General features: G+C 65.3%; 105 protein-coding genes and 1 pseudogene (1 of these 106 running past the window's edge). 62 read left to right on the top strand and 44 right to left on the bottom strand.

Features of this window, described 5'->3' with window-relative positions; translation table 11 throughout:
* The 10 genes from AC5P9P_RS12145 to AC5P9P_RS12100 form a co-directional block, all read left to right on the top strand.
* Positions 1 to 368 carry the 3' end of an SDR family oxidoreductase gene (locus AC5P9P_RS12145; RefSeq protein ID WP_495232809.1) on the top strand. 493 nt of this gene lie to the left of the window's left edge, so the window shows 368 of its 861 coding nt (coding positions 494-861); its start codon lies off the left edge, out of view; it ends in the stop codon at positions 366 to 368.
* Positions 349 to 1,011 carry a tetratricopeptide repeat protein gene (locus AC5P9P_RS12140; protein ID WP_309250522.1) on the top strand — a complete coding sequence of 221 codons (663 nt, stop codon included), beginning with the start codon at positions 349 to 351 and terminating at the stop codon, positions 1,009 to 1,011. Before AC5P9P_RS12145 ends, AC5P9P_RS12140 begins: the two co-directional genes overlap by 20 nt.
* A 24-nt stretch (positions 1,012 to 1,035) precedes the next feature.
* Positions 1,036 to 1,710, top strand: coding sequence for a response regulator transcription factor (locus tag AC5P9P_RS12135; protein WP_111150525.1), 675 nt, complete (start codon positions 1,036 to 1,038; stop codon positions 1,708 to 1,710).
* Between the two features lie 17 nt (positions 1,711 to 1,727).
* A complete protein-coding gene (locus tag AC5P9P_RS12130; RefSeq protein WP_495232847.1) occupies positions 1,728 to 3,116 on the top strand; it encodes an ATP-binding protein in 1,389 nt (462 codons plus the stop codon).
* A gap of 224 nt (positions 3,117 to 3,340) precedes the next feature.
* Positions 3,341 to 4,783, top strand: coding sequence for a putative bifunctional diguanylate cyclase/phosphodiesterase (locus AC5P9P_RS12125; protein ID WP_495232808.1), 1,443 nt, complete (start codon positions 3,341 to 3,343; stop codon positions 4,781 to 4,783).
* 149 nt (positions 4,784 to 4,932) lie between these two features.
* Positions 4,933 to 5,922: a GGDEF domain-containing protein gene (locus AC5P9P_RS12120; RefSeq protein ID WP_239507146.1), complete on the top strand. Its 990-nt coding sequence runs from the start codon at positions 4,933 to 4,935 to the stop codon at positions 5,920 to 5,922.
* Positions 5,923 to 6,105: 183 nt separating this feature from the next.
* Entirely contained in the window at positions 6,106 to 7,233 is a 1,128-nt protein-coding gene (locus AC5P9P_RS12115; RefSeq protein ID WP_239507147.1) for a hypothetical protein, read from the top strand.
* A gap of 51 nt (positions 7,234 to 7,284) precedes the next feature.
* Positions 7,285 to 9,264, top strand: a complete 1,980-nt coding sequence (locus tag AC5P9P_RS12110) for a BCCT family transporter (protein WP_495232807.1) — start codon at positions 7,285 to 7,287, stop codon at positions 9,262 to 9,264.
* Between the two features lie 122 nt (positions 9,265 to 9,386).
* Positions 9,387 to 9,971, top strand: a complete 585-nt coding sequence (locus AC5P9P_RS12105) for a DUF2254 family protein (RefSeq protein WP_495232806.1) — start codon at positions 9,387 to 9,389, stop codon at positions 9,969 to 9,971.
* Positions 9,862 to 10,311, top strand: coding sequence for a CPBP family intramembrane glutamic endopeptidase (locus AC5P9P_RS12100; RefSeq protein ID WP_343229673.1), 450 nt, complete (start codon positions 9,862 to 9,864; stop codon positions 10,309 to 10,311). The genes AC5P9P_RS12105 and AC5P9P_RS12100 overlap by 110 nt, the downstream gene beginning before the upstream one ends.
* 120 nt (positions 10,312 to 10,431) lie before the next feature.
* On the opposite strand, the pseudogene AC5P9P_RS12095 reads toward AC5P9P_RS12100, so the two are convergent.
* The 7 genes and pseudogenes from AC5P9P_RS12095 to AC5P9P_RS12065 form a co-directional block, all read right to left on the bottom strand.
* Positions 10,432 to 11,168 (bottom strand): annotated as a pseudogene (locus tag AC5P9P_RS12095) (DDE-type integrase/transposase/recombinase); the annotation flags it as partial.
* Between the two features lie 290 nt (positions 11,169 to 11,458).
* Positions 11,459 to 12,247 (bottom strand): hypothetical protein, encoded by a 789-nt coding sequence (locus tag AC5P9P_RS12090; protein ID WP_146257121.1) that lies wholly within the window; start codon positions 12,245 to 12,247, stop codon positions 11,459 to 11,461.
* Positions 12,248 to 12,406: 159 nt separating this feature from the next.
* A complete protein-coding gene (locus AC5P9P_RS12085; RefSeq protein ID WP_495232846.1) occupies positions 12,407 to 12,907 on the bottom strand; it encodes a DUF1365 family protein in 501 nt (166 codons plus the stop codon).
* Positions 12,908 to 13,171: 264 nt separating this feature from the next.
* On the bottom strand, positions 13,172 to 13,882 hold the full coding sequence (gene folE / locus AC5P9P_RS12080) for a GTP cyclohydrolase I (RefSeq protein WP_495232805.1): 711 nt from the start codon (positions 13,880 to 13,882) through the stop codon (positions 13,172 to 13,174).
* 88 nt (positions 13,883 to 13,970) lie between these two features.
* A complete protein-coding gene (locus tag AC5P9P_RS12075; RefSeq protein WP_111188307.1) occupies positions 13,971 to 15,500 on the bottom strand; it encodes a cryptochrome/photolyase family protein in 1,530 nt (509 codons plus the stop codon).
* Positions 15,497 to 15,892 carry a TspO-related membrane protein gene (locus AC5P9P_RS12070; RefSeq protein ID WP_111188306.1) on the bottom strand — a complete coding sequence of 132 codons (396 nt, stop codon included), beginning with the start codon at positions 15,890 to 15,892 and terminating at the stop codon, positions 15,497 to 15,499. The genes AC5P9P_RS12075 and AC5P9P_RS12070 overlap by 4 nt, the downstream gene beginning before the upstream one ends.
* Complete coding sequence (locus AC5P9P_RS12065; protein WP_495232804.1) at positions 15,889 to 16,467, bottom strand: lipocalin family protein; 579 nt, start codon at positions 16,465 to 16,467, stop codon at positions 15,889 to 15,891. Before AC5P9P_RS12065 ends, AC5P9P_RS12070 begins: the two co-directional genes overlap by 4 nt.
* A gap of 198 nt (positions 16,468 to 16,665) precedes the next feature.
* Between AC5P9P_RS12065 and AC5P9P_RS12060 the strand changes: the two genes are divergently transcribed.
* The 4 genes from AC5P9P_RS12060 (at position 16,666) to AC5P9P_RS12045 (ending at position 19,939) form a co-directional block, all read left to right on the top strand.
* Entirely contained in the window at positions 16,666 to 16,806 is a 141-nt protein-coding gene (locus AC5P9P_RS12060) for a DUF2256 domain-containing protein (protein WP_111188304.1), read from the top strand.
* 250 nt (positions 16,807 to 17,056) lie between these two features.
* Positions 17,057 to 17,482 (top strand): SDR family oxidoreductase, encoded by a 426-nt coding sequence (locus AC5P9P_RS12055; protein ID WP_353949940.1) that lies wholly within the window; start codon positions 17,057 to 17,059, stop codon positions 17,480 to 17,482.
* Between the two features lie 1,039 nt (positions 17,483 to 18,521).
* Positions 18,522 to 19,448, top strand: coding sequence for a leucine-rich repeat domain-containing protein (locus AC5P9P_RS12050; RefSeq protein WP_495232803.1), 927 nt, complete (start codon positions 18,522 to 18,524; stop codon positions 19,446 to 19,448).
* Positions 19,449 to 19,474: 26 nt separating this feature from the next.
* Positions 19,475 to 19,939 (top strand): EamA family transporter, encoded by a 465-nt coding sequence (locus AC5P9P_RS12045; RefSeq protein ID WP_439426867.1) that lies wholly within the window; start codon positions 19,475 to 19,477, stop codon positions 19,937 to 19,939.
* 384 nt (positions 19,940 to 20,323) lie between these two features.
* Here the strand turns inward: AC5P9P_RS12045 and AC5P9P_RS12040 are convergent, their stop codons facing one another.
* The 5 genes from AC5P9P_RS12040 to AC5P9P_RS12020 all read right to left on the bottom strand — a co-directional run bounded on the left by AC5P9P_RS12040 (position 20,324) and on the right by AC5P9P_RS12020 (position 26,904).
* Positions 20,324 to 22,096 carry an ATP-binding protein gene (locus tag AC5P9P_RS12040; RefSeq protein ID WP_495232802.1) on the bottom strand — a complete coding sequence of 591 codons (1,773 nt, stop codon included), beginning with the start codon at positions 22,094 to 22,096 and terminating at the stop codon, positions 20,324 to 20,326.
* Positions 22,093 to 23,238: an SIR2 family protein gene (locus tag AC5P9P_RS12035; protein WP_099552192.1), complete on the bottom strand. Its 1,146-nt coding sequence runs from the start codon at positions 23,236 to 23,238 to the stop codon at positions 22,093 to 22,095. The genes AC5P9P_RS12040 and AC5P9P_RS12035 overlap by 4 nt, the downstream gene beginning before the upstream one ends.
* Positions 23,239 to 23,433: 195 nt before the next feature.
* The gene (locus AC5P9P_RS12030) at positions 23,434 to 25,038 is read right to left on the bottom strand and encodes a hypothetical protein (RefSeq protein ID WP_495232801.1); all 1,605 of its coding nucleotides are present in this window, start codon (positions 25,036 to 25,038) and stop codon (positions 23,434 to 23,436) included.
* Positions 25,004 to 25,600 (bottom strand): hypothetical protein, encoded by a 597-nt coding sequence (locus AC5P9P_RS12025; protein ID WP_495232800.1) that lies wholly within the window; start codon positions 25,598 to 25,600, stop codon positions 25,004 to 25,006. The genes AC5P9P_RS12030 and AC5P9P_RS12025 overlap by 35 nt, the downstream gene beginning before the upstream one ends.
* 218 nt (positions 25,601 to 25,818) lie before the next feature.
* Positions 25,819 to 26,904: a site-specific integrase gene (locus AC5P9P_RS12020; RefSeq protein ID WP_495232845.1), complete on the bottom strand. Its 1,086-nt coding sequence runs from the start codon at positions 26,902 to 26,904 to the stop codon at positions 25,819 to 25,821.
* 103 nt (positions 26,905 to 27,007) lie between these two features.
* Here AC5P9P_RS12020 and AC5P9P_RS12015 point away from each other — a divergent pair, with 103 nt between their 5' ends.
* Positions 27,008 to 27,940 (top strand): DNA-binding protein, encoded by a 933-nt coding sequence (locus tag AC5P9P_RS12015; protein WP_495232799.1) that lies wholly within the window; start codon positions 27,008 to 27,010, stop codon positions 27,938 to 27,940.
* 852 nt (positions 27,941 to 28,792) lie between these two features.
* Here the strand turns inward: AC5P9P_RS12015 and AC5P9P_RS12010 are convergent.
* Together AC5P9P_RS12010 and AC5P9P_RS12005 are read right to left on the bottom strand one after the other, a co-directional pair.
* Positions 28,793 to 29,113, bottom strand: coding sequence for a hypothetical protein (locus AC5P9P_RS12010; RefSeq protein WP_053496645.1), 321 nt, complete (start codon positions 29,111 to 29,113; stop codon positions 28,793 to 28,795).
* A gap of 71 nt (positions 29,114 to 29,184) precedes the next feature.
* A complete protein-coding gene (locus tag AC5P9P_RS12005) occupies positions 29,185 to 29,664 on the bottom strand; it encodes a GNAT family N-acetyltransferase (RefSeq protein ID WP_065184847.1) in 480 nt (159 codons plus the stop codon).
* Between the two features lie 133 nt (positions 29,665 to 29,797).
* Between AC5P9P_RS12005 and AC5P9P_RS12000 the strand changes: the two genes are divergently transcribed.
* Both AC5P9P_RS12000 and AC5P9P_RS11995 read left to right on the top strand, forming a co-directional pair.
* The gene (locus AC5P9P_RS12000; RefSeq protein WP_495232798.1) at positions 29,798 to 31,993 is read left to right on the top strand and encodes an AsmA family protein; all 2,196 of its coding nucleotides are present in this window, start codon (positions 29,798 to 29,800) and stop codon (positions 31,991 to 31,993) included.
* Positions 31,994 to 32,066: 73 nt separating this feature from the next.
* Positions 32,067 to 32,552 (top strand): TspO/MBR family protein, encoded by a 486-nt coding sequence (locus AC5P9P_RS11995; protein ID WP_495232797.1) that lies wholly within the window; start codon positions 32,067 to 32,069, stop codon positions 32,550 to 32,552.
* A 10-nt stretch (positions 32,553 to 32,562) separates the two neighbouring features.
* Here AC5P9P_RS11995 and AC5P9P_RS11990 read toward each other — a convergent pair whose 3' ends face one another.
* Complete coding sequence (locus tag AC5P9P_RS11990; protein WP_005413314.1) at positions 32,563 to 32,856, bottom strand: hypothetical protein; 294 nt, start codon at positions 32,854 to 32,856, stop codon at positions 32,563 to 32,565.
* Between the two features lie 251 nt (positions 32,857 to 33,107).
* Here AC5P9P_RS11990 and AC5P9P_RS11985 point away from each other — a divergent pair, with 251 nt between their 5' ends.
* The 3 genes from AC5P9P_RS11985 to AC5P9P_RS11975 are packed head-to-tail and all read left to right on the top strand — an operon-like array spanning position 33,108 to position 38,201.
* Positions 33,108 to 35,345: an ATP-binding protein gene (locus tag AC5P9P_RS11985; protein WP_495232796.1), complete on the top strand. Its 2,238-nt coding sequence runs from the start codon at positions 33,108 to 33,110 to the stop codon at positions 35,343 to 35,345.
* Complete coding sequence (locus AC5P9P_RS11980; protein WP_049403011.1) at positions 35,342 to 35,809, top strand: response regulator; 468 nt, start codon at positions 35,342 to 35,344, stop codon at positions 35,807 to 35,809. The genes AC5P9P_RS11985 and AC5P9P_RS11980 overlap by 4 nt, the downstream gene beginning before the upstream one ends.
* On the top strand, positions 35,802 to 38,201 hold the full coding sequence (locus AC5P9P_RS11975; RefSeq protein ID WP_111108579.1) for a hybrid sensor histidine kinase/response regulator: 2,400 nt from the start codon (positions 35,802 to 35,804) through the stop codon (positions 38,199 to 38,201). The genes AC5P9P_RS11980 and AC5P9P_RS11975 overlap by 8 nt, the downstream gene beginning before the upstream one ends.
* 2 nt (positions 38,202 to 38,203) lie before the next feature.
* On the opposite strand, the gene AC5P9P_RS11970 is transcribed toward AC5P9P_RS11975, so the two are convergent.
* Genes AC5P9P_RS11970 through AC5P9P_RS11960 form a run of 3 tightly spaced genes read right to left on the bottom strand, consistent with a single transcriptional unit; the run spans position 38,204 to position 40,202 of the window.
* On the bottom strand, positions 38,204 to 38,896 hold the full coding sequence (locus AC5P9P_RS11970) for a Rossmann-fold NAD(P)-binding domain-containing protein (RefSeq protein ID WP_111108580.1): 693 nt from the start codon (positions 38,894 to 38,896) through the stop codon (positions 38,204 to 38,206).
* A gap of 11 nt (positions 38,897 to 38,907) precedes the next feature.
* Positions 38,908 to 39,582, bottom strand: coding sequence for a ChrR family anti-sigma-E factor (locus tag AC5P9P_RS11965; protein ID WP_111108581.1), 675 nt, complete (start codon positions 39,580 to 39,582; stop codon positions 38,908 to 38,910).
* A complete protein-coding gene (locus AC5P9P_RS11960; RefSeq protein WP_111172814.1) occupies positions 39,579 to 40,202 on the bottom strand; it encodes a sigma-70 family RNA polymerase sigma factor in 624 nt (207 codons plus the stop codon). The genes AC5P9P_RS11965 and AC5P9P_RS11960 overlap by 4 nt, the downstream gene beginning before the upstream one ends.
* Positions 40,203 to 40,336: 134 nt before the next feature.
* Between AC5P9P_RS11960 and AC5P9P_RS11955 the strand changes: the two genes are divergently transcribed.
* From AC5P9P_RS11955 to AC5P9P_RS11915, 9 genes are all read left to right on the top strand, one after another.
* The gene (locus AC5P9P_RS11955) at positions 40,337 to 41,104 is read left to right on the top strand and encodes a hypothetical protein (RefSeq protein ID WP_065183793.1); all 768 of its coding nucleotides are present in this window, start codon (positions 40,337 to 40,339) and stop codon (positions 41,102 to 41,104) included.
* 80 nt (positions 41,105 to 41,184) lie between these two features.
* Positions 41,185 to 42,135 carry an acyl-CoA desaturase gene (locus tag AC5P9P_RS11950; RefSeq protein WP_049403006.1) on the top strand — a complete coding sequence of 317 codons (951 nt, stop codon included), beginning with the start codon at positions 41,185 to 41,187 and terminating at the stop codon, positions 42,133 to 42,135.
* Position 42,136: 1 nt separating this feature from the next.
* Positions 42,137 to 43,414, top strand: coding sequence for an NAD(P)/FAD-dependent oxidoreductase (locus AC5P9P_RS11945; RefSeq protein WP_495232795.1), 1,278 nt, complete (start codon positions 42,137 to 42,139; stop codon positions 43,412 to 43,414).
* Positions 43,411 to 44,178 carry a DUF1365 domain-containing protein gene (locus AC5P9P_RS11940; RefSeq protein WP_242899315.1) on the top strand — a complete coding sequence of 256 codons (768 nt, stop codon included), beginning with the start codon at positions 43,411 to 43,413 and terminating at the stop codon, positions 44,176 to 44,178. Before AC5P9P_RS11945 ends, AC5P9P_RS11940 begins: the two co-directional genes overlap by 4 nt.
* Entirely contained in the window at positions 44,175 to 45,434 is a 1,260-nt protein-coding gene (locus tag AC5P9P_RS11935; RefSeq protein ID WP_495227102.1) for a class I SAM-dependent methyltransferase, read from the top strand. Before AC5P9P_RS11940 ends, AC5P9P_RS11935 begins: the two co-directional genes overlap by 4 nt.
* 1 nt (position 45,435) lies before the next feature.
* The gene (locus tag AC5P9P_RS11930) at positions 45,436 to 45,981 is read left to right on the top strand and encodes a DUF2878 domain-containing protein (RefSeq protein WP_049452874.1); all 546 of its coding nucleotides are present in this window, start codon (positions 45,436 to 45,438) and stop codon (positions 45,979 to 45,981) included.
* On the top strand, positions 45,978 to 46,763 hold the full coding sequence (locus AC5P9P_RS11925; RefSeq protein WP_353949548.1) for a DUF1295 domain-containing protein: 786 nt from the start codon (positions 45,978 to 45,980) through the stop codon (positions 46,761 to 46,763). The genes AC5P9P_RS11930 and AC5P9P_RS11925 overlap by 4 nt, the downstream gene beginning before the upstream one ends.
* Positions 46,760 to 47,833: an SAM-dependent methyltransferase gene (locus AC5P9P_RS11920; protein WP_111172822.1), complete on the top strand. Its 1,074-nt coding sequence runs from the start codon at positions 46,760 to 46,762 to the stop codon at positions 47,831 to 47,833. Before AC5P9P_RS11925 ends, AC5P9P_RS11920 begins: the two co-directional genes overlap by 4 nt.
* A gap of 8 nt (positions 47,834 to 47,841) precedes the next feature.
* A complete protein-coding gene (locus AC5P9P_RS11915) occupies positions 47,842 to 48,375 on the top strand; it encodes a lipocalin family protein (protein ID WP_111108586.1) in 534 nt (177 codons plus the stop codon).
* Positions 48,376 to 48,486: 111 nt separating this feature from the next.
* Here the strand turns inward: AC5P9P_RS11915 and AC5P9P_RS11910 are convergent, their stop codons facing one another.
* Both AC5P9P_RS11910 and AC5P9P_RS11905 read right to left on the bottom strand, forming a co-directional pair.
* Positions 48,487 to 49,701, bottom strand: coding sequence for an ABC transporter permease (locus tag AC5P9P_RS11910; RefSeq protein WP_495232794.1), 1,215 nt, complete (start codon positions 49,699 to 49,701; stop codon positions 48,487 to 48,489).
* Positions 49,702 to 49,712: 11 nt separating this feature from the next.
* Entirely contained in the window at positions 49,713 to 51,032 is a 1,320-nt protein-coding gene (locus AC5P9P_RS11905) for an ABC transporter permease (RefSeq protein ID WP_495232793.1), read from the bottom strand.
* Positions 51,033 to 51,118: 86 nt separating this feature from the next.
* On the opposite strand from AC5P9P_RS11905, the gene AC5P9P_RS11900 reads away from it, so the two are divergent.
* Positions 51,119 to 51,637 carry a GNAT family N-acetyltransferase gene (locus tag AC5P9P_RS11900; protein ID WP_049430565.1) on the top strand — a complete coding sequence of 173 codons (519 nt, stop codon included), beginning with the start codon at positions 51,119 to 51,121 and terminating at the stop codon, positions 51,635 to 51,637.
* A gap of 341 nt (positions 51,638 to 51,978) precedes the next feature.
* Positions 51,979 to 52,605 (top strand): response regulator transcription factor, encoded by a 627-nt coding sequence (locus AC5P9P_RS11895; RefSeq protein WP_049452886.1) that lies wholly within the window; start codon positions 51,979 to 51,981, stop codon positions 52,603 to 52,605.
* Positions 52,606 to 53,079: 474 nt separating this feature from the next.
* Here AC5P9P_RS11895 and AC5P9P_RS11890 read toward each other — a convergent pair whose 3' ends face one another.
* From AC5P9P_RS11890 to AC5P9P_RS11850, 9 genes are all read right to left on the bottom strand, one after another.
* A complete protein-coding gene (locus tag AC5P9P_RS11890; protein WP_033834972.1) occupies positions 53,080 to 53,835 on the bottom strand; it encodes a SapC family protein in 756 nt (251 codons plus the stop codon).
* 110 nt (positions 53,836 to 53,945) lie between these two features.
* Positions 53,946 to 54,218: a hypothetical protein gene (locus AC5P9P_RS11885; RefSeq protein WP_005409616.1), complete on the bottom strand. Its 273-nt coding sequence runs from the start codon at positions 54,216 to 54,218 to the stop codon at positions 53,946 to 53,948.
* A gap of 193 nt (positions 54,219 to 54,411) precedes the next feature.
* Positions 54,412 to 56,448 (bottom strand): elongation factor G, encoded by a 2,037-nt coding sequence (gene fusA, locus AC5P9P_RS11880; protein WP_495232792.1) that lies wholly within the window; start codon positions 56,446 to 56,448, stop codon positions 54,412 to 54,414.
* Positions 56,449 to 56,903: 455 nt separating this feature from the next.
* The gene (locus tag AC5P9P_RS11875) at positions 56,904 to 57,653 is read right to left on the bottom strand and encodes a hypothetical protein (protein WP_495232791.1); all 750 of its coding nucleotides are present in this window, start codon (positions 57,651 to 57,653) and stop codon (positions 56,904 to 56,906) included.
* 64 nt (positions 57,654 to 57,717) lie between these two features.
* A complete protein-coding gene (locus AC5P9P_RS11870; protein WP_087803521.1) occupies positions 57,718 to 58,479 on the bottom strand; it encodes a heme ABC transporter ATP-binding protein in 762 nt (253 codons plus the stop codon).
* Positions 58,476 to 59,519 carry a FecCD family ABC transporter permease gene (locus tag AC5P9P_RS11865; RefSeq protein WP_012480148.1) on the bottom strand — a complete coding sequence of 348 codons (1,044 nt, stop codon included), beginning with the start codon at positions 59,517 to 59,519 and terminating at the stop codon, positions 58,476 to 58,478. Before AC5P9P_RS11865 ends, AC5P9P_RS11870 begins: the two co-directional genes overlap by 4 nt.
* Positions 59,516 to 60,565 (bottom strand): heme/hemin ABC transporter substrate-binding protein, encoded by a 1,050-nt coding sequence (locus AC5P9P_RS11860; RefSeq protein ID WP_495232790.1) that lies wholly within the window; start codon positions 60,563 to 60,565, stop codon positions 59,516 to 59,518. The genes AC5P9P_RS11865 and AC5P9P_RS11860 overlap by 4 nt, the downstream gene beginning before the upstream one ends.
* A gap of 51 nt (positions 60,566 to 60,616) precedes the next feature.
* Positions 60,617 to 61,993, bottom strand: coding sequence for a YncE family protein (locus tag AC5P9P_RS11855; protein WP_164133382.1), 1,377 nt, complete (start codon positions 61,991 to 61,993; stop codon positions 60,617 to 60,619).
* A gap of 122 nt (positions 61,994 to 62,115) precedes the next feature.
* The gene (locus AC5P9P_RS11850; RefSeq protein ID WP_049402993.1) at positions 62,116 to 63,144 is read right to left on the bottom strand and encodes an alpha/beta hydrolase; all 1,029 of its coding nucleotides are present in this window, start codon (positions 63,142 to 63,144) and stop codon (positions 62,116 to 62,118) included.
* A gap of 280 nt (positions 63,145 to 63,424) precedes the next feature.
* On the opposite strand from AC5P9P_RS11850, the gene AC5P9P_RS11845 reads away from it, so the two are divergent.
* A complete protein-coding gene (locus AC5P9P_RS11845) occupies positions 63,425 to 63,799 on the top strand; it encodes a hypothetical protein (protein ID WP_033834965.1) in 375 nt (124 codons plus the stop codon).
* Between the two features lie 73 nt (positions 63,800 to 63,872).
* Here the strand turns inward: AC5P9P_RS11845 and AC5P9P_RS11840 are convergent, their stop codons facing one another.
* The 3 genes from AC5P9P_RS11840 to AC5P9P_RS11830 all read right to left on the bottom strand — a co-directional run bounded on the left by AC5P9P_RS11840 (position 63,873) and on the right by AC5P9P_RS11830 (position 67,073).
* Positions 63,873 to 64,262: a DUF805 domain-containing protein gene (locus AC5P9P_RS11840; RefSeq protein ID WP_049452898.1), complete on the bottom strand. Its 390-nt coding sequence runs from the start codon at positions 64,260 to 64,262 to the stop codon at positions 63,873 to 63,875.
* Between the two features lie 84 nt (positions 64,263 to 64,346).
* Positions 64,347 to 65,615 carry a hypothetical protein gene (locus AC5P9P_RS11835; protein ID WP_495232789.1) on the bottom strand — a complete coding sequence of 423 codons (1,269 nt, stop codon included), beginning with the start codon at positions 65,613 to 65,615 and terminating at the stop codon, positions 64,347 to 64,349.
* 180 nt (positions 65,616 to 65,795) lie between these two features.
* The gene (locus AC5P9P_RS11830) at positions 65,796 to 67,073 is read right to left on the bottom strand and encodes a replication-associated recombination protein A (RefSeq protein ID WP_258391696.1); all 1,278 of its coding nucleotides are present in this window, start codon (positions 67,071 to 67,073) and stop codon (positions 65,796 to 65,798) included.
* Between the two features lie 319 nt (positions 67,074 to 67,392).
* Between AC5P9P_RS11830 and AC5P9P_RS11825 the strand changes: the two genes are divergently transcribed.
* Complete coding sequence (locus AC5P9P_RS11825; protein ID WP_495232788.1) at positions 67,393 to 68,565, top strand: hypothetical protein; 1,173 nt, start codon at positions 67,393 to 67,395, stop codon at positions 68,563 to 68,565.
* A gap of 311 nt (positions 68,566 to 68,876) precedes the next feature.
* On the opposite strand, the gene lolA is transcribed toward AC5P9P_RS11825, so the two are convergent.
* The 3 genes from lolA to AC5P9P_RS11810 all read right to left on the bottom strand — a co-directional run bounded on the left by lolA (position 68,877) and on the right by AC5P9P_RS11810 (position 73,970).
* The gene (gene lolA, locus AC5P9P_RS11820; protein ID WP_024958744.1) at positions 68,877 to 69,515 is read right to left on the bottom strand and encodes an outer membrane lipoprotein periplasmic chaperone LolA; all 639 of its coding nucleotides are present in this window, start codon (positions 69,513 to 69,515) and stop codon (positions 68,877 to 68,879) included.
* A gap of 111 nt (positions 69,516 to 69,626) precedes the next feature.
* The gene (locus AC5P9P_RS11815; protein ID WP_005409602.1) at positions 69,627 to 71,570 is read right to left on the bottom strand and encodes a DUF3857 domain-containing protein; all 1,944 of its coding nucleotides are present in this window, start codon (positions 71,568 to 71,570) and stop codon (positions 69,627 to 69,629) included.
* 39 nt (positions 71,571 to 71,609) lie between these two features.
* Entirely contained in the window at positions 71,610 to 73,970 is a 2,361-nt protein-coding gene (locus tag AC5P9P_RS11810) for a DNA translocase FtsK (RefSeq protein WP_049452652.1), read from the bottom strand.
* Between the two features lie 233 nt (positions 73,971 to 74,203).
* Here AC5P9P_RS11810 and trxB point away from each other — a divergent pair, with 233 nt between their 5' ends.
* Both trxB and AC5P9P_RS11800 read left to right on the top strand, forming a co-directional pair.
* The gene (gene trxB, locus AC5P9P_RS11805; protein ID WP_005409600.1) at positions 74,204 to 75,175 is read left to right on the top strand and encodes a thioredoxin-disulfide reductase; all 972 of its coding nucleotides are present in this window, start codon (positions 74,204 to 74,206) and stop codon (positions 75,173 to 75,175) included.
* Positions 75,176 to 75,277: 102 nt separating this feature from the next.
* Positions 75,278 to 76,402, top strand: coding sequence for a GNAT family N-acetyltransferase (locus AC5P9P_RS11800; RefSeq protein ID WP_495232787.1), 1,125 nt, complete (start codon positions 75,278 to 75,280; stop codon positions 76,400 to 76,402).
* A 123-nt stretch (positions 76,403 to 76,525) separates the two neighbouring features.
* Here the strand turns inward: AC5P9P_RS11800 and AC5P9P_RS11795 are convergent, their stop codons facing one another.
* Positions 76,526 to 77,794 (bottom strand): hypothetical protein, encoded by a 1,269-nt coding sequence (locus AC5P9P_RS11795; RefSeq protein WP_049403821.1) that lies wholly within the window; start codon positions 77,792 to 77,794, stop codon positions 76,526 to 76,528.
* Between the two features lie 72 nt (positions 77,795 to 77,866).
* On the opposite strand from AC5P9P_RS11795, the gene aat reads away from it, so the two are divergent.
* The 3 genes from aat (at position 77,867) to AC5P9P_RS11780 (ending at position 79,496) form a co-directional block, all read left to right on the top strand.
* Entirely contained in the window at positions 77,867 to 78,607 is a 741-nt protein-coding gene (gene aat / locus AC5P9P_RS11790) for a leucyl/phenylalanyl-tRNA--protein transferase (RefSeq protein ID WP_495232844.1), read from the top strand.
* Positions 78,608 to 78,693: 86 nt separating this feature from the next.
* Positions 78,694 to 78,912 carry a translation initiation factor IF-1 gene (gene infA / locus AC5P9P_RS11785; protein ID WP_005409596.1) on the top strand — a complete coding sequence of 73 codons (219 nt, stop codon included), beginning with the start codon at positions 78,694 to 78,696 and terminating at the stop codon, positions 78,910 to 78,912.
* A gap of 200 nt (positions 78,913 to 79,112) precedes the next feature.
* On the top strand, positions 79,113 to 79,496 hold the full coding sequence (locus AC5P9P_RS11780) for a hypothetical protein (RefSeq protein WP_032966709.1): 384 nt from the start codon (positions 79,113 to 79,115) through the stop codon (positions 79,494 to 79,496).
* A 78-nt stretch (positions 79,497 to 79,574) separates the two neighbouring features.
* Here AC5P9P_RS11780 and clpA read toward each other — a convergent pair whose 3' ends face one another.
* Complete coding sequence (gene clpA, locus AC5P9P_RS11775) at positions 79,575 to 81,857, bottom strand: ATP-dependent Clp protease ATP-binding subunit ClpA (RefSeq protein ID WP_049403819.1); 2,283 nt, start codon at positions 81,855 to 81,857, stop codon at positions 79,575 to 79,577.
* A 138-nt stretch (positions 81,858 to 81,995) separates the two neighbouring features.
* Between clpA and AC5P9P_RS11770 the strand changes: the two genes are divergently transcribed.
* Positions 81,996 to 82,808 carry an APH(6) family putative aminoglycoside O-phosphotransferase gene (locus AC5P9P_RS11770; protein ID WP_033835505.1) on the top strand — a complete coding sequence of 271 codons (813 nt, stop codon included), beginning with the start codon at positions 81,996 to 81,998 and terminating at the stop codon, positions 82,806 to 82,808.
* 135 nt (positions 82,809 to 82,943) lie between these two features.
* On the opposite strand, the gene clpS is transcribed toward AC5P9P_RS11770, so the two are convergent.
* A complete protein-coding gene (gene clpS / locus AC5P9P_RS11765; RefSeq protein WP_005409592.1) occupies positions 82,944 to 83,270 on the bottom strand; it encodes an ATP-dependent Clp protease adapter ClpS in 327 nt (108 codons plus the stop codon).
* 112 nt (positions 83,271 to 83,382) lie between these two features.
* Between clpS and AC5P9P_RS11760 the strand changes: the two genes are divergently transcribed.
* From AC5P9P_RS11760 to AC5P9P_RS11730, 7 genes are all read left to right on the top strand, one after another.
* Positions 83,383 to 83,853 carry a hypothetical protein gene (locus AC5P9P_RS11760; RefSeq protein WP_033835504.1) on the top strand — a complete coding sequence of 157 codons (471 nt, stop codon included), beginning with the start codon at positions 83,383 to 83,385 and terminating at the stop codon, positions 83,851 to 83,853.
* 1 nt (position 83,854) lies between these two features.
* A complete protein-coding gene (locus AC5P9P_RS11755; protein WP_049403817.1) occupies positions 83,855 to 84,316 on the top strand; it encodes an NUDIX hydrolase in 462 nt (153 codons plus the stop codon).
* Positions 84,313 to 85,455: a tRNA 2-thiouridine(34) synthase MnmA gene (gene mnmA / locus AC5P9P_RS11750; RefSeq protein WP_005413280.1), complete on the top strand. Its 1,143-nt coding sequence runs from the start codon at positions 84,313 to 84,315 to the stop codon at positions 85,453 to 85,455. Before AC5P9P_RS11755 ends, mnmA begins: the two co-directional genes overlap by 4 nt.
* Positions 85,452 to 86,066 carry a high frequency lysogenization protein HflD gene (gene hflD, locus AC5P9P_RS11745; RefSeq protein ID WP_005413279.1) on the top strand — a complete coding sequence of 205 codons (615 nt, stop codon included), beginning with the start codon at positions 85,452 to 85,454 and terminating at the stop codon, positions 86,064 to 86,066. The genes mnmA and hflD overlap by 4 nt, the downstream gene beginning before the upstream one ends.
* Before the next feature lie 163 nt (positions 86,067 to 86,229).
* Entirely contained in the window at positions 86,230 to 87,420 is a 1,191-nt protein-coding gene (locus tag AC5P9P_RS11740; RefSeq protein WP_111188278.1) for a methyl-accepting chemotaxis protein, read from the top strand.
* Positions 87,421 to 87,518: 98 nt separating this feature from the next.
* The gene (locus AC5P9P_RS11735) at positions 87,519 to 87,734 is read left to right on the top strand and encodes a hypothetical protein (protein ID WP_049397481.1); all 216 of its coding nucleotides are present in this window, start codon (positions 87,519 to 87,521) and stop codon (positions 87,732 to 87,734) included.
* A gap of 137 nt (positions 87,735 to 87,871) precedes the next feature.
* Positions 87,872 to 88,378: a hypothetical protein gene (locus AC5P9P_RS11730; RefSeq protein ID WP_288468921.1), complete on the top strand. Its 507-nt coding sequence runs from the start codon at positions 87,872 to 87,874 to the stop codon at positions 88,376 to 88,378.
* A gap of 122 nt (positions 88,379 to 88,500) precedes the next feature.
* On the opposite strand, the gene AC5P9P_RS11725 is transcribed toward AC5P9P_RS11730, so the two are convergent.
* Both AC5P9P_RS11725 and AC5P9P_RS11720 read right to left on the bottom strand, forming a co-directional pair.
* Positions 88,501 to 89,049 carry a hypothetical protein gene (locus AC5P9P_RS11725; protein WP_288468920.1) on the bottom strand — a complete coding sequence of 183 codons (549 nt, stop codon included), beginning with the start codon at positions 89,047 to 89,049 and terminating at the stop codon, positions 88,501 to 88,503.
* 4 nt (positions 89,050 to 89,053) lie between these two features.
* A complete protein-coding gene (locus AC5P9P_RS11720; protein WP_231522839.1) occupies positions 89,054 to 91,813 on the bottom strand; it encodes a bifunctional diguanylate cyclase/phosphodiesterase in 2,760 nt (919 codons plus the stop codon).
* A 131-nt stretch (positions 91,814 to 91,944) separates the two neighbouring features.
* Here AC5P9P_RS11720 and AC5P9P_RS11715 point away from each other — a divergent pair, with 131 nt between their 5' ends.
* On the top strand, positions 91,945 to 94,047 hold the full coding sequence (locus AC5P9P_RS11715; protein WP_049403810.1) for a sensor histidine kinase: 2,103 nt from the start codon (positions 91,945 to 91,947) through the stop codon (positions 94,045 to 94,047).
* 4 nt (positions 94,048 to 94,051) lie between these two features.
* The gene (locus AC5P9P_RS11710) at positions 94,052 to 95,824 is read left to right on the top strand and encodes an EAL domain-containing protein (protein ID WP_005409582.1); all 1,773 of its coding nucleotides are present in this window, start codon (positions 94,052 to 94,054) and stop codon (positions 95,822 to 95,824) included.
* Positions 95,825 to 96,657: 833 nt separating this feature from the next.
* On the opposite strand, the gene AC5P9P_RS11705 is transcribed toward AC5P9P_RS11710, so the two are convergent.
* From AC5P9P_RS11705 to flgA, 4 genes are all read right to left on the bottom strand, one after another.
* Positions 96,658 to 97,875: an ATP-binding protein gene (locus AC5P9P_RS11705; protein ID WP_005409581.1), complete on the bottom strand. Its 1,218-nt coding sequence runs from the start codon at positions 97,873 to 97,875 to the stop codon at positions 96,658 to 96,660.
* Between the two features lie 91 nt (positions 97,876 to 97,966).
* A complete protein-coding gene (locus AC5P9P_RS11700) occupies positions 97,967 to 98,305 on the bottom strand; it encodes a flagella protein (protein ID WP_049402749.1) in 339 nt (112 codons plus the stop codon).
* The gene (gene flgM / locus AC5P9P_RS11695; protein WP_019337421.1) at positions 98,302 to 98,607 is read right to left on the bottom strand and encodes a flagellar biosynthesis anti-sigma factor FlgM; all 306 of its coding nucleotides are present in this window, start codon (positions 98,605 to 98,607) and stop codon (positions 98,302 to 98,304) included. Before flgM ends, AC5P9P_RS11700 begins: the two co-directional genes overlap by 4 nt.
* Before the next feature lie 75 nt (positions 98,608 to 98,682).
* Positions 98,683 to 99,339 (bottom strand): flagellar basal body P-ring formation chaperone FlgA, encoded by a 657-nt coding sequence (flgA, locus tag AC5P9P_RS11690; protein ID WP_495232786.1) that lies wholly within the window; start codon positions 99,337 to 99,339, stop codon positions 98,683 to 98,685.
* A 250-nt stretch (positions 99,340 to 99,589) separates the two neighbouring features.
* On the opposite strand from flgA, the gene AC5P9P_RS11685 reads away from it, so the two are divergent.
* The 14 genes from AC5P9P_RS11685 to AC5P9P_RS11620 form a co-directional block, all read left to right on the top strand.
* A complete protein-coding gene (locus AC5P9P_RS11685) occupies positions 99,590 to 100,534 on the top strand; it encodes a chemotaxis protein (RefSeq protein ID WP_033835498.1) in 945 nt (314 codons plus the stop codon).
* Between the two features lie 138 nt (positions 100,535 to 100,672).
* The gene (gene flgB / locus AC5P9P_RS11680; protein ID WP_005409576.1) at positions 100,673 to 101,068 is read left to right on the top strand and encodes a flagellar basal body rod protein FlgB; all 396 of its coding nucleotides are present in this window, start codon (positions 100,673 to 100,675) and stop codon (positions 101,066 to 101,068) included.
* A 3-nt stretch (positions 101,069 to 101,071) separates the two neighbouring features.
* The gene (gene flgC, locus AC5P9P_RS11675; RefSeq protein WP_049402747.1) at positions 101,072 to 101,479 is read left to right on the top strand and encodes a flagellar basal body rod protein FlgC; all 408 of its coding nucleotides are present in this window, start codon (positions 101,072 to 101,074) and stop codon (positions 101,477 to 101,479) included.
* Positions 101,480 to 101,502: 23 nt separating this feature from the next.
* A complete protein-coding gene (locus AC5P9P_RS11670) occupies positions 101,503 to 102,186 on the top strand; it encodes a flagellar hook assembly protein FlgD (RefSeq protein ID WP_005413273.1) in 684 nt (227 codons plus the stop codon).
* Between the two features lie 32 nt (positions 102,187 to 102,218).
* The gene (gene flgE, locus AC5P9P_RS11665; protein WP_012480126.1) at positions 102,219 to 103,442 is read left to right on the top strand and encodes a flagellar hook protein FlgE; all 1,224 of its coding nucleotides are present in this window, start codon (positions 102,219 to 102,221) and stop codon (positions 103,440 to 103,442) included.
* A gap of 32 nt (positions 103,443 to 103,474) precedes the next feature.
* Positions 103,475 to 104,224: a flagellar basal body rod protein FlgF gene (locus AC5P9P_RS11660; RefSeq protein ID WP_049402746.1), complete on the top strand. Its 750-nt coding sequence runs from the start codon at positions 103,475 to 103,477 to the stop codon at positions 104,222 to 104,224.
* A 102-nt stretch (positions 104,225 to 104,326) separates the two neighbouring features.
* The gene (flgG, locus tag AC5P9P_RS11655; protein WP_005409571.1) at positions 104,327 to 105,112 is read left to right on the top strand and encodes a flagellar basal-body rod protein FlgG; all 786 of its coding nucleotides are present in this window, start codon (positions 104,327 to 104,329) and stop codon (positions 105,110 to 105,112) included.
* A 22-nt stretch (positions 105,113 to 105,134) separates the two neighbouring features.
* Positions 105,135 to 105,827 carry a flagellar basal body L-ring protein FlgH gene (gene flgH, locus AC5P9P_RS11650; protein WP_005409570.1) on the top strand — a complete coding sequence of 231 codons (693 nt, stop codon included), beginning with the start codon at positions 105,135 to 105,137 and terminating at the stop codon, positions 105,825 to 105,827.
* 2 nt (positions 105,828 to 105,829) lie between these two features.
* A complete protein-coding gene (locus AC5P9P_RS11645) occupies positions 105,830 to 106,972 on the top strand; it encodes a flagellar basal body P-ring protein FlgI (RefSeq protein WP_495232785.1) in 1,143 nt (380 codons plus the stop codon).
* A gap of 1 nt (position 106,973) precedes the next feature.
* On the top strand, positions 106,974 to 108,173 hold the full coding sequence (gene flgJ, locus AC5P9P_RS11640; RefSeq protein WP_049453066.1) for a flagellar assembly peptidoglycan hydrolase FlgJ: 1,200 nt from the start codon (positions 106,974 to 106,976) through the stop codon (positions 108,171 to 108,173).
* Between the two features lie 8 nt (positions 108,174 to 108,181).
* Positions 108,182 to 110,062, top strand: a complete 1,881-nt coding sequence (flgK, locus tag AC5P9P_RS11635; RefSeq protein ID WP_005413269.1) for a flagellar hook-associated protein FlgK — start codon at positions 108,182 to 108,184, stop codon at positions 110,060 to 110,062.
* The gene (gene flgL, locus AC5P9P_RS11630; protein ID WP_033835491.1) at positions 110,059 to 111,261 is read left to right on the top strand and encodes a flagellar hook-associated protein FlgL; all 1,203 of its coding nucleotides are present in this window, start codon (positions 110,059 to 110,061) and stop codon (positions 111,259 to 111,261) included. Before flgK ends, flgL begins: the two co-directional genes overlap by 4 nt.
* A gap of 417 nt (positions 111,262 to 111,678) precedes the next feature.
* Positions 111,679 to 112,899: a flagellin gene (locus tag AC5P9P_RS11625; RefSeq protein ID WP_005413267.1), complete on the top strand. Its 1,221-nt coding sequence runs from the start codon at positions 111,679 to 111,681 to the stop codon at positions 112,897 to 112,899.
* A 72-nt stretch (positions 112,900 to 112,971) separates the two neighbouring features.
* The coding region (locus AC5P9P_RS11620) for a flagellin N-terminal helical domain-containing protein (protein ID WP_482995120.1) at positions 112,972 to 113,111 on the top strand (140 nt) is incomplete at its 3' end.

The following is a 113,111-nucleotide window of genomic DNA, read 5'->3' as shown; positions in this document are numbered from 1 at the left end:
GACTGGGCCGCGAGTATGCCGCCAGTACAGTCAAGTTCCAGTACCTGTCACCACGCGCCACCCGCACCGATTTCAACAGCGCCGCCGTGGACGCCATGAACGCGGAACTGGGCGTGTCCCACGATTCAGCCGAGAAGGTCGCATCGGCCTTGTTGCAAGCACTGCGCTCTGGCAATCCGCGCTTGCAGCTTGGCTGGCCAGAGCGGCTGTTCGCCCGGTTGAACGGCCTGCTGCCAGAGCTGGTGGACCGTAGCCTCCGCAAGCAGTTGCCCATCGTCAGGCGCCATGCCAGCAGTGGCACCACCGCAGCGAGTTCTTCCGCATCCCCTCCCAGCAAGGACACCTCCCATGAAGCGCACGCAGGGTAAGACCATGTTCTATCTCATTCTTATTGCCGCCGCCGTATTGGTCGGGGTCGCTGTGGCTGCTGAACCATCAGTGCCGGTGACGCAGATCCGTGACCGCTGGGCGCAGATCAACTACCAGACGCCCAAGCCGCAGCGCGAGGCGGCGTTCATGGCCCTATCCAAGCAGGCCGCACAAGCCCGGCAAGCGGCCCCCAGGGATGCCGGTGCGCTGATCTGGGAGGGCATCGTGCTGTCCAGCCTTGCGGGCGAGAAAGGTGGCATGGGCGCACTCAGCCTGGTCAAGCAGGCCCGCGCCGATTTCGAGGCCGCGCTGAAACTGGATCCCCGGGCCCTGGATGGCGCGGCGTATACCAGTCTGGGCGCGCTCTACTACCAGGTGCCGGGCTGGCCGCTGGGCTTCGGCGATGACGATCAGGCGCGGCAGATGCTGAAGAAGGGGCTGGATATCGACCCCAATGGTATCGATGCCAACTATTTCTACGGCGATTTCCTGCGCGATCAGAAGGAGTGGGGCCCAGCGCAGGCGGCGCTGCAGAAGGCACTGGCAGCACCGGCCCGGCCAGGACGGGATGTGGCCGACGCCGGCCGCCGGCATGAGATCGAGGCCAAGCTGCACGATGTGATGGGCCATCTTGCAAAGTGAAGTCCGCGACTGGACACTGCCCTCATGCGCATCCTCCTCGTCGAAGACGACCGCTCCCTGGGTGAAGGCATCCGGACCGCACTTCGACGGGGCGCCTTCGCCGTGGACTGGGTGGAAGACGGCACGGCCGCGCTCCTGGCTGCGCAGGATGGGGATTTTGATCTGGTGGTGCTCGATCTGGGGCTGCCACGGGTAGACGGCATCGAAGTGATCCGCCGCCTTCGCGCGGCGGCAAACCCGGTGCCGATTCTGGTCCTCAGTGCCCGTGAACGCCCGGCCGACCGCACGCTCGGGCTGGACGTTGGAGCAGATGACTACCTCGGGAAGCCCTTCGATACCGCCGAGCTGCTGGCGCGCGTCCGCGCGCTCGTCAGGCGCAGCAGCGGACGTTCGCATCCCACGCTGGACGCCGGTGACCTCCATCTTGATCCGGCGACGCTGGAGGCGCGATGGAAAGGACGTACGCTGGATCTGACCCGCCGCGAGTTCTCGCTGCTGAGATTGTTGATGGAGCAGAACGGGCGGCCAATGGCGCGAGAAACGATCCAGAAGCACCTCTACGGCTGGGATGAGGACGTCGCCAGCAACGCAGTGGATGTTCATGTGCATCAGCTGCGGCGCAAGGTCGACCCTGCGATCGTGCGTACCGTGCGGGGCATCGGGTATGCGCTGGGGCAGTCGCCGGAGACGGATGCATGAGGTCGATGCGACGCACGCTGCTGTTGACCCTGCTGAGCACCTTGGCGGTTCTGATGGCCGTGGCTGGATTCTTCAGCTATCGCGCCGGCCTACAGGAAGCGGGGGAAATGTTCGATGCCCGGCTGGTGCAGTCCACGCGGGTACTGATGGGCCTGGTAGATGAGCCGCTAAGTGATCTGACTGCGTTTCCGGGCGACCCCATTGTGCTGCGTGGTTGGCACGGGCACGCTGAAGGCGTGGGCGACGCGCTGGCGTTCAGCGATGGACATGCCTATGAGAGCAAGCTTGCCTTCCAGGTATGGGACGCGAAGCAGCGCCTGTTGCTCCGCTCGGACAGTGCTCCCACCCGGCCACTGGCTGCATTGGTGGCTGGCTACGCCAGTCCCGTAATCGACGGCGAACAATGGCGCACCTTTACGCTGCAGACCCGTGGGGGCCGATGGTTCCAGTCTGGCGAGCGGTCGGACATCCGCGAAGAGCTGGCCGAAGATATTGCAGGAGGCACCCTGCTGCCGTTGCTGCTGGCGCTGCCACTGATGGCGCTGGTGATCTGGTGGAGCGTCAATTACGTGACCCGCTCGCTGCAGAGCGTCTCGGACCAGATCGGCAGGCGTGATCCCGGGCGCATGTCGCCACTGGACGCGGCTGACGTGCCGCGCGAGGCGCGAGGACTGGTGCAGGCAGTTAACGGTCTGCTTGGGCGACTGAACGAGGCACTGGCGCGCGAGCGGCGTTTTGTAGCCGATGCCGCACACGAGTTGCGCACACCGATCAGTGCGCTGAAAGTGCATGCAGACAACGCACGCATGGCGCCGGATGATGCAGGAAGGGTACGCGCACAGGAGATGGTCAGCGACTCAGTGGCGCGGCTGGAGCGCCTTGCTTCGCAGCTGCTCACACTCAACCGCGCAGAATCCGTATCCCGAATGACTTCGGTGCGCCTGAGCCTGGATGGCCTGGTCGGCATGGAGGTGGATGCGCTGCGTCCTATCCTTTCCGTAAATCGACAGTACATCGAACTAAAGCTGGACAGCGCGGAGATCAGGGGTGATGAGGCCGCGCTGAGCGCGCTGGTTCGCAACCTGCTGGAGAACGCCGTGCGCTACACCCCCGTCGGCGGTCGCCTGAATGTCTGCGTGATGCAGGAGGAGGGCAGTGTGTTTCTCATCGTCGCCGACAGCGGTCCGGGCATCGCCGAGGAAGAGCGCGATCGCGTCTTTGACCGCTTCTACCGAACGCTGGGGAGCCGGGTGCAGGGCAGCGGGTTGGGGCTGTCCATTGTCAGGGAGGTGGCCGATGCCCACGGCGCGGGCGTGACGCTGGGCACCTCACAGAAACTGGGCGGGCTTGAGGTGAAGGTGAGCTGGCCAGCAGGCTCGGCATATCAAGGCGCCCCTGACAGCTGATTGCCAGGTGACCGCGCCTGGCAGGGCCCTCAGGTGTACTGCACCGCTGCCATACATGCTGCGGCATGCGCCAAAAAACCGACATTTGGGTGTCCTGCGTTGCTTTGATATTCTCAGGCATGCCACCTCGCTCCAGCACGTGAAGCTTTCCAACGGCTTAACTGCCATTGCCGGGCATGGGCGGATTCAGCGCAGTGGAAGGGTCGTCGGAGGAGGCACTGGTGATGACGGATCGCGCCGTAGACGCTGGGCGTGGCGCTCTGAAATTCAGAGGCGCTGCTCGCCGCGAGAAGGTGTCCGCCATACTGTCACTCGCGGGCATCTCCTGCATCTGCCTGGGCCTGGCCTGGACATCCTGTTACCTGTATTTCGGACGGGCCGAGCTATCCATTGTATTTGTCGGCTTGATAGCCGTAGGTATCCTCGCGCTTCTTCGAAGCAAGCGCAGTGACGGTGCGTCCATTCTGATCGTCGCCCACGGAGTGCTGGCAGCTGTGTGTGCGATTGCGGCCATTGATGCGCCCATCGCAGGCGTGCCACGTTCGGTTCACCTGTTCCTTCTGCCCTTGGCCGCAGGTGCTGCTTTCACATTCGAAGCGCGCGAACGCTATGGCTCCCTGGTGTTTCCGTTGCTTTGCCTGGCAATGTTTGCAGCGTTTGCGCTCGGGGCACTCGATCGAATTGCGCCAGGCATCTCACCGCCAGTAGAGGTTCGCCACTGGGGCGCGCGTTTCAACACGGCGATCTCCATGGTGCTTCTGGCGGCGATCTTCGGCATCTACCGACTGGATATCGGCAAGCGTCTGCGCTTGGAGCGTGAGCTCGGACGCGCAGTGCGCAACGGTGAGGTAGAGGTTCACTACCAGCCACAGGTGCATGTCGACGCCGACGTGATCGGGGTTGAAGCACTGGTCCGCTGGCAACATCCGTCGGCGGGCCTGTTATCGCCAGACTCGTTCATACCGCTGGCCGAAGAAAGCGCATTGATCAACGAGATAGGGCTGGAGGTACTTCGACAGGCCTGCGAACTGCTCGATGGATGGTCCGGGCATGCCCATACGCGTGGCATGCGGGTGGCCGTGAACATCAGCCCGGTTCAACTCTTGGATGAGGCATTCGTCCCCTCGGTAGCCAAGCTGGTCAATCAAAGCGGAATCAACCCAGCCTTGCTGGAACTGGAGCTCACCGAATCCGCACTATCCACCGATACGGCAGAGATGATCGACCGAATGCTTGATCTTGAGGCACTGGGCGTGACCTGGGCACTGGATGATTTCGGCACGGGCTATTCGTCCCTGTCCACACTGCGGACCCTGCCCATTCGCAAGCTGAAGATCGACAGGCAGTTCGTGCAGGAGGTCGCCACCCAGGAGAGTGCTCAACGCCTGCTGGGCAAGATTGTTGAGATCTCCCAGGTGATGGACATGAGTGCGCTGGCGGAAGGGGTCGAGACGGCGGAGCAACGCGACCTGTTGATCTCGCTGGGCTGCGAATCTTTCCAGGGCTACTTCTTCGCGCCACCGATGCCGCTGCCCATGCTGTCCGCCTGGCTGGAGGAACGCCGCGGTTTGTCCGTATCGCACTGCACCGGCGAGATTGAGGGGTCGCTGAGGTCGGGCGCTGTCACCTCGCGCGGGAGCGATACAAGCCGCCGCAGCCTGCGTTGACCTGCCGTTGACAGCAAAGGGACAGACTGCGCAAGAGCAAAGGGCGCCTGGGGACATCATGGACACGGGTGAGGGAAACGATGCCATTCTTCACTGATTCGGACGAGGTTGCGGTTGAGGGCCTGGGGGCTGCCCGCCGGATTGGGTGGATGCGCTTCGTGGGCGCCTCGCTGGCTGCGCTGCCCATTGCATCGGTGGGCCTGGAGCGCGGCATGGGCAGGTCGGCATGCGTGTTTCTTCTGGTCAATGCGTTGGTCTGGCCGGCCATTGCACAGCTGCTGACACGGCACGCCGCCCGGCCCGCTGTCGTGCAATTCCGTTGCATGGTTGTCGACTCGCTGCTGGGCGGGGCATGGATCGCCTTCATGGCTGTCAGCGCTGTGCCCAGCGCGCTCTTCGCTGCGCTGCTGGTGGCAGACAAGATCGCGGCCGGCGGTACACGGCTGGCGCTGAAGGCCACGGCTGCGCTTCTGCTCGGTTTCCTTGCTGCATGGCTTGCTATGGGCACGCCTTGGCAGCCGGCCACTTCTTCCCGAACATTCCTGCTCAGCCTTCCGTTCCTGTTTGTCTACGGGATCGGATTGAGTGCACTGAGTTGGCGTCTTGCGCGCCGGGTCAGGTCACAGAATCGGCAGTTGCAGCGACTCAGCCGAATGGATCCACTGGTGGAACTGGCCAATCGCGGCTATCTCATGCACCGCGCTCAGCAGATGATCGAAGCGGGGCGCGCTCTGGGCCGCAGGGATTGCCTGCTGATGCTGGACGTGGATGATTTCAAGCGCATCAACGATACCTTGGGCCATCGCACTGGCGATGAAGCACTGCGTCGTATAGCCGCGGTCCTGCGCAGCGTGTCACGCCCTGGCGACACACCGGGACGCCTGGGCGGAGATGAGTTCGCGCTTCTGCTCGCCGGGCAGACGCCGGCTGAGGCCATGCTGCTGGCAGAGAAGATCAGGAGCCTGCTCCACGCTGATACGGGCAGTGATGCCACAATGCTGGACCTGAGCGTGAGCATCGGCATTGCCGCCGCGCCCACGACGACCAGTGCTGAAGAGTGGCTCGCAAGAGCGGACCAGGCACTGTATGAAGCCAAGCGACACGGCAAAAACACGGCGAGCTGCGGCACGGATTGCTGAGCAAACCCTACGCATCGTGGTCGACGTCAATCGCTGACATCTTGATGGTTGCCGGCATCTGACGGAAAGATCGCCTCGTTCGCTGGGAACACTTTCCACTCCTGATGACACGGGACTGCACTGCGTCGGCCGTCGGGCGACGCGTTCTTCACAACATGCAACGTTACACTGGCGCGCTTTCGCATGTGGAACTCGGAGGCAGATAGCCCGATCGTGAGAGTAATTTCCTCTATTGCCATTGCCTTGCTCGCCAGCGTTTCCTTACCCACAGAGGCATCCGAACCTGGTCGGAACGGCGATTCCTACTTCAAGCCTGGTGGTGCGGTAAGGTTCAATTACGGCTGGCTCGACTACGGGCCGACCAGCCGCCTTCAGCTTGAACTGATGCGTGCGGACCTTGACGCTGGAACCGGACCGTTTTCCTTCTCTGCCCAATACCGCTGGTACGATGGCTTCGACGCCGTGCATCACGCCTACGCGGGCTGGCAGTTCTCCGATGCTACCCAGCTCAAGGCAGGTATCCAGCAAGTCCCGTTCGGGCTGCTCCCCACCGTTTCGCAGAGTTTCTGGTTCGGCTCCGGCTACTACCTGGGCATCGAGGATGATTACGATCCGGGCCTTGTGGTGATTCACCGCAGCGGCAGCACAACTTGGCATCTTGGCTGGTTCTCCGGAGACGAATACGGGTCCGGGGCTCGCTACGATCGCTACTCCTTTGATGTCGCGCAGACCGAGGCGTTGCCGTATCGCGAGCGGCAACGACTGCATGCACGCGTGGAGAGCGCGCGCGACTGGGGCGGCGGCGAACTGTTGCTGGGCGCATCAGCGTTTGCTGGCAAGGTGCAGAACACTCAGACACGGCGTCAATACGGTCATCAGGGCGCGGCCCTCCACGCACAGTGGCAGCGCGATGGTTGGACCGCGCAGTTGCAGTGGGCGCGGTACCGGTATGACGTGCCCGGAGATCGCATCGCAATGTCGGCGTTCGAATCCCCCTTCCAGGTTGCAGCGCAGGCGGATGTGCCAAGCGCCAACATCGCCTATTCGTTCGGCCAGAAGGGCTGGCTGGATGAAATCACCTGCTATAACAACCTCAGCATGACCCGCCCAGTCGGGCACCGCGCGGGCCTTCGTGATTCGTGGCAGAACGTGACCGGTTGCAGCCTGCAGAAAGGCATCATGCTCACCTATGTCGACTGGATCGCTGGCCGCAACATGTGGTTTGCCGGTGGTGATGGTATCGGCATCGACGAGGGAGGTCCTTCCCGCTGGCATTCACGGCTGAACTTCAACATCGGCTTCTACTTCTGATCGGGCTCGCGCAAGCCGGAGGCTTCTTCACCCAACAACACGGAGGTATCCATGCAGAGCACGGCTCCGCAACATCCCCCCGTTCGCCAGCGGATTCTTCCGCAGGTGTTCATTCCCACGGCAGCCATCGTCATCGCGCTGCTCGCGCTTGCTGCCATCGCGCCCGATACGGCCACGCGGTGGTTCACCGCGGCCAAGTCATGGGCTGCCAATGATGCAGGCTGGTTCACCATCCTTGCGGTGGCCGGCTTCCTGGTCTTCGTCGTCGGCGTCGCCATCAGCAGTTACGGCCGCATCAAACTCGGCCCTGACCACAGTACGCCGGACTACAGCTACGGCTCCTGGTTCGCCATGTTGTTCGCTGCCGGCATGGGCATCGGTCTGATGTTCTTCGGCGTTGCCGAGCCCATCATGCACTACGCCACGCCGCCGGTCGGCTCGCCCGAGTCGGCCGCAGCTGCCCGCCAGGCCATGCGCATCACCTTCTTCCACTGGGGCATCCACGCATGGGCGATCTACGCAGTGGTAGCGCTGTCGCTGGCGTACTTTGCCTACCGGCACAATCTCCCGCTGCGTGTCCGATCCGCACTGTATCCGCTCATCGGCGATCGTATCCACGGCCCGTTGGGGCATGCTGTAGACACGTTCGCCGCGCTGGGTACCATCTTCGGCCTGGCCACCTCGCTGGGGCTGGGCGTCATGCAGATCAACGCCGGCCTGAACTACCTGTTCGGCCTGGAGGTCAGTACGCTCGTCCAGGTTGGCTTGATCACCGTCATCACACTGGTGGCGACCGGCTCGGTCGTGGCTGGCCTGGACAGCGGCGTACGCAGGCTGTCCGAGCTCAACATGATCCTGGCGGCAGCGTTGCTGGCCTTGGTGCTGGTCTGTGGACCCACCGTGCACCTGATGCAGGCACTGGTGCAGAACACCGGCATGTACGTTTCCCAGCTGTTCTCGATGACCTTCAACCTTTATGCCTACGAACCCACGGGTTGGCTGGGTGGCTGGACGCTGTTCTACTGGGGCTGGTGGATTGCCTGGTCGCCCTTCGTTGGCATGTTCATCGCGCGCATCTCACGTGGACGCACTGTCCGTGAGTTCGTGGTGGGGGTGTTGCTTGTGCCGCTTGGCTTCACATTCCTCTGGATGACCATCTACGGCAACACCGCGTTGCACATGGTGCGGGCGGAGGGCATCCAGCAGTTGGTGCAGGCGGTCTCAACCGACAGCTCGATGGCGCTTTTCGAGTTCCTGGAGCACCTGCCCCTGACCATGCTGACCTCTTCGCTGGCGGTCATCCTGGTTGCGCTGTTCTTCGTAACCTCAGCGGACTCCGGTGCCCTGGTAATCGACATGCTTACCTCGAAGGGTGAGGAGGAATCACCGGTCTGGCAGCGGATCTTCTGGGCGCTGCTGGTCGGCGGCCTGGCAATTGCCCTGTTGGTGGCCGGCGGGCTGGAATCGTTGCAGGCAGCCACCATTGCCAGCGCGTTGCCATTCACGATCGTCATGATCCTGATGTGCTGGGGACTGCTGAAGGCCATGCATCTGGATGCGACCAAGCGCTCGATCCTGCGGGATGCACGTATCCTGCCGGGGACCAGCGAGGATTGGCGGGCGCGCCTGCGCCTTCTGGCGCACAACCCGTTGAAGATCGAGGTGACCGGCTTCATCGAGCAGCGCGTCATTCCTGCATTGGAAGAAGTTGCGGCTGAGCTGCGCAAGCAGGATCTGCCGGTCCACGTCTCCAAGGGGGAGGATCGTCGTGCGTGGCTGCAGGTTGGGCATGGCGAGGAGATGGACTTCTTCTACTCCGTGCGGCCCCAGCCCTATCAGCCGCCGACGTTCGCCCTGCAGGATCCCCGTCGACCGGTCAGCGAGGGTACCCGCCATTACCGCGCGGAGGTCTATCTGCGGGAGGGCGGGCAGGACTACGACGTCATGGGGTGGACGAAGGTTCAGCTCATCCACGATGTGCTCGATCAGTACGAGCGCCACCGTCAGTTCCTGGACAAGGTGCGCTCGTAGAATCCGTACACAGATGCCGCCCGGAGGAGCGGCATCTGCCTTGGGCCGGGCGTAACCGTGCGTTGACGTGGCCTCGGCGCCCGACCGTGCTATTGATGGTCGAACTGCCCAGGACGTAGCCCGTGCTCACCAGATTGAGGCTTGCAGCGAGCAAAGTTACCAAGCGGATGTGGTTCCGCTCGACCCTGTATGGCGCCTTGGGCATCATCACGGCGTTGGCCGGTGCGTTCCTCAAGTTCCTCATTCCCTCCGGCCTTGCTGCACGGATCGGCGCCGATTCCGTCGGTAACATTCTTGGCATACTTGCCGCGTCGATGCTGACGGTCACCACCTTCTCGCTGTCCACTATGGTCTCGGCCTACGCGTCCGCGTCGAGCAGCGCCACCCCGCGCGCGGCCCGCCTGCTGATCGAAGACACCCGGGCCCAAGGTGCGCTGGCCACCTTCATTGGTGCCTTTCTGTTCTCGATCGTGGGCCTGATCGCGCTCAGCACCGGCATGTACGGAGACAGCGGCCGGCTTTGGGCAGGCCTGGCGGTCGCCCGTCAGTCTGCTGAACATCGGTCGGCTTTTGTTCAGCTTCATTTTCCAAGCGAGCGTGGAGGAAATCATTTTCCGCGGCTGGATGCTCTCGTTGGTAGCGCGCAAGGCCAATGTCGCGGCGGCAGTGCTGCTGGTGTCGCTCGTTTTCTGCTTCCTGCATTTTAGTCCGCACCAGCCGCTCCGGGTTACGCTCGGCATCTTCCTGTTCTCGCTGTTTACCTGCGCCTGGGCGCTGCGGACCGGCAATATCTGGGGCGTGATGGGCTGGCACGCGGGGTGGAACGGGTTGCTCGCGACGGGCTTCGAATTGCCCGTCACCGGCATGGATGCACACTTGCCGGCGCTGCTGGTGGCGCTGCGGCCGCAAGGCTTGGACGCCCTGACCGGTGGCGCGCAAGGGCCGGAAGGTAGTTACCTCTGCAGCGTTTTCTTCGTCGCCGCGATCGCGTGGATCCAGTGGCGGAAGACCCGCGGAGCTCAGGACTTCTTCCCGACCAGAAGGTAGTGCCACTGCCTGAGCTGCATCTCCGTCCCGTCCTTGCTGATCCGATGCTTGGCAATCTGGAGGCAGCTTGGGTTCGGAATGCCAGACCGAATGCCGACTGGACCGAGACTGCATTGGGTTCTACCCGGATATCACGGACGGTTTAAGAAATAGCTGCAATCTTCTGATCCTGCTTGGCGACCCTTCGCCGCATTCTTGGGTTGTGGCGTCGCTCGATTTAGTCAAATACATCCGCTCGTGCCGCACCCAGTGTGCGGTAGCTCGTTCGATCCATACGCTCACGCTGGAGCAGGGCAAGAAAGCCTTTGCAGGTCGCGTTGTCAACGTAATGCCCCGCCGCGCTCATTGAGCCGATCAGGCCGTTGGCGGCCAGAATCCCTGATAGTCACCGCTGCGGAACTGGCTGCCGCGCTCCGAATGCAGGATCACCGCATGACTTCCGTGCCGTTGCCGCACCGCCATCTGCACCGCTCGAATCACCATCTGACGGTCCAGCCGATCATGCACTGACCACCCCGCGATCCGCTGTTCGTAAAGCTCCAGCACGATGTACAGATACAGCTTGCCCTTCTGGGTCTTGATGTCGGTGACATCGGTCACCCACTTGGTCTCCGGCGTTTGCGCAGAGGCCAACCCTGCAGGCTGCCGGCCGCCATCAGGCGTGCTATCCGGTTCAGGCTGGCCGTCGCGCCCGCATCAGCCAGGTCTTCGCGCATGCGGCGAAGTCTCAGCGTGCCCCGGCTATAGTGGTGAAGCTGACCCATTCGTACTAGAAGGCGCGGGTCGTCGAGCGGCCGGGCGCTGGCAGGATGCTTGCTCCGCTCGTAATCATTGCTGGCCGAAACCTGGGTTGGCCTCCACGGGCAAATGTCGGTCCGACAGCCCGCGCGTGAGGAGATATCTAGGATCTGGACGCCATTCCTACCGGCGTGGTTGGCCAAGTGTGGTGCTTCGGATTACCTGATGTCAGGCTCCCATCAGCTAGCAGGATTGCTACATACGTGGTCGAGTGACGGATCAAGGCAATAGGCATTACTTAGCCTTTCGTGAACTGATCCTCGAATGGTCACGATTTGCTCGCTTAACCGCACCGTCCGGGCACCATTGTGGCAGCGTGGACGGTGCGGCTGTTGAAGCAGCGTCCGAATCAGAAGTCCCAGCGGGCGGCGACGCTCATCGGCACCGAAATCCGCTTGGCATCGTTGTTGATGCTGCCCAAGCCGAGCCCACCGATGTCGGCGTCATCACCGCTGAGCTTGTCGACGTAGCGAACGCCGGCCTGCGCAGTAAAGCTGAAGGTCTCGCCGACCGGAATGATCACGCCCACATCGAGGCCACCGGACGCGGACCAGGTCTTCTTGGTGAAGCGTGCATCGGGAATGGAAATGGCGGCATCCGGAATATCGAACGAGGCGTTGATTGCGTCAGTGCGCGTCGCGCCGATGCGGGCGGCGAGGAAAGGACGCGCAGCGCCCGGCTGCATGAAGAAACGGCGGTAGCCGAACTCGGCGCCGTAGCTCTTGTAGGCGCTGAAACGGCCGTACACCGGCAGCTCGGTGTCCAGCGCCGGCACGTAGGCGCCACCCACCTGCACGCGACCGGGCGAGGCATGGCTGTAACGCACCTGTCCGAACAGCTCGGCGCGATCGCTCAGTCCATAGCCCATTTCTAGACCGTAGGTGTCGGCCAGGCCATAGATGCGGTCATGGCTGCGCGACTGGATACGCAGCTCGGCACTGACCCCTGCCAGCGCAGGGTTGAGCGGTCCGAGGTCGGGCACTGGCGCGATTGCACCGCTGTGCACGTTGCCGCTGGTCGGCATGTCAACGCCACCGAAGGCGGAAAAACTCCACTTGCCAGCTTCGACACCGGACGCGTGAGCTGTAACGGATGCGGCCAGACCGGCAGCGAGAACGACAAAGGCAGCAGACTTCATTGGGGCTCTCCAGGCTGAAAGGGAAGTGCACAGGATCATGCTTGTTCCAATACGCAGCACGTACACGCTTGGATGCACGCCAAGGAGCGATCGGAGCCCGAAAATCCATCGACTAGAAGCTGGGGGTTGGCGTTGACGCGGCGTACACAAGCGATAGCCTTAGAACCCCTCTCGGCGATGGGCGATGCAAGCAACACGGTGGCACCAGCGGTGTCCAAGCCGTGTATTTCGCCGATTCGGCGGTGTTGGTGAAGTCCATCCTGTGGGCCGCCGCGAGGCGTCACCGCGGCATGTCCGAGGTATGTGGCTGGATGACGCCGATACCCGCCACGTTATCCAGGCGCGGAACTCAGCGGCGCTGGAACAGGTCGTGCGAGAGCATCCACTCCTGGCCGTCGGAATGACCGCCTCAGTCAGCGGCAGGTTGGCCAGACCCAGGGAGTCGGCGCGCTCGGAGCGGGCCAGGTTGCGCCGGCCGACCGACCACAGCCAGCGCCCGGGAAACACCTGCTCCTGCTCGTCCAGGTCCAGGTCCAGGTCCAGGTAGAGCTGGGCCATCTTGTAGCCGAAGGCATGCACTCGCGGGTGGTGGCGGTGGTGATGCGCCCCCCCTAGTTGGCCGCGCTGTGCAGCGGGCCGCTCATGCGCGGTGTCCGGCAGGGCCAGCGGACCAGTCCACGCCCAGCGCGCTGGCCACTTCCACCGCGCTGCTGCTATGCCACCACCGACTGCGGGGTATAGACCGGGTGGTGGTAGCTGAGCCGGCCCCAGGCGTGCACATGTTTCGGGCGCCGCAGTTCAACGGTTGTCTGGCGCGCAAGGTGCAGTCGATGCTCGGGCTGTAGCCGGGCCGACATACCGATCAGAACCGCCCGCTGGGGGTATTCCGGCAGGCCATTTGCGTTTGCGACGCTGAGGCGTGGCTTAATCTTGGTGTCGCAGTGACAGGAACTCGCGACGTAGCGCCGGGTCGCTGAGGAACTTGCCGCGCATCACGCTGTTGGTCATCTTCGAGCCGTCGTCCTTCACCCCGCGCCAGTGCATGCAGTAGTGATCGGCCTCCATCACCACCGCCAGGCCATCGGGCTTGAGCCGCTGCTCAAGCAGGTTGGCGATCTGGCTCACCGCTTCTTCTTGGATCTGCGGCCGGCCCATGATCCACTCGATCAGACGGGCGTACTTGGACAGCCCTATCACGTTGGAGCCGGCATCAGGCAGCACGCCGATCCAGACCCGGCCGATAATCGGGCACAGGTGGTGCGAGCACGCACTGCGCACGCGCAGCGGGCCGACGATCATCAGCTCGTTCAGGTGCTCGGCATTGGGGAACTCGGTCACTGTCGGGGCCGGCTGGTAGCGGCCGGCGAACAGCTCACGCACGAACATCTTGGCCAGACGGCGGCCGGTGTCCTGGGTGTTGTGGTCGTTGTCCACGTCGATCACCAGCGCCCGCAGCAGCTCCTGGGCCTTGAGCGCGACCTCGTGCTCGATCGCGGCCAACTCGCCCTCTTGCAGGTGGTCGGCAATGTTGTCATTGGCATGGAAGCGGTGGCCGGCCCTGCGCAGGCGCTCGCGCACGCGCTCGGAAGCTGGCAGGGGATGCAGCGTCGTGGAATCAGTGAGGGGCTGGGACATGGCAGGGCTCGCGGTAGCAAGGGGGAGCGGGAGGGGGAGGGAGCAGGGGCAGCCGGACAGGCAGGGTCCGGCCGGTGCGTGTTGATAATCACAGCGCGTCCAGGTTGGCCAGCAGCTGCCAGGCCCGCTGCGCCAGCGCCTCGCGCCGGCTCGCTGGCATCCGTGCCAGTTGCCGGTAGGGCATAGCCAGGCGCGGGTTGCGACTCAGGGTGTCTGCATGCCGGTCCAGAAAACCCCAGTACAGCGCATTGAACGGGCAGGCCTTGGCACCGGTGGGCAGGTCGCGGCGGTAAGGGCACTGGCCGCAATGGTCGCCCATCCGGTGGAGGTAGGCTGCGGCGGAGACATACGGCTTGGTCGCCAGCAGGCCGCCATCGGCGAACTGGCTCATGCCCAAGGTATTGGGCAGCTCCACCCACTCAAAGGCGTCGATGTAGATGCCTAGGTACCAGCGGTGCAGGGCCTGCGGGGCGAGCCCGGCAAGCAGGGCGAAGTTGCCGATCACCATCAGCCTCTGGATGTGGTGGGCATGTGCATTGGCCAATGACAGCTTGACCGCGCTGCGCACGCAGGCCATGCGGACGTTGCCGGTCCAGAACCAGTCCGGCAAGGGTCGGGTGTGGCCCAGCACGTTACTGTTGGCATAGCCGGGCATCTGCGCCCAGTACACTCCGCGCACATACTCGCGCCAGCCCAGGATCTGGCGGATGAAGCCTTCAACCGCAGCGAGTGGCGCCTGGCCATCGCGGCCGGCGGCCTCGACCCGCGCGATCACCTCGGCCGGGCTGAGCATCTTCACGTTCAGCGCAAAGGACAAAAGCGAGTGGAACAGCCGCGGCGCCTTTGCGCTGATCGCGTCCTGGTAGTCGCCAAAATGCGGCAGGCCGTATTTGATGAAGGCTTCCAGCTGCTGCAGCGCCTCGCCGCGGTCCAGCGGCCAGCGCAGCGCCTGCTCGCTCGGCTCGCCGAAGCTGGCCACCCCGGCGGCGCTGATCGTCTGCCACAGCGTGCGTAGGTCGTGGCGTGGGCGCAGGTCCGGCGGTTCAGGTGGGTCGCCACGCCAAGCCTTGCGGTTGTCGGCATCGAAGTTCCAGCGTCCGCCCAGCGGCTGGCCGTCCGGTTCGAGCAGCACGCCATGGTGCTGGCGCATGTGGCGGTAGAACAGCTCCATCGTCCAGCGTTTGCGGCTGCCGAAAAACTGCGCCACCTCATCCCGCTCGGTCAGAAAATGCGCACTGTCCACACAGTGCACCGGTATCGACTGCTGCGCGGCGTACTGGCACAACTGCTGATCCAGCCGCCACTCGTCTGGGGGCTGGTACTCCAGCGTGCCGGCCGCGTGCCGGGCCAGCAGCGCATCCAGGTTGGCGGTCAGCGACTGGCTGTTGTCCGGCGCATCGATGGCCAGGTAGCTGACCCTGTGACCGGCCGCGCGCAGCTGGTCGGCAAAGCGACGCATCGCCGCGAAGATCGCCAGGATCTTCTGCGCATGGTGCAGCACGTAGTCGGTCTCCTGACGGATCTCCATCAGCACGTAGACCACGTCCGGGCGCACGCTGGCGAACCAGGGATGCTCGGGATTGAGCTGGTCGCCCAGCACCAAACGCAGGCAAGTCACGGCTCACTTTCCAGTTGTCGGGGCTGCCAGTGGGACAGGCCGATGATCAGCGTGATGAACACCACCAGCACCGCCAGTGACAGTGCCATGACTGCGGCTACGCCAGCCCCTGCCAGTGCCGAGGCCTGCTGCCGGGCATACATTCCGAGCAGCCCCCGGACGGCGGCCAGCGCATACCACGGGTTGCCGCGCAGCTTGAGCGCCTGGCCAAGGGCGAACCCTCCATCAAGCGGGAAGATTGGCCCCCAGATCGCGAACGCACAGCCGGCGATAACGATCAGGGTCGGGTAGCGGGCGGGTATCTCGCCGCTACTCGGCCCAGGCAGGCCGGTATTGGAGAGCCAGCCCACCAGCGGCATCAACAAGGCCAACAGCAGTACCAGCCATTTCATTGGAACTCTCCGTGGAACGTGTCCTTGTCCTGGCGGGTTTCCTGCCAGCGTTGCGGGACGCGCTCGATCCGGCTGGCGTCATAGTCCAGCGCCGAGGCGAGATCAAGCATTACCTGGTAGTCGGCTGCAGGCACGACCGGGGTGCGAGCCATGCACCAGAGGTAGTCGCGGGCATCGCGTACCACCATTACCACCCTGTAGTCCGGTGCCAGCCAGCCGATCAGGTACTGCGTCTTGAACAGGCCGAAGAAGCATACTTTCCACTCGGCATTGTCGGTGCCCGGCTGCAACAGGCCGGTGGAGGCCAGCAGCTTGACCGGTGCATCGACGCTGTCTGGAGGGTACCGATACCAGGTGCCGATCTGGCCCTTGCTGTCCAGACGATAGGTTTCCACCGGGTTGTGGCTGCCACGCTTCAAGCGTGTGGGGATGATCCCGCTCACATACCAACGCCCCTTGAAACGGGGAAAGTCCACCGACTCGACCGGGGTAATAGGGGAGTGCTTGGCCTGGGCACAGCCGCCGAGTAGCGCGGCCACCAGCGGCGGCAGGACGAAGGGGAAGGACAGGCGCATGGCAGGCATACACGGTCGGAGAATGTAAGTGTTTACGCAGCGGCCATCGCTCTGGATGCATCAAATGGCAGAGCCGCTGCGTAGAAATCGCGTGATCACACGACCACTCCATCACTTGGACCACTACTTGCCTTGGCCGGCCGGGCGGGATGGCTGCGGCCCTAAAGCGTGCCCGGTGCCGCATGCGGAGGCGATCTGATGGCGCGGATGCGGAAAAAGGCCGAGCTGCCGCAAAAGCTATGCGCACGTTGCGCGCGGCCATTTACGTGGCGACGCAAGTGGGCGCGTGAATGGGACAGCGTGCGCTACTGTTCTCAGCGCTGCCGTCAACACCGATAAGGAACCGGAAAGTGGGCAAGCGGATTTTGTTGGGCGGTGCCACCGGCCTGGTCGGCCAAGGCGTGGTGCGCGTGCTGCTGCAGTGCGACCAAGTGGAAGCGGTGAGCGTGCTGGTGTCGCGCCCCTTCACCGCCCTCGATCCCCGGGTGCAGGCGCTGCAGCTGACGGATTACTCAACGACGCGCTGGACGGTCTGGACCTGCGCGGCCTGGACGCCTGCTTGTATTGCGGCGGACCGCGGCTATTTGGAATGTCGGAGGCCGTCTACCTCGAGGCGACTGTGGCGACCCTGGAAGGGGTCATTGTGGGCCATGCCGCGGCCAATCAGGCCGGCTATGTGTCCTTCATCTCCGGCATGGCGGCCGATCCCGGCAGCAGGATGATGCCCCTGCAGGTCAAGGGGCAGGCAGAACAGGTGCTGGCTCGCTCGGGGCTGGCCCATACCAGCCTGCGTCCGGGCGTGTTGCGTCCGGTGCTCGGGGTGGCCTCGCCGCATCGGCTACGCCGTGGCCTGTATGCCGTGGGAAGCCCCGTGCTGGCGCCGGCCGCGGGTATCTGCCCACAGGTTTTCACCAGCACCGAGGCGATTCGCCGATGCGTGCCGCGGCTGGTGATCAATCGGCTGCAGCGGCCGGACTTAATCAAGAACGCCGATATCGCCCAGCAGGCTGGCTGATGCGGCAGGCCAGATGGCGCCTTTGCGCTATAGGAGATTGACTGTATTCACTGCTTTTACTGCGCAGCGAATAGAACGCATGCCATTACCTTTTTTGCATTCCTGCCGGTGCCGTAGCGCAGCGTCCTGCTGAGGCGGATCGCTATCATTGACGGCTTCGGTAAAACTACGGGCAAGACGTCATGAAGAGCGCAGTGGTGATATTGCTGGGAATAGTGCCGGTGATGGCGTCGGCTACTGCGCAACTCACCGGCCCGCAGCGGTTGCGGGCTGCCCGCCGGGAAACGGCCGAGTAGCTGCGGTTTCCGTCGCGCGATGGCGCCTTCTTCACCGGCACTCAGGTACGGGTTGTGAAACAGCTGAACGGACGGTTCGATGGTATGCAGCAGCGGGGGGGGGGGGGCGCGGGATGACACAGGCATCGGACGATGCACTATCCTACGCCGTAGCACCCGGGCAAAGCTGCTATCTGGCCATTACGGTTTCAAGGCCTGACGATTTGCAATGGTATGTCGAAGGGGTGATACGCCCTTTGGATTAGGGTCGCATGCGTGCCGCGCTGCACGGCGACACCGAAGCATGACGATCGGCCTTTGGCGAGCAGACAGCACGGGTATGAGCCGAAATTGAGCACGACGCGTGTGCAGATTTTTGCATAGACAGAATTTTGAATCGTCCCGGTTTGAAGGCGGCCATCATTGTGGAGCATGTCCGTTCCTGGCCATAGGCTAACGTCGGCTGGGTAGGGGATTGGGGTGTTTATCGAGGTTAGGGAAGAGGTCTGCTTGGGGCCAGAAAGACGCGTGAAGGACGCGTGAATGGTGCATGGGCTCGCGCGCGCAAGAGTGGTAGCGCAGTTCACGCCACCTCCCTCTGAGTGCTCCATCATTCGCGGAGGAGGTGGGAAGTACATCATCCAGGGCGGTCCCAATGGCGAACGGCTGGCCGCGCTGTACGCCAAGTCTTGGGTCGTGGCAAGCTGGTCGCCATGAAAAGCGATCAAGCTAGCCTGCCCGGACGGACACGAGTGGTTGACTCAGTGTTCGAATTCGAACTGCAAGGCAGCACGCTCTACGTGGACGCTGAGCACGTACCCCAGTGCGTAGAGCTGTGGAGAACCGGGCAATACACGCAACTCGGCATTTCGGATCACGAGAATCCTGGCCTCAAGAGTATCGACTTCATTGAGGCCTTCTTCCCTGTGGCTGATTTTCACTTGATGCTTTTCGACAAAGTCGATTTGTCCGTTCTGGGAGGAAATGCCGAGTGGCTGAAGCATTTCTTCACCAACGCGGGGCCGAATGCCATCGACGACCTTAGTCCCTTCACTAAGCTCGAATCACTAGGCCAACCATGGAGTAGGAAATTTCGCGTCGACGAAAGCCTCGGACGCTTGAAGGGCTTGGCACTGGGCGGATTCAGTCCAGCATCATGTGACATCACCGAATTGTCCGTCCTGCCCGCGCTGGAGAAGCTCTCGCTCTATTTCAATAAGCTGCAGAGCTTGAAGGGGCTCGAAACAATGCAAGGTCTGCGCGAACTCTTCGTCGGTTTCGCGCCGAAGCTGGAGTGCATCGACCCAATCTGCGAGCTAAACGAGCTCCGTGAACTGCGTTTCGAGCACTGCAAGAACGTCCGCGGTTTTGCGGACCTGGTGAGGGGCAAACATATGGTCAACCTGATGTACATGAAATGCTCGCCTCTCGATCACGTGCGGTTCGTCAGCCGATTGCGCTCTTTGCAGAGGTTTGTTTTCTTGGATACGAACGTGCTCGATGGCGACATGGCGCCGCTTGTGGATCATCCGACGCTGGCGCACGTAGCACTAACGAAGAAGAAGCACTTTACGCTCAGTGAACGGCAGATTCTTCAGCGGTTAGGTGATCGCGAAGGTGGGGTTAGGGCTCGGATGGCAAAGTTGAATCTCAAGAAGGCCGCCGCTGAAGCTGCAGCGGAAGCGCAGTAGTTCCGCCGTACAATGGCGCACTGAGCATGAGCCGGGACGAGCGGGTGACATTGCTGAGTGCGTTCGCATTGGCGGGCGAGATCATTCTCATTGGGCACTACGCAGGCAAAGTTGCTGCCCGGCGCGTCACGACACTTCAACTTCTAGCAGGTGCCCTGTTTACTTTATGCGCCATGCCATTCGCCGGAGAGTCGATACCGGCCTTCTCGTGGGTGTGGCTGGGGGCCGCGGCGAGTTTGGGCGCCGCCAGCATGTTAATCCAGTTCACCATGAACTGGGCGCAGAAGACCGTTTCACCTACCCGGGCTACCGTAATCTATGCCAGCGAGTCGGTATGGGGTGGGATCATCGGCCGGATCGCCGGTGAGCGCCATCCTGGTCTCTCCATTCTCTGGGCCGCGCTTATCGTGATCGGCGTGATCGTCAGTGAACTGAAGCCCAGCAAATGGAGGCGATGGCGAACGCAGGAGGCAGTCGGGCCGATCGATTAGATCGCACACAAGCCGGTCGCTCCAGCTTCAAGGCGGTGGGATGCAACAACAGGAAAGCATCGAGGTGCCACAACCCGACCAGAGTGGGAATGCTCTTGTGGGCGATCAAGTGACCTGACGATGTCCGCTTCCGGCCGGGAGGGGGACATCGACGGGGCAGGGGATTAGGAAGATTTATCGCGGGTAAGAAAGAGGATCCGCTGACCCAACGTAGGCATTTCTATAGTGGAAAGCCATAGGTATCGGCTTTCCAAAAGAACCCCGCTGTCGGCGGTGCACCGCGGGTTTGCTAGCGCCCGTCCACCTTGAACACCATATCTGCGTGGCCCATTCGCCCCATGCCGTCACACACCCCCGTTGCAAGATGCGGCAGGAGCATTGGCGCTAAGCGTGCCAAAGCTCCTGAAGGTCGATGTCCCCACTATCCGGACGTCGGTTGCTGCTGAGCATGTCGACCTGAACAACCATCGGCAGGTCAAAGGCAGTCCCTGTCACGACGCAGCAGCCTTGGGTCAAGTTTGGAATCAGCGCACGGGAAATCGGGTCAAGGCTAGAGATAGTGTTGTCAATCAGGAACAGGTCGCGGTCGTTCACCAGACGATGGATCAGGAAGTTGTGGATCTGGGATACGATCGTCGGAGAGATGTCGGCTGGCCGCTGGCTGGCGATAGTCAGGAAGACGCCGAACTTACGTCCTTCCTTAATAATTTCTTCAAAAAGTTCCAGACGGTAGTCCTTCCACGCCTCCGCTTCGCGCGCGGACATTTCGGAAAGTATGTTGTGAGCCTCGTCGATAATAAGGTGCAACGTGCGGTTAGGTGGCGAGGCCACGGCGGCGCGATGATGGTGATACGCGTGCTTGGCGATGAGGATGGGAAGAATCTTCTTTGCGTCGGTGCTGCACCTCTTAAGCGATACAACCGTCACCATGGAGAGGGGCTGGGCATCTTCCACCGCCACCTGAACAGCTTTGCGCAGCATGGCGATTGCTCCTTCCATGCGCTTCATCAGCGGCAAGATGTGGTCCAGTTGAACCTGCCCCGTGCCTATATCGTTCATCAGGCCCAGGTGGCAGCGAATGTCCAACTCTTCAAACGCGTCCATGTCGGGAAGGGGTGCAGCGTCAACGAGTGGGGCTAGCGCGCCGGCGTAGCCAACCCCGTCTGCATTGAACCAAGTACCACTCCGCGGATTATTGAAGGTCGCCATGCCGCCGTGCCATTGAATCTGGTCGAGCGCTTCGATGAGGTCGTCCAGCCCCAACTGGCGGACCAAAAAGCGGGCTCGGTCCAAGAGCTCTGGACGGGGGCGGCTCGCGGTGAAGGTCTTCTTGATCACACTGCGAAAATAGCGAGTCAACGAGTCGGGTAAGTGTCCAAAGCGTTTGCGACCCTCTACCACCCGGCTCAGGAAGGGGCGCTGGGTGTGCTGAGTGGCCTGAAAGAGCAGTGCGAGGGTCTCGACATCCCAGAACTCTTCCGGCGAGATGGTGATGTGGTCGCCAGGAATGCGTCCGGTTGACACATTGAGCACCCGTTTGTGGGGTGGATCAACGAGTTGCTCCTGGGTGTACTCGCCATTGAAGTCGATGAGGACGAAGCGGCTGTGCTGGGCTAAGCCAGGCGGGTTGCTCTCAAACAATGCCGTGTACAGCTTGGCCAAGGTGTTGGATTTCCCGCTGCCAGTGTTCCCAAATATGCCGATATGAGTGTTGAAGACGCGAGTATAGGGCAGCGCGACCGGCAGGCCTTCTTTCTGCAACACCCCGATGCGCAAGCCCGGGGCATGCCCTGATCGATCAAAAATCTGCGCAATACGCTGGTCCGACAAGAGGTGGGCTTCGTCCAGGATCATTGGCAAGAACTTGATCCCATGGATGAACCGGCCCTCCTCAAAATACCCGATTGGCCGCGCATCTACGCGTCGGACATATTCGGTTCGAACACCATCCGTCTCACTCCGGCGCTCATCCAAAAATTCGCCTTCAACCATGCAGATGATGTCCCGAAAGCCGCGGGAGATGGCTAGGTATTCGCGGATGGAAATGCCCTTCAACCGTTCGCCGCGCAGGAATAGGACCTCCTTGCTTGATTCCTCGTCGATACGGAGCGTGACCTTAGTGCCTGCCACGGCAATTACCTCGCCGACCCGCATCATGGCACAGCCCCGACTACGGGCCCTGCGGCGGGCGGCGGGTTGGCGGCAGAGAGCAGTGCATTGAACGCATCGAAGGTTAGATGGCCGTTCGGGGCCATCACGCACACCACATTCGCGTAGTCGGCAAACTGGGCGGACAGCCGGGAATGCTCGGTCTCATTGAAGCACGTGACGAAGACCATCAGCTGCGGGTTGGACAGCGAGCGCTTGACTAGGTTGAGGATGTGCTCATCGGCGAACGAAAACCCGAAGGTGATGAGGACAGCATTCTCCCGCTCCAGCTCAAAGCTCAGCATCCTGAGCATCTGGTAGTAGTGCTCCTCAAACACCGTTTCGTGGAACTTCCATTTTGTGGGGTTCACAATCGGGAGCTGGCGGTAGGCTGTCCAGAAGGCGTCCATCTGAACCTGAGTGAGGGAAACATCAGGCAGCGCCGTAACGGGGCCGCCCGCGTCCAACTGCCTCCAATACGCCTGCACTGCATCTCGCATCTGATCATCGACCAACGGGGCGTCCACCAGGTGATCATGACTGTAGTTCACATGGACTTGATCGGCATGCCGGGACCAATAGACCGAACCATGCAGGTTGATAATATTGATCTGAGGGACGGTCTGACGGTGCCGCTCAAAGATGCCTGTGCGCGTCAGGTAGGTATTGTAGTTGCGCGCTTCGACCACACGACGGAAGAAGCCACGACTCCCGTCGTTGACCACGAAATCCTGCCCGCCGTCGAGCGTAATACGATTGGCCGCTTCCGGCAGACACCCGTCGTAGTTGGTAGTGAATACGTTGCAGCGCCGGTCGATCCCGCGCCGGCGCTGGAGCAGCGTGAGGACTACCCGAATGAAGCGCTCGTAATTGGCTTGAACAGACGCTCGCGCGGGGTCGTTGCGAATGGCTTCGAACGACATTTGCTGAGCCGGGCGAATGCACCGGTCGTAGTAGTGCATGAAAAGCGCGGTGTAGCGCTTCCTATCCTCTTGCTGCTCGTAATACGTCGCCAAGGTCTCGATGCTGTGTGCTGTGCCGTCGGCCCATGTGACATTTAGGGCAAGAGTCGGCAGCAACCCAAACGAGGCGCCCGAGCCGATCAGAAAGTTGAGGGGCTTGTCGTATATTGCGTTGACATCAAAGCTCATGACCGGACCTTGAAAGGGGGAAATCTTTACCTTGCAGGGACATAGATCGTACGTTAATTCTCTAGGCGCCCGCTTAATTCAAGCAGCACTTGCTATTCAGTTGATCAGATGCTGCCCGGCGGGTCAGACTCTGGTTTAGTACATAAGTCGACGCCCCGTAAAGCGGCGCGGGGGTGCAAGGCAGGGGAGCGCGTATCATTGTATGACCGGCGCAACCTGAGTTCGACTCGATACTAGCGAGCTTAGCCAGGGCCCTGCGCTAGCTCTGTGTGGACACGCCTGCCACCACATTGCGAGCAGCCAAATAGGCAGATTAGGAATACGCCCGACCCCCTCGGCCTCCGAGACCAGGGATGACCATTCGTACGTGCTCGGATAAATGCGTGTCAGCTCTTGACCCTGTGTTGCCGTGGGAACAAGGTACATCCACTCTTCGGCATGAAGGAAGTATCGGTGCGAGAGTTTGGAGAAGTCACGCCAAAGGCGTTTGCACGCCGACTTCTCGCCGATAGCCGCCAGTGAAAGTAGGAGAACCCGTGCCATGTACGAGGAGCCCTCAAAAGTCTCCTTCTCACTTTCCTCCACGTCGAGCGACATCTGAGCGAGAAAGCTAGCCGTTCCGTCGTAGTAGGGGCTCGACAATGCTAACCTTGAATCTGCTTGGTTCAAAGCGATGATGGTGACCGCCAAGCTCGCTAGTGTATCCGCGACCCGCGTGTCGTCCCCCTTCTTGCATAGAACGAGTAGAGGGGGAAACTCGCAAGCAATGGCGGCCTCGCCCCAAAGGTCTGGGGCGCCGCGCTCCTCCATGAGCCATGCCCCCAAGTCCCTGTGCTCTTCAGGCGGCAACAATGGCTGAGATTCGTTGGCGAGATACAGGGATGACAGCAGCCCTCGCAGCACGCCGATCCGCCATCCATAGATGACCGAGTCCTCTAACCCCGGGGGCATCGCAAGGTGATCCCGCCGACTGACTTCGACCCAAAGAGCTGCCAGCGCGTCAAGGATGGCCCTCTCGGCTAGTTCAAAATGGTGGCCTACCTCCCATTTCCCGCCATTCTTCTCGTACATCGCCTGTAACATGGCCCGACACACCGTCCAGCCAACCGCGACCGCTTGATGGTTCTCGCTCAGCACAAATGGTGACAGAGCAATGCTCGTTGCCCACATTGCACTGCTGGAAACACGAGAGAGCTCCAGGACAGACGGGGGGGCACTTTCAGAATCACGTTGATCCAGCAAAAGAATCGAGCTCAGCATGCCCGCAAGGAGGCCTAAGGGAAGCTGATCCGACGTATCTGCCATGTAGAGGTCCAGAAGTCGCCTAGTGTCGTCAATCTCGCTGGGCCACAACTTGGTTGACGCACTAAGAGCCATGTCCAACAGCTTGCCCCGGCTCCACAACTCAAGCTTAGAAGGATAGGGCGCTGTGTTCATCTGTGAAACGGCTACCTGTACCTCTTCGCTGAAGCTACCGTTGCTGACGAGGTAAGACCGATGAACGCCAGGAGGGAAGCCAGGCATTGCGGGCGGCTGGGACATAAGCTGGACCAGCTGAGGCTGGATATCCCTTCGGAACTCACTCACAGTCATCTGCTTGTTGGGCTGGCCTTTTAGCTGGAAGGCGCAACCCACTCCATCCGGCGCGATGGCCAGCACGTCTTTTCCGAACTCAAGCAGGCAGTGGCGGGTGCTGTGGAGAACGGTGTACCCGGATGCAGATAGCATCTGGACAAAGACTTGCTGGTAACTCAACTCACTCGCACTATCCAACCAGTTCTCGAGCAGCCTCTCTAGCATGGTATTCCTCTCGCTTCCGCTGCATGATTTCGTTGTATCGTTGCTGCAGGACTGGGTCCGTGTCCAACTGACTTTGGGCTCTGGCAAAATCCTGCCTGGATTCTGGGTGCATGACCACCCGCATATTCTTTATCTGATCGGCATCATCAAAATCCATCTCGATCTTCTCGAGTAGCTCCAAGAGTAGCTCGGGAGTGAACCCTTTTCCCTTTCCATTTATCACCTGGCCGGCAGCCTCCAGCGTGCGGTCAAGGTCGCCGTAGAGTTTTTTTGACATCCCTTCAGCCATCCGACGCGCCAAGTCGGCTAGCACATCGTAGCGCTCAGCTGGCGTGAGCGTCGCTACTTTTCTGACATCGATCGAGCTCTCCGCAGAGACCGTCGACATGCCGCTTTCCTCCGCGGTCCCATCGGCGCGCACAGTGACCATACCGTCGCCTTCATGAATTATGTGTCGCGGGATGTCCGAGAATGCTCCCAATTGCTTTTGAGCTAAGGCGCTGATCGTTTTGAGGTGCACCTTGTGTAGCTCGCGCTTTACCTTTCGGAGATCGGGCAACATTTGATCTGCTTCCTCAGGGAAAAGGTAGTTTACTGGCACGAAATCTTAGTTCGAGCCGCTTTAGCAGGTTTGAGGCGGATCAGCATATCCTGGCAAACCCTCCGCGGCGCTTGAGCCTCCAAAATTGGCTTTCTCCCCTGACCAATCAACGCTCTAACTACCCAGTGCAGGCTTTGAGCTTCGCTCGTCCGCCAGAGCACAAGGCTTGCGACCGGAAGTCAGTCCTCCAGTAAGCGAGCAGCAGGATTTGATGAAGCACTTCCGGCCTGGAAGTATCCCACTACGCTCGACACTGACCGATGCTCGGTCAGCTGCATGATTGCCGGCAGGGCAATGCCTTGGCGGCTGGCCTCGGTCACGAACCCCGAGCGCAAGCTATGTCCGCCAAAATCGCCCTCCAGTCCGGCCAGGCGAGCCCGCCGCTGAACAATCTCACCCACAGCCGCCGGGGACAAGGCAGGGCCGACCCGCTGTTTCCAGAGCCGCCGGAAGATCGCCCCTTCGGTGATCCCGGCTGCGTCCAACCAGTCCTGCAGGGCGAGGGCGGCCCGATCAAGCACCGGCTTGTCCGGGGTCGAGGTGGCCGTAACCCCGGCCTGCTGGGTCTTGCTGTGCTCCAGCCGGTAGATATAGCCCGCCTCGCCAATCCGGCGCAGGTCGCGCAGGTCGGCAGCGGCGATCTCGCTGCGCCGGCGGCCGCCACTAGCGAACCCGAAGCAGAGTAGGGCGCGATCCCGAATTCCTTCCAGGCTGTCGTCGCAGGTGGCCAACATGGCCTCCAGCTCGGCCAGGGTGATCGCAGTCTTCTTGCGTGGGCGCTCGCCGCGTTTAACCGCGGCCCGCGCCGCGCGGCTGAGCACGGTGCGAATTGCAGGCTGCTCGCAGGGATTGGCCACGTGCTTGAGCCGGTGCGCAGTGGAAAGCACGGCAACGCGATGGCGCACGGTGGCCAAGGTCCACGGGCCGACCTTGGCTTTGAGGCCAGCGGCCACCAAGGCCTGGTCGACGGCCGGCGGCAGTTCCCAGGCCAATTCGCCGTCGGTCGAGCGGCGCTGTACGTGATCGACTACAAACTGGAGCACGATGGCTTCGGTTACCGGCAAGGCCAACTCGATGCCGTAGCGCGCCGCGTGCCAGCCGGCCCAGTAGCGCAGGGCGCTGGTGTAGCTGCGGGTCGTGTTCTCGGCTGCGGCTTCGGCCAGCAGCTCGCGGACCGCATCGGCAGCCTGTTGGGCCAGCTGTTCGGGCAGTGCGAGGCAGGTGGCCGTCCCGGCAAGTGCGGGAATTGTAGAAATACCTTTCATACTATGTAATGTACGATACGTTTTGATGATCATACCCGCGATAATCATCACTTATCGCGAGTACGTTATCAGCAGAGTAGGGTGCCAGTACAGGAGACTTCGCATGGCCCGCGGCATCACCGAAACTGACGTCCATACCGCCGCTGACGAGTTGGTCGCCAAGGGCGAACGCCCAACCGTAGAGCGGATCCGGGCTCACCTGGGGACAGGCTCGCCGAACACGGTGACCCGCTGGCTGGAAACATGGTGGAACCGACTTGGCACGCGCCTGCAGCCAGCGCGTCCAAACCTGGAAGATGCGCCAGCGGTTTTGGTAGAACTCGCCGGGCAATGGTGGGAGTTGGCGCTGAAGCATGCCCAGGAGGCCGCCCGTCGAGAGCTTGCATCGTCGGAGCGGGCCCTAGCTTCCGAGCGTGATGCGCTGGAGGCCAGCTCCCGACTTGTGGCTGAAGAGCTGGCGCAAATGCGTGCAGAGCGTGACGTTGCAATCATCGGGGAGAGAATTGCAACGACCCAAGCTTCAGAGCTACAGCACCTGGTCGACCAGCTTCAGCTACAGATCTCTGAACTTGCAGAGCAGCGCGACCTCGAGCGTCGAAGAGCCGACCGAACCGAAACAGCGAGACAGCAACTCGACGTCCGGCTTCACGAGGCCCTAGAGACGGCGAAATCTGAGCGCGAGGACTGGACCGAGTACGTCAGATCTGTCGAGAATCGAGCGCTGAGCGATGTCGATCGAGCGCGCCAGGAGGTCAAAGAGCTCCTGGCGCAGCTAAGCAAGACCTCCGAACACCATAGGCTCCTTGAGAACCAGCTGCGCCAGGATATCCAGGTCGCCCAATCGGCGGCAGCAACGGCCACCCAGTCTGCAGATATCCTGCGTGGCAGATGTGAAGCTCTCGAAGGGCAGCTTTCAGGGCTTCGCAATATGCCAACTCCGCAAGAAGTGGCACCCAAGCGGCCCAAGAAAGTTCGTTCAACCGCTGCGCTGGGAGCGTGTGCGGTGACTCCGCGCAAGACGCGTTCTACGGGCTAGCCAAGCAGCCCAGCAGGTGAATGAGACCGCAAATCCGGCGATTGCGGCGGCAATCAGCATGATTTCTCGATCAGTATCGTTCATGGAGGAAGTCCGAAGTTGAGCCTTGGCGTCTACGCCATGGTATCTGACGCTACATAGCGTAAGTGCGGGCGCAATGGCTGCATTCAAACTTTTTCGAAAAACCTCAGCTCGATGACAGAAGTGCGGGCAACATGGCTGCATCCTGCGGCAAAGCACCAGGGCAGAAGACGCGAACTGGCTGACGGACTTGAATGGAATTCGGGGCGTCTTTTTCGTAGTTCGAGCAAATCTGGGGAGGCCTATCCGTGGATCCTACGAATTACGGGCGGGTTTCCGAACCAGATAGGGCGAGTTTCCTCTGTTTCCCGGGCAACTTCTCCACGTCAATCACCAGAGCCTCAGCCATTGCCATGCAGAGCCAACGAAGGCTGCGGCCGCCCGATACAGTATTTCGCATAATGTATATTATGTTCATTACGCCATTGCCCGAGCCAGGCTTCACCAGTCACGCCCCTGATCCACTCCAGGCGCCGGCCTGATTGTCAGTGATTCGATCACTGCCAACCGCCCTTTGGGCTTCCCCCAACCTCTGCAGGAATGGCAAAGGATCTTGCGGATCTGACAGTGGCCGGTAAAGACGGCTTTGCGGGCGTAGTTTGCCGCTGATCTTGCCGTGGCTGCACGCCAGCCTGGCAAGAGCGCTTTCGCCGATTCGGCACCAACGACCGAGGCCTCAGGAGCGCGTTCTGGCACCCCAGCCGTAGCCACTCACTGGTCGTGACGCGTCACGCTATTCGGCTCGTTCCATGCCGGCGAGCTCCATGCCATCTAGGCGCGGGCCCGCGTCGATGCGCTGAGGATGAGCGCCACATACGCAATCAACGTGCCGGCCGCCAAACCCCAAACCTCCATCTCCCAGTTCCTCCGGTACGGGGATGGGCCTGTCACCGCCCAGACCAACAGCAAGGCGGCCGTCACCAGCACCGTCCTGTTGGCGATGGAAATGAGCTTGTCTGCAGATTCATGGCCCAGATTGGGATCCCATCCGAAGAGCCAACGCAGGCGCTTCCAGTAGTCGTGCCCCACAGCCAACAGAAAGAGGAACGCGCCCGCCAGCAGACTCAGCAAAAACTGTACCAATGGATTCAAGGGACATCCTCAGGAATTGTGCAGCCAGCCTCGGCTGGATATCGCCGACCACGCGCGGCGGACGCATCGCATCACAGGAACCTGTGCATCACAAAGACATCCACCAAGCCCAGCGTCCCATGCCGGAACGCCTTCGGTAGCGTTCCCACCACATCGAACCCCAGCTTCCGGTACAGCGCCACGGCCGGGGCATTGGTACTGACCACGTAATTGAACTGCATGGCCAGGAATCCTTCCGCCCTCGCCCGTTCCAGACTGTGTTCCACCAGGGCCCGGCCAAAGCCCTGCCCCTGTGCCAACACATCCACCACATACGTGGCGCTCGCCACATGCGCCCCCAGATCAGGGAAGTTCGGGCCCATCTTGTACATGCCCACCACCCGGCCCTGCAGAACGGCCACATAAGGTGTCTGCGACAGGAGCCAATGCACGCGAAACGTTTCGACTTCAAAAGAGCCGGCAAAGGGCAGCGCATCCTGCGCCGCAATGGCCGTCTTGAACATGCCCCACATCGCGTCGAAATCGCCTGCACGGGCGGGCCGGATCTCCATGCGTCTCCTGCAGATCTGTGGTCGTGACCAGGCCGGACACTACCAGAATCCAGCGCCTGCCCCGTAGCTGCTTCACGCGCCACCGCCATCGGCTCCGCAATAGTTGTGGAAATTCCGGCCCTCAGAGCAGTAGATGTCTCCTGTTTCCGTGCACATCCCGCACCGGCTTCGACGGTGGCGCGTTCCCGCCTACGTCCTGCTGGGCATCTACCTGCTGTACCTGCTGGCCGGCAACATCTTCCTCAATACGCCACTGTTCGATCAGGTCACCAACCGCAAGCCGCACAAGTTCGTGATGACCACCGGCCCGGCCATCACGCTGCTGCCCGGCCATGTCATCGCCTGGAACGTGCACATGCGCGGCCACGTGAACCACACGGTCTACGTGCTGCATGCCGAGCGCGCCAGCGCCCGGTTGGCGGTGCTGCCCCTGTTCCAGCGCGAGGTGCGAGTTCCGCGCTTGCAGGCGACGGGGGTTTCCGCCGAGATCAGCCGCGTCGAAGAAGCCATCCCGCCACCGCCGCGCAGCGACCGCGGCTGGACGCTCCGTTTCGACGCCATCCACAGCGACAGCATCCGCAGCGCACGCTTTGGCAAGTTGCTGATCATTGGCAAGGGCCAAGGTACTGTGGGGTTCCTGAAGCAGCTGCGCGGCGGGCCGTCGGAGCTCTTCGAATCCGAGGTGGCGTTCAGCGATGCGGACACCAGTTTTGACGGCGTGCAGCTGTTGGGCGACATGGATCTCACCGCGCGCTTCAGCTATCCGCGCCATTATCGGGACCAGGCGCCCGGCCTGGCCAAGTTGAAGCTGCTGCATGCCCAGCTCGAGGTGGATGCCCGCAGCCAGGGCCTGCGCATGGACACCGATGCCACAACGCCGAAGATCTCCAGCGCGCCCGTGCCCGGACGCCTGCAGCTGGCGCTGCACCTGATCGACGGCCAGCTGCAGCCCGGGGACCGCGCGATCTGGCAGGTGCCGCTCTACCTGGGTGATGGTGCCCCCAATCGCGGCGTGCTGGCCCTGCAGCTCAATGTGTCCAACGACCTGCGCCTGCAGGCCCGCCTGCCGCCCAAACCCGGCTCAGGCAGTGAAGTGGATGCGGATCTGCACGTCCGTGGCCGGGACATCCCCTTCCAGCAGCCCGCCCAGCTGCTGAAACGCAGCTCTGGTACCGTGCGCGGCGAATGGACGTTCACTTCGCTCAACTGGATCCCTGCCCTGTTCGTTCGCAAGCCGTGGCTGCAGCTGGACGGCGGCGGCACGCTGAAAGCGGATCTGCGCGTGCGCAACGGCGAACTGATCGAAGGCAGCACTGTGGACATTCCGGCCGCCGAAGCCGTGGCCGAAGTCGCCGGCGTACGACTGGCGGGTACGGCCAGCGCCCATGGCGAATTGAAGGCCGGCAGCCCCAGCCAGGCACAGCTGGCTGTCCGGCTGCCACGATTCACTGCACGGCCAACCGATGCCAAGGATGTGCGCCTGTTCGACGGCCGTGATCTGGCCCTGGACCTGAGCGGCGATGGTCGCCTGCAGGAGCTGCGCAAGGGTATCCGCGCGCACCTGCGATTCAGCCAAGCAACCATTCCCGACCTGGCCGCCTACAACCGCTACCTGTACTCGCCGCAGGTGCGACTGCTCCGTGGCACCGGCAGCCTGAGCGGCGATGCCACGCTCGACACCGATGGACGCGTCGGCCACGGCACTGCCCGGCTGCTGGGGCGCAATGCCAGCGCCAAGGTGGCAGGGCTGGACATGGGCGGCGACGTCGACGTGAAGGCAACGCTGCGCCGCGGTGACTTCAATCAGCGTCATTTCGATCTGTCCGGCACCACCGTGGAGCTGCGCAATGTGCAGGTGGCCGGTACAGAGCGCCCAAGTGCATGGAAGGGCCGCGTGGCCTTCAAGCGTGGCCGCATCGATGCGCAGTCGCCCTTCCAGGTCGATGCCACCACGGATCTGGATCTCAGCGATGCCCGGCCGTTGCTTGCACTGTTCGCAGAGCGTACCGACTACCCGCGCTGGACCCTGTCGCTGTTGGATTCCGGCCAGGTGCAGGCACGGGCGACGCTGCGCTGGCGCCCGGGCCATCTGATCATCGATGGACTGCAGGCCGAGAACGATCGGCTTTCGGTACGCGCGCGGCTGGATCTGCTCGACCAGCGCAAGCGCGGTGATCTCTACCTGCGCTGGGGGCTGCTGGGTGCGGGCATCGAGCTGGACGGTGACCAGCGCCAATGGCACCTGGCGAAGGCAAGGGAGTGGTTTGACCAGCGACCTTCCCTGCTGCCAGCGAGCCAGGGAGCCGGTGCCGTCGGCTCTTCAGATTGAAGGCCGACAGCCTGCATCCATTCGCTGCCCCTGTGCGTAGACAGGCCGCATACGTATCAAGGAGCTGCACGGTATGAAGCGGAGTTCACAGGTTTCCGGACTTCTGGGATGGGTGGCGATCACCTTCGTCGCGGCCGCCCTGGGCGCGTGGGCGTCCACGTCCGCAGCAAGCTTCTACGCCAGCCTTGCCCTCCCCGCATGGGCACCACCAGCCAGTGTCTTTGGTCCGGTGTGGACCTTGCTCTACGCCATGATGGCGATTGCCGCGTGGCTGGTGTGGCGCGAACGCGGCTGGCGCGGGGCACGACCGGCGCTGATGCTCTATCTGGTGCAGCTTGCCGTCAATGCGCTGTGGAGCTGGCTGTTCTTCGGCTGGAAGCTGGGCGCCCTGGCCTTCGTTGACATTCTTGTATTGATTGCGCTGGTTTGCGCAGCGATCGTCGCGTTTGCGCGCATCCGTCCGACTGCGGCGGCGCTGCTGCTTCCCTATCTGGCCTGGATCTCGTTCGCCTCGGCGCTCAACTTCGCGGTATGGCGAGCCAATCCCGGGCTGCTGTGATCTCCGCCGCTTACGCCTGGGCAACCACCTGCGGGCGCCAGGTCCGCAGCAGGGCCGGCTTGAACGCCTGCTGCCCGCAGCCGGTAGGGCATCGCACCACCCGCGCCGCAGTATGGCTGACCAGGCCCTGCCCTTCTTCGGCCTTGAAGATCGTCTCGCAGGACAGGCAGCGGGCAACCAGCGAATACAGGTGCAGGAGCCGGCCACTGGCCGGGTCCTGCAGCGCATCCACATCCAGCAGTTCAAACTGGCAGCTGTCAGCCAGCATGCGGTACGGGGACAGGGGCGCGGGCTGCAGGTTCACGGGGCGGTCGCTCGGGGAAGTGGATCCACTCTAGGCAATGACCTGTCGAGCTGATGTGCAGCGGATATGTATTCTTCGCGAAAACTGCAAGTGCTCGACCTCGTCCCCACATGAAGAATTCAGCTTGGACAGAAGCACGCTTCACACGCATACACTGGTAGGCGAATGCACGATTTTGCTTCACCATTGAGGGGTACCGGATGTACCACTGGGCCTTTCCAGCCATCCACGAATGATGAGTCCCGCCCTTGATGCCTTCTGCTGAGTCCGCGCACGACACTGCCTTGTCCAGTTGCGCGCGCGAACCGATCCACACCCCCGGCGCGATCCAGCCCTATGGTGTGCTTCTGGTCGTTGAGCCGCAGTCCCTGCAGGTGCGCGAGCGCGCCATCAGCCAGCCCGGGCTGCTGCAGCAGTTCGGCGAACCGTTGATGCGGCACGTCAGCGAGGTGTTCGGCGGCGTGCTGGCGCCGTTCCAGGGCTTGTTCCAGCAGGCCGTGATCGGCAGCAGTGCCCATGTCGGTGCCGTGCATCTGGACGGCCACGGCCGGCATCAGTTGCTGGTGCACCGTTCCGCCACCGATCTGCTGGTCGAGCTGGAAGCACCGGTTCCGGGCCAGCCCGGCTCGCTGGAAGAGCTGTACCCGGCCATCCGCGAGCTGATGGCCGGCATCGAGTCGGCCAGCACCGTGGAAAACCTCTGCCAGCTGGCTGCCGCGCACATGCGCCGGCTCACCGGCTTCGACCGCACCCTGGTCTACCAGTTCGATGCTGGCTGGAACGGCATCGTGGTGGCCGAGGATGGCAACGGCCTGTTGCCGTCCTACCTGGACCTGCGCTTCCCCGAATCGGATATTCCAGCACAGGCCCGCGAACTCTACCGCCGCAACCGGGTGCGCCTGATCGCGGACAACAGCTACACCCCGGCCCCGCTGATGCGTGCCGAGGATCAACGCGACGCGCCGCCCACCGACCTGAGCATGGCGGTCCTGCGCAGCGTCTCGCCGGTGCACCTGCACTACATGCGCAACATGGGGACCGGCGCGTCGATGTCGGTATCGCTGGTGCATGAAGGCCGCTTGTGGGGCCTGGTGTCCTGCCACACCGTGCAGCCACGCCGCCTGCCCTACCACGTGCGCACTGCCTGCGAGTTCATGGGCCAGATCCTGTCGCTGCAGATTGCGTTGAAGGAGCGTGCGCGTGCGATCGAAGAGCGCGTTGCCCGTCGTTCCATACTGGTCAAGCTACTGGGTCGCATGGCCGGCGACGAGGACTTCATGGCGGCCCTGCGCCAGGACGAGGCCAGCCTGCTGTCGCTGACCGGCGCGGCCGGCGCGGCGATCGTGCACAAGGGCGATTGCCTGCGTGTCGGCCAGTGCCCTTCCGCCAGCGACGTGCTGGCCCTGGCGAACTGGCTGGCCACGCAGCAGGCCGGCCAGGAAACCTACTGCACCGATCACCTGGCAGCCGACTGGTCGCCTGCCGCGCACCTGGCCGACGTCGCCAGCGGCCTGCTGGCGGTGTCCATTTCGCAGCTGCATGACAGTTACCTGATGTGGTTCCGGCCGGAAGTGGTGCGCACCGTGCGCTGGGGTGGCGATCCCCGCAAGGAAGCAGCACCGGGCGTGGCGCTGTCCCCGCGCAACTCGTTCGAGGCCTGGAAGGAGACCGTGCAGCAGCGCAGCCTGCCGTGGAGCGACGCTGACTGCGACGCGGCACACGAGATGCGCACGGCCATCGTCGATATCGTGTTGCGCAAGGCCGAGGAAATGGCCGAACTGAACGAGCAGCTGCTCCGCAGCAACAAGGAACTGGAAGCCTTCTCCTATTCGGTCAGCCACGACCTGCGCGCTCCGTTCCGTCACATTGTCGGCTATTCCGAACTGCTGGGCAGCTCGGCGGGCGAGCGCCTGAACGATACCGAGCGCCGCTTCCTGGACACGATCGTGGAATCGGCCAAGTCCGCCGGCACGCTGGTGGATGACCTGCTCAGCTTCTCGCAGATGGGACGCTCCACGCTGGGGCGTGTGCGGCTGGACATGACCGCGCTGGCCGAGGATGTGCGCCGGAGCCTGGCCCTGGACTACACCGGCCGCGACGTGCAGTGGACGCTCGCACCGCTGCCGGAGGTTGAAGCCGATCCGACGATGCTGCGCCTGGTCTGGCAGAACCTGCTGGCCAACGCGATCAAGTTCACCCGCGAGCGCGAACATGCAGTGATCGAGGTTGGTCACGAGCGAAACGACGAGGAAGACCACTTCTTCGTGCGCGACAACGGCTGCGGCTTCGACATGCGCTACGTGGACAAGCTGTTCGGCGTGTTCCAGCGCCTGCACCACGTCGAAGAGTTCGAAGGCACCGGCATCGGCCTGGCCAATGTCCGCCGCATCATCGGCCGCCATGGCGGCCGCACCTGGGCCGAGGGCGAGCCCGGCAAGGGCGCGACCATTCACTTCACCCTACCCCGCTCCACAGGAGAACACCCATGAGGGACCTGCGGCCGATCCTCCTGGTAGAGGACAGCCCCAAGGATGCAGAGCTGACGATGGCCGCGCTTGCGCGCTGCCAGCTGTTGAACGATGTCATCCATGTACGCGACGGCGCCGAAGCGCTGGATTACCTGCGCTGCGAAGGCAAGTTCGCCGGTGCCATGCACGGCGGCCCGGTGGTGGTGCTGCTGGACCTGAAGCTGCCCAAAGTCAATGGCTTGGAGGTACTGGAGCAGGTCCGTGGCGACCCGTACCTGAGCAGCACCCCGGTTGTGATGCTGACCTCTTCGCGCGAGGAGCAGGATCTGGTGCGCAGTTACGAACTGGGCGTCAACGCATTCGTGGTCAAGCCGGTCGACTTCAAGGAGTTCTTTGACGCCATCCAAGGACTGGGCATGTTCTGGGGCATCACCAACCAGCCACCACCGCACCGGCCCAGCGGCTCGGGGCAGCACAATGCGTGATGGATCGCGCCGCAGCGAGCGCCTGCGCATCCTCATGCTGGAGGACAGCGCGCTTGATGCGGAGCTGATCACCGCACAGCTGCGGCGTGCCGGCCTGGAGTTCGAGGTCGAGCGCCTGTGGACGCGCAATGCGTTCATCGAGGCCATCGACAGCCGTGCGTTCGACGTGATCCTCGCCGACCACGTGCTGCCCGGATTCGATGGCGATGCGGCCCTCGCACTGGCACGCGAGCGGATTCCGCAGACCCCTTTCATCTTCGTCTCCGGCACGCTGACCGAAGAGCTGGCGGTGCAGGCGCTGACCCGTGGCGCGCGCGACTATGTAGTCAAGCAGCGCCTGCAGCGCCTGCCGGATGCGATCCGTCGCGCCCGTCAGGAAGCCCATGAGCGCAACCAGCTGCTTCATGCGCAGGCTGCGCTGAATGAGAGCCAGGCGCAGCTGCAGCAGGTGACGGATGCCGTACCCGCGCTGATCGCCCAGCTCGACAACGCGCATCGCTACCGGTTCGCCAACAAGGCGTTCCTGGACTGGCATGGATTCAGCCTGGCCGAGTTGCTGGGCCGGACAGCGCGCGATGTCAGCGGCATTTCCGCCTTCGAACACGCCCTGCCGAGCCTGGAACGGGTGCTGCAGGGCGAACGCACCAGCTTCCAGGTCGAACTGGTGCACCGCAGCGGCCAATCACGATTCGTGCAGATGGACTGCGTGCCGGAGCATGCGGCCGATGGCAGCGTGGCCGGGTATATCTGCCTGGGTAGCGACGTCTCGCAGCTGAAACAGGCCGAGCTGGCCCTGCGCGAGGACAACCAGCTGCTCGAGCAGCAGGTGCAGGCGCGCACGGCCGAGTTGCGCGCCAGCAAGCGGCGCCTGCAGGCGATCTTCGAATCCAGCTTCCAGCATCAGATGCTGCTGGATCTGTCCGGGCGCGTGGTGGATGCCAATGACGCGTCACTGGCCGCAGTACTGGCGGACAAGAAGGACGTCGTTGGCCAACGCTTCGGTGAATCGCTCTGGTTCGCCACAACCGATGGCATCGGCGCGCTGATCGATCGGGCCGTCGCTGCAGCCGTGCAGGGCCGGAGTTCGCTGCATTCATTGGAGCTGGAACTCCCGACCGGGCCGCGCAGCTTCGATTTTTCTTTCCGCCCGCTGCTGGATGCCGAAGGCGTGGTCACCGCCGTGGTCTCCGAGGCCGTGGAAACCACGGCGCGCCTCCAGGCCGAACATGCACTGCGCCAATCACAGAAGATCGAGGCGGTCGGCCAGCTCACCGGCGGCATCGCGCATGATTTCAACAACATCCTGACGGTCATCTCCGGCAACGTCGAGCACGCCATGCTGCTGAACGAGCGCGCCGGCGAAGCCGGAGCGATGGTCAGCCGGGCGCTGGACAATGCGCTGAAGGGTGTCGGGCGTGCCGCCAGCCTGACCCAGCGCCTGCTGGCATTTGCCCGACGCCAGCCGCTGCGCAGCCAGGCCGCCAACCTCAACGAGCGCCTGCTGGACATGCACGACATGCTGCAGCGTGCGCTGGGTGAGCTGGTGCAGCTGGAGATCCGCAGCGCCGAGGACATCTGGTGTGTCGAGATCGACGTCAGCCAGCTGGAGGCCTCCGTGCTGAACCTGGCGGTGAATGCCCGCGATGCGATGCCGCACGGCGGCCGACTGGTGATCGAGGTCGACAACAGTCACCTCGACCACGACTACGCCGCGCTGTTTCCGGATGCGACGCCGGGCGAGTACGTGATGCTGCGGGTGCGTGACAACGGCCACGGCATGGATGCGGCGACGCTTGGCCGGGTCTTCGAACCGTTCTTCACCACCAAGCAGGTTGGCCGTGGCACCGGCTTGGGCCTGTCAATGGTGCATGGCTTCGTCAAGCAGTCAGGGGGCCACGTGCTGATCGATTCGGTGGAAGGCGGCGGCACCAGCATCACCATGATGTTCCCGCGCTCGCCGCTGGCCCTGCCCCGCGAAGCACACATCCCGCAGACCGGCCTGGCCGGCTACTCACCGCGCGAGGAAACCATCCTGGTGGCCGAGGACAACGACGATGTCCGCGCCCACACGGTGGATTCGCTGCGGCTGCTCGGCTACCGCGTGCTGGAAGCCCACGACGGCCCCTCCGCACTGCGGTTGCTGGAGCGCCCCGATACCAGGGTGGACCTGCTGTTCTCGGACGTGGTGATGCCCGGCATGTCGGGCTGGGAGCTGGTCCGTCAAGTCCGCGAACGCTGGCCGGAAGTGGCCGTCCTGTTCACGTCGGGCTATCCACGTGACCACGATCAGGCGGGGAGCCAGGGACGCGCGGTTGCCCTGCTGCCGAAGCCGTTTACGCGAAGTGATCTGGCGCTGGCAGTACGCACTGCGCTGGAGGCCGCGCCGCACTGAGCTCAGGAGGCAGGGTCGCGTACGCCAGCGGCGATCCGGTTGATGTCCGCGCACTCCACCGTGGACGGCGGATGCTCCCTGCCGGCCAGTGCAACCATCGCCTGACCCAGGGCCAGATTGCTGGTCATCAGCGACGGCGCAACGGCGCCGGCCAGCTTCATCAACGGCGCACCGCCCCAGTACAGGGGCTTCAACAGGGCATGACGGGTGCCGGTGCCCGGAACCGGCCTGACGCCCCCCGGGCGCAGCATCACGGTGCGAACCGGCAGGCCCTGCAATGCGACCTCGGTCTCGCCCTTGATCCTCAACGGCATCAGCCGGCTCCGAGGGTCCGCACCGGCACCGGATACATACAGAAAGCACCCTTCGGGATTGGCGGCCGCCCAGCTACGGGCCACCGCCAAGGTGGTGTCCAGGGTCACGCGTCGGTACTCGGCCTCTGCCGTGCCAACCGGTGGCGCCCCGGCACAGTAGAAGCAGGCATCGAACCCAGCCAGTTCATCCGACCGGTCCTGGATACGCAGGAAGTCCGGAACGATCAGTACGCTGCCGGCGCCGATCAGACTTCCCGGGTGGCGGACCAGCGCTGTCAGGCGGGACACCTGCGGTGAGCGTTGGCAGGCCAATGCCACACCCTGCCCGACCAGGCCTGCGGCACCGGTCAACAGAATCCGTAATGCGTCCGTCCCGGCCATCGTCGTCCCCGCTAGAGTCTCACGAAACGCTGGATCTTCCGCGCCAGCCAGCCACTGAACACCAGCGGCGCATCCAGCGCTGACACGCAGATGCAGGGCACACCCGGCGCGGTCACCGGTTGATGCTCCACGTCTCCATCCAGATCCGCCACGTCGCCCGGTGCGAACAGCCCCAGCGCATCGTTGTACGAACCCCGCAGGATCTGCGTCAATTCGCTCCGGCCATGGCTGTGCATGGGCAGGCATTTGCCGGGGGCGATCTTCAGCATGATCAGCGAAGGCATCTGCTCTGCACGGATGCAGTGCACGCCCGGCGCCATCCAGCGCCAGCGCAGGTCGCTGAGCGAGGCGCCAAAGTACGGATGCAGCGATGCAGGCAGATGGTCCGGATTGGCCTCGGGGCGCTCCTTCGGCACGGAGCGTGCGACCCCAGCCATGGGCACCGGCGCTTCCGCGGCCAGCTGCATCAGCATTGCCTCGCGCAGTTGTTCGCGTCGCGTCTCCGCTGCAGGTGGCTGGGTCTGCTCCAGCAGCACCGAGCCGATCGCTTCGGCGTCGCGCAGGCGCTGACGGCAATTCGGGCACTGCTCCAGATGGGCACCGGCGACGATGCTCAACGGCGCCGGCAGCGCGCCGGCGGCATAGCTCATCAGGGTCGATTCGTGCAGATGGTGGTGCGGGTTCACAGCGCACCTCCCACTTTGGCCTGCAGTTGCAGAAAGGCGCGGCGCAAATGTGATTTGACCGTTCCCAGCGGCATGCCCAGTGCGTCGGCAATCTCGCTGTGGCTCTTGGCCTCGAAATAGGACATCCGCACCAGCCGCGCCTGTACCGCGGGCAGTTCGTTGATGCGCTGACGCAGACGTGCCTGGTCGGCGAACTGCTCGGCACTGCTGCGCTCGATCACATCCAGTGTGGCAGCGTCCTCCACCGCTGCCTGCACCTGCATCCAGCTGCGCTCGCGACGGATGTGATCGATATGCAGGTTTCGCGCAATCCGGTACAGCCACGTACTGAGGGCGCCTTGGGCTGCATCGTAGTCGGCGGCCCGCAGCCACAGGCGCAGCAGGCATTCCTGGGCCAGTTCCTCGGCGACGCCGTCGGGTGCACCCAGGCCACGCAGGTACACGCACAGCCGCGGCATGAAGTAGTCATAGATCCGCATGAAACAGTCGCGGTCGCGCAGGCGCGCCACGCCGTCCATGTCACCGGCCCAGTTCGTCGGCTCGCTGCTCGGCTGCTGGGAACTGGACACGGTGCGTGCGCTATCGAAGTTGAGGAGTGTGCTGGCGGCGTCAGGATACATCTGGGTTCGCGGCGGGCGGGTGAAGGTCTGTCCTCTGTACGCGCAGGGGCAGCAATTGGATGCAGACGGCACGACGCATCCAACCGGCCGCCCCCGCCGTATGACCTGGGCCCTCCTCTTCCGGATGAAGACCCATGCGCACTGCCTGGCTGCTGCTGTGCCTGCCCCAAGCCGCGCTGGCGGCACCCTGGTTGCGAAGCGAGGGCGTGGCCACCTCCGCGCAGGGCGACCTCCTCTACCGTGAAGTGCACTGGCGACGCGAGGCAACGGAGGGCGCCGAGCGCTGGGTGCTGTACCAGTGCCCGGATGGCCAACCCTTCGCCCGCAAGCATCTGCCCGCCAGCGCCCGCCCACAGGCACGGGGATATTCGCTGGAGGACCGCCGCAGCGGCCAGACCGCCGAGGTCGACGCCGCTGGCGACTCGGTGTCGATTGCATGGAAGGAGGATGCCGCCAGTGAGCTGCGCAGGCGCCGGCTTGAACAGCCGCCGGACGCGGTGATCGATGCGGGGTTTGATGCCGCAGTACGCCTGCACTGGCCGGCGCTGCTGCGCGGCGAGCGCATCACACTGCCGTTCCTGGTGCCTGCACGCCAGCGCTACTTCCCGGTGCAGGTGCGGCGCATCGGCCCGGTACGCTGGCAGGGCATCGACGCCCAGGCCATCGAGGTCAGCCTGGACACCTGGTACGGCGGCATCGCGCCGCGCCTGGCCCTGGTCTACGCCACGGCCGACCGTCGTCTGCTGGAGTTCCGCGGCACCAGCAACCTGCGCGATGCGCGCGGCACTTATCCGCAGGTGACGGTGCGCTTCCGGTCGCCAGCTGCCGAGCGACCGGCAGGTGACTGGCAACAGGCGTGGGCGCAGCCCCTGGCCGAGCGTTGCGCCGTGACGCCCAGGTGAAGCGAAATTCAGTTCGAAGTGGCGCATCCATTGCGCCCCCTGCTGCGTAAAGGAAGACACGACACCCGCCGAGATCCGCCATGGCCTCTGTAGCGCCCCTCCCCCGTCGACGCTGGCGCCTGCTGCGTACGTTGCAGCGGTGGGTGGATACCAGCAACGCCACAGAGACCACCGGCGAACAGCCAGGACGCATCGACTGGGTGCGCGCGGTACCCTTTGCACTGATGCACCTGGCCTGCATCGCGGTGATCTGGGTGGGCGTGTCATGGACGGCGGTCGTCGTGGCCACGGCGCTCTACGCCGTGCGCATGTTCGCCATCACGGCGTTCTATCACCGCTACTTCTCGCACCGCACCTTCCAGGCATCGCGTCCGGTGCAGTTCGTGTTCGCAGTCATCGGCGCGTCCAGCGTGCAGCGCGGCCCGCTGTGGTGGGCCGCCCATCATCGCCACCACCATCGGCATGCCGACCAGCCGCTGGACCCGCACTCACCGCGCGAAGGCGGCTTCTGGCGCAGCCACATGGGCTGGTTCCTCACCCGCGAGGCATTCGCCACCGATCTGTCGCGGGTACCTGACCTGGCGCGCTTCCCCGAACTGCGCTGGCTCGATCGTTTCGATACCGCCATTCCCGTGCTGCTGGCCATCGGACTGTATGCATTGGGTGCAGCACTGGAACGCTGGGCGCCCGGCCTGCACACCACGGGCCCGCAGTTGCTGGTATGGGGCTTCTTCATCTCCACCATCGTACTGTTCCACGCCACCGTCACCATCAATTCGCTGGCCCACCGTTTCGGCCGCCGCCGCTTCGAGACCCGCGACGACAGCCGCAACAACCTGTGGCTGGCGCTGCTCACCTTCGGTGAGGGCTGGCACAACAACCATCATTTTTTCCCCGGCACCGTGCGCCAGGGCTTCCGCTGGTGGGAAGTGGACCTGACCTGGTACGGGCTGCGCGCGATGGCGGCGCTGGGTCTGGTCAAAGGGCTCAAGCCCATCCCCGGGTGGGTTCTGGCCAAGGCGAGGTACTGAGATGCGCATCGCGGTCATCGGCTCGGGTATCGCAGGGCTGGCCAGTGCGTGGTGGCTGGATGGCCAGCACGACGTCACGCTGTTCGAGGCCAACGATTACCTCGGCGGCCACACCCATACCCACGACGTGCAGGTGGCGGGCAGAGGCATGGCGGTGGATACCGGTTTCATCGTCTTCAATCCCCAGCACTATCCCTTGCTGTCGGCGCTGTTCGACGAGTTGGGCGTGGCGTCGCAACCGACCACGATGAGTTTCTCCATGCACAGTGAGCGCAGCGGCGTGGAGTACAACGCCACCTCGCTGGATGGGCTGTTCTGCCAGCGCCGCAACCTGGTATCGCCGCGCTTCTGGGGCATGCTGGCCGACCTGCGCCGGTTCTATCGCGACGCTCCGTTGCTGCTGGCCGAAGAAGACGGCCCCACGCTCGGCGAGTACCTGCGCAGCCAGCGCTATGGCGAGGCGTTCATCGACGAGCACCTGCTGCCGATGGCCTCGGCGCTGTGGTCCTCGCCGACGGCCACCGTGCAGGCATTCCCGGCGCGCTACCTGGCCCAGTTCATGGCCAATCACCAGATGCTGCAGATGACCGGGCGGCCAAGCTGGCGGGTGGTCAGCGGGGGATCGGCGCGCTACGTGGATGCGCTGCGTCGCCGCTGGCGCGTGCATGAGCGGCTGCAATGTCCGGTCAGCAGGGTCGAGCGCATGCCCTGGGGTGCACGCGTGCACAGCAGCGCCGGCGTGGAGGCCTTCGACGAAGTGATCCTGGCCTGCCACAGCGACCAGGCACTGGCGTTGCTTGCCGACGCAGATGCCGTCGAGCGTGAGGTCCTCGGCGCCATCCGCTATCAGTCCAACGAAGCGGTGCTGCATACCGATGCGTCGTTGCTGCCGCGCAACCGCAAGGCGTGGGCGGCCTGGAACGCGCACGTACCACAGGATCGCGCGGCGCCCTGCACGGTCAGCTACTGCATGAACCTGCTGCAGGGTCTGCCGGGCGACATCCCCCTGGTAGTGACCCTCAACCGCAGCGAGGCAATCGATCCGGCCAAGGTGCTGCGGACCCTGCATTACGCGCACCCGGTACACGACCACGCTGCAGTGCGCGCACAGCAGCGCTGGGCGGAACTGCAGGGCCGCCGCCACACATGGTTTGCAGGCGCCTATTGGGGCTGGGGATTCCACGAGGATGGCATCCGCAGTGCCCGCCACGTGGTCGATGCGCTGCAGGCCTGCGCTCCGCATCGGAACGTATCCGCCTCGGATGAGGTGGCGGCATGAGTGCCAGCGCGCTCTACATCGGGCAGGTGATGCATCGCCGGCATCAGCCGCATCCGCATGCATTCCGTTACCCCATCGCGCAGCTGCTGCTTGACCTGGATGAACTCGACACGGTGTTCGCCGGGCGCTGGTTGTGGTCGGTCAATCGCCGCAACCTGGCCGAGTTCCGCCGCAGCGACTACTTCGGTGATCCCGCGCGGCCGCTGGCCGATACGGTGCGCGACCACGCTGCAGGCACGCTTGGCTACCGGCCAACCGGTCCGGTTCGCCTGCTCACCCATCTCCGCTTTGCCGGGCATGTCTTCAACCCGGTCAGCTTCTACTACTGCTACCAGGCCGACGGCAGCACGCTGGACTGCATCGTGGCCGAGATCACCAATACCCCCTGGAAGGAACGGCACGCCTATGTGCTGCCGGTCGCCACGGCCCTCCACGAAGGGGCGTCATTGCGCTGGCAGTTCGACAAGCGCTTCCATGTCTCGCCGTTCATGCCGATGGATTGCCGCTACGACTGGCGCTTCAACCGCCCGGACCAGGACCTGCGCGTGCACATGCAGGTCTGGCGCGACGGGGTGCGCCAGTTTGATGCCACCCAGGCCATGCAGCGACATGCCTTGAACGGCCGTGGGCTGGCCCGGGTGCTGGCCTGCTATCCGCTGATGACCACCCAGGTGGTGGCCGCCATCCACTGGCATGCACTTCGGCTGTGGATGAAACGCAACCCCGTGCACGACCACCCTGCTCTTGCCGAGAAACCACGATGAACTCGATGACCCCTCTGGTCGCCCTGCCGCGCCCCGGCGCCCTGGATGCGTTCCTGCGCCGCCGCCTGCTGGCCCTGCTTGCCCCCATGCGCGACGGTCGCCTGTGCGTACGTGACGCATTGGGCGAGGTCTGGCTGGGCGATGCCCGTGGCGAACTGCATGTCACCGTCACCATCGATGACCCGGGGTTCTATCGCAAGGTTGCAGCGCAGGGCAGTGTGGGCGCAGGTGAAAGCTACATCCAGGGCGAATGGCACTGTGATGATCTGGTGGCACTGATCCGGCTGCTGGTACGCAATCGCGACCTGCTGGACGGCATGGAGCGTGGCCCGGCCCGCGTGGGTGGCTGGCTGCTGCGGGGCTGGAACCGCCTGCGCCGCAACAGCCGTGAGGGCAGCCGCCGCAACATCGCCGCGCACTATGACCTGGGCAACGATTTCTTTGCCCTGTTCCTGTCGCCGGACCTGATGTACTCGTCGGCGTTGTTCGCCAGTGAGTCCGAACCGCTGGAATCGGCCTCGCGGCGCAAGCTGGACCGCATCTGCCAGCAGCTGCAGCTCAAACCCGGCGACCGCGTGGTGGAAATCGGCACCGGCTGGGGTGGTTTCGCGGTCCATGCCGCCCGGCACTACGGCTGCCATGTCACGACCACCACCATCTCTGCGGAACAGCATGCGCTGGCCGCCCGGCGCGTACGGGAGGCGGGCCTGCAGGACCAGGTCACGCTGCTGATGCAGGACTACCGCGACCTGCAGGGCCAGTTCGACAAGCTGGTGTCGATCGAGATGATCGAAGCGATCGGCGCCGAATACCTGGACACCTACATGGCCACGCTGCAGCGCCTGCTCAAGCCTGATGGCGTTGCCCTGCTGCAGGCCATCACCATCGAGGACCACCGCTACGAACAGGCCCGGCGCAGCGTCGATTACATCAAGCGCTATGTGTTCCCGGGCAGCTTCATCCCATCGATCAACGCGATCATGGCTGCCAAAACGCGATCCAGCGACCTGCAGCTGATCGCCCAGCAGGATTTCGGCCACTCCTACGCATTGACCCTTCGCGCCTGGCGCCAACGCTTCATGACCCAGCTGCCGGCAGTGCAGGCGCAGGGCTTTGACGCGCGCTTCTGCCGGCTGTGGGAATTCTACCTGGCCTATTGCGAGGGTGGCTTCCTGGAACGTTCGATCGGCGTCTCGCATCTGTTGCTGGCCCGTCCGGACCACCGGCCCATTTTCGCTGCGACCGGCAGCCACTGACATGCATCGCTTCTGGGCCAATCTGCTCGGCAACCAGCTGGTCTGGCTGTGTGCCGTGGCCGGCGCGGGCCGCGGCTGGCAGTGGCCCGCGCTACTGGCCGCTTCGCTCTACGTCGGCAGCCAGCTGTTGACCTCACCGCGCCCCCGGCTGGATCTGCGGCTGTTGATGTTGGCACTGGCCTGCGCATGGCTGGTCGACGCCAGTGCCGCCGCCAGCGGCACGGTGCGCTACGCGGCGGCCCCACTGGGTTGGGCGCCACCGCCGTGGATCATGGCGTTGTGGGCCGCGTTCGCGATGACGCTGACCACGTCGATGCGCTTCCTGCAGCACCACCCGGCCCTGCCGGCCCTGTTCGGCCTGCTGCTGGCACCGCTGGCCTATCTCTCTGCCGCACGCGGTTTCGACGCAGTGCGGTTCGCGGATCCCGCATGGCCAGGACTGCTGGTGCTGGGCGCGGGCTGGAGCATTGCGCTTTCCCTGCTGTGCCGGACCGCCCGTCGCGGCATGCACATCCCGCAGCCGCCCTTCGCAGGAGCGTCGTCATGATCAATCTGATGTGGGTCCTGCTGTACGCCGTGCTGGTGATGTGCTGGGGCTGGGCCTGGCAGCGCCGCCACCACAACATTGGCGTGGTCGATGTGCTCTGGGCAAAGGGCGTGGGTGCCTCGGCACTGCTGTTGGCGCTGCTGGGCGACGGCGCGGTGATGCCACGGATCGCGCTGGGCGTGCTCGGCGGCCTGTGGGGCAGTCGACTCGCCCTGCATCTTTGGCACCGGGTCCGTCACGAAGAAGAGGACGGACGCTACCGCTACCTGCGCCAATACTGGCACGGCCACCAGGGCAAGATCTTCGGCTTCTTCATGGCGCAGGCGTTGCTGATCGTCCTGTTCGCCCTGCCCTTCGTGGCGGTGGCTGCCAATCCTCGGACCGACCTGACCCTGTGGGTGGTGGCCGCAGCGCTGGCCTGGCTGCTGAGCGTCGGCGGCGAAAGCCTGGCCGACCGCCAGCTGGCGCGTTTCCGCGCCGACTCGGCGAACAGGGGCCGCACCTGCCGCGTCGGACTCTGGCGCTATTCCCGCCACCCCAACTACTTCTTCGAGTGGCTGCACTGGTTCACTTATGTCCTGCTCGCGGTCGGCTCGCCACTGTGGTGGCTGGCCTGGGCCGGCCCGCTGCTGATGTACGTGTTCCTGCGCTATCTGAGCGGCATCCCATTCACCGAGAAACAGGCGCTGCGCAGCCGCGGCGACGACTATCGCGCTTACCAGCGCAGTACACCGATGTTCTTTCCCTGGTTTCCCCGTTCTTCCAAGGAGCATTCCGCATGAGCGCGATCCCGTCACTGAACCCAGCCCAAGATGCGGAAACCGGGCTGATCGCCTGGGCCGAACGCGGGCTGGTCCCCGATGCGGCGCTGCGTGCGGGCATCCGCCGCTTGTGCGCGCAGCGCCTGCATGAGGAAAGCGAGGGTGGCATCGAAGGCCAATCGGCACGCTTCAGCCGGCGCATCGCCGAGCTGGCCGACAGCCCGCTCGCGTTGCATACCGACGCAGCCAACCGCCAACACTATGAAGTGCCGGCAGCCTTCTTCCAGGCCTGCCTGGGCAAGCGACTGAAGTACAGCAGCTGCTACTACCCCACCGGGCGCGAAACGCTGGACCAGGCGGAGGACGCCATGCTGGAACTGTACGGCCAGCGCGCCGGACTGGCCGATGGCCAGCAGATTCTTGAGCTGGGCTGCGGCTGGGGCTCATTGACCCTGTGGATGGCCGAACGCTACCCGCAGGCGCATATCACTGCCGTCTCCAACTCGCACAGCCAACGCCAGCACATCATGGCGCAGTGCCAGGCGCGCGGCCTGGACAACGTTGAGGTGCTGACCTGTGACGTCAACCAACTTGATCTGCCGACAGCCCGGTTTGACCGCTGTGTCTCGGTGGAGATGTTCGAGCACGTACGCAACTACGAGCGCCTGCTGGCAGGCATCGCACGATGGCTGAGACCGGATGGCGCGTTGTTCGTGCACATCTTCGCCCATCGCACACTGATGTACCCGTTCGAGACCGAGGGTGGCGACAACTGGATGGGCCGCCACTTCTTCACCGGCGGACTGATGCCGGCCGCCGACACGCTGCTGCATTTCCAGCGCGACCTTCGCCTGGATCAACGCTGGTTGCTGGACGGCACCCACTACCAGCGCACGGCCGACCACTGGCTGGCCAACCAGGATGCCGCCCGCGAGCAGGTGATGCCGGTACTGATCGCCACCTACGGCCACGCTGCGGCGAAGGTCTGGTGGCAGCGCTGGCGGATGTTCTGGATGGCATGCGCCGAGCTGTTCGGCTACGACGACGGCCAGCAGTGGCTGGTCGCCCACTATCTGTTCCGACCCCGCTGAGGTGCCCCATGCGCATGTTCTCGCTGCTTCCGCTGATCGCAGTCGGCCTGTTCGGCTCGGGCTGCTCCTCCAGCGACACCCGGCCGCTTCCGCGTGCGCCGTCGGTGGATGTGCCACGCTTCATGGGCGACTGGTACGTGATCGCCCATATTCCGTCCTGGCCCGAACGCGATGCCTACGATGCGGTGGAAAGTTATGCCTTGAAGCCCGACGGGCGCATCCAGACCACCTTCACCTATCGCAAGGGCAGCTTCGATGCGCCGCAGAAGTCGATGCACCCCATTGGCCGTGTCGAGAAGGAAGGTAATGGCGCGATCTGGGGCATGCAGTTCATCTGGCCGATCCAGGCCGAGTATGTGATCGCCTGGCTGGATGACGACTACCGCCAGACCATCGTGGCACGCAGCAAGCGCGACTATGTCTGGTACATGGCGCGTACGCCGCAGGTGTCGGACAGTGACTACCAGCAGGCGGTGCAACGCATTGCCGCGATGGGCTATGACACCCAGAAGCTGAGACGCGTGCCGCAGTCGGTGCGATGATGCCCCCGCGCCAGAAACCGGCGAATGCAGGCGACACTGCGCGCCAACCTGACGCCGCGCACCCACGATGTCGATGCCTCGTCGAGCGTCCTTAGCATGCTGCACCGGAAGTCAGGCGGACCGGATGGCCTGCACGGGCATGATCGCGGACGCCCTCAATGCAGGTGCAAGCACCGCCACCTGCCCCAGCAGCCACAGCGCCAGCGCACTGATCGGCAGGTACGCCAGTGGAAGCCGTGGCAGTTCGTAGAACCGCATCAGGCCGAGGTTGAATGCATAGGCCAGCAGCGCACCAACGACGACACCCAGGCTCACGACCAGGAAGTTCTCCAGCTGGAAGTAGTGCAGGATGTCGCGGCGGGTTGCGCCCAGTGCACGGCGGATGCCGATCTGTCTGCGCCGCTGCTCTACCCAGTAGCTGGCCAGGCCGACAATGCCCAGCGCGGTGGCTCCCAGCAGCGCGACGATCACGCCCGCCAGCAGCGCCATCATCAACCTGGCGCCATGGAAATAGTCCGCGCGCAGCTCGGCGACGGTACGGCTGGCGGCCTGGTCGAACACCACGTCGGGCGCCACCGCGGCCACCGCCCGCTGTGCGCCGGCCATCACCCGGGGCAGCGCTCCGGGCGCCGCCCGCACCAGGTAGCGCCCCGCCAACTGCGGACCTGGCTTGGCCGGCATCAGCACGGACCAGTCATTCCCCAGCGCCTCCCCTCCACCGGGTTGTGATACGGCCAGGTGCTCGACCACGCCGATAACGGTGAAGCGGCTGTCCATCGACCACAGGCTGCGCCCGACTGCCGGCGCATTGGGCCAGTAGCGCTCCGCCAGCTGCCGCGTTACCAGGATCGGCGCATTGGTGGGCACGTGCTGCCCGATCGGTGCGTACTCGGCGACGTCCGGCAAGCGCCCGGCCAACAGCTTCAGATCCAGCGCCTGGATCGCCGCCGCGTCACCCAGGTAGAAATCGAGGACCCCACCGAAGACCTTGCCGCTCTCATCGGTATGGACGCCCGCGCGGACACCCGGTTCACCGAACGGAACGGCGCTGATGATGCCGACCGACGTTACGCCCGGAATCGCCTGCAGTGCGCCGGTCACCCGGGCAGTGAGATCGGCGGCCTGGGCGGCGTCGAATCCGGAGAGCTGCACGATGCCCAGCGACGACTCGGCGATGCCACTGTCCAGGTTCAGTGCACGCCCCTTCTCCGTGAGCATGAAGATGGCATTGCACAGCACGGCGCAGGCCAGCGCGATCTCCATTGCGATCAACAGGGTGGCCAGCCGGTGCTTGCGCAGCGCTGCGATGATCAGTCCGGTTTGCATGATCGTTTCCTTTACAGCAGCTTGAGCTGCGCCACAGGCTGGATCGAACTGGCGCGATAGGCGGGAATCGCGCCTGCCGCCAGGCTGGCCAACAGGGAAAGGCCAAAGATGGCCATGAACATGGTCAGGTCCAGATGCATCAGGTCCGCGTAGGCAACCGGCTGGGCACGGATCACCCACAGACCCAGCAGGGTCAGCAGCAGCCCGCCCACCCCTCCGGCGACACCGATCAGCCCGGCTTCCAGCATGCATTGCGTGAATACCGCACGCCGACTGGCGCCCAGCGCGCGCCTCAGGCCGATTTCTCCGCCGTGGCGCAGGAAGCGCGCCAGCAGCAGCCCGACAACATTGGCCAGGCAGACCACCAGGAACGCAAAGGACAGCACCGTCTGCACCTTCACGTCGCTTGGCACCACCTGATTGAAGTCCAGCCACTCCATCAACGAACGAAGCCGGGTGTTGTCCGCGTGCCGGATGCGTCCCAGGCGCTGTTGTTCGCCCGCGTAGTTGGAGAGGTAGCGACGATAGCTGGCCACCTTCTCCGGGCTGCCGAGCTCCACCCAGACCGCGACCGCCACGCAGGGCGAGTTCTGCAGTACCCCAGGGGTCTCGGGCATCGCCCAGCAGGTAAAGGACTGGAAGTCGCCCTCGTTGATATCCAGGCTGGTCGACATCGGCAGATAGATGTCATCGGCCGCGGCGTAGAAGCTTGACGTCTCGCCACCCGAGAACCGCCCTCCCCTGATCTTGTAGAACAAGGGAGAGGGCCGCCAGTGATCCAGCACGCCGATGACCTGCACATGGGTGTCCTTGACCCGAAGGGTCTGTCCGACACTGTCGCGGCCCCCGAACAGGCGCTGGTTCAACCGGGCCGAGATGACCGCGACGCGGCCGCGACGCTGGTCATCCTCGGCTGTCCAGGCGCGGCCATACTGAAAGGGCACCTCGAACATGGGGAAGAAGTCTGCCGTGGTCGAGATCGAAGATCCCATCAGCGGCGCCATCCCAGCCAGATCCGAACGGAGCTTCATCGGATTGACCACCACCATGGTCTGGCGGTCCGCCTGGCCGGATGACCAGAGATCGTGCGCGGTCCGATAGTCGAGCACATCGTGGGGTTCGCGCCCTTTCGATCCGGGATCGACATCCACCTGCGGGTAGAAGATCCGATCGCTCCGGCCCGGCAGCGGATCTCCGGAAAGCAGGTGGGTGACGGTCAGCGTGGTCATGCTGGCGCCGATTCCCACGGCAACCGCCAGCACCATCAATGCAGTAATGATCGTATTGCGCCTGGCGTTGTGCAGCGCCAGCTTCAGGTAATAGTCCATCATGGAAGGTGCATCCCCCTGCGTTCGCCATGCTCCATGCAGATACGATGCAGGGGTTGCCAGAAAGGTTTAAACGGATGAGGCGGACGATGAGCGAACGCCCCGACAAGACAGACGCGCAGGCATGGGACGGCCTTGCGATTCGCCCCTTGTACCCCGATGACCTGGATCTGATCTGCGCCCACCGCGAAGCGATGTTCCGCGAGAGTGGTCGCCCCGCGGAGGTGCTGGAGCAGATGGCCGGCCCTTTCCGTGCCTGGCTCGCGCCGCGCCTGGCCTCCGGCGACTATTTCGGGTTTGCCCTCACGGACCAGGGGCGCGCCATCGCGGGCATCGGCCTGATGCTGATCGACTGGCCGCCGCACCCGGCCCACCCCCTGCAGGACAAGCGCGGCTACGTGCTCAACGTCTATGTGGACCCCGGCTATCGGCGCAGGGGCGTCGCCCGCAGGCTGATGCAATTGGCCGATGACGCGTTCGCCGAACGGAAGGTGAGCTACATAATCCTGCATGCCACTGCCCAGGCGACTCCGCTGTATGCCGAGTTGGGCTGGGTGGCAACCAGTGAGATGGCGCGTGCACTGCACAGGAATGGCAACCGTGCATGAGGCGCTCGGCCCGACATGACGCGTCACGCTGACACGCCTCACTTCCATGCAAAAAGCCATCGGCTCGCATGGAACATGCGCCTCACCACGCAAGTACGTTTCTTTGTGAGACAACGCATCCTTGTTTGCCCGCTCATCCAGAAGCAGGGCGCCTACGTGCTGCCCGCGACTCGCTTGCTGCTGGCCTGGCGATCCATCAGTTCAATCAATCGGTGTTAATCGATGGTCACAATCCATCGATTCTTAGGAATAATCGCAAAAAACCTGCAGATTCGATGATCAGCAGGGCGCCAGCGCCAGAATGATCGCCACGCCCCCAGGCGCCGATCACCTCCCCGCGCATGAAAGGACATCCCGCACCGCGCCGACTGCGCCTGGCACTTCTGGACGACCATGAGATCGTTCGTCGTGGCACCGTCCTGCACCTGTCGCAGGACGCCCGCTTCAGGATCATCGCCAGCCATGGGCACAGCGACGCCTTCATCCAGACGCTGCAACAGACGCGGGTGGATGTCGCCGTCATCGATCTGACGCTGGCGCGTGGCGACCGCAGCAGCACAGAGCTGATCCCCCTCCTGCGCGCGGCATTCCCGGAGACGCCGCTGCTTGCCTTCGCCACCCTCTCCCCCTGCACCCGTCTCCACCACCTGCTCATGGCCGGCATCAGTGGCGTCGTCAGCAAAGCCGAGCCCCTTCCCATGCTGTCCGAAGCGATCATTCGTGTTTCACAGGGACTGGAGCGGCTGCCGCCCGACTACTCCATCCCGGCGGACTACACTGAGCTCAGCCGCAACGAGCGTGAAGTACTGGACCTGCTGCTGTCCGGCCTGACCGTCTCCGAGATCGCGCAGCGACGCCATCGCAGCGTCAAGACCATCAGCACGCAGAAAGTCGCGGTGCTGCGCAAGCTTGGGCTGCGCAACGATGCGGAGATCTATGCGCTGCGGCGCCCGCCGGATGCACCATGAGGCCGCCACGTCACTCACAGCCGCACGCCCCCACCCTCCTGCTGCCGGCCCTGCCTCTGCTGCCGGCCGCTTCGGCCGGGGACGCGCAATCGCATCAGTGGGCCGCCGGCCGTGAGGTGCGCGAGGCCACTGCGCCGTCGTTGCGCCCGTTGCCACCGGCACTGGCCGGTTCCGCCCCGCTGCCGACCCGGGCGCATCGTGCCGCTGGCCCCGGTCCATCTGGCCGACAACAAATGCGGGCCGAGCGGCATCGCCGAGGCCATCGAAAAGCACGGCGATGGCATTGCGTGATCGCGCGCGCCGCCTGCAGGGCACGCCGCAGTTCTGCGGTGCAACCGATCAGGTCGGAATCGCGGCCGATCCATGGGAGCTCGGGAACGACGCCGCACCCGACGGGTTGACGTGCGGTGCCTGCTGCAGATACTGCAGCGCTGGCATGGCTCCCGCCGTACGGAAGCCATGCCGCCTGACTGATCAGGCCGCCAGACGCTCGACCTGGCGACGGGTCAGGTCGTTGAAACGGCCCAGCGACATCAGGTGCTGGTGGATCAGCGCCAACCAGCCACTGCGATGCCACTCGATCACAGTCGCTTCCGGCAGCGCGACGAACTTCTCGACGTCGACGACCTGGAAACCATTGAGGTTGAATTCACGACCATCCGGGGTACGCACGGTGGCGTTGCGCTCGACCAGCAGGCCGTTGTCGATCAGGGCCTTGGAGAAGGCCTGGGTCTGCTCGTGCTCACGGGTGAACTGGCCGCAGAACTCCAGCGCCTGCTGCACCATCTCGGTGGCCTTGCCATCAACGAACAGCGGCTGGCCTTCGTCACCGCCCTTGACCACGCGCGAGCTGTCTTCGTCGATGCCCAGCAGGAAGTCGTTGTCCGCACCGGTGTCGATGAAGATGAAGGGGTGGCGACGCAGGTAGGCCGGGATATAGGCCTCGTCTTCCCACAGGCCGTCCTTGATGAACAGGTTCTGGTCGGAAACACCGACGGCGGCCATCGGCACGGCGGTCGGGCCAGCGAACAGGATCGGGAAGTGGTGCAGCGCCAGCGAGAACTCGCCGAGCACCAGCGGAATGGCGTTGTTGCCAGCAGCAAACTCGAGCCTGCCCGGCAGGATGCGCAGATCGGCGTGCACATCGGCCTGCAGCGGCACCGGACGGGTGTAGAACAGGGGGGCGCCGCTCGGCGCCGCTTCGGTGGTGGTGTCGCTGGTGGTGGTCATCTTGGGAACCGTTCGATCATGCGCGCCTGCCATCCCGGGCGCGCCAGCGGGAACAACCTGAATCCCGCATTATCAACAAGCTCGATGACAACGGCCACCCCACCGACGGCCTATTTCAGTTGCAGGGGGTAGCGCTGCCAGAGCACGTGGACCAGGAACCCAGCCAGTTCGGTGTCGCGCGCGCTCACCGCGGCACGGATCTTGTCCAGCAGCACCATGTCGCTGCAGGAGCGCACGTCGGCATGGTTGGCCTGCCCTGCCCGGCGCGCGCGGTAGCGCGCGGCCCGTTGCGCGTCACTCATGGCGTACCCGAACTTGGGCGGACGGCCGCGCTTTCGCGGCAGGGTCAGCTCCAGGGTTCCGGGGTCTTTGTCATCACGCATGAGAAGGGTGCGGGCGGCGGCGAGCAACGGGGGGTGCGCAATTTATCGTGAGGCATCACTTTAATCCAGCCTTTTCTGCGGTTTTGTTGCGATGCAATGCAAAAAATCGCATCCCGAGGGCCGCATCCACGCCATGCATGCACGGCTCCAACTACAAAAAAGGGAGCCCGCGAACGGGCTCCCCTCTCCTTCCTCATGCAGCACGTACCGGCTCATAGCCGTGCAGGTGCGCCTCACTGCTGGCCCGCCCCTGGCTGAGCGAACGCAGCGAGGTGGTGTAACCCACCAACTGCGCCAGTGGCGCGAAACCACTGACCTCGGCACGACCGTCCTGGTCCTCGATGCGGGCGATGCGGCCATGGCGCCGGTTGAGGTCGCCGACCACATCACCCACCGACGCCGACGGCGAATGCACCGTCACCGCCATCACCGGTTCCAGCAAGTGCGTGCCACCTTCAGCCAGCGCGGCCTTGATCGCCTCGGCACCCGCGCGATGGAACGCCATCTCCGAAGAGTCCTTGGCGTGGGTCTGGCCATCGACAAGACTGACCTCGATGCCGACCACCGGATGACCCTGCGGACCTTCCGACAGCGCGGCACGCACGCCCTTCTCCACCGCTGCGATGAAGCTGCGCGGCACCACGCCACCGACGATGCGGTCGTTGAACACCACCTGGTCGTCCTCACGCGGCGCCACATCCAGCACCACGTGCGCGAACTGGCCCTGGCCGCCGGTCTGCTTGACCAGCCGCCCGACTACACCGGACATCGCGCGCAGCGGTGTTTCCTGGTAGGCCACGCGCGGCGCACCTACGCCCACGTCCACCTTCCACTCACTGCGCAGGCGCTCGACCATCACCTCCAGGTGCAGCTCGCCCATGCCCCAGACCAGGGTTTCCGCCGTGTCGCGATCGGTTTCGACGCGGAATGACGGGTCTTCCTGGGCCAGGCTGGCCAGGCCCTGCGCCATCCGGATCAGGTCGGCCGCACGCGCCGGCTCCAACCGCCAGGCCAGCACCGGCGCCTGTGCCTGGATGTTCTCCAGGCGCAACGGCCGCGCACGGCCACTCAGCGTTTCGCCACTGACCGCATCCTTCCAGCCCAGCACCGCCACGATGTCGCCGGCCACGGCCTGTTCGATGTCGTGGGTCTGGTCAGCCTGCACCCGCACCAGGCGACTGACACGCCGCCCTTGTGGATGCTGCGAACTGGCCACGGCGTCGCCCACCTTCAAGGTGCCCGAGTACAGCCGCACGAAGCTCAGCGCGCCATGCTGCTGATGGGTGATCTTGAACAGCAGGCCCGCCAGCGGACCGTCCGGATCCGGCGGCAGCACCACCTCGCCGCTCTCGCTTTCGGCGGTCACGGCAGGGCGATCCAGCGGCGACGGCAGGTAATCGACCACCGCATCCAGCAGTGTCTCGATACCCTTGTCCTTGAAGGCCGCACCGGCGAGTACAGGCACGCCCGCACCGGCCAGCGTCGCCCGTCGGATCGCCGCGCGCAGCTGTTGGGCATCGATCGCGCGACCTTCCAGCCAGGCATCGGCCAGTTGTTCATCGTGATCGGCCACGGCTTCGACCAGCGCATCGCGCTGGGCCTGCCACTGCGCGCGTGCCGCGTCGTCCCACGGGGCCACCGTGGTTGCGGCGCCATCCTGCCACTGCAGCACGCGCTCATCGACCAGGTCGACCCAGCCATTGAAGCCGCTTTCGCTGCCCAACGGCACGCCCAACGCCCACGGCCGCGCCTGCAGTTTGTCCTGCAGCTGCTCCAGCACGCGCTCGAACGAAGCGCCGACGCGGTCCATCTTGTTGACGAAGGCAATCAGCGGCACGCGATGGCGACGCGCCTGGCGCCACACCGTCTCCGACTGCGGCTGCACGCCGTCCACGGCCGAGAATACGGCCACGGCACCGTCGAGCACGCGCAGTGAACGTTCGACTTCGATCGCGAAGTCAATGTGGCCCGGGGTGTCGATCAGGGTCAGCCGATGCGGCGGCAGGTCACGCGGCGCCCACTGCGCCTGCACGGCGGCCGCGCCGATGGTGATGCCGCGCTCGCGTTCGATCGCCGAGAAATCGGTGGTCGCGTTGCCGTCGTGCACTTCACCGACGCGGTGGATTTCGCCGCTTTTCCACAGCAGGCGTTCGGTCAACGTGGTCTTGCCGGCGTCGATGTGGGCAATGATGCCGAGGTTGCGACGGCGGGAAAGGACTTGGGTGTTCATAAAGAGGTTCCTGCAAAGCCAACTTCAGGGGCCGCACACCCCGGTTGGCGACAGGGTGCGCGGCTAGCGTTCGGTCTCGGCGATCTGGTGCATGGCACGTTCTCCTTCGCAGTACTGGGTAGAGTCGAGTAGGTAGCGTCGACTGGGTAGAGTCGACTGTTAGTCGACTCACAAAAAACAAAAACGAAAAGAGCGCCCCGGAGGGCGCTCTGTCGAAGGTCCAGCGATGGCCGTCTCAACGGCCTCGTGGGGCTCCAGGCAGACACGCCCGCTCCGCGCTTGCGCGGGTCAGGGTGAAAAACGTCAGGAGCGGCATCCGGTTCATGGCGCGCATTCTAGACCTGCCAATCTGGCGCGCAAGTGAATATTGCAAACATAAATAGAACGATGAGGCCAACAAAGATCGAGGTCAGATCCCTTTGCCCTTGGCAAAGGGATCTGACCCCTGGCGGCCCTCACTTGCAGCCGTGCAGCTTGCGCGCCTCGGCCACCGTCGCAGCCTGGTCATCCCCCATCGAGATCCAGCCCTGCAGCGACATCGCCGGATCTACATGCGGCTGGCGCGCGCCACCGCGCACCACTACTTCGGTCCAGCTGCCCACCGGCGCCAGTTCCGACAGGCGTGCCGCCTGGTCGTCCTCGGTACTGAACATGTCGTCCGGGCCCGCCGGAGGCGTGGTATTCACGGTTTCCGTCTTGCGGGTCCGGACCCGAAGTGCACCGTCCGGCAGCCGCTGGGTGATCACCTCGTATCGCTCAACACCATACGCCCAGCTGCTTTCGCCAACGCTGCGGGTCTCGCTGCCGTCATCGGCCACGGTCACCACCTCGCCTGCCGGCCCGATGACGCCCGCGACAGCCCCCAGGCCTGACATCAGCGCCTGATAGACGATCATCTGCCGCTGTTCGGAGGTCAACGCACCGTCCTTGAGCTTGGTCGCAGGAATCTTCAGGTACGCCGCCTCCCTGCACAGCACCAGCACCTGCTGGTCGTCCCAGCTCACCGACATTTCCTCGTTGGCGAAGTACTGCGTCTTCATCGACGTCACAGCGGCACCGTCGCTACTGGAATGCCGGGTCTCGATCAGCGAGGCGTTCTCGGCCGCGTCGGTCAGCGAAACCTGAGCGGTCGAAGCCGCATTGGCAGCGCAAGCGGAAGCAATCATTGCGGCGAGCAGCACGCTGCAGGTAACGGTGCGGAACATGGCATCAGTCCATTGAAGAAAACGAAGCAATCATGATACCCGGAGCAACCTGGCGGGCCCTCGCTCAGGTCACCACCACCAGCGGCACCCCGCGCCTTGGGTGCTCCAGCACCACCACGTCCTGCTGGTAGACGCGCTGCAGGTTGTCTTCGGTCAGCACCTGCAACGGCGTGCCGTCGGCCGCCACCCTGCCCTGTTCCAGCAGCACGATGCGGTCGGCATAGCCGGCGGCAAGATTGAGGTCGTGCAGCACCACGATCACGCACGCACCGGCTTCGGCACAGGCGCGCACACTGCGCAGCGTGCGCTCCTGATGGCGCAGATCCAGCGCGGCGGTCGGCTCATCCAGCAGCAGCAACGGCGTGTCCTGCGCCAGCACGCGCGCGAACGTGGTGCGGGCGGACTCGCCACCGGACAGCTGCTGCACCTCGCGCAGGCGCAGCGCCTGCAGTTCGGCGGCATCGATGGCCGCTTCCACCCGGGCTTCGTCCGTGACCGGGTCCGGCGGGTGTGGCAACCGGCCCATCGCCACCACCTCCTCTACGCTGAAGGCGAAACGAACGCCGTGCTCCTGCGGCATTACCGCGCGCTCGCGCGCCAGCGGCCCGGCCTTGTAGCTGGCCAGCGGCTTGCCCAACAGGCTCACCTCGCCCGCATCGGCGCGCAGGTCGCCGGCCGCTACCGCCAGCAAGGTGGACTTGCCTGCGCCGTTCGGGCCAACCAGCGCGGTCACCGTACCCGGCTCGAACGCGAGCGAGATGCCATGCAGGATCTCGCGCTGCTGGCGGCGCACCACCACCTCATGCAGCTTCAACAGCACGCTCATGGCGCCGCCTTGCGGCGCTGCTGCAGCACCAACCAGAGGAAGAACGGCGCACCCAGTGCGGCCGAGAACAGGCCCAGCGGAATCTCCGCGGGCGGATCGAGCGTGCGTGCCGCGGTGTCGGCCACCACGATCAGCAGCGCACCGAGCAGGCCGGACAACGGCAGCAACCAGCGATGACCGGGGCCGACCAGCAGGCGTGCCACGTGCGGCACCACCAGGCCAACGAAGCTGATCGAACCGGCAAATGCCACCGCCGCACCCACCAGCAGCGCACTGAACGCCACCAGTCGGCGACGCGTGCGGGTGACATCCAGCCCGAGGTGCTGTGCCTGGCGTTCGCCCAGCGCCAGCATGTCCAGCGGCGTAGCCAGCCGCTGCAACGCGAACACGCCGATGGCAAACAGGGGCACCACCGCCGCCACATCGGCCCAGTTGGCACGCGCCAGCGAGCCCATCTGCCAGAACACCAGCGACTGCAGTTCGCTTTCGCTGGCGATGTAGGTGAGGAAACCGATCAGCGCCGAGCAGAACGCGGCCATCGCGATGCCGACCAGCAGCAGCGTGGCATTGCCACTGCCTTTCCCGGGCCGCGCCAGCGCGTAGGTCAGGCCGATCGCCAGCGCACCGCCGACGAACGCGGCCACAGGCACCAGCCAGCCGGCTGCGCCCGCAGCGCCGAGAACAATGGCTGCCACTGCCCCCAGCGCAGCACCCTGGCTGACACCGACGATGCCGGGATCGGCCAGCGGGTTACCGAACAGGCCCTGCAGGCTGGCACCGGCCATCGCCAGCGACGCACCCACCATCGCACCCAGCAAGGCACGCGGAATACGCAGCTGCCAGACCACGGCGAGGTCGCGGCTGCTGACCGCCTGCGGATCGAGCAGGCCCAGCTTCACAGCCAACGCCTGCATCACCTCCAGCGGCGGCAGCCGCAACGGGCCCACAGCGAACGAGGCCAGCACCGCACCCAGCAGTGCCAGCAACGCCACCAGCAACATCGTCCGCCCGCGACGGCGGCGCCGATCCGCCGGACTCATGCCTTCGGCAACGCCGCCAGGGCCTTGGCCAGCGCCAGCGCGCCAGCACCGGAACCGACACTGGTGTACTTCAGCTGCACGTCCGGCATCACCCAGACCCGATTGGCCTGCCCAGCCGGGGTCTGCTTCAGCGTCGGGTACGCCTTCCACAGGCCCTCGGCACCGCCGAACAGCTGCAGGTCATGCTCGGTCACCAGGATCACCTCCGGTGCTGCGGCGACCACGCCTTCATTGCTCAGCTGCGAGTAGTTCTTCACCCCCGCCTCGGTGCCGATGTTGACACCGCCAGCCAACGCGATCAGCTGCGCCGAGGCGCTGTCGGCACCGGCAACCGTCGGTGAGCCACCGGCGCCGGTGGCCGACACATGGATCAGTCGTGGCGCATGGCCCAGGCCCTTGCCAATCGCTGCAGCCTCGTCGAGCTGGCGCTGCACCTGCGTGGCCAGTGTTTGCCCTGCCTCGGCCAGCCCTAGTGCCGCGGCGACCTTGCGCACCTTGTCCGGGGCCGGCTGCAGGTCATCGATGACCACCGCCGGCTCGCCCACTTCGCGCAGCTTCTTGGCCAGTTCGATATGGCGGCGCAGGCTGTTGCCGAGGAACAGCGAGCCCTGCAGGCTCAGCACGCCCTCCACGCCAGTGGTTCGGTTGAACAGGAACTGGTGCGGCGCGGCCAGGCCAGCCTGGGTGGTGGTGTTGGTCGGCGCGGCAAAGACCTGCTTGCCCAGCCCCAGTGCTTCGATCACCGCGATGACGTCGTCGCCACCGGCGATGATGCGACTGGTATCGGCCACTTCAATTTCAGCGCCATCGTCGGAATGCACCTTGGCCGGCAGCACCGCCTTCTGGCCTCGCACGGCCGGCATTTCGGCACCTGCCACGCGCTGCCAGCCTGCCGGCAGCGCGGTTTCCGCAGCGGCCGCCGTTGCTGCGGGCGCCTCGGCAGGCGTATTGGCATCAGAGGGAGCCGACGAGCCGCCACAGGCAGCCAGCGCCAGCGAAACAGCCAACGGAAGCGCACACAGGCGCAGACGGGACGCAATGTTCATGCACATTCTCCTTGCTGGCAGGGCGACACGCACGCCGCCCTGCCCTGTGATTTACTGCTTCGGGGTGATGCGGGTGATGCGGTCACCCTTCGGGTCTTCAGCGCCGCGCGACTTGTTCACCGCGAACACGTTGCCCTTGCCATCGGCGCGGACGTGGTTCGGCAGCGTGCCGCCATCAAGATTGGCGACCACCTTGCCGTCACCGTTCACCACGGTGACCGTGCCAGCGCCACGGTTGCTGACATAGGCCAGGCCGGAGGCATCATCGAAGGCGACGTTCAGCGCGCCGGCGCCGACCGGCACATCGTGCAGCACCTTGCCGGCGGCCACATCAACGATCAGCAGGTTGTCGGTGCCCTGCGAGGCCACGTACAGACGGTTGCGCGCGGCGTCGAAGGCCACGCCCGAGGCACTGATCGAATTGCCCAGATCGATGACCTTCTCGACCTTGCCGCTGGCCACATCGATCACTGCCGCCTCCGGGGTGCCGATGCTGACGGTGAACAGCTTGCCGCCCTTCTCGTCCAGCACCAGGCTCATCGGGGTGAACTTGCCGTCGTCCACGCCGGATTCCAGCGTCACCTGCGGCAGTTCCTTGAAGGTCTTCGCATCGAACACCGACAGGTGGTCCTCGCCGGTGGCAGAAGCGAACACCTTGCCGCGCGTGCCGTCGACCACCACGTCACGCGCATGCGGCACGGCATCGACCGGGAACTGATGAACCAGCGACAGGTCCTTCTGGCGATAGACCGCAATCGAATTCTGGCGCGTGTTGGTGACCCAGACGTTGCCGTTGGTGTCATCCACGCCGACGCCGTAAACCGCGTACACCGCACCATTGGTGCTGCCGGGCACCTGCGCCGGGGTGATCGCCTTGGTCACCTTCAGCGACTTCGGGTCCAGCTTCAGCAGCTGCGATCGGGTCACCGGCGGGCGGCCCACGGCCGAGGTCACGAACACCGCGTTGCTGGCGGCGCTGTAGGCAGACTGGTACAGGCCCGGCACCAGCTTGTTGGACTGCGTGGCGAACTGCGCCTGGCCGGACAGCGGCAGCTGCGGCGAGACGCGCAGCTTCAGCACGGTGGCTGCAGCCGGCTGGCTGGCGCGTACCACCACCGGGTGGGTACCCGGCACCGCGTCGGCCGGAATGCTCAACTGGGTCTTGAAGTTGCCATCCGCGTCGACCACCAGCGGCTGCGCGTTGAGCACGCTGTCGCCACGCAGCAGGCTGACCTTCTGGCCCGGCACGAAACCGCGGCCGACCACGTCGGCAGTGCTGCCGGGAACCACGTTCTCACCGCGTGAGACAACTTCACCCTTGAAGGTGGCGTTGGCCGGCTGATCGAACACCGGCTGCGCGGTGGCGGTTACCGCCAGCAACAGGCCGGCGGCGAGGGAGGTGAGACGGAAAGACGGACGGAACGACATGGAAGGCTCCTTGCACACGTAGACCGCGCCACGCGACGCGGGATTCATCGGTTGCCTGGGCCGCTGCACGCCGGCAGCCTCGCCTGGGTAGTGGGGTCGCACGGCATCGCGTGCGAAGGGATTCACTCGGCGGCGTTGTCACCACCCGTGGCGGCACCGTCACCGGCGCTGCGGTCGGTCACGCCGTACAGTTCATGCAGCGCCGCGTGGAACGAGGCCGGCAGCATCGGGCCGTGTCCCAGCCCCGGGAACTCGCGGTACTGCACGCTCAGGCCCGGCACCTTGGCCAGCCGCTCGGACAACTGCATCGCCGCATCCGGCGTGGCACCACCGATGCGGCGCAGGTGCGCGACCACCCGTGGGTTGCTCAGGTCGCGCTTGCCACGGTCGCCAACACGCTCGGCGCCACCCAGCATCAGCCAGAGCTTTGCCGGCTGGCCATGCACGTTCTGCACGAACTGCTGTTCCGGATCACCCAGCGCCGCGCCCTGGCTCCACCACAGCGACGGGCTGGCCGCCAGGTAGGACTGGAAGGCGGCGGGACGGGTGTACAGCGCATTGAGCACGAACAACCCACCCAGCGAGTGGCCCCACAGCGCTTGCTGCTGCGTATCGATGCGTGCGCGACGCTCGACTTCCGGCTTGATGCGGCGTTCGATCACATCCAGGAAGGCCGCAGCACCACCGCCGACCGCCTGGGTCGTACCGCTCTCATCGTCGGCGCGGTCGATCCACGCGGTGTAGTCGCGGGTGCGCGCCTTGGAATCGATGCGCAGGTCATTGTCGTAGCCGATCAGCACCAGCACCGGCGGTGCCTTGCGCGCGGCCAGTTCGGCCAGCAGCGGCTGATCCAGCACCATGGCCACGGCATTGCCATCCAGCGCGTACAGCACCGGCAATGGCGCCTTGCCGGCCTTGGCCGGGATCGCCAGGTTCACCCGCCAACGGCGTTGCTGGTCGGGACTGTCCACCACGAAATGCTCGAAGCGATAGCTGGCCGCGGGCTCGTCGAGCACGGTGTGGCCGATCTTCTGCAGCGGATTGCGCTGCTGTGCATGGGCGTACGGGGTGGCCAGGAGCAGACCCATCATCAAGGCGGCCACGCCGCAGGCCAGCGGACCACGGCGCAAAGGCGGGACGAAATGCTTCATCAGCGGCGGCAGAAGCGGCCCAGGGCCGCCGGTTCACAGGGGACCGCAGTCTACCTTAAACGCGAATGATTATCACAACGATCGAACGTCACGCTGTGTATCACGCGCGCGACGACCGGTTGCGCTGGGCACGGCATTTCCCCTATTTTGCCGGCCACCGGGGCATTGGATCGCCCCGCTTACAGCGCGTCCACGGAAGGCGGGCAGTCTGCCGTCGGTCCGGTCGCGTTCATCCGCGCCATGACCGCCATGGGATTGGATCCCATGATTGTGAGAACCCGTGAAGCACACCGCACTGATTGCCCTTACCCTCGGCCTGCTCGCCCCGCTGGCCGCACAGGCCGCGCAGGACCTGCCAACGCTCTACCAGGCCTATGAAGAGGCCGGCAACTCGACACTGAGCATGGAAGAACTCAACCAGACGGTGACTTTCAGTGCTGTGGCGCTGGGCGTCTCCAGCAACCTGGCGGGCGAACCGCTCATTGAGGCCGGCGACGACCAGGGCAATGTCCTGGCCCGGCTGACCACTGACGATGCGCAGCAGGCCGCCAAGCTCAGCGCGCTGGAAGAAGGCGCCGTGTTCACCGCCAGCTGCACGCTGCAGTTCAGCTCGGGCACGGACTACCTGTCCTTCGGCGATTGCGCCATCAAGTAAAGACGAAGCCGGCGAAACGCCGGCTTCTTTTCTTTGCCTCTATTGCGTCGAGCCATGCTCGACGCATGCAAGATCACGGCCCCGAAGGCACCGGACCATACACGTTCTCCTGCGGCGTGCCCGGCAGCAGCGAGAAGATCATGATCACAATGCCACCGCCCGGCACCAGCGCCAGCAGGAACAGCCAGCCCGACTGGTTGCAGTCATGCAGGCGGCGTACGGTCACAGCGATCAGCGGCACGATCGTGGCCAGCCACATCACACACAGCAGTACCACCATGCCGATCAGGATGGCGGCCAGTGCATCGGGGCTATTGCGCAGCAGGATCGCCAGCACGCCAGCCAGCAGCATCACCGCGGTTGCGACCAGGAACAGGAACAGCTGGTACATCCAGTACTCGCGGCGGTTGGCACGGCCCTCGAACTGGGCGTAGCGCTTCAACGGCAGAATCATTTCCTGCACGGCATCGATCCTTGAAAAGAGAAGCCGCGCAGTCTGCCAAACACGTCCCGAACAGGCAACGGCCCGGCGCCGTCGTGCAGTGCCTCAACGCTGCCAGGGCTCGAAGATGACGGTCACGCTGCCCTGGTAGTGCGTGCCGGGGTGGCGCAACAGCTCGGCGGTGGCCTCGGCATCGGTCTCCACCCGCAACCGTGCATGCGGGGACAGCTGCGCCCCGATCGACCGATCAGGCTCGACCACCAGCGGCGGCCCTGACGAGGCCTCGGCAGGGATACGCGCGTAGTGTACCGGCCCACCCTCATACCGGGCGTAGCCGGCCAGGTTCACGCTCAGGTCGATGGGCACCGGTGCCGGCCCGGCGCCCGCCGGCGCGATCGCGCAGCGCTCGCCGGCATACAGCCCGCAGCGCAGCCTGATCGACAACGGCGCCGTGCTGCCAAAGCGTAGCGGCACCTCCTGCAACAGGCGCTGGGGCGCCGGATTGGCACGCCAGCCGCCCTGCGGGGCCAGGGTGACCTGCGCGGAGGCGGCGCCATCGCCGAAGCTGACCACCACCTGGTTGACGACCTCGACTTCAAATTCCACCTCGAGTGTCGTCGCGCCGTCCGCGCCCACGTCGATATCACCGGTACGGCCGACCTGGATGCGCCGCGTGCCGCGATAGATGCCGTTGCCCACGCCAGCCAATCCAGGCGCAGTCATGCGGAACGTCAACGCGGTCAGCTCGACGCTTGCATCGATCTCATCTCCCGGCACGACGTTATCCCAGTCGCCGCCGATGCCGGTGATCGGCTGCGGAAGGCAGAGCGCCGGCCCCGTTGCGCTGGCAAGCACATACAGATTGCTCCAGCTGCGCGGCCCGGCGTGACCGAAGCTTCCCACATCGGAAGTACGGCATCCCCCACTGTCGCTCGCACGGGCACGCGGATTGCGCCCCTCCGCCACCTGGTACCTCACCGCGGCGCCGATCAGCTCGACCTCAATCCTGAACCACTCGCCGTTCTCGCGGGTCAGGTATACGCCCTGGGGACCGGTATCCAGCTCGATGTGCGGGCGAGAGCTGAGCACGGTACTGCCCGCCACCAGGGTCTGCCGGCCGATCACCACGCCCGGGCTCTGGTAGTTGGGACCGGCCGCAAACGAACGCGTCGCCATGCCCATCGCCCGGCAGGCCTCCGGCGTGGCCCCCACGTCTCCGCCTCTTCCGCCACACGGCCCGTTGTGATTGGCGGGGTTCATCTCGGTCCACTGCACGCGCGGACGGCCCTCGCCCAGTTTCGGCGCAAAGCGGCCGGCAATGGTTTCGCTGGCGGTGGCACTACCGGCCAACAGCAGCAGCGCCCACAGCGGCAACCACGCCCACCGCGGGAGACGGCAGGCCGGTGTGCAGCTCCATACGCTGCGCCCCTTCCGACCGCACCCGCATCGGCCCGTGCAACCCGGCAACGGCATGAAGACTTCCAGCAAACAGACAAGGATGTCTTATCCCACGCCGGGTCCACGCTGCCCATGCAACAAGTACGAAAATGCGGGCTACCTGCCCTTTGCCGCCCGCGCCGCCTCGCGCTCGGCACGCAACCGGTCCAGCTTGTCCTTCAGCTTGATTTCCAGCCCACGCGGCACCGGGTTGTAGTACACGCGCTCGCCCATCGCATCCGGGAAGCCGGTCTGGTCCAGTGCGATGCCGCCTTCGGCATCATGGTCGTACTGGTACTCGGCGCCATAGCCCAGCTCCTTCATCAGCTTGGTCGGCGCGTTGCGCAGGTGCAGCGGCACTTCTTCGGTGCCGCGCTCGCGCACGTCGGCCTTGGCCTGGTTGAAGGCCGCATAGCCGGCATTCGACTTGGCCGTGCTGGCCAGATAGAGCACCAGCTGGGCGAAGGCCAGTTCGCCCTCCGGGCTGCCCAGCCGCTCGTAGATGTCCCAGGCCTCCAGCGCCATGCTCTGCGCGCGTGGATCGGCCAGGCCGATGTCCTCGATGGCCATGCGGGTCAGCCGCCGTGCCAGATAGGACGGATCGCAGCCACCATCGAGCATGCGGGTCAGCCAGTACAGCGCCGCATCGGGGTTGGAGCTGCGCACGGACTTGTGCAGCGCCGAGATCTGGTCGTAGAACTGCTCGCCGCCCTTGTCGAAGCGACGGGTGCGGTCGGCCAGCACCTGGGTCAGGGTCTGCGGGGTGATACGCCCCCCCTCCCCGCCCGCCAGCTCGGCGGCGATCTCCAACAGGGTCAGCGCACGGCGCACGTCGCCGTCGGCGGCGGTAGCGATTTCCAGCAGCAGCTCGGGGGCGACCTCGATGCCCTCTTCGCCCAGGCCGCGCTCGCGGTCGCCCAGTGCGCGCTGCAGCGCCTCGACGATGTCGGTCGGCGAAACGCCTTCCAGCACATGCACGCGGCAACGCGACAGCAGCGCCGAGTTCAGCTCGAACGACGGATTCTCGGTGGTGGCACCGACGAACAGGATCGTGCCGCGCTCGATGTGCGGCAGGAAGGCGTCCTGCTGCGCCTTGTTGAAGCGATGCACCTCATCCACGAACAGCACGGTGCGCCGGCCCTCCGCGAAGCGTTGCGCGGCTTCGGCCAGCACCTGGCGCACCTCCGGCAGCCCGGACAGCACGGCAGAGATGGCACGGAATTCCGCATCGGCGTACTCGGCCAGCAGCAGCGCCAGCGTGGTCTTGCCGCAGCCCGGCGGCCCCCACAGGATCATTGAATGCACGCGACCGGATTCAACCGCGCGACGCAGCGCGCTGTCCGGCGCCAGCAGGCGCTTCTGCCCAACCATTTCGTCGAGAGTGCGCGGCCGCATGCGCTCGGCCAGCGGGCGCAGGTGTTCCCGATCGACGCTCAGCAGATCGGGACCAGGGAAGGAAGTTGAACGATGTCTTGCCACCCGGCCATTGTACCGCGCCGCCCAACGGTAGCGCCGGGCCGTGCCCGGCGGCGGGACGCGATGTCTGGTAGTGCCGGCCGCTGGCCGGCAGCCCCTCAATGTGTCGGAAATGAGCCGAAGCCGCCGCAGCCAATCCACCGGTAAGCCACTGATTAACATAGAGCGCTCTTTCCCGGGGTCCGTGCGTCCTCATCAGTAACCGAGAATTTGGAACTCAACCCTTCAGGACCCAAGCGTGCGAGATCCCGAATCCAATGTCCTTGAGTTCATTGCTGGCTGCGCGGTCGATGCGGACATCTACTATCTGGCTGCCGCCCTAGGCCCTGGGCATGAATACTACGACCCGGATCCCGGCCCACCCACCCGCATGTTCGTCTTTGGCCGCACCCCCAAAGAGGAGTGGTTCTACCATGACCTGCCGGACTTCCAGGTGATGTCCACAGAGTTTGTCCCAGAGGAAGAAGGCGGTCGCCCCCGTCGTGTGCTTGCCCTTGATTTCTATGGGCAGCTGGAAGATTACTCCCGTGCTGGGGCCACGATCGAGTACGTCTCGGCGGAAGGCGCCGACTTCCCCGGAGGTCTTACCCGTTTGCGACTGCTGGGCGACGCCCTTTTCTGCGCGGGCCCAAGAGGACAGATCTATCATCGGGGCGACGGCGGATGGCGGCAGCTTCCAACCCAATTCGCGACTGCCTTCTGCGAGGAGGACGAAGACGAGTCGGATCTGGATGACTTCGACAGTTGGCTCGACGATTTCGGCCACCTGCTCGAACTGGGCGATGCTCCCGCACTTCCTCGAGATCCGATGGAACGCGACGCAGAGCTTCGCCGGAGATTCGCCGATTGGCGCGCCCACATGACCCATGTCCGGGAGGATGAGCGATTCAACCAGCTACTCGCTGAGTTCCGCGTGGGCAGCGTGAACGACCTCTGCGGAACGGGCTTTGCTGACCTCTACGCAATCGGCTCCCAAGGCTTGATTGCGCACTGGGATGGCTCGAGCTGGACCGTGCCCGAACAAGTCACTACTGCCGAGCTGCTTCATGCTTGCAGGACCGACCAGGGCCGCCTCGTCCTTGTAGGCATGGACGGCACCATCGTTACGGGCGACATCTCCACTGGATTCGAGTGCCTCCAACACGAGGTCGGCGAAGGCATCAACTTCAACTCTGTGTGCCAGTACAAGCAACAGGTTTACATCGGCTCTGAGAATGGCGGCCTCTACGTCTACAGTCTAGAAACCGGCGTAGTTGAACCGTTGCTGGAAGGCATCCCCGAAGAACTGAGAGATGCAACGATTGTTGATATCAGTTCCGTCGGTAGCGTGCTGTGGGTGCTGACGCCCTGGGACCTGGTTCGATTTGATGGCACCGCGTGGCAGGTGATCGTTCACCCGGACAACGGATGAGCTGGCCGAGCGCTTGCCAACCAAGGTTGGCACCCACCAGAGCGGGTCAGGTCGGATTGCGGCAGCGCCGAACCCTGCCCGACGGATCAGGCCGCAAGGGTCGGTAGTGCCGGCCGCTGGCCGGCAGATCAAAACATGTCAACCAAGGTTGACACCCACCAAGGCGGTCCCGGTTGGCACCCACCAGAGCAGGCAGGGCCAGGCCATGCCCGGCAGATCAGGCCACAGGATCGGTAGTGCCGGCCGCTGGCCGGCAGATCAAAGGCATGTCAACCAAGGTTGACACCCACCAAGGCGTTTCCGCCCAGAGATCAATTACCGATAACGTCGGTGCCCTTGGGCGGCGTAAAGCTGAAGGTGCCGGCGGCGAAGCCCGGGTTGCGCTTCCAGCCGCTGAAGCTGATCACGGTGCGTTGGCCGACCGCGTCGGTGATTTCCATCTTGGCCAAGCCCTGGGCGTTGAAGCCCAACGCGGCGTACTGGAAGCTGGCTTCGGTCTCGCGCTTCGGCGAAAGCGACAGCCACTGCAGGCCGTCGCGCTGTGCGGCCTCTTCACTGACGTCGTACTGCTGCTCCAGCAGCGCCGGGTTGATCAGTGCGGTCAGCGGGCTGTTCTGTTCTTCCTTGCCCTGCTCGCGCACGGTGGCCTGCTCCAGGTCCGGCTCGTACATCCAGACCTTCCTGCCGTCAGCCACGATCAACTGCTCGTGCGGGCGCACGTATTCCCAACGGAACAGGCGCGGCGCCGACAGCGCCACACGGCCGCTGGTCGATTCCTTCACCTTGCCGCGGCTGTCGAACACCTGCTGGCTGAACTGTCCGTCCAGGCCCTTCAGGCCACTGGTGAAAGTCTTCAGGTCATCGCGGGCGCCAGCCCAGGCGCTGCCGGCGGCGGCGCAGGCCACGGCCAGGGTGGTGGTGGCAAGGAAACGACGGAAGCGGAAGTTCATGCGGGAATCCTGTGGGCGCGGGCGCCAGGAAAGGTGGTTGCCAGTGTGCCCGGGGAAAGATGAATGGGCGATCAGGGCGACATTATGCCGCCCTGAACGTCCATCGGCGATTCAGCCACCGGATCCCGGCAGCTTGCCGTACAGCACCTGGCCACGGAAGCCACGCCGCACTTCGCGGTACAGCGCGCGGAACGCCGGATAGTCCTGCGGCTGGCACAATGCCTCCGGGCCGCGCACCGCATTCTGCTGCAAGCGGTGGTGCACGATCACCTCCTGGCCCTCGCGACTCCAGTCCACGCGGTACTCGCCGGCGGCATTGGCGAAACGCTGGCTGGCCGGAATGGCGATGATCGGCGCGTTGGCCGGGAACTGCAGGCGATAGGTTTCCTCGCGCAGGCTGGCATTGCAGTAGAACGGCGTCTCGTTGGCCGGCGCCGAGGCGGTAGCGTACAGGCCACGCACCGACTCGCCACCTGGCGGGTCCGGCACGGCCATGCCGCCGGCCACGCTGAAGTCGGCGTAGTCCTCGGCCTGGAACGCCATGCGATAGCCAAACGGCCGGGTCAGGTCGACCGGCACGCCCTGGATCTGCAGCTGCCCTCGCCCGTCGAAACCGGACGCGGCCATGATCTGCTCCTCGGCGCGCGCACGGTTCTGCGCGTTGAGCTGGGAGAACTGGGCGCGCATGCCGATCTCGGCGTTCTCGCCCAGCTTCGGAATCGTCTCGCCGCGCAGGTTGCCGTTGGCATCAAACGTGAAACGCACCTCCATCGACGTCGCATTGCGCTCCGGCGTATTGGCCGGGGTACGCGCCAGCGTAGCGTCACGGGTACGCATCACCGGTGCACCCAGGTCACCCTCTGGCAGCTGACCGAAGCGCGCCCACGCGGTGGTCGAATCCAGGTACAGATCAAACTCGGGAATGTAGGTGATGGCGTGGTTGAAGCGGCCCAGCACCGGAATCTTCGGCAACGTCGGGCCACCGCCCGCACCGATCAGCACGGGCGAGCTGGCGATCCCCTTGGCCGCCAGCAGCGCCTCCAGGATCGTCACGTGGTCCTTGCAGTCACCGTAGTGGTTGTCGAGGATGCTCTGCGCGCTGTTCGGCTCCAGCCCGCCATTGCCCAGGTACACCGCCACGTAGCGGATGTTCTGCGCCACCCAGCGGTACAGCGCATCAGCCTGCTCGCGGCGGTCGCTGATACCCGCGGTGATCTCATCAGCCAGCGCCTGCAGCGCCGGGGTCACCTCGGCCGCCGGGCCCGCCTTGAGCTGGTAGGCGCGACCCATCTGCGACCAGTCACGATAGGTACTGGCCATGATGTTCGGGCCGAACTCCCACCCCGCCGCCGACCAGTTCTGCGCCGGCATCGCCTCGCGACGCTGGTAGCGCCAGCGCCACTGCGCCTGGCCGTTCTTCACCGTCGGCCGATCGCTGCCCTGCACGCCGCGGCTGTCGATGAACATCGGCAGGTTGGCCGGCGCACTCAGGGTGACTTCGGCGTCCTCGTACTCGGTGAACACATTGAAGGTCTCCCACAGGCCGAAATAGCCCGGGAAGTACGGCGTGGCCTGGGTGCGGCGCACCTGGTAGTACAGGCGGGTGCCCGGGGCCAGGTTCGGGAACACGATCACCCGTACCTTGCGGTCGGCATACATCGCCGCCGAGGCGCTGGAGTAGCTTTCCTGGGTGTAGATGCGGTCGGCCGGCACGTCGCGGCGCTGGCCGTCGGCGGTGATGGTGTAGGCGCCAAGCACCTCCAGCGTTTCCATCTTCTCGCTGTAGCTCAGCCGCACCTGGCTGAACTGCTCGACCGAGGCCTTGGTCTTGAGCAGCACTTCGTAGGTTTCGGTCTGCACATTGCCGGCATCCGGCCGCACCTGGTAGTCGGCGCGGTAACGGACAATGCTGAAATTATTGCTGGCTTCGGTATCGCCGCTGGTGGAAGGCGGCGCCGTGGCGGGCGCGGAGGTGGCGGTGTCTGCCAGTGCCGGGCCGGCAGCCAGGAAGGCTGCCAGCGCCAGCGCCAGCGCGCTTGGTACGGGGTGAAGCATGCGTCGGTTCCTTGGACGTCGTGGGGGATACGTCGGGTCTTACTTCGGCGGCGGCGGTGCCAGCACCGTGCGGTCGCCGTTGTGCTCGGGCGGGCTGACCACGCCGGCCGCTTCCATGGCCTCGATCAGTCGCGCTGCACGGTTGTAGCCGATCTTCAGCCGGCGCTGCACGCCGGAAATCGATGCACGGCGGGTCTCGGTGACCACCCGCAGCGCTTCGTCATACAGCGGGTCGGACTCGTCGCCGGACGAACTGTTCTCGGGCAGGCCGGTGGCGCCGACGACCACGCCGTCGCCCATCGTCTGCACTTCGTCCAGCACGCCGTCCACATAGTCGGCAGGGCCCATCGCCTTGAGGTGCTCGACCACGCGATGCACTTCATCGTCGGACACGAACGCACCATGCACGCGCTCGGGCAGCGCGGTGCCCGGCGGCAGGTACAGCATGTCGCCGTGGCCGAGCAGGGTTTCCGCACCGGACTGGTCGAGGATGGTGCGCGAGTCGATCTTGGAGCTGACCTGGAAGGCGATACGGGTCGGGATGTTGGCCTTGATCAGGCCGGTGATCACGTCCACCGACGGGCGCTGCGTGGCCAGGATCAGGTGGATGCCGGCCGCACGTGCCTTCTGTGCCAGGCGCGCGATCAGCTCTTCCACCTTCTTGCCGACGATCATCATCATGTCGGCGAATTCGTCGATGAAGATGACGATGAACGGCAGGGTTTCCAGCGGGCGCGGCGCCTCGCCCAGTTCCGGGTTCGGCTTGAACAGCGGGTCCATCAGCGGCTGTCCTGCGTCCTGGGCTTCCTTCACCTTCTTGTTGAAGCCGGCCAGGTTGCGCACGCCCACTGCGCTCATCAGCTTGTAGCGGCGCTCCATCTCGGCCACGCACCAGCGCAGGCCGTTGGCGGCCTCCTTCATGTCGGTGACCACCGGCGCCAGCAGGTGCGGGATGCCCTGGTAGACGCTCAGTTCGAGCATCTTCGGGTCGATCATCAGCATCCGCAGGTCTTTCGGCGAGGCCTTGAACAACAGGCTCAGCACCATCGCGTTGACCGCCACCGACTTGCCCGAACCGGTGGTACCGGCCACCAGCAGATGCGGCATGCGCGCCAGGTCGGCCACGGTCGGGCGACCGGCGATGTCCTTGCCCAGCGCCAGGGTCAGCACGCTGGCCGACTTGTCATATTCCTTCGAGCGCAGCAGCTCGGACAGGAAGATCATCTCGCGGGTGACGTTGGGGATTTCCAGGCCGATCACCGACTTGCCCGGAATGACGTCGACCACGCGCACCGACTTCACCGACAAGCCGCGCGCGATGTCCTTGTCCAGCGAACTGATCTGGCTGACCTTGATACCCGGTGCCGGCTCGATCTCGAAGCGGGTGATGACCGGGCCGGGATTGGCGCCGACCACCTGCGCATCGATGCGGAAGTCCTTCAGCTTGAACTCGATCTGCCGCGACAGGGTCTCCAGCGTCTCCTCGTCGTAGCCCTTGGGCTGCGGCTTGGGATCATCCAGCAGCGCCAGCGGCGGCAGGTCCGAGCCATCACCGTTGACGCCGCGGAACATCGGAATCTGGGTATCGCGCTTGGCCCGATCGCTCTTCTCGATCACCGGCTCCGGACGCGGCTCGATCTTCACCGGCTCGCGCTTGGCGCGCACCTCGGCGTCGGCCTTGCGCACTTCCTGGCGCTCCTCGCGCATCACCCGGGTCTGCTTCCACTCGGTGACTTCTTCCTTCTTGCGTTCCAGCAACGGCGCCAGCGACATCACGCCGCGGCCGATCTTCTCCATCACCGTGAACCAGGACAGCCCGGTCGCGAGCGTGATCGAGGCCAGCAGCAGCACCAGCACGAACAGGTTGGCGCCCAGCGCGCCGAAGCCCACCGTGAGCGAATTGCCCACCAGCTTGCCAAGGATGCCGCCGGCGCTGGAGACGTCGCCACTGAACAGGCGCACGTGCAGGAAGCCGGTGCCGGCGATGAGGAAACCGACCAGGCCGACCAGGCGCAGCGCAGGATCCAGGTCGTTCTCGCCCTTGCTCTCGCGCTTGAGGCCGAACATGGCGATCCACCCCAGCGCGCCGAGCACCACCGGCAGCAGGAAGGCGATGTAGCCGAACAGCTGCAGCAGCACGTCGGCGATCCAGGCCCCGGCGCGGCCACCCAGGTTGTGCACTGGCGCGACCACACTGCCGGTATGCGACCAACCCGGATCAGTCGCCGAATAGGTGAAAAGACTGGCCGCCAGGTACAGCAGGGCCGGCGCGATGGCGATCAGGCCCAGATCGCGCCAGAGACGCTGGCGGCGTGGATTGTCGGTCGTCGCCGCCGCGGCCGTGCGACGTGACGCCTTGCTGTCGTCGGACTTGGAGCGTTCGGGGACCTGCTTCGCCACCTTAGACCATACCTTTGGAATGCGCTGTTAGTGATTGATAATAAACGAGACGGCGTCAGTTTTCAGTTACGCGACGTCCGGCAGGCCAATCCGGGGGCCGAAACCACTGCTGGATGACGGCGTTCCGTTCATCGGCTTGAATCGCCCTGCCCCAGCCACCACTCTATGACCAGCCGAGGATGCTGCGCAAACATCGCCAGCGCCTTGTCCCATCTACCTTTTCGCGAGTTTACATGAGCACCAGCCTGCCCTCCCGCCACCAGCGCCTCGTCATCCTCGGTTCCGGCCCGGCCGGTTGGACCGCCGCCGTCTACGCCGCCCGCGCCAACCTGAAGCCGGTCGTCATCACCGGCCTGCAGCAGGGCGGCCAGCTGATGACCACCACCGAGGTGGACAACTGGCCGGGTGACGCCCACGGCCTGATGGGCCCGGACCTGATGGCGCGCATGCAGGCCCATGCCGAGCGCTTCGAGACCGAGGTCATTTTCGACCACATCCACACCGCCGACCTGTCGCAGCGTCCGTTCAAGCTGATCGGCGACAGCCACGAGTACACCTGCGATGCGCTGATCATCGCCACCGGCGCCACCGCCAAGTACCTGGGCATCCCGACCGAAGACGAGTTCAAGGGCCGCGGTGTGTCCGCCTGCGCCACCTGTGACGGCTTCTTCTACCGCGACCAGGACGTGGTCGTGGTCGGTGGCGGCAACACCGCCGTGGAAGAGGCCCTGTACCTGTCCAACATCGCCCGCAAGGTCTACCTGGTCCACCGCCGCGACACACTGAAGGCGGAAAAGATCATGCAGGACAAGCTGTTCAAGAAGGTGGCCGAAGGCAAGATCGAGACCGTCTGGCACCACCAGGTGGAAGAAGTGCTGGGCAATGATGCCGGCGTGACCGGCGTGCGCGTGAAGTCCACCCTGGACGGCAGCACCCGCGACATCGACGCCCACGGCTTCTTCGTGGCCATCGGCCACCACCCGAACACCACCCTGTTCGACGGCCAGCTGGCAATGAACAACGGCTACCTGGAAATCCGTTCGGGCCTGGGCGGCAATGCCACCCAGACCTCGGTGGAAGGCGTGTTCGCCGCCGGCGACGTGGCCGACCAGCACTACCGCCAGGCGATCACCTCGGCCGGCTTCGGCTGCATGGCCGCGCTGGATGCCGAGCGCTACCTGGACGCGCAGGGCAAGGCCAGCTGAGAGGCTGACCCGCTCCTGTAGGGCCGAGCCACGCCCGACTCCGGATGAAAGGCCGACGCCAGTGCGTCGGCCTTTCTGTTTCATCTGCCCTATCCTTCCCTCATGCCTTCCCCCCGCTTCCTCGACTCCCTGCAGTCCATCCCCGCCACCGACTGGGATGCCCTGCACGACAGGCAGAACCCCTTCGTCAGCCACGTCTTCCTCTCAGGCCTTGAACAGCACGGCTGCCTGCGCGAGGACTGGGGCTGGCGGCCTTGGCACTTCACGCTCTGGGAAGGCGACAGCTTGGTCGGCGCCATTCCGGGCTACCTGAAGACCAATTCGCACGGCGAGTTCGTGTTCGACCATGCGTGGGCCAACGCGTATGCCCGTCATGGCCGCGACTACTATCCGAAGTGGCTGGGCGCGGTGCCGTACTCACCGGTCACCGGCCCGCGGTTGCTGGCCCGTCACGATTCAGATCGCGCCACCTTGCTGTCGGCATTGCGCGAGGCGCTGCCGGCACTGGACGTGTCCTCGGCCCATATCAACTTCCACACCGCAGTGGACGAGGCGCTGTTCGGCGATGACTGGCTGCTGCGCGAAGACGTGCAGTTCCAGTGGCAGAACCCGGGCGATTGGGTCACGTTCGAGCAGTTCCTTGGCGCGATGAACCACAAGCATCGCAAGAACATCCGCCAGGAACGGGCCAAGGTCACCCGCCAGGGCATCACCTTCCGCGTGGTGCACGGCGATGAAGCCAGCCGTGCCGACCTGCAGGCGATGTATCGCTTCTACCTGCAGACGTTCCTCGAGTACGGCAACGCTCCGGCGCTCACCGAGGCCTTCCTGCGCCATCTGGCCATTTCATTGGGCCGCAGGCTGGTGCTGTTCCTGGCCGAACAGGACGGCGAGCCGATTGCCGGCGCGCTGTGCCTGCGCGGTGGCGACACCCTGTACGGCCGCTACTGGGGCGGCGCCACCCTGCCCGGCCTGCACTTCGAGGCCTGCTACTACCAGGGCATCGAGTACTGCCTGCGCGAAGGGCTGACCCGATTCGAACCGGGTGCACAGGGCGAGCACAAGCTGGCGCGGGGCTTCCTGCCGACGCTGGTGCGCAGCCGGCACTGGGTGGCTGATGCGGATTTCGCAGAAGCACTGCAGGATTGGTGCCGGCAGGAACGGCGCGATGTGCGGCGCTACCAGCGGGAGCTGCAGGGGCATGGGCCGTTCCGCGTAGAGCCGTAGTGCCGAGCTGGCTCGACTGGCGCGGCGCCGAGAAGCGTGCCAACCAGGGTTGGCACCTACCAGGGCAGTGGGGCGCGCCAACCAACGTTGGCACCTATCAGGACAATGGCGAGGGCGCTGCGCTCAGGTGCACTGCCAGAAGTGCCCGCTCACCCGGCACTTCGCACACCAGAACGTATAGAGCATGCCGCCGCTGCCCCACAGCAGCGTGCCCTCACTCGTGGTGGGCAGCGTCGAATCCAGCTGCATCACGAAGGGCATCTCCTCGCCGCAATCGATGCACGCCGGGTACCAGGCACTCTGCACCCAGCTGGGCGCGCCGCCCACGCGCGACAGGTTCTGCCGATGGTTGGACTGGCCCCAGTCCTGCTGCTGCCACCGCAGGGTATCCATGGCGACCAGGCCGATCTCGGCACGCATCAGGTCACCGCTGTCGGTCGGCGTGGCCGGCACCTCCAGACGCTGGCTGGGGTGGCAGCTGGGCAGGCCGACGGCATCGTGGCGATAGAAGCGCACGGGCGGGTCTTCCCAGCCGCAGCAGTCCAGGCACAGGCCCAGCGTGATCTCACCCGCCGCGCCCGGCTGCAGCGCGGCAGCGTCGGTTCGCATCAGGCGCTGCAGCGGTGCATGGCAGCTGCCACACAACGCTTCCAGCGGTCCTCCCATCTGCCCCGCATGGTGCACCTGCCCACCATTCCAGGTCGGGTGCAGGCGCCAGATACGCTTGCGCCAGCTCGGTTCGTCCGCCTGCTGCGCGCGATGCTGCTCGCGGCCAAAGCGGATGTGCAGCGGCCGCTCCCCATGCAGGCGGCGCGGCAGCGGCCCATCGGCCACGCCGGCCCAATGCGCCCAGACCTCAGCATCCAGCGCGCCCCAGTCAGCGAGGTAGCCGCGGGCAACGGCATAGCTCTCGGGCTGCGCCGCGAGCAGCAGCGCCCTGGCCCGCGCCATTTCGCGATCGTCATCGGCTTCGGCCAGAATCTGCGCCCACTGCACGGCAGTGGCAGACGGCAGGCCCCGCCACACCTGCGAGGCCAGCTGCAGCTCATCTTCAATGGCCACCGCCAGCAAGGCTTCCCAGTCGTCCTGCAGCACCTGCGGCGCCTGGTAGCTGGCGAATTCGATCACGCTGGCCAGCAGCTCACCGCGCTCACCATCACGATAGCGACGCCAGGCCTCGGCACAGACCGGCGCAACCGCTTCGTCGGGCAGCAGATCCAGCGTCATGTCGAGAAAGGCCGAGCTGGGTGAACGCCGGGCAAGGGCCAGCCGCATCAGCGCACCGAGCTGACCCGGCTGCTCAGTCGCCAGCGCCAGCAGCATGCTCTGGCTGTCGTTGCACGTGCGCGGGTTGTCGTGCACATCGAGGATGGCGGTGATCGCGTCACTCATGCGTGGGCTCCTTGCCGTTGGAAGCTGATGGTGCCAGACATCAGCGGTCACCACGACGAATACAATGAGGGCATGACCCGCCAGCTGCCCTGGCGCCTGGCTGATGCGCCGGACGCCCCCTTTCCTCCAGCCGAGACCGCGCTGCGCCAGCCCGACGGCCTGCTCGCCGTCGGCGGTGACCTGCACCCGGTGCGCCTGCTCAATGCCTACGCTGGCGGCATCTTTCCGTGGTTCAGCGAGGGCGAGCCGATCCTGTGGTGGTCGCCGGACCCGCGCATGGTGTTCCGCACCGAGGGCGTGCATCTGTCCAGCCGGTTCCGCCGCCAGCTGCGCAGCAGTACGTGGGAGGTCACCGCCGACACCGCCTTCAACCGCGTGATGCGCGCCTGTGCGGCAGCGCCGCGGCCCGGCCAGGACGGCACCTGGATCAGCCCGGCGATGGTCGAGGCCTACGGCCAGCTGCACGACCTGGGCTTCGCCCATTCGTTTGAAGTCTGGGACCAGCAGACCCTCGTCGGTGGCATCTACGGGGTGGCAATCGGGTCGATGTTCTTCGGCGAAAGCATGTTCAGTGGTGCCAGCGGCGGCTCCAAGATCGCCCTGGCCGCCCTGGCATCCACCCTGCATGGTTGGGGCTGGGAACTGATCGATGCCCAGGTGGAGAATCCGCACCTGCTGCGGATGGGCGCCGAGCACCTGCCACGCGAGGAATTCCTGCAGCATGTGCGCCGGGCCGTGCGCGGTGACGGCCGGGAAGGCCCGTGGACCCAAGCGGTTGGACGCCTGCCAGCACGGCGTTTGGCCGGGGGTTAACACAAACTTTGCAAGCTGGCGCCGTCACGCGTAAAATACCGCGCCTTAGGCCCAGCGTGGCCGTTTTCTGAACCGCACAGGACTACATGTCGAAAGACGATTCCATCGAGTTCGAGGGCACCGTCAGCGAGACGCTGCCGAACACCACTTTCCGCGTTCGCCTGGAAAATGGGCACGAAATCATCGCCCATATCTCCGGCCGCATGCGCAAGAACTACATCCGCATCCTCACCGGTGACCGGGTCAAGGTTGAAATGACCCCGTATGACCTGACCAAGGGTCGTATCACCTACCGCATGAAGTAAGCGGTCGGCGCCTGGCGCCACTCGACAAGGCCAGCCCTGGTTGCTGGCCTTTTGTCATGCCCGGAATCCGGCCCTGCCGGAGGTCACCGTGACCGAGCTCACCGTGGCGTCGGTCAGCCCCGCTTGCGGCAGATTCGCGCCTGCAGCAGCCGCGGCATCGTGGGATCCGATCCAGTCCGGATCGCCACCCCCTCCCGATCATGAACGCCCTGCTCCCGCACGTCCTGCTGCCGGCAGTTCTGCTGGTCAGCCTCCCCCTGGCGGCATTCGCCGCTGAACCCAGCAAGCCCTCCAACGCGTCCGAGTGCATTGCCCTCGGCGCCAATCGCGATATCCGCCCCTCCAGCACGGAACGCGAGGTGCTGCTGCGCGACGGCGACAACCACTATCGGGTGCACCTGCAGAAGCGCTGCCTGGGCGCTGCCGCCTCGGCCAGCTATGTCTTCTTCACGCCCAGTACCCCTGAACGGATCTGCGGCGATGCCCGCAGCACACTGAAAACCGACAGCAACCACTGCACCGTGACCCGGATCGAACCGATCGATGCGGCGACCTTCAGGCGGCTGGCGCAGCAGGGGCGTTGAGTTGCAGTGCATGCGACAAGGGCGGCCGAAGCCGCCCTTGTCATTTCCAGTCTTTCACGCCAAGCCTGCGGCGTCAGCTCATTCCACCGCGACCGGCAGCAGCCGCTCCGGCTCGGCCTGGGTCTCGACCACCAGCTCGTCGTCGCGCACGTCGATGCTGACCTTGCCGCCGTTGACCAGCTTGCCGAACAGCAGCTCGTCGGCCAGCGGACGCTTGATCTTGTCCTGGATCACGCGGGCCATCGGACGGGCACCCATCAGCGGGTCGAAACCATGATGGGCCAGCCAGTCGCGCGCGGTCGGGGTGGCCGACAGGCTGACGTGCTTGTCCTGCAGCAGCATCTCCAGCTCGATCAGGAACTTGTCGACCACGCGCAGGATGTGCTCGAAGCCCAGCGCCTGGAACTGCACCACCGCGTCAAGACGGTTGCGGAATTCCGGGGTGAAGCTGCGGCGGATGGTCTCCATCGCGTCGGTGGCATGGTCCTGCTTGGTGAAGCCGATCGACCGCCGCGAGGCCTGCGCGGCGCCGGCATTGGTGGTCATCACCAGCACCACGTTCTTGAAGTTCGCTTCGCGACCGTTGGTATCGGTCAGCACACCGCGATCCATCACCTGCAACAGGATGTTGAAGATGTCCGGATGCGCCTTCTCGATCTCATCCAGCAGCAGCACGCAATGCGGCGTCTTGACGATCTTCTCGGTCAGCAGGCCGCCCTGGTCGAAACCGACGTAGCCCGGAGGCGCGCCGATCAGGCGGCTGATCGAATGCGGCTCCATGTACTCGGACATGTCGAAGCGGACCAGCTCGATGCCCAGCTGCAACGCCAGCTGCTTGGTCACTTCGGTCTTGCCGACACCGGTCGGCCCGGCGAACAGGAAGTTGCCGATCGGCTTTTCCGGGTTGCCCAGGCCCGAACGGGCCAGCTTGATCGCCGAGGACAGCGTCTCGATGGCCGGGTCCTGGCCGAAGATCACCATCTTCAGGTTGCGCTCCAGGTGCTGCAGCACATCCTTGTCGGTGGCACTGACCTGCTTGGCCGGGATCCGCGCCATCTTGGCCACGATCGCCTCGACCTCCTCGACGTCGATCAGCTCCTTGCGCTGGTCCTCGGGCAGCAGGCGCTGGCGGGCACCGGCCTCGTCGATCACGTCGATGGCCTTGTCAGGCAGCAGGCGGTCGCCGATGTGCTTCACCGACAGGTCCACTGCGGCCTGCAGGGCCTCGTCGGAGTAGGTCACACCGTGATGCAGCTCGTACTTGGACTTCAGGCCCTGCAGGATCTCGTAGGTCTCGCCCACCGTCGGCTCGACGATGTCGATCTTCTGGAAGCGGCGCGCCAGCGCGCGGTCCTTCTCGAAGATGCCGCGGTATTCCTGGAACGTGGTCGAGCCGATGCAGCGCAGCTCGCCCGACGCCAGCGCCGGCTTGATCAGGTTGGACGCATCCATGGTGCCGCCCGACGCCGAACCGGCACCGATGATGGTGTGGATCTCGTCGATGAACAGCACCGCGTTGGGCACCTTCTTCAGCGCGGTCAGCACGCTCTTCAGGCGCTTCTCGAAGTCGCCACGGTACTTGGTACCAGCCACCAGTGCGCCCAGGTCGAGCGAGTAGATCACCGCGTCGGCCAGCACGTCGGGCACCGAGCCTTCGATGATGCGGCGGGCCAGGCCCTCGGCGATGGCCGTCTTGCCTACGCCCGCCTCACCGACGTACAGCGGATTGTTCTTGCGGCGGCGGCACAGAACCTGGATGGTGCGCTCGATCTCGTCGGCACGGCCCACCAGCGGGTCGATGCGACCGGCCCGGGCCTGGTCGTTGAGGTTGCTGGCGAATTCGGTCAGGGCATCTCCCTTGGGCTCGCCCTCCCCGCCTTCCATGCGGCTCTCGCCCTCCGGGGACGAAGACTGCTCGCCTTCATCGCCCAGCTTGGCGATGCCATGGGACAGGTAATTGACCACATCCAGCCGGGTCACATCCTGCTGGTTGAGGTAATAGACGGCGTGGGAGTCCTTTTCGCCGAAGATGGCGACCAGCACATTGGCGCCGGTGACCTCCTTCTTGCCCGAGGACTGCACGTGGTACACGGCCCGCTGCAGCACACGCTGGAAGCCCAGGGTCGGCTGGGTGTCGCGGCCATCGTCTTCCGCCAGGCGGGACACGGAGGCCTCGATGGCCTGCTCCAGCTCCTGGCGCAGGCGGTCGGCATCGGCACCACAGGCCTTCAGTACGGCCTGGGCTGACGGGTTGTCGAGCAGTGCCAGCAGCAGGTGTTCGACCGTCATGAACTCATGCCGGGCCTCACGGGCGCGCTTGTAGCACTGGCCGATGGTGTGTTCGAGGTCTTTGCTGAACATGGATTACTCCGGCGGCAGATGGGGACAATATGCGGCCTGACTACGCGATTTCCATCACCCTAGCGGATTGCTGCGTTCAGATGGCGTTAGCAGTACAGATCGCTTGATCTTCATTCACTCCAGGACAGCCCACCCAGCATGAGCGAACCCTACCTGAGCCGCTGGCGATTGCGGCGTGATGGCCCGGCCATCCGTACGCCCCACGCCCGGCTCTGGCCGGTGCTGACCGCTGCGGGCGAGCCAGCGATGCTGAAGATCAGCAGCGAGACCGAGGAGCAGAACAGCCATCGCCTGCTACGCTGGTGGAACGGCGATGGCGCCGCCCGCCTGCTGGCCCACGAGGGGCCTGCGATCCTGATCGAGCGTGCCCGCGGTGACTCGCTGCGGCAACGCTCGATCGAGGGCGACGATGACGCCTGCACCGCGATCCTGTGCCAGGTCCTGCAGCGGCTGCACCGGCCACGGAGCGCGCCGCCAGCGGAACTGGTCTGCCTGCGTACATGGTTCGCCGACCTGCTGCAGCCAAGGGCTGTGCTGCCGCCACTGCTGGAACAGTGCAGATCACTGGCGGAGGGGCTGCTGCGTGACGAACAGGAGATCCGGCCGCTGCACGGCGACCTGCATCATGACAATGTGCTGGATTTCGGCCCGCGCGGCTGGTTGGCGATCGACCCGAAGCGACTGCTGGGGGACCGTGCGTTCGATTACACGACGATGTTCAGCAACCCGGACCTCTGTGGTCCGGGCATCCACGTTGCGACGCGGCCCGAGCGGTTTGCGATCCGCCTTGAGCAGGTCTGTGCGCTGGCCGAACTGGAACGCACACGCCTGCTGCGCTGGATCGCGGCCAGCACTGCGCTGTCGGCAGTGTGGTTCAGGGATGACGGCGACCCGGCCGATATCGACGAGACAGTCGCCCGGATGGCCCTGGAGGCGCTGGCGGAAGCGTGAAACCCACCCCGTAGGCGCCCACCCTGGTGGGCACGCCCCATCCACGGTCGATACAGGCTTCTGCCTTGGTAGGTGCCCACCTTGGTGGGCACACCCATCCGGGATCGATGTGCCCGGACGAGAATCGGCAGCTGGTCAGGCCTTTTCCATCGTGCACAGCAGCGGGTGCTGGTTCATCCGCGAGTACTCGTTGACCTGGGCGACCTTGGTCTCGGCCACTTCGCGGGTGAACACCCCGCACACGCCGCGGCCGCGGGTATGGACGTGCAGCATCACCTGCGTGGCCTTGTCCAGGTCCATGCTGAAGAACTGCTGCAGCACATCCACCACGAAATCCATCGGGGTGTAGTCATCATTGAGCAGCATCACCTGGTAGAACGGCGGCGGCGCCACTTCCGGGCGCGCGGCCTCTACGGCGACGCCGTGCTCGTGCTGGGAATCGGGGGAAGACTCATGGGGCATCGGGCCATTATAGAGGCTCGGGCGCGCCTGCGTCGGCCTGCTGCAGATTGGACGGCACGCACGCCCACCGTCACAATTGCACCCTCTCTCAACACTGTTTCACAGGATCTTCATGAAAAGGACCCTTCTCCCCGCCTTCCTGATCGCTCTGGCTGCCACCGGCTCCGCTGCCGCCGCAGACGCCGACAAGGCCGTGGCCCGCCATCTGGACAAGCTGGGCTACACCTACGAAGTCGATGAGGACGGCGACTACCGCATGGTCTTCGACGTCGAGGGTGACCGCACCCAGATGGTCTACGTGCGTTCGTCGGTGGAAGATTTCGGTACCCACAACATCCGCGAGATCTGGTCGCCGGCCTACAACGCCAAGACCAAGCAGTTCCCGGTGGCCGTGGCCAACCGCCTGCTGGAAGATTCGCAGGATGCCAAGATGGGCGGCTGGGTAAAGCAGGACACCACCGCCATGTTCGTGGTCAAGATCGACGCCGATGCCACTGCCGAGCAGCTCAGCGACGCCATCGATGCGGCCATCCGCACCGCCGACGCCATGGAGCTGGAACTGACCAAGAAGGACGAGTTCTGAGTTGAACGCCACGCCGGACCCGCGCTGGGCACCGCACGCCACCGTCGCCACGGTGGTGGTCGACGGCGGCCGCGTGTTGCTGGTTGAAGAGACCATCGATGGCCGGCAGGTGCTGAACCAGCCGGCCGGCCACCTCGAGCCGGGCGAAAGCCTGGCCGAGGCAGCCCTGCGCGAGACCCGCGAGGAAACCGGCTGGACGGTGCAGCTGACCCATTTCATCGGCTGCTACCAGTGGACTGCCGGCGACGGCACCGCCTTCCTGCGATTCTGCTACGCGGCGCGCCCGGTCTCGCACGACCCGGCGCAGCCACTGGACACCGGCATCGACCGCGCGCTGTGGCTGACCCCGGCCGAACTGCAGGCCGCCGGCGAGCGCCAGCGCAGCCCGCTGGTCTGGCAGGTGGTGGCTGATTACCTGGGTGGCCAGCGCCATCCGCTTTCGCTGGTCCAGGAGGTCGCATGAGCACGCCGCGCGTGATGGTGGGCGTCTCCGGAGGTGTCGACTCTTCGGTCGCCGCCTGGCGCCTGGTACAGCAGGGCGAAGCCGTGGCCGGCCTGTTCATGCAGAACTGGGCCGACGATGGCAGCGGCGACTGCCGCGCCGAGGACGACCGCCGCGATGCGGTGGCCGTCTGCGGCCTGCTCGGCATCCCATTCCACTTCCGCGATTTCTCCAGCGAGTACTGGCAGGGCGTGTTCGAGCACTTCCTGGCCGAGTACGCCGCCGGGCGCACCCCGAATCCGGACGTGCTGTGCAACCGCGAAGTGAAGTTCAAGCACTTCCTGGATGCCGCCCGCGAGCTGGGCGCCGAGCGCATCGCCACCGGCCACTATGCACGAGTGACCCAGCGCGGCCACCAGTGGCTGCTGCTGCGCGGCGCCGACCGTTCCAAGGACCAGAGCTACTTCCTGCACCAGCTGGGCCAGGAGCAGCTGGCGGCCACCCTGTTCCCGATCGGCGACCTGGAAAAGACCGACCTGCGCCGGATCGCGCGTGACGTCAGCCTGCCGACCCACGCCAAGAAGGACTCCACCGGCATCTGCTTCATCGGCGAGCGTGACTTCCGCGAGTTCCTCGGCCGCTACCTGCCGGCCAGGCCCGGCCAGATCCTCGACCCGGCCGACGGCAGCGTGATCGCCGAACATCCTGGCGTGTTCTATTTCACCCTGGGCCAACGCGAGGGCCTGAACATCGGCGGCGTGCGTGGACGCCCGGCCGCGCCGTGGTACGTGGTCGGCAAGGATGTGGCCAGCAACGTGCTGTACGTGGACCAGGACCGCGACAGCAAGTGGATGCTGTCCGAGCGCCTGCGTTCGGAAACCGCGCACTGGATCGCCGGTTCGCCGCCGGCACGGCGCTTCGAATGCACCGCCCAGACCCGCTACCGCCAGCCCGATGAGCCGTGTACGGTCCAGGTGCTGGACGATGGCAGCGTGCTGGTCACCTTCGCGCGCCCGCAGCGCGCCGTTACCCCCGGTCAATCGCTGGTGCTGTATGACGGTGACGTGTGCCTGGGTGGCGCGGTGATCGCCGCCACCGATGCGCCGCTGGAACAGCGCCTGCGCACCACCCCTTCCCCTTTTGAGGTAATCGCTGCATGAGTTTCACTGTCGACGACCGCGTCCTGGCCCTGGCCGGCATTGCCCAGGCCCTGCAGCAGGTACGCCGCATCGCCGATACCGGCCATTCCGACGCCGCCGCCGTGCGCACCGCCGTGGACAGCGTGTTCCGTGTCGATGCGTCCTCGCCGCAGGAGGTGTTCGGTGACCGCCATGCACTGAAGTCCGGCCTGCGCCTGCTGCACAACTACTTCCGCAGCCAGGGCCAGGACCCGATCCTGCCCAAGCTGGCCCTGTCGGTGCTGCAGCTGGAGCGCCGCTTCGTTCAGGATGGCGCCACCGTGAACAAGGTCGCCTCCGGCATCGAGCGCGCCCAGCGCCAGGCCACCGAACTGGGCGACAGCGGCCACCCGGACGTGCTGGCCAATCTGGGAGGCCTTTACGCCGACACCATCAGCCACCTCAAGCCGCGGGTCATGGTGCAGGGCAACCCACACTACCTGGGCCAGGCTGGCGTGGTGGCCGAAATCCGCGCCCTGCTGCTGGCCGCGGTGCGCGCTGCGGTGCTGTGGCGGCAGCTGGGCGGCAGCTACTGGGACTTCCTGTTCAGCCGCAAGGCGATGATCGAGGCCGTGGACCGGCAGCTGGCCTGAGGGTGTGGGGTCGGATCCCTTTCCGGCACGGAAAGGGCCCTGACCCCGAAGCCGCCAAGGCGCCGGAAAACCGGCGCATTCAGAATGCACTTCGAGGCACATCGACGTTAAAGAGAAAGGGGGTACGGCCGATACATCCTCCGTGCACCTCCCGAGAACGTCCATGTACTCACGCATTTTCATCCGTCTGGCCGCCCCCCTGGCTCTGACCCTGCTGCTCCCCTTCGCCATCGGTTTCGAATGGCCGGCCGCCCTGCGCTGGGCGATCCTGACCACGATGACGCTGAGCTGGCTCGGCTTTGCGTGGTGGACCACCCGCGCCCAGGCACACCGTTCCCCGGAACACGCCCGTGTCCTGCGTGAGCAGGACCAGCTGCTGACCGAACTGCGCAATTTCGTCGGCAACGAGATCGAGGGTTCGCGCGGCGAAGTGGAACGCGCCCGCGACCTGATCCGCCAGGCCGTCTCCAGCCTCGGTGGCAGCTTCGATGCGATGAACCGCAAGTCGCGCCAGCAGAGCCAGGCCCTGTCGCGCATCGTCGACCGCGCCGGTGACGAAGGCAATGCCGGCCTCGACGTTGCCCGTTTCGCCCAGCACGCCAGCCACCGCATGGAACAGCTGGTCGAAGCGCTGGAACAGGTGAGCGGCCAGAGCAGCACCACCGTGCAGCACATCGACCAGATGGCGCAGCACCTGGATGGCATCTTCGCGCTGCTGGAAGACGTCAAGTCGATCGCCGACCAGACCAACCTGCTGGCCCTGAACGCTGCCATTGAAGCGGCACGTGCCGGTGAAGCCGGTCGTGGCTTCGCGGTGGTCGCCGACGAAGTGCGCAACCTGTCCGAGCGCTCGACCACCTTCAACGAGCAGATCCGCAAGCTGGCACACAGCTCCAAGGACGCCATCGCCAAGGTGCGCGAGACGGTCTCGCACATGGCCTCGCGTGACATGGACCGCTCCCGCGAAGCGCGCCAGGAAGCGGCGGCGATGCTCGACAACGTCGCGCAGATCAATGCCTCGCTGGGTGACGGCATGCGCGAAGTGTCCGAGTGCGCCCGTTCGATCGATGGCAGCGTAGCCGAAGCCGTGCGCGCCCTGCAGTTCGAGGACATCGCCACCCAGGCGCTGGGCGGCGTGCACACCCACCTGGACCGCCTGACCGCGATCAACCGCGAAGCGGTGGCCCTGCAGGAGCTGCTGCACCGCAATGGCGGCGTGTTCGACGAAGAGATCGCCACGGCCCTGCAGCGCACCGGCAACCGCCTGCGCGAACTGCGCAGCGAATGGGAACGCCCGCCGCACAAGCCGGTTGCCCAGCAGAGCATGGGTGCCGGCACCGTCGAGCTGTTCTGACCCTGATGTCCGCTGCCCTCGCCGGCAGCCCGCAAGGCCCCGGTTCGTCCGGGGCCTTTGCCTGTGACCCGCCGTTGGATGCATCCTGTACCCGCACCATGACCCTGATCCGCGCCCTGCCCTCCCTCACCGATACCGAGCGCCCGCGCAACGCGAGCGTGCGTGAGCAGCTGCAGCAGCTGGAGGATGTGGCACGCGAGGAGATCCGCGAACTGCAGCAGCTGGCGGACGCGCGCCCGGCCCCGCCGCGGGCGGACGAGGCGCTGCTGGGACTGGCCTGGGACCTGGGGTTGGACGGGGAAGCGCTGAAGTAGATCCACGCCGTGCGTGGACGGCTTTCATCCGCCGGTGTGACGCCTGGCCCTCGCCGCAACATCCACGCAAGGCGTGGATCTACCGGGGTGGCGAAATCGTTGTGGCATGATCCACCGATCCCGTTCATGGAAGACCGATGGCCATCACCCTGATCGCACTCCTGCTGATCGAGACCGTCCTTCTGATGGCCTGGGTGGCCGGCTATTTCAGCTGGGGCATCACGCTGTTCAACGAACGCATCGCGGCGTCACCGGCCATGCAGGCCCGGCTCTCGCTGGGCAGCCTGGAGCGTGACCTGCCCCAGGACAGATGGCTGCAACTGGCCTTCCATGCGCTGCCCGATGGCAGCGTGGCGTTCCGCGAGAGCTTCGCGCCGAGCTTCGGCCTGCGCTACTTCCCGGTGATGCGCGGTCGCATCGTACTCAACGCGCGACGGCACGAAGTGCGGGTGATCGGCCTGTGCAGCTGGTTCGTGGCGATCCTGTCGCTGTTGCTGTTGCCACTGGTGGCGATGCGCCCGATGGTGGCGCCGATGCTGCTGGTGCTTCCGCTGTTCCTGGCCAGCTATCTGGTCCAGAAGCGGCGCTATGCGGCCATTGTAGAAGCGCTGCGCATGCAGCTGAGGGCGGATTTTCCGAGGTAGATCCACGCCATGCGTGGATGATCGAGAGGCACAGGCATCCGTGCCGACCAACGGTCGGCCCCCACCAAAGCGGGTTGCGGTAGATCCACGCCATGCATGGATGGTCGCCATGCGGCGCCTGCTTAGGCATCCGGGACACCCTTTCCGTGCCGACTGAGAACACCCGAGACAATCCCCGCGCCAATCGCGCCGAAACCGAAAGCGATGACATTCCTGACGGTCGATATGAGCAGCGCGAAGTTCAGTTGCCACGCGGTAGGAGGTAACCACCTGGAAATGTCCTGCAGCCGATCAGATAGCAGCTCGAAGCTCAGATAGTTCACGCTTGCACTGAGTATCAGGAGACTTCCAAACACACATTTCGAATGATCGCCATGTACGTTTCTTCTGCAGAAGAGGTAGAAAACCAGGTAGCAATTGATCACCAACGACGCAATTGCGCTGGCGAAACTACCGTCGGCCGTGATGAAACGCGCCTCCGGCAGCCGTGCCTGAAGCTCACTGAGCCCACCCCAAGTGCAGAGCGCGACGACAACGAACATCTCGACCATGCGCATGTCGCTAGTTCGGGAAGGATCGTCGATCCATTCCCGGAAGCGAACAGGCAAACTCTTCGCGTCGCAATCCTCGCCCGATCCTGCTGATGAAATAATGCGCAACTGAGGAATCATCTACTCAGCGCACCAGCATCACTTCCCCACTGGCATCGGTGCGCAGCGAAACCGGCTGTGGCTGGCGCAGCCACTGCGCCAGGTCACGCGGGCTGAGCGGGCGCGAGTACAGGTAGCCCTGGATCTCGTCGCAGCCCTGGCGGCGCAGCATGTCCTCTTCCTGGTGCGTTTCCACACCTTCGGCCACCACCTTCATGCCCAGCGCGTGGCCCAGGTGCACGATGGCCTGGGTCACTTCGGCCGTACCCGAATCGTGCAGCATGCCCTGCACGAAACTGCGGTCGATCTTCAGGCGCCCCACCGGGAAGCGGTTGAGGTAGTTGAGATTGGAGAAGCCGGTACCGAAGTCATCCACCGCCAGCGGCACGCCGTGCCGTTCCAGCACGTCGAAGCAATGGCGCAGGATGTCGGTGTCACGGATCAACGCCGACTCGGTCAGTTCCAGCTCCAGCCGCTGCGGTGGCCAGCCATGGGCGTGGCAGATTTCGATCACGCGCTCGGCAAAGCCGCGGTCTCGCAGCTGTACCGCAGAAACATTCACCGCAATGCGGTCGAAACGCAGACCGGCACGGTCCCAGGCGGTTGCCTGGCGGCAGGCCTCATTCAGCACCCAGTCGCCGATCCGCACGATCTCGCCGCATTTTTCGGCAATGGGGATGAACTCGGCCGGGCTGCAGTAGCCGATCCCGGGGCGGTGCCAGCGCAACAGTGCCTCGATCGCCGGCGGCTCGCCGTGGTGGGCGTGCAGCAGCGGCTGGTAGGCCAGGCTGAACTCTTCGCGCTCGATGGCGCCGTGCAGGGCATGCTCCAGCTCCAGCTTGCGCTGGATGCGGGCCAATGCGTCCTGGCTGTAGTACTGGTAGGTGTTGCGCCCCGCTTCCTTGGCCGCGTACATCGCGGCATCGGCGGCACGCAGCAATGAATCGAAATCGGTCTGTGCATCGCCCAGCATCGCGATGCCGACGCTGGCGCCGACCTTCAACGTGGTCTCGCCACGACGCAGCGGCTCGGCCAGCGAAGCGATCAGCTTGCGCGCGACGTGGCCGGCGTCTTCCGGCTCGGCCAGGTCGCGCAGTACCACGATGAATTCATCACCACTGAAGCGGCCGAACAGGTCGTTGTTGCGCAGGTTCTGGTGCAGGCGCGTCGCAGCGGCCTTCAGCAGTGCATCGCCGGTGGCGTGGCCGAAGCTGTCGTTGATGGTCTTGAAGCCATCCAGGTCGATGAACAGCATCGCCAGCGATGTGCCACGGTCACGTGCTTCCTCGATGGCCTCTGCCGTCTGCTCGCCAAGCAGCACGCGATTGGGCAGGCCGGTCAGCAGATCGTAGTGGGCCAGCAGTTCGATGCGCTCGTTGGCCTCGCGCTCACGCGTTATGTCACGGAACAGCACCACGAAGCGCGGCGGCAGGCCGTCACGGCGGTCCAGCTCGATCAGCACCTGCACCCAGACGCGCAGGCCGGACTGGCGGTAGAAGCACAGGTCCAGCTGCTCGGGCAACCCGCCGTTGGCGATGCGCGCCAACGCCGCTTCGAAGGCGTTGCGTGAGTCCTCGGTGTACAACGCCAGCGCCTGGTCGAGGGTGATCGGTTCCTTGCGCAGGCCGTGAATGCGATAGCACTCCTCGGTCCACTGCATGTGCCGGGTCTTCACCTCGATCTCGCAGCCGCCGATGCGGCCCAGCGCGGAGACGCGGTTGAGCAGCTCGGTGCGCCAGCGGATCAACGCGTCGGTCTGGTGCTGCTCGGTGATGTTCTGCACCTGTCCGAGCAGTCGCTTGGGCTGTCCGTCCATGTCCAGCAACGGCTGCATCCACAGCCGCAGGTGCTGCGACGGCTCGTTGCCCCGGGTCAGTTCCAGTTCGAGATTGGCGGCACGGCCATCGCGCCACAACCGCCGCCACGCCGCACGCAATGCGCCACGTGAACGTGGGTGCAGCTGCTTCAGCCAGCGCCGCTGGCCGGGTACGGCGCCCTGCTCCAGCGCAAGCATCGAACGCAGCTCCGGCGACCACCAGAAATGACCACTGCTGGGGTCGAACGACCAGCTGCCCATGCTGGCGATGCGCTGGGCCTCGCTCAGGTGAAGCTGCTGTTCCTGCAGCAGCCCTTCCAGCTGCTTCTGCTGTTCGATATCGGTATGGGTACCGACCATGCGCAGCGGCTGGCCATCGGCGGTGCGCGCGACCACGCGGCCCCGGTCCAGTACCCAGCGCCACTGGCCATCGGCCTGGCGGAAACGGAACTGCGCGCTGTACTGCTCGCTCAAGCCACGCAGATGCTCGTCCAGTGCGGCCCGCACCTGGGCGATGTCCTCGCCGTGCACGCGGGCCAGCATCTCGATGGCGGTTTCATCGCCCACTGCCGGGGTGCGCACCACACGGTCACTGGGAATGTCCCAGTCCCACAGGCTGTGGCCGGCACTGTCCAGCGCCAGCTCCCAGCGCCCACCGCCGCCGAGCGGCACCGGTTCGGGAATGCTCAGCGTGAAGGCCAGCAGGTTGCCGGCGCCATCGTGCACGGCGCGCAGGTGGCCATCGTAGTGCCCGTGCGGGCCACCCGGCAGCGTGCAGGCCACGATGCCGCCATCGGCAGCCATCAGGCGCAGATCTTCCAGCATCGGCGCATACGCAGCCACGGTGGCCGGCAGGCCATGCTCGCGCGCAGCCGGATTGGCCGCCAGCGGGCGACCCGTGCGGTCGACGATGACCAGCGCCGACGCAAGCGGGTGCTGCAGCAGGCTGGCGATGATCCCTTGGTCCACGCGATCTTGCTCCGGATGACACGCCCGTCAGCGGGGCACGCAGTGGTTAACGGCGCCTGCGGCGGATAATTGAGTGGTCTGGGCGCACCTGCGCGGTAAGATGGCCGGCGCCCCTTTCAACCAGCCCGTCCATGCCTGCAGAACCGACCGGCACCGCCCTTGTACCCGATCCGCGGATGGCGCAGGCGCTGAGCCGCGACCGGCGACGGGTGGTCCTGAGCTACCTGGTGATGGCATTGGCCTGGATGATCGCTTCCGACAGTGCCGTGCAGGCGCTGGTGCCGGATCCGCAGCAGGCGGCGATGTGGCAGAGCGTGAAGGGCTCGTTCTTCGCACTGGCCAGTGCCGGCCTGCTGTACCTGCTGCTGCGGCCGCTGGCCGAGCATGTGCTGCACACCCATGCGCGCCAGCAGGCCTCGGAGCTGCGCCTGCGGCAGATGTTCGAGGGCAACCCCGGCCCGATCCTGGTCTACGACCTGGACACGCTGGCGATCCTCGATGCGAATCCGGCTGCCTGTACCGCCTTCGGCTGGGAGCGTGACGAACTGCTGGAGCAGACCATCGACGCGTTGTGGCCGCCAGGCCAGGACCAGGCGCTGCAGACCAAGCTGGAGGCGATCCGCGAGGCGCCGGAGGAACTGTGCATCCTGCGCACCCAGCTGCAGCTGCGTGACGGCTCGTTGCGGCAGATGGAACTGCGCTCCAACGCCATCAGCTATGACGGCCACAACGCGCGCTTGTTGATTGCCATCGACCGCACCGCCGAAGACCTGGCCCAGCTGCGCCGTGACCAGGCGCTTGCGCGGGTGGAAGAAGCCCACGAACTGGCGCGCATCGGCGCCTGGGAACTGGACCCGTCCACCGGCATGGGCCGCTATTCCAACCAGGTCTACCGACTGCTTGGCCGCCGGCCGCCGGAAGCCCGCCGCTGGCACCGCTTCGACGAGCTGCTGGTTCCCGCCGACCCTGCCACCGCCACCCAGACTGAACAGCTGCTGGCCGATCTCTGCTCGGGTGATCCGGTGCAGGTCGACGTACTGCTGCCCCTGCTGTCGATGGACGGACGCGCCCTGATGGTGCACCTGCGTGCCGCCAGTGGTGTCGATGAGTCCGGCCGCAGCCGCGTACTGGGCACCCTGCAGGACGTGACCGAGCGGGAGCAATCGCGACGCCTGCTGCGCGAGCGCGAAGAACAGTTCCGAGAGCTGGTGCGGGTGCTGCCCGATGGCGTGGTGATCCTCTCCGACGAGCACGTGCTGTACACCAACGCCTGGGCGGCCAGCCTGTTCGGCTATGGCAGCCATACCCTGCTGGGTGAGCCGCTGTCGGCGCTGGTCGCTGCCGGTGATCTGGCCCGCGTCCGCGGCCAGCTGCGTGCAGGACAGCCACACCTGGGCCCCGGCCACAGCAGCGTGGTGGCCATGCAGCGCGCCGACGGCCGCAGCTTCCATGCCGGCCTGGCGGTGGGCGAGGTCCGCTATGGTGGCCGCGACTGCAAGCTGCTGATCGTGCGCGACCTCAGTGATTCCGAACGGACGCGCAGTGCACTGGAAACCAGCAACCGCGAACTGCAGGCGATGGCCGGCCGCCTGTTCTCCCTGCAGGAAGACGAGCGCCGCGCGATCTCGCGCGATCTGCACGACGACATCGGCCAGGCGATCACGGCGATCAAATTGTCCGCCCATGCCGCGCAGGACGAGCACGATCCGCAGCGCCGCGCCGAGGACCTGGCACAGATCGTCAGCCTGGCCGACACCACGGTAGCCAAGCTGCGCGACATCTCCACTCTGCTGCGCCCTCCGCAGCTGGACGCGCTGGGCCTGGAAGCGGCCCTCAGCTGGCAGGCGCGGGTGCTGTTCCGTTCTTCGCAGGTGGAGCTGCTGGCCGAGATCGAGCCCCTGCCTCATCGCCCCGACAACAGCATCGAACAGGCCTGCTTCCGCATCGCACAGGAGAGCCTGACCAACGTGCTGCGGCACGCACGCGCGAGCCAGGTACACCTGCAGCTGCGCGACATCGGCAAGCGCAGCCTGCACCTGCAGATCCGCGACGACGGCGAAGGTTTCGACCCGGACGGCCCGCGCGGCCTGGGCCTGATCGTGATGCGCGAGCGCGCGCAGAGTGTCGGCGGCCATGTGCGCATCGAGTCCGCACAGGGCGAAGGCACCCTGATCGACGTTCACCTCCCCTACCAGGCGGCCAGCATGGCCGCCGTTGAGTCACCGGAATACTGAGCCTATGTGGAATCCCAACCAGCCGCCGGTCAGCATCGATGATGCACCCGATCGCCTCGGTGCCGGCAACCCCGAGCTGCAGGCGATGGTCGCCGAAGCGGCCTCCGGCGGCACCGCGCTGATGCTGATGCACGTGGACATCGACCACTTCGCTTCCGTCAACGAGAACATGAGCGCCGAGGTGGGTGACCAGGCGCTGGTGCTGGTGGCGCAGCGGCTGCAGTCCTACCTGCGCGGTCGCGGCAAACTGTGGCGGCATGGCAGCGACGAGTTCCTGATCGCGGTCCCGCGCAACGCCGACGTGCCGCTGCCGGAGGACTTCGCCGAGGAGATCCGGCAACAGATGGAGTTGCCCCTGTCGGTGCTGCCGTACACGCTGTTCATGACCGGCAAGCTTGGGGTGAGCCTGTGCCCGGAACACGCCAGTAACGCCTCGCGACTGCTCGACCACGCCGAGGATGCGCTGTACCAGGCAGCCCGCGAAGGTGGAAACGCGGTGCGCATCCATGCAGTGGATACCCCGCCGAGCGCGCACAGCGAGAGCATCATCGCGCGCCAGATCGTCGACGCGATCCCCAACGGTGAGCTGAAGCTTCGCTACCAGCCGCTGGTCAGTGCCCGCGACGGCCACGTGGTGGGCATGGAGGCGCTGCTGCGCTGGCAGTCCCCCACGCTGGGCATGCTGGTGCCGGAGCGCTTCATGCGCACCGCCGAGCGGCTGGGCATCATCGTGCAGATCGGCACCTGGGTGCTGGAAGGCGCGCTCAAGCAGGCCCGCCTGTGGCGCGACCAAGGCTTCGACGACTTCACCATTGCCGTGAACGTCTCCACCCTGCAGCTGCTGCGGCCGAACTTCTTCGCTGAAGTGATGGGCCTGATCCAGGCCGCGGGCGTGCCGGCACAGATGCTGACGCTGGAGATCAACGAAAGCGCGCTGACCAACAATGTCAATTTTGTGCACGAGACACTGGCCAACCTGCGCAACGAAGGCATCAGCCTGAGCCTGGACAACTTCGGCACCGGCGATTCCAGCCTCAGTGCGCTGGTGCGTTACCCGGTGGACAAGCTGAAGATCGACCGCAGTTTCATCAAGAGTGCACCAGCCGGCAACCGCGAAGCGGCCATCGCACGCGCGATCATCGCCATGGGCCACCAGCTGGGCATGACGGTCATTGCCAACGGCGTGGAATCGCAGGCGCAGCTGGGCTTCCTGCGCCGCAACGACTGCGACGTGTTCCAGGGCTACCTGTTCGGCGAACCGATGTCGGCCGATGCCGCCGGCATGACCCTGCGCCGCCGCTACCTGCGCCCGGAAGCCTTCGCCGAGACCCGCCCGGACCGCACGCTGCTGCTGCTGGACGACGAGGAGAACGTGCTGCGCTCGCTGGTGCGCCTGTTCCGCCGCGATGGCTACCGCATCCTGGCCGCCGGCAACGTGCGCGATGCATTCGACCTGCTGGCGATCAACGACGTGCAGGTGATCCTGTCCGACCAGCGCATGAGCGACATGAGCGGCACCGAGTTCCTGGGCCGGGTGAAGATGCTGTACCCGGACACGATCCGGCTTGTGCTGTCCGGCTACACCGATCTGAACACGGTGACCGACGCGATCAACCGTGGTGCGATCTACCGCTTCCTGACCAAGCCGTGGAACGACGATGAGCTGCGCAAGCACATCCACCAGGCGTTCCGCACCTATGAGGAGCAGCGGCGCAGCAACGCCGGTCCGGCGCCTGCCGAGAGCGGGGATGGCGGCGAGGATCGCCCGCTGCGGTAACGATCCCGTCTGGTAGAGCCAGCCGCTGGCCGGCTGCTCTCGATGCCTGGTTCAATGAGGTTGCCGGCCAGCGGCCGGCACTACCCGAAGCGCGAACCCAGGTCGGGGACAAGCCCTGGTAGAGACGGCCGCTGGCCGGCTGCTCTCGATGCCCGGTTCAATGGGATTGCCGGCCAGCGGCCGGCACTACCCGAAGCGCGAACCCAGGCCGGGGACAAGCCCTGGCAGAGCCGGCCGCTGGCCGGCTGCTCTCGATGCCCGGTTCAATGAGGTTGCCGGCCAGCGGCCGGCACTACCCGAAGCGCGACTTCAGGTCGGGGACAAGCCCTGGTAGAGCCGGCCGCTGGCCGGCTGCTCTCGATACCTGGTTCAAAGAGGTTGCCGGCCAGCGGCCGGCACTACCCGAAGCGCGACTCCAGGTCGGGGACAAGCCCTGGTAGAGCCGGCCGCTGGCCGGCTGCTCTCGATGCCCGGTTCAATGAGGTTGCCGGCCAGCGGCCGGCACTACCCGAAGCGCGAACCCGGTCGGGGACAAGCCCTGGTAGAGCCGGCCGCTGGCCGGCTGCTCTCGATGCCCAGTTCAATGGGATTGCCGGCCAGCGGCCGGCACTACCCGAAGCGCAAACCCGGCCGGGGACAAGCCCTGGTAGAGCCGGCCGCTGGCCGGCTGCTCTCGATGCCCGGTTCAATGGGATTGCCGGCCAGCGGCCGGCACTACCCGAAGCGCGAATCCAGGTCGGGGACAAGCCCTGGTAGAGCCGGCCGCTGGCCGGCTGCTCTCGATGTCTGGTTCAAAGAGGTTGCCGGCCAGCGGCCGGCACTACCCGAAGGGGTCAGCGCGGCTGCTTCACCGGCAGCACCACGCGGAAGCGCGAGCCCACGCCCGGGGTGCTGTCCAGGTCGATGCGGCCATGGTGCTTGTTGATGATGCTGTAGGAGATCGACAGGCCCAGGCCGGTACCGCTGCCCACCGGCTTGGTGGTGAAGAACGGATCGAAGATGCGCTGGCGCAGTTCCGGCGAGATGCCGCCGCCGGTGTCTTCAAATTCGACCCATACCTGGTCACCGTCGACACCGGTACGCACGGTGATCGTGCCGCGCTCGGCAATGGCGTGGCCGGCGTTGAGCAGCAGGTTCATGTAGACCTGGTTCAACTCGGACGGCAGGCACTCCACCAGCGGCAGCTGGCCGAACTCACGCACCAGGGTGACCTTGTACTTGAGCTCGTTCCAGATGATGTTGATGGTCGATTCCAGCCCTGCGTGCAGGTCCACCAGCTTCCACGATTCGTCGCGGCCGGAATACGAGAAGTCCTTCAGGTCACGCACGATGCGGGTGACCCGTTCGATGCCTTCGCGCGATTCGGCCATCAGCTGCGGCAGGTCGCGGCTGATGAAATCGATGTCCAGGCGGTCACGGATATCGTCGATTTCCGGAATCAACGCCTTCGGGTCGGGCGCACGAAGGGCGCGTTCGTAGGCTTCGATCACCGTGAACAGGCTGCGCAGGTACTCCTGCAGGCTGCCCAGGTTGGAGTGCACGTAGCCGATCGGATTGTTGATCTCGTGCGCCACGCCGGCAGCGAGCTGGCCGATGGACGCCATCTTTTCCGACTGCAGCAGCTTTTCCTGGGTACCGTTGAGGCGCAGGTAGGCCTGGCGCAGCTCGGCATGGCGCTGCTGCAGCTCGCGCTCGTAGTCTTCCTGCCCTTCGATATGGCGGAACAACGCCAGGAAGTGCCCCTGGCCGACCGGGCCGTGGTGGTAGAGGTGGGCGATGACCACACCCTCCCCCAGCGGCAGGCTGCCGTTCCAGTGACCATGCTGCCGCGCCTGTTCCAGCGCATCGGGTGGCAGCAGCTCACGCAGCCGCTGCGGCGGCAGTGCACCGTCCTCCCCACCCGCCAACAGGTTCTGCGCGGCCGGATTGGCCAGCGCCACCTGCCCGTCTTCAGTGAACAGCAGCAGCCCTTCGCGCAGGCGCTCAAGCAGGGCCTGCAGCACCGGCTGCGGCGGAAGGGGGGCGGTAACCAGGGCGTTGGCAGCAGACACGGCGACTCGGGACGTTCGAACAGGCGCCCAATATACGCGGTCACGCAGCGGGCTTCAGCCCGCGGGGGTGGGTAGTGCGATCGCCGTCGCGTCAGGCGACGGCGAGTGGGCGGCGGGCAGTAACGGTGTGTGACTGGCCCTTGGCGTCATAGGCCGAGGCGTCTTCGGTACGGCCCAACTGGCGCAATGCCCAGTTGACCTCGCGGCGGCGGCGCGACAGCAGCACGCCGTTGGCGCGGTTGCGCTCGGCCAGTTCCTGCAGCTGCTCGCCCTGCCCCACCGGCGGCGCGCCTTCCAGCGCACGCAGCGCTTCCAGCTTGGCTCCGGTAGCCCGGATCAGGGCGTGCACGTCGTGCTCGACCAGGGCCTGGCGTTCAACGTCCAGAGCCTGGGCAAGGCGCTGCAGCGACTCGCTCATCGCCGCAGTCATCCGTGCAGCTGCTGGTCCAGCTCGAGCATGCGCGATGCAATCGCGTCCGGATTGATCTTGTAGGTGCCGTTCTGCAGCGATTCGCGCACGGCGGCCACGCGCTGGGCGTCGATCGCCGGGGCGGTGGTCAGCTCACGCTCGATGGCCTGCAGATTGGTGGCCTCGCCGGTCAGGCGCAGGCTGTCGGCCGCCTCGACCGGGCGCGCCGCCGCATCGGTGCTGACGCCGGGCTTGTTGGCCGGGGTCGTCACGCTGCGCAGTGCCTGGGGGACCTGCAGGTTGCCGTCGATTTTCTGGCTCATGGGGTGTCCTGGAGTTGCCGTTCACAAGGGATAACGGCCGCAGGGCCGTGATCTTTAGGGATATTTTGCGGTAATTCAACGCGCCACGATTACGTCACCTGCGGCATCGACCGTGCCCTGCACGATCCGCCGCGAGGACAGGTTCTCGACCGAGACCCGCTCGTTCTCACCGGCATCACCCATCGCACGGCCGGCAATGCGGACCTCGACCGAACCGCGACGCGACACCAGGGCCACATTGTCTCCTCGCTTGATGAGACGCTGAACCACCAGGTCGTTGTTCGACAGCAGGGCTCCGGCCTGCAACGGACGGCGGGCGACGCGGCCGATCGCTGCATTGGGATCGGCCAGCACCGCGCCGGCAATCCGGGCAGCGTCACGCTGGGCAGTGGTGATATCGGCGGCAGTGAGGGTTTCTCCAGTGCCGATTCCGCGGTTGAGCACCAGTACGGTCTGGTTGCGCCGCACCTTTACCGGCACGAACAGGCGCCAGCCACCGGCATCGGGGCAGCTGACTTCGACCGTGGTGTTGGCGGTGGGCTGCACCTGCAGCGCGCCACCACACCTGGGCAGGCGCAGCGCATCGGCCACCTGGGCCTCGCCCTCGCTGCCGGCCGGCAGCGTCGACAACGCCGCGGCGCGAATGCTGGCCACCGGCTGCCAGTCGGCGGCAACCGCCCACGGCGAGGCCAAGGCCAACGCGATGGCGAAGAGAGATGTGACCCGGCGCATGGCGCCTCCTGTCGATGGGATCTGGCCTTGGTGCGTGCAAGGGGTGTGCCAGAGACCGGGTCTCGGGATGGGGATGTGTAGAGTCGTCTGTTAATCGACTTTCGCGCGAAGCGCGGGATTTCCCGCGATCGGATAAGAGCAGTCGACTATAAGAGCAGTCGACTAACAGTCGACTCTACAGAAGCGGTGTGGAGCGCGCGGGCGGCAGAGCGCCCTCAAGTTCGGCGCCTACCCCGCCGATACAGCAGCCATGTCCCATGACCTGCTCAACCGGATCGACCAGCGGACCCGACTGGCCGGCCACAATCGCCTGGCGCTGCTGCTGTTCCGTCTCGGCGGACGTCAGCTTTTTGGCGTCAATGTCTTCAAGGTGCAGGAGGTCCTGCGGCGCCCGGAGCTGTTCCAGGTGCCCGGGCTGCCCAGCCAGTTCTCCGGCGTGGCCGACGTGCGCGGCCGTTCGGTGCCGGTGCTGGACCTCGGGCTGGCGATCGGCCATCCCGAGCGCGAGCCCGATGCGGACACCTCGCCCGGCTATCTGGTCGTCACCGAATTCAACCGTTCGATCCAGGGCTTCCTGGTCAGCGGCGTGGAGCGCATCGTCAACATCGCGGTGGAAGACATCCACCCGCCGCCGGAACTGGGCGCCGAATCGAGCTACCTGACCGCGGTCACCCGCTTCCAGGGCGAGCTGATCCAGGTGATCGACGTGGAGAGCGTGCTGGCGGACATTGCCCAGGTGCGCGGCGAGGCCGTGCTCGATCCGGCGATGGCGATGCCCTCCGACGGCCCGCAGCTGCAGGTGCTGGTGGTGGATGACTCGCGCGTGGCCCGCCAGCAGATCCGCAGCGTGCTCGACCAGCTGGGCGTGGGTGCCACTCTGCTCTCCGATGGCAAGCAGGCGCTGGACCACCTGCTGCAGATTCACGCCTCGGGCGAGAACCCGGCCGAACGCTACGCCATGGTCATCTCGGACATCGAGATGCCGGCCATGGACGGCTATACGCTGACGACGGAAATCCGGCGCCATCCGGGCCTGGCCGGCCTGTACGTGCTGCTGCACACCTCGCTGTCGGGCGTCTTCAACAACGCCATGGTCGAGCGCGTGGGCGCCAACGCCTTCGTCGCCAAGTACTCGCCGCACGAGCTGGCCGATTTCGTGCTGGACCGCCTGCGCAAGGTCGCGATGGCGGCCTGACGGCCGCTGATCCGGTAGTGCCGGCCGCTGGCCGGCAACCGCAGATCCATCGGGGAGCCGGCCAGCGGCCGGCACTACCCTCCCCCTTTTGGCACACCCCTTGCAGCTTCCCGGGCAACGTTCCCGTGGGAGTGCACCGTGCGCAACCTGATTACCGACTACCTGGGCGTCCATGCCCAGGCCATGCCGTTGCGCGAACAGCGAATGAAGCTGATCGCCAGCAACCTCGGCAATGCCGACACTCCCGGCTACAAGGCCCAGGACCTGGACTTCGACGCCGCCCTGCGCCATGCCCAGGGGCAGGATGCCAATGGCCTGATGGCCACCACCCATGAGCAGCACTACGAAATCAGTAGTGGCCTGAACCCGTTCCAGATCGCGCGGGAAGGCGTGCAACCCAGCCTGGACGGCAACACCGTCGATCCCGATGCCGAGCGTGCGGCCTATGGCCGCGCCGCGCTCGAGTACCGCGCTTCGCTCAGCTTCGTCGAGAGCAAGGTGCGTTCCATGTTGACCGCGATCACGGGGCAATAAGCCATGAGCAACCTGCCGATCTTCGATATCGCCGGCTCCGCGCTGCAGGCGCAGTCGGTGCGCATGAGCACCATCGCCTCCAACCTCTCCAACGCCGATACCGTCGCCGGTTCCGCCGAAGCGGTGTACAAGCCGCTGGAGCCGATCTTCCAGGCCGTCACCAGCAAGAACGATCCGAACATCACCTCGGTGAAGGTGAAGGAGATCACCCAGAGCGAGGCCGCGCCGATCAAGCGCTATGAGCCGGGCCACCCGCTGGCCGATGGCGATGGCTACATCTACCAGCCCGACGTCGATCCGGTGGCGCAGATGGTCAACCTGATCTCGACCTCGCGCAACTACCAGGCCGGCGTGGAGATGCTGACCACCGCCAAGGAACTGGCCCTGGCCACCCTGACCATGGGCCGCTGAGGCCCGCAGTACCGGATACCGCCATGACCACCGCCGTCAACAACCAGACCAACCAGGACGTCTACACCGCACTCGGTCTGAACGCCCCGAACAGCAACGCCACCAAGAAGAAGAACACGCTGGACCAGGCCGATTTCCTGCGCCTGATGACCGAACAGCTGCAGCACCAGGATCCGCTGAAGCCGATGGACAACACGCAGATGGTCGCGCAGATGGCGCAGATGTCCACCGTGCAGGGCATCACCGATCTGAACAAGACGGTGAAGGGCTTCCAGGAATCGATGGCCAGCGACCAGGTGCTGCGTGGTGCGGCGCTGGTCGGCCACCAGGTGCTGGTGCCGTCGGAAAAGCTGGTGCTGGAAAAGGAAGGCAACGTTGAAGGCACGGTGGCCGCGCCCTCGGCCGGCATCATCACCGTCGACATCACCGATGCCACCGGCGCCAAGGTCACCTCGCTGAGCGTGGAAGCCAAGGCCGCCGGCGAGACTGCGTTCCAGTGGGACGGCAAGGATGCCAACGGCAAGCGCATGGAGCCGGGCAAGTATTCCATCGTTGCCAACCACGTCGATACCGCCGGCAAGAGCACCAAGCTGTCCACCTACGTGCAGGCGCCGGTGGAAAGCGTGACCGTCGGTTCCGACGGCCTGTACCTGAACCTCAAGGGCCTGGGCACGGCCCCGATCGACTACGTGCTCCGCGTCAGCTGAGCCGCACACCTCGCACTTACCAGGAGCATCCCATGGGCTTCAATGTCTCGCTGTCCGGCATCAATGCCGCCAATTCCGACCTGAGCGTCACCGCCAACAACGTCGCCAACGTCAACACCACCGGCTTCAAGGAATCGCGCGCCGAATTCGCCGACCTGTTCTCGGCCACCGGCTATGGCCTGTCGAAGAACGCGGTCGGCTCTGGCGTGCGCGTTTCCAATGTCGCGCAGCAGTTCAAGCAGGGCCACAACGAACAGACCGGCCGCAGCCTGGACATGGCCATTTCCGGTGAAGGCTTCTTCACCATGAACATGAACGGCACCCGCGTGTACTCGCGCGCCGGCAACTTCCAGACCGATGCATCGGGCTACGTGGTCAACCCGCAGGGTGCGCGCCTGCAGGTGTTCGCACCGAATGCCGACGGCACCAACTTCGATGCCGGCCGCATGGTCGACCTGCAGCTGCTCACCACCGACAGCCCGCCGAAGCAGACCAGCGAAGTGAAGGTCGGCTTCACCCTGCCGGCCAACGCGAAGCAGCCGACGGTCACCACCTTCGATCCGACCGACTCCAACAGCTACAACCACTCCAGCGGCGGCATCACCGTGTACGACTCGCTGGGCGTCAGCCACATCCAGGTCTCGTACTTCGTGAAGGGTGCCAACCCGAACGAGTGGACCGTGCGCAACTACGTGGACGGCCAGCCGGCCGGCGCGCCGACCCCGGTCACCTTCGACAACAGCGGCAAGCTGACCGCACCGGCGGACGGCAAGGTCAGCCTCGGCACCTTCACCCCGACCACCGGTGCCGGCGTGCTGAACATGACGCTGGACGTGAGCGGCTCGACCCAGTACGGCGAAAAGTTCGCGCTGCGCAACACCCAGCAGGACGGCTACGCCGCCGGCAAGCTCAATGAGATCACCGTGTCGGAAACCGGCGTGGTCTACGCGCGTTACTCCAATGGCGCCGACAAGCCGCTGGGCCAGGTCGCGCTGACCACCTTCAACAATCCGCAGGGCCTGGAATCGAAGGGCAACAACCTGTGGGTGGACACCTTCAGCTCGGGCACGCCGCGCACCGGCATGCCGGATACCTCCAACCTCGGCAAGATCCAGGCTGGCTCGCTGGAAGCGTCCACCGTCGACCTCACCGAGCAGCTGGTCAACATGATCACCGCGCAGCGCAACTTCCAGGCCAACGCGCAGATGATCACCACCCAGGACCAGATCACCCAGACCGTCATCAACATCCGTTGATGAGCTGCTGACCCTGTCACGGAACTCCCCGCATGGATAAAGCCCTTTACGTGGCGATGACCGGTGCCCGCGCCTCCCTGCAGGCGCAGGGAACGCTCAGCCACAACCTCGCCAACTCGGACACCCCTGGCTTCAAGGAAGCGCTGGCCAACACCGAAGCCTTCCCGATCAAGGGCCCGGGCTTTGCCTCACGGGTGGATGCGCTGCACGTCGATGCCGGCTTCAACCGCACGCCCGGCTCGCAGCACATCACCGGCAAGCCGCTGGATCTGTCCCTGCAGACCGGCACCTGGCTGGCGGTGCAGTCCAGCGACGGCAGCGAGGCGTACACGCGCGGTGCTGCACTGTCGGTCACCCCGAACGGCCAGCTGGTGACCTCCAGCGGGCGCACGGTACTGGATGACAACAACAATCCGATCGCCATTCCGCCCTACCAGGCCATGGAGATCGGTGCCGACGGCACGATCTCGATCATTCCACAGGGCGAAGGCCCGCAGACGATGGCGCAGATCGGCCGGATCAAGGTGGTGCAGGCGCCGGACGAGCGCCTTGAGCGTGGCCTGGATGGCCTGTTCCGCAACACCGACCCGCGCCAGCCGTTCGCCCCGGCACAGGGCACGGCCGTGCACAGCGGCCAGCTGGAAGGCAGCAACGTGGACGCCGCTGGCGCGCTGGTGCAGATGATCCAGCTGCAGCGCCAGTACGAAATGCAGGTGCAGGTGATCAAGCACGGCGACGAGAACGCGCGCAGCGCCAACAGCATGCTGCGCCTGGGCAGCTGACGGAATTCCGGCGCCGGCTGACAGCGGCGCTGGCACACCGCTTGCACACCCGCATACAAGGGCCGCACCACGCGGCCGGCTTCACCAGACAGGACATCGAAGATGAACCAGGCATTGTGGATCGCGAAAACCGGACTGGATGCGCAGCAGATGCGCATGTCGGTGGTTTCCAACAACCTCGCCAACACCAACACCACCGGCTTCAAGCAGGACCGTGCCAGTTTTGAAGACCTGCTGTACCAGCAGGTGCGCCAGCCCGGCGGCTCCTCCTCGGCACAGACGCAGCTGCCAACCGGCCTGCAACTGGGTACCGGCGTGCGCGTGGTCGCCACCGCCAAGAATTTTGAACAGGGTGGCCAGCAGCAGACCGGCCGCGCCCTCGACGTGATGGTCAATGGCCGCGGCTTCTTCGAGGTTCAGATGCCTGATGGCAGCTCGGCCTACACCCGTGATGGCTCGTTCAAGATCAACCAGGACAGCGAGCTGGTCACCAACAGCGGCTACCCGGTGCAGCCAGGCATCCAGATTCCCGAAGGCGCGCAGTCGGTCACCATCGGTACCGACGGCACCATCAGCGTGAAGATGGCCGACGGCGCCGCCTCGGTGGAAGTCGGCGCGCTGACCCTGACCGACTTCGTCAATCCGGCCGGCCTGCAGGCCCGTGGCGAGAATCTGTTCCTCGAGACCACTGCGTCCGGTCCGGCACAGAACGGCAACCCCGGCCTCAACGGCCTCGGCACCGTGGTGCAGGGCGCGCTGGAAGGCAGCAACGTCAACGTGGTGGAAGAGCTGGTGTCGATGATCGAAACCCAGCGCGCCTACGAAATGAACGCCAAGGCGATTTCCACCACCGATTCGATGCTCGGCTACCTCAACAACAAGCTCTGACCGGCCAACCCGGGAAACCGCCATGTCGCCCATTTCCAACTTCGCCCGCACTGCCCTCGCCTGCACCGTGGCTGCCCTGCTCGGTGGCTGCGTGATTGCTGGCGATGTGCGCCCCTATCCGGCAATGGCACCGATCCAGCCGATCATGCCACCGCAGGCCGAACCGACCGCCGGCGCGATCTACGCGGCCGGCCCGACCCTGCAGTTGTATTCGGACCGTCGCGCGCGCGATGTCGGCGACCTGCTGACCATCACCCTGCTGGAAAACACCACCGCGCAGACCAGTGCCAATACCGCCACCAACAAGGAATCGAACCTGAGCCTGGGCACGCCGTCCATCCTCGGTGCGCCGGTCACCCTGGGCGGCAAGGACATTCTGAGTGCTACGGCCAAGGGCGCGCGCGACTTCACCGGCAAGGGCAACAGCGCGCAGAGCAACCGCCTGCAGGGCAGCGTCACGGTCACGGTGATCCAGCGCCTGCCCAACGGCAACCTGGTGGTACAGGGGCAGAAGAACCTGCGCCTGAACCAGGGTGATGAACTGGTGCAGGTGCAGGGCATCGTGCGCCCGGGCGACATCAGCCAGGACAACACCATTCCGTCCAGCCGCGTGGCCGAAGCCCGCATCGTCTACGGCGGCCGCGGCCCGGTCGCGCAGTCCAACGCGATGGGCTGGCTGAGCCGCTTCTTCAACTCCGGCCTGACGCCGTTCTGAGTATGGCCATGAAACTCTTCTCCTCTTCTTCCTGGCAGCGACGCATGACGTCGCTCTACTGCGGCGTGTTCCTGCTCTTCGCGGTGGTGGCCCCGGCCAGCGCCGAGCGCATCAAGGACCTGGCCCAGGTCGGCGGCGTGCGTGGCAATGCGCTGGTGGGTTATGGCCTGGTGGTCGGCCTGGATGGCAGCGGCGACCGCACCAGCCAGGCACCCTTCACCGTGCAGAGCCTGAAGAACCTGCTCGGCGAGCTGGGCGTGAACGTACCGCCGAACGTCAACCCGCAGCTGAAGAACGTGGCCGCCGTGGCGATCCACGCCGAACTGCCGCCGTTCGCCAAGCCGGGCCAGACGATCGACATCACCGTGTCCTCGATCGGCAACGCGGTCTCGCTGCGTGGCGGTTCGCTGTTGATGGCCCCGCTGCGCGGCGCCGACGGCCAGATCTATGCCATCGCCCAGGGCAACCTGATCGTGGGCGGCTTTGGTGCACAGGGCAAGGATGGTTCCCGTGTCTCGGTGAACGTGCCCAGCGTCGGCCGTATTCCCAATGGCGCCACCGTGGAGCGTGCGCTGCCCGATCCGCTGGCCAACGGCGGCGAGATCACCCTGAACCTCCACAACAATGACTTCACCACGGTCTCGCGCATGGTCGCTGCGCTCAACAATGCGTTCGGCGACGGTGCGGCGCGTGCGGTCGACGGCGTGACCGTGGCGGTTACCGCGCCGACCGATCCGGGCGCACGCATCGGCCTGCTGGCGCGCATCGAGAACCTGGAACTGACCCCGGGCAGCGCTCCGGCCAAGGTGGTGGTCAATTCGCGTACCGGCACCGTGGTCATCGGCCAGCAGGTGCGCGTGGGACCTGCCGCGATCTCGCACGGTTCGCTGACCGTGACCATCCAGGAAAACACCAACGTCAGCCAGCCCAATGCGCTGTCCGGCGGCCGTACCGTAGCCAGCCCGCAGTCGACCATCACCGCCACCAACGACGGCAGCCGCATGTTCAAGTTCAGCGGCGGCACCACCCTGGACGAGATCGTGCACGCGGTGAACGCCGTGGGCGCAGCACCAGGCGATCTCATCGCGATCCTGGAAGCCCTGAAGCAGGCCGGCGCATTGAGTGCCGAGCTCGAGGTGATCTGATATGCGCATCAATCCCGCATTCGATCTGCACCCGGCACAACAGAACGATCCGGCGAAGATCGACAAGGTCGCGCGCCAGCTGGAAGGCCAGTTCGCGCAGATGCTGGTCAAGAGCATGCGTGACGCCAGTTTCGGCGACTCGCTGTTCCCCGGCGAAAACAAGATGTTCCGCGAGATGTACGACCAGAAGATTGCCGAGGCGATGACCCGCGGCAAAGGCCTGGGCCTGTCCGGCATGATCAGCCGGCAGCTGTCCGGCCAGGCCGCCGATGGCCCGGCGCTGGATACCCGCGTGGACCCGGCCAAGGCCAGCCGTGCCTATCAGCTCAATGCACCGGCCAAGCCGGCACCGTCGCTGCCGCTGGAAGACGGCAGCCAGGCCGTGCGTTTGCTGCAGCAGATGGCCGCCGGCGCCCAGTCCGGCGCACACGCGGCGGTTGCACCGATGGAACAGGCCCTGGACCTGATCGCCGGGCGCGAAAGCAGCAGCATGCACCGCTCGCTGGGTACCGAAGATCCGTACATCGGCGGCCTGCAAGGCGAGGACTGGGCTGCCAACAGCGACCAGTGGGCGGCCACCGCCAGCAACCGCGGCACGGCCATCAGCCCGGCCGATGCAATGGCGACCCGCACCGCCGTCGCGCGGCTGGGCGAACACACCCCGGAAGGCTTCGTCGCCAGCATCTGGCAGCACGCGCAGCGTGCGGCCAAGGAACTGGGCGTGGATGCCCGCGCCCTGGTCGCCCAGGCCGCGCTGGAAACCGGCTGGGGCAAGCGCCACATCAAGCATGCCGACGGCAGCACCTCGCACAACCTGTTCGGCATCAAGGCCAATGGCTGGAACGGCCAGCGCGCCGTGGCCGGCACCCACGAGTACGTCGATGGCGTGCGCCGCAACGAGACCGCCAGCTTCCGTGCCTACAGTTCGCCGGCCGAGAGCTTTGCCGACTACGTGCGCCTGCTGAAGACCAGCCCGCGCTACCAGCAGGCCCTGCAGGCCGGCACCGACGTGCAGGGCTTCGCCCGTGGCCTGCAGCGCGCCGGCTATGCCACCGACCCGCGCTACGCGGCCAAGATCGCCGCGATCGCCGGCGGACCGACCATCGAGCGCGCCGTCAGCGCCGTGGCAGACGCCGGCTCGCGCCTTGGCCAGACCTTCGCCAGCACCGCAACCGCGGCGCTGGGTATCACCCGTCGTTGAGGAACCCCATGTCCAGCGTACTTTCCACCGGTACCGGTGCCCTGCTCGCCTTCCAGCGTGCGTTGGCGACCACCAGCCACAACGTGGCCAACCTCAATACTCCGGGCTATAGCCGGCAGAAGGTCAACTTCGCCACGGCTGATCCCCAGAACTACGGCTACGGCACGGTCGGCAACGGCACCCGCATCACCGACATCCGCCGTACCGCCGACCAGCTGGCGATCTCGCGCCTGCTCGACAGCAGCGGCGAGCTGGCGCGCCTGAAGCAGCTCTCCGGCATGGCCGACCGGGTCAATTCGTTGTTCTCCGACGCGGCAACCAACGTGTCCGGCGTCTGGTCGAAGTTCTTCGATTCGGTCAGCGGCCTGTCCTCCAATGCCGCCGGCACCGCCGACCGCCAGAACATGCTGGATGGTGGCAAGGCGCTGGCCAACCGCTTCGTGCAGCTCAACACGCACCTGAACAACCTCAACAGCGAGGTCAACAACGGCCTGCTGGCCGGTGCCACCGAGGTCAACCGGCTGGCGCAGGAGATCGCGCAGATCAACGGTGCGATCGGCACCAACATCGCTACCGCCGCACCGGACCTGCTCGACCGCCGCGACCAGTTGATCACCCAGCTGATCGGCTACACCGGTGGCACTGCAGTGATCCAGGACGGCGGCATCATGAATGTCTATACCGCCGGCGGGAACGCGCTGGTGGTGGGCACCACGGCGACCAAGGTCACCACCGTGGCCGACCCGTACCAGCCGGAGCGGCTGCAGCTGGCGCTGGAAACGCAGGGCAACACCATCCGGCTCGACCCGAAGGCGGTCGGTGGCCAGATCGGCGGCCTGCTGGAATTCCGCGACACCGTGCTGACGCCTGCCCAGGCCGAACTGGGCAAGCTGGCGGTAGGGCTGGCTGAGAGCTTCAACCAGGTGCATCACCAAGGCGTGGACCTGTATGGCCAGCTCGGGGGTGACTTCTTCAACATCGGCAACCCGCGCGTCACCGCCAACAATGCCAACACCGGCACCGCCAGCCTCAGCGCCAGTTACGGCGACCTCGGCAAGCTGGACGCGCAGAACGTGGTGCTGCAGTTCGATGGCACCAACTGGAAGGCCAGCCGTGCCGACACCGGTGCCAACGTTCCGCTGACCGGCACCGGTACGGCCGCCGATCCACTGGTGATCAACGGCGTCAAGCTGGTGGTCGGCGGTACCCCGGCGGCCAACGACCGCTTCCTGCTGCAGCCGACCGCAGGCGTGGCGGGCAGCATGGAAGTGGCGATCACCGATCCGTCGCGCATCGCCGCTGCCGCGGCGGTGAAGGGCGCGGCGGCGACGTCCAACACGGGCACCGGCAAGCTGAGCGGTGTCACCGTCAGCGATTCGACCAACGCCAACCTGCGCAATCCGGCCGCGATCGTGTTCACCTCGGCCACCACCTACACCATCGATGGGGGCCCGCCGCAGACCTATACTCCCGGCCAGACCATCAGTGCCAATGGCTGGAGCTTCGTGCTGGACGGTGCGCCGAAGGTTGGCGACACCTTCAACATCACCCCGACTCCGGCGGGCTCGTCGGACAACAGCAACGCCTCCAGGCTGTCCAAGGTGGAGAGCGCCAAGGCATTCAACAGCGGCACGGTCACCCTCAACGGCGCCCTGGGTGGCCTGACCACCCAGGTCGGTGCAGCCGCCCGCTCGGCCGAGTATTCGCTGGAAGCGCAGCTGGTGATCAATGACAAGGCGCAGGAAGCGCGCGATGAGGTATCCGGCGTCAACCTGGACGAGGAGGCGGCCGACATGCTGCGCCTGCAACAGGCCTACCAGGCAGCCTCGCAGCTGATCTCCACCGCCGACAGCATGTTCCAGACCATCCTGGGAGCCGTCCGTCGATGAGCAGCCGTATCTCCACAAGCATGATGTTCAACCAGTCCGTGTCGCTGATGATGGCCAAGCAGGCCAAGCTCAGCCACCTGGAGCAGCAGATCGCCACCGGCAGCAAGATCGTCAGCGCCAAGGACGATCCGGTTGCCGCTGGTGCGGCGGTCGGGCTTGACCGCAGCCTGGCCGCACTGGACCGGATGAAACTGAATGCCGGCAACGTGCAGAACCGACTGGGCGTACAGGAAAACACCCTGGCCCAGGTCAACGACCTGATGGCCCGCGTCAACGACCTGACCATCCAGGCCAGCAATCCGGCACTGGGCGCCGCCGACAAGAAAACGCTGATCACCGAACTGAACCAGATCCGCGAGGGCCTGCTGTCGCTGGCCAACGCCGACGACGGCACCGGCCGCTACGTGTTCGGCGGCACCAACGATGGCGATCCGCCGTTCGCCAAGATCAATGGCAAGGTGGTCTACCGTGGCGACCAGACCCAGCGCCAGATTGAAGTCGGCCCCGACACCTATGTGCGGGATGCCCTGCCCGGCAGCGAAATCTTCATGCGCATTCCTACCGGCGACGGCTTCGTCGATGGTGTTGCCGCAGCCGGCAATACCGGCAATGGCGTGCTGACCAACATCACCCGCGATGGCAGCGACAGCTGGAACGGCCAGTCCTTCAGCATCCGATTCACCGCCGCCGACCAGTACCAGGTACTGGACGGTGCTGGCAACGTGACCGGCACCGGCACGTTCAAGGCCGGTGACAACGTGGAAGTCAACGGTGTCCGCCTGCAGATCACCGGCGCACCCGCTGCCGGTGACAGCTTCAACGTGAAGCCGGCAACCAGTCGCGACATCTTCGACACCATGGACAAGCTGATTGCCGCGCTGGATGCCGACACCGGCACCACCGCCAGGATGAGCGCGCAGCAGAACGAACTGCAGAGCGCCCTGCGCGATGTGGCCCGTGCGTCGGAACGGATGATCGATTCGCGTGCGGCCGGCGGTGCGCAGCTGAAGGCACTGGACAATGCCGCCGACATGCGCGAAGCCAACAGCGTGACCCTGAAGACCACGCTGTCGCAGATGCGCGACCTGGACTACGCCGATGCACTGAGCCAGTACCAGTTGCAGAGCACCGCGCTGCAGGCGGCACAGACGATCTTCTCGCAGATGCAGTCGATGTCGTTGTTCAACAAGATCCGCTGACGCATCTCCTGCGTCACCCCTGAAAGGCCGCGATGCCCTGCATCGCGGCCTTTTTCGTTTCTGCTTGCCCGTTCCGTCGCGCTCGCCGGGCGTGGCCCGGCGCTACCGGAAACGTGCTGCACGCATTTCCCGTGATTGCCCATCAAGCCCGGCCCTGCCCCGCCGATACCTTCATCAGCGCTGGTTGGGCATGCCCAACCGCCCTTTCCGGGGTCGCCTTCACGCCCAGCCAGGGCTGGAAAACCCGGGAAAAACAGCCTCCGGCACCGGATTTCAGCATCGACGGAATTCACGGCTAAAGGTTGTTGACAAAGCGCCGTTATTCATTTGGCAACAGCGAAGCACACAGCCACACAAAAAAACAGGCGGCGCTTCGTTTCATTCACCAACGGGTTCCATATAAGAGGAGACGACCCCATGGCACAGGTAATCAACACCAATACGATGTCGCTCAACGCTCAGCGCAACCTGAGCACCAGCGGCAGCTCGCTCGCTACCACCATCCAGCGCCTCTCGTCCGGCCTGCGCATCAACAGCGCGAAGGACGACGCGGCCGGCCTGGCCATCAGCGAGCGCTTCACCACCCAGATCCGCGGTCTGGACGTGGCCATCCGCAACGCCAACGACGGTATCTCGCTGGCCCAGGTCGCCGAGGGTTCGCTGAGCGAAGTCGGCAACAACCTGCAGCGCATCCGTGAACTGGCCGTGCAGTCCTCCAACGCCACCAACTCGGCCAGCGACCGCAAGGCCCTGCAGGCTGAAGTGACCCAGCTGGTCTCGGAAGTCGACCGCGTGGCCAAGCAGGCCGACTTCAACGGCACCAAGCTGCTGGACGGCTCCTTCACCAGCCAGCTGTTCCAGGTCGGCGCCAACGCCGGCCAGGCCATCGCCATCAACAGCGTGGTCAACGCCAAGGCTGATTCGCTGGGCGCGGCAACCTTCGCCAACGGCTACACCGGCACCAGCCTGGCCGCCGCCGACAAGGCCACCGCCGACACCACCTACTCCGGCCTGCAGATCTCGGTGACCCCGCCGGGCGGCACCGCCACCACGGTCACCATCAACGACTTCACCGTGAAGGCGGGCGAATCGATCACCTCGGCCACCTCCGCCGCGATCAACAACAAGCTGGGCGAAACCGGCGTCATGGCCTCGGTCAATGCCGGTGTGATCAGCCTGGCCTCGGTCAAGGACGGCCAGACCTTCACCCTGGGCGTCAGTGCCGCAACCCCGCCGGCTGGCGCCACCGCCGCGACCATCGCCGGCCTGGGCCTGACCGAAACGAGCACCAACGGCGGCCTGCTGACTGGCGCCACGGCCAACTTCGTCAAGGACCTGAACGTCACCACCGCCGAAGGCGCACAGAAGGCGCTGTCGATCGTCGACAAGGCCCTCGAATCGGTCAACAGCGTGCGCGCCGACCTCGGCGCGATCCAGAACCGCTTCACCTCGGTGGTGGCCAACCTGCAGACCTCCTCGGAGAACCTGTCCGCATCGCGCAGCCGCATCCGCGATACCGACTTCGCCAAGGAAACCGCCGAACTGACCCGCACCCAGATCCTGCAGCAGGCCGGTACGGCCATGCTGGCCCAGGCCAACCAGGTACCGCAGAACGTGCTCAGCCTGTTGCAGCGCTGACATGAGCCGCCCCCGGGGCACGTCGGGGGCGTCTAACCCAACTCACGTGCAACCGCTCAAGGACCTCTCCTCATGGCACAAGTCATCAACACCAATACGATGTCGTTGAATGCTCAGCGTAACCTGAGCACCAGCGGCAGCTCGCTGGCCACCACCATCCAGCGCCTGTCCTCCGGTTCGCGCATCAACAGCGCCAAGGACGACGCCGCCGG

This window comes from Stenotrophomonas sp. YJH_SMC_14-1, assembly GCF_059372275.1.
The sequence above is the reverse complement of the archived record's forward strand: the minus strand, read 5'-3'. Positions and strand labels throughout refer to the sequence as shown.

What these genes read in the sequence shown, in the direction of transcription:
- AC5P9P_RS12055 (WP_353949940.1), top strand. Translation starts at nt 17,057, where the DNA reads ATGTCGGAGGCCGTCTACCTCGAGGCGACTGTGGCGACCCTGGAAGGG.
- AC5P9P_RS11710 (WP_005409582.1), top strand. Translation starts at nt 94,052, where the DNA reads ATGTGGAATCCCAACCAGCCGCCGGTCAGCATCGATGATGCACCCGAT.
- AC5P9P_RS11975 (WP_111108579.1), top strand. Translation starts at nt 35,802, where the DNA reads ATGCGTGATGGATCGCGCCGCAGCGAGCGCCTGCGCATCCTCATGCTG.
- AC5P9P_RS11730 (WP_288468921.1), top strand. Translation starts at nt 87,872, where the DNA reads ATGGCCATCACCCTGATCGCACTCCTGCTGATCGAGACCGTCCTTCTG.
- AC5P9P_RS11940 (WP_242899315.1), top strand. Translation starts at nt 43,411, where the DNA reads ATGAGTGCCAGCGCGCTCTACATCGGGCAGGTGATGCATCGCCGGCAT.
- AC5P9P_RS11700 (WP_049402749.1), bottom strand. Translation starts at nt 98,305, where the DNA reads ATGACTGCGGCGATGAGCGAGTCGCTGCAGCGCCTTGCCCAGGCTCTG.
- AC5P9P_RS11910 (WP_495232794.1), bottom strand. Translation starts at nt 49,701, where the DNA reads ATGCAAACCGGACTGATCATCGCAGCGCTGCGCAAGCACCGGCTGGCC.
- AC5P9P_RS11995 (WP_495232797.1), top strand. Translation starts at nt 32,067, where the DNA reads ATGAAGCGGAGTTCACAGGTTTCCGGACTTCTGGGATGGGTGGCGATC.
- flgL (WP_033835491.1), top strand. Translation starts at nt 110,059, where the DNA reads ATGAGCAGCCGTATCTCCACAAGCATGATGTTCAACCAGTCCGTGTCG.
- AC5P9P_RS12135 (WP_111150525.1), top strand. Translation starts at nt 1,036, where the DNA reads ATGCGCATCCTCCTCGTCGAAGACGACCGCTCCCTGGGTGAAGGCATC.
- AC5P9P_RS11725 (WP_288468920.1), bottom strand. Translation starts at nt 89,049, where the DNA reads ATGATTCCTCAGTTGCGCATTATTTCATCAGCAGGATCGGGCGAGGAT.
- flgJ (WP_049453066.1), top strand. Translation starts at nt 106,974, where the DNA reads ATGCGCATCAATCCCGCATTCGATCTGCACCCGGCACAACAGAACGAT.
- AC5P9P_RS12035 (WP_099552192.1), bottom strand. Translation starts at nt 23,238, where the DNA reads ATGAGCTTTGATGTCAACGCAATATACGACAAGCCCCTCAACTTTCTG.
- AC5P9P_RS11895 (WP_049452886.1), top strand. Translation starts at nt 51,979, where the DNA reads ATGAAAGGACATCCCGCACCGCGCCGACTGCGCCTGGCACTTCTGGAC.
- flgE (WP_012480126.1), top strand. Translation starts at nt 102,219, where the DNA reads ATGGGCTTCAATGTCTCGCTGTCCGGCATCAATGCCGCCAATTCCGAC.
- AC5P9P_RS12020 (WP_495232845.1), bottom strand. Translation starts at nt 26,904, where the DNA reads ATGAAAGGTATTTCTACAATTCCCGCACTTGCCGGGACGGCCACCTGC.
- AC5P9P_RS12110 (WP_495232807.1), top strand. Translation starts at nt 7,285, where the DNA reads ATGCAGAGCACGGCTCCGCAACATCCCCCCGTTCGCCAGCGGATTCTT.
- AC5P9P_RS12140 (WP_309250522.1), top strand. Translation starts at nt 349, where the DNA reads ATGAAGCGCACGCAGGGTAAGACCATGTTCTATCTCATTCTTATTGCC.
- AC5P9P_RS11850 (WP_049402993.1), bottom strand. Translation starts at nt 63,144, where the DNA reads ATGAAGCATTTCGTCCCGCCTTTGCGCCGTGGTCCGCTGGCCTGCGGC.
- trxB (WP_005409600.1), top strand. Translation starts at nt 74,204, where the DNA reads ATGAGCACCAGCCTGCCCTCCCGCCACCAGCGCCTCGTCATCCTCGGT.
- AC5P9P_RS12120 (WP_239507146.1), top strand. Translation starts at nt 4,933, where the DNA reads ATGCGCTTCGTGGGCGCCTCGCTGGCTGCGCTGCCCATTGCATCGGTG.
- AC5P9P_RS11905 (WP_495232793.1), bottom strand. Translation starts at nt 51,032, where the DNA reads ATGATGGACTATTACCTGAAGCTGGCGCTGCACAACGCCAGGCGCAAT.
- AC5P9P_RS11875 (WP_495232791.1), bottom strand. Translation starts at nt 57,653, where the DNA reads ATGTTCCGCACCGTTACCTGCAGCGTGCTGCTCGCCGCAATGATTGCT.
- AC5P9P_RS11985 (WP_495232796.1), top strand. Translation starts at nt 33,108, where the DNA reads ATGCCTTCTGCTGAGTCCGCGCACGACACTGCCTTGTCCAGTTGCGCG.
- AC5P9P_RS12030 (WP_495232801.1), bottom strand. Translation starts at nt 25,038, where the DNA reads ATGCTAGAGAGGCTGCTCGAGAACTGGTTGGATAGTGCGAGTGAGTTG.
- AC5P9P_RS11670 (WP_005413273.1), top strand. Translation starts at nt 101,503, where the DNA reads ATGACCACCGCCGTCAACAACCAGACCAACCAGGACGTCTACACCGCA.
- AC5P9P_RS11920 (WP_111172822.1), top strand. Translation starts at nt 46,760, where the DNA reads ATGAGCGCGATCCCGTCACTGAACCCAGCCCAAGATGCGGAAACCGGG.
- AC5P9P_RS11870 (WP_087803521.1), bottom strand. Translation starts at nt 58,479, where the DNA reads ATGAGCGTGCTGTTGAAGCTGCATGAGGTGGTGGTGCGCCGCCAGCAG.
- AC5P9P_RS11935 (WP_495227102.1), top strand. Translation starts at nt 44,175, where the DNA reads ATGAACTCGATGACCCCTCTGGTCGCCCTGCCGCGCCCCGGCGCCCTG.
- fusA (WP_495232792.1), bottom strand. Translation starts at nt 56,448, where the DNA reads ATGAACACCCAAGTCCTTTCCCGCCGTCGCAACCTCGGCATCATTGCC.
- AC5P9P_RS11980 (WP_049403011.1), top strand. Translation starts at nt 35,342, where the DNA reads ATGAGGGACCTGCGGCCGATCCTCCTGGTAGAGGACAGCCCCAAGGAT.
- AC5P9P_RS12015 (WP_495232799.1), top strand. Translation starts at nt 27,008, where the DNA reads ATGGCCCGCGGCATCACCGAAACTGACGTCCATACCGCCGCTGACGAG.
- AC5P9P_RS11970 (WP_111108580.1), bottom strand. Translation starts at nt 38,896, where the DNA reads ATGGCCGGGACGGACGCATTACGGATTCTGTTGACCGGTGCCGCAGGC.
- clpA (WP_049403819.1), bottom strand. Translation starts at nt 81,857, where the DNA reads ATGTTCAGCAAAGACCTCGAACACACCATCGGCCAGTGCTACAAGCGC.
- flgM (WP_019337421.1), bottom strand. Translation starts at nt 98,607, where the DNA reads ATGAGCCAGAAAATCGACGGCAACCTGCAGGTCCCCCAGGCACTGCGC.
- AC5P9P_RS12040 (WP_495232802.1), bottom strand. Translation starts at nt 22,096, where the DNA reads ATGATGCGGGTCGGCGAGGTAATTGCCGTGGCAGGCACTAAGGTCACG.
- AC5P9P_RS11865 (WP_012480148.1), bottom strand. Translation starts at nt 59,519, where the DNA reads ATGAGTCCGGCGGATCGGCGCCGCCGTCGCGGGCGGACGATGTTGCTG.
- AC5P9P_RS11960 (WP_111172814.1), bottom strand. Translation starts at nt 40,202, where the DNA reads ATGTATCCTGACGCCGCCAGCACACTCCTCAACTTCGATAGCGCACGC.
- flgA (WP_495232786.1), bottom strand. Translation starts at nt 99,339, where the DNA reads ATGCGCCGGGTCACATCTCTCTTCGCCATCGCGTTGGCCTTGGCCTCG.
- AC5P9P_RS11890 (WP_033834972.1), bottom strand. Translation starts at nt 53,835, where the DNA reads ATGACCACCACCAGCGACACCACCACCGAAGCGGCGCCGAGCGGCGCC.
- flgG (WP_005409571.1), top strand. Translation starts at nt 104,327, where the DNA reads ATGAACCAGGCATTGTGGATCGCGAAAACCGGACTGGATGCGCAGCAG.
- AC5P9P_RS11660 (WP_049402746.1), top strand. Translation starts at nt 103,475, where the DNA reads ATGGATAAAGCCCTTTACGTGGCGATGACCGGTGCCCGCGCCTCCCTG.
- AC5P9P_RS11645 (WP_495232785.1), top strand. Translation starts at nt 105,830, where the DNA reads ATGGCCATGAAACTCTTCTCCTCTTCTTCCTGGCAGCGACGCATGACG.
- aat (WP_495232844.1), top strand. Translation starts at nt 77,867, where the DNA reads ATGACCCGCCAGCTGCCCTGGCGCCTGGCTGATGCGCCGGACGCCCCC.
- AC5P9P_RS11915 (WP_111108586.1), top strand. Translation starts at nt 47,842, where the DNA reads ATGCGCATGTTCTCGCTGCTTCCGCTGATCGCAGTCGGCCTGTTCGGC.
- flgC (WP_049402747.1), top strand. Translation starts at nt 101,072, where the DNA reads ATGAGCAACCTGCCGATCTTCGATATCGCCGGCTCCGCGCTGCAGGCG.
- AC5P9P_RS12070 (WP_111188306.1), bottom strand. Translation starts at nt 15,892, where the DNA reads ATGAAATGGCTGGTACTGCTGTTGGCCTTGTTGATGCCGCTGGTGGGC.
- AC5P9P_RS12115 (WP_239507147.1), top strand. Translation starts at nt 6,106, where the DNA reads ATGTGGAACTCGGAGGCAGATAGCCCGATCGTGAGAGTAATTTCCTCT.
- AC5P9P_RS11760 (WP_033835504.1), top strand. Translation starts at nt 83,383, where the DNA reads ATGAAAAGGACCCTTCTCCCCGCCTTCCTGATCGCTCTGGCTGCCACC.
- AC5P9P_RS11855 (WP_164133382.1), bottom strand. Translation starts at nt 61,993, where the DNA reads ATGTCGTTCCGTCCGTCTTTCCGTCTCACCTCCCTCGCCGCCGGCCTG.
- AC5P9P_RS12000 (WP_495232798.1), top strand. Translation starts at nt 29,798, where the DNA reads ATGTCTCCTGTTTCCGTGCACATCCCGCACCGGCTTCGACGGTGGCGC.
- AC5P9P_RS12065 (WP_495232804.1), bottom strand. Translation starts at nt 16,467, where the DNA reads ATGCGCCTGTCCTTCCCCTTCGTCCTGCCGCCGCTGGTGGCCGCGCTA.
- infA (WP_005409596.1), top strand. Translation starts at nt 78,694, where the DNA reads ATGTCGAAAGACGATTCCATCGAGTTCGAGGGCACCGTCAGCGAGACG.
- mnmA (WP_005413280.1), top strand. Translation starts at nt 84,313, where the DNA reads ATGAGCACGCCGCGCGTGATGGTGGGCGTCTCCGGAGGTGTCGACTCT.
- folE (WP_495232805.1), bottom strand. Translation starts at nt 13,882, where the DNA reads ATGTCCCAGCCCCTCACTGATTCCACGACGCTGCATCCCCTGCCAGCT.
- AC5P9P_RS11685 (WP_033835498.1), top strand. Translation starts at nt 99,590, where the DNA reads ATGTCCCATGACCTGCTCAACCGGATCGACCAGCGGACCCGACTGGCC.
- AC5P9P_RS11800 (WP_495232787.1), top strand. Translation starts at nt 75,278, where the DNA reads ATGCCTTCCCCCCGCTTCCTCGACTCCCTGCAGTCCATCCCCGCCACC.
- flgK (WP_005413269.1), top strand. Translation starts at nt 108,182, where the DNA reads ATGTCCAGCGTACTTTCCACCGGTACCGGTGCCCTGCTCGCCTTCCAG.
- clpS (WP_005409592.1), bottom strand. Translation starts at nt 83,270, where the DNA reads ATGCCCCATGAGTCTTCCCCCGATTCCCAGCACGAGCACGGCGTCGCC.
- AC5P9P_RS11715 (WP_049403810.1), top strand. Translation starts at nt 91,945, where the DNA reads ATGCCTGCAGAACCGACCGGCACCGCCCTTGTACCCGATCCGCGGATG.
- AC5P9P_RS11955 (WP_065183793.1), top strand. Translation starts at nt 40,337, where the DNA reads ATGCGCACTGCCTGGCTGCTGCTGTGCCTGCCCCAAGCCGCGCTGGCG.
- AC5P9P_RS11740 (WP_111188278.1), top strand. Translation starts at nt 86,230, where the DNA reads ATGTACTCACGCATTTTCATCCGTCTGGCCGCCCCCCTGGCTCTGACC.
- AC5P9P_RS11925 (WP_353949548.1), top strand. Translation starts at nt 45,978, where the DNA reads ATGATCAATCTGATGTGGGTCCTGCTGTACGCCGTGCTGGTGATGTGC.
- AC5P9P_RS11770 (WP_033835505.1), top strand. Translation starts at nt 81,996, where the DNA reads ATGAGCGAACCCTACCTGAGCCGCTGGCGATTGCGGCGTGATGGCCCG.
- AC5P9P_RS11860 (WP_495232790.1), bottom strand. Translation starts at nt 60,565, where the DNA reads ATGAACATTGCGTCCCGTCTGCGCCTGTGTGCGCTTCCGTTGGCTGTT.
- AC5P9P_RS11830 (WP_258391696.1), bottom strand. Translation starts at nt 67,073, where the DNA reads ATGCGGCCGCGCACTCTCGACGAAATGGTTGGGCAGAAGCGCCTGCTG.
- AC5P9P_RS11795 (WP_049403821.1), bottom strand. Translation starts at nt 77,794, where the DNA reads ATGAGTGACGCGATCACCGCCATCCTCGATGTGCACGACAACCCGCGC.
- AC5P9P_RS11735 (WP_049397481.1), top strand. Translation starts at nt 87,519, where the DNA reads ATGACCCTGATCCGCGCCCTGCCCTCCCTCACCGATACCGAGCGCCCG.
- AC5P9P_RS11930 (WP_049452874.1), top strand. Translation starts at nt 45,436, where the DNA reads ATGCATCGCTTCTGGGCCAATCTGCTCGGCAACCAGCTGGTCTGGCTG.
- AC5P9P_RS11625 (WP_005413267.1), top strand. Translation starts at nt 111,679, where the DNA reads ATGGCACAGGTAATCAACACCAATACGATGTCGCTCAACGCTCAGCGC.
- hflD (WP_005413279.1), top strand. Translation starts at nt 85,452, where the DNA reads ATGAGTTTCACTGTCGACGACCGCGTCCTGGCCCTGGCCGGCATTGCC.
- AC5P9P_RS11945 (WP_495232795.1), top strand. Translation starts at nt 42,137, where the DNA reads ATGCGCATCGCGGTCATCGGCTCGGGTATCGCAGGGCTGGCCAGTGCG.
- AC5P9P_RS11815 (WP_005409602.1), bottom strand. Translation starts at nt 71,570, where the DNA reads ATGCTTCACCCCGTACCAAGCGCGCTGGCGCTGGCGCTGGCAGCCTTC.
- AC5P9P_RS11900 (WP_049430565.1), top strand. Translation starts at nt 51,119, where the DNA reads ATGAGCGAACGCCCCGACAAGACAGACGCGCAGGCATGGGACGGCCTT.
- AC5P9P_RS12090 (WP_146257121.1), bottom strand. Translation starts at nt 12,247, where the DNA reads ATGAAGTCTGCTGCCTTTGTCGTTCTCGCTGCCGGTCTGGCCGCATCC.
- AC5P9P_RS11950 (WP_049403006.1), top strand. Translation starts at nt 41,185, where the DNA reads ATGGCCTCTGTAGCGCCCCTCCCCCGTCGACGCTGGCGCCTGCTGCGT.
- AC5P9P_RS12025 (WP_495232800.1), bottom strand. Translation starts at nt 25,600, where the DNA reads ATGTTGCCCGATCTCCGAAAGGTAAAGCGCGAGCTACACAAGGTGCAC.
- AC5P9P_RS12125 (WP_495232808.1), top strand. Translation starts at nt 3,341, where the DNA reads ATGACGGATCGCGCCGTAGACGCTGGGCGTGGCGCTCTGAAATTCAGA.
- AC5P9P_RS12005 (WP_065184847.1), bottom strand. Translation starts at nt 29,664, where the DNA reads ATGGAGATCCGGCCCGCCCGTGCAGGCGATTTCGACGCGATGTGGGGC.
- AC5P9P_RS12060 (WP_111188304.1), top strand. Translation starts at nt 16,666, where the DNA reads ATGGCGCGGATGCGGAAAAAGGCCGAGCTGCCGCAAAAGCTATGCGCA.
- AC5P9P_RS11780 (WP_032966709.1), top strand. Translation starts at nt 79,113, where the DNA reads ATGAACGCCCTGCTCCCGCACGTCCTGCTGCCGGCAGTTCTGCTGGTC.
- AC5P9P_RS12045 (WP_439426867.1), top strand. Translation starts at nt 19,475, where the DNA reads ATGAGCCGGGACGAGCGGGTGACATTGCTGAGTGCGTTCGCATTGGCG.
- AC5P9P_RS11885 (WP_005409616.1), bottom strand. Translation starts at nt 54,218, where the DNA reads ATGCGTGATGACAAAGACCCCGGAACCCTGGAGCTGACCCTGCCGCGA.
- lolA (WP_024958744.1), bottom strand. Translation starts at nt 69,515, where the DNA reads ATGAACTTCCGCTTCCGTCGTTTCCTTGCCACCACCACCCTGGCCGTG.
- flgH (WP_005409570.1), top strand. Translation starts at nt 105,135, where the DNA reads ATGTCGCCCATTTCCAACTTCGCCCGCACTGCCCTCGCCTGCACCGTG.